Genomic DNA, 115,343 nt, shown 5'->3' with positions numbered 1-115,343 from the left:
TCGAGCATCATGCCGCGCCAGCCGAAGCGGGGGGCGTCCTCGACGACGCCCGCCGGGACCGGGTGCTCGGCGCCGGGCCGCACGCGGGCCCGCCGGAAGGCGTCGGGGCCGATCAGCTGGCGCAGGGTCTGGGCGCCCCAGAAGACGCCGGCGCCGGAGCCGCCGCGGATCTCGACGCGGTCGGCGTCGACGGTGAGCCGGTACGCCTCCGGCTCCAGGGAGCCGTCCACGTACAGGGAGAGGGAGTTGTCCGCCCCCTCGGTCCCGCCGGCGAGCGGCAGGCCGAGCGCGGCGCCGAGGGTGGTGCGCAGCCACCGCTCGGTGGTCGCGGTGCCGGGGCCCCCGTACAGGGTGGTGGCGGCGTCGATGACGAAGGAGGAGCTCTGCGTGGCCTCGGCGCGTGCGGGCGCCGGGATGAGTTGCCCAAAGGTCATGAAGCCACAGGCTGTCACGCGATTGCGCAACGCAAAAGGGGCGTTGCGGCTGGCGCAACGCCCCTCGGGCGAAAGGTCTCACAAGGGACCTAAGGGATCCCGCGAGGGACCGGAAGGGTCCTGCGACGGACCGGAAGGGCTACTTGCCGCCGCCCTTGCCGTCCTTGCCGCCCTTGTCGTTGTCGCCGCCGGCGCCCATCGACTCGTAGATCTCCTTGCACATGGGACAGACGGGATACTTCTTCGGGTCGCGGCCGGGGACCCACACCTTGCCGCAGAGCGCGACGACGGGCGTGCCGTCGAGCGCGCTCGCCATGATCTTGTCCTTCTGGACGTAGTGCGCATAGCGCTCGTGGTCGCCGTCACCGTGCGACACCTGCGGCGTCGGCTCTACGAGGGTCCCCGTACCTGCCCCGCGCTCGGGCTCGGGCTCAAGAGTGCTCATAAGGGCCAAGGGTACTCACGCCCGGCACGAAGCGTCAGCGCCCGTACGGGCGGGGGCGCGGCCACCCGTACCGCCGGGGCCGCGCCCCAGCAGGTGCAGGGCGAGCCCGGCCCCCGCCACCGCGGCCGCCGCCCAGGGCAGGTCGCGCGGGGCGAGGCCCGCGGCCAGGGCGAGGCCCGCCGCCCCGGAGCCGACCGCGCTGCCCAGGTACAGGGCGGAGTTGTTGAGCGCGAGGGCCACCGTGCCGCGCTCGGCGCGCAGCGCCAGGAGGCGGTGCTGCTGCGGGACCTGGAACGCCCAGCCCGCCGCGCCCCAGACGACGAGCGCGGGGAAGGCGGCCGCGCCGAGCAGCGGCAGGACGCCGATCGCGACGACGAGGGTCGCGACGATGCCCGTCACGAGCGCGACCACCCGGCCCGTACGGTCCACCAGCGGCCCGGCGAGCAGACTGCCCGCCGCGTCGAGCTCACCGAGGCCGGGGCACGGCTGCGCGACGAGCTGACGCCGCTGCTCTCCCGGCTCGACGCCGTGCTGGACGCCGCGGGCGGCGAACCCCCGGTGCACCGGCTCGGGTTCACCTCGCTGCTGCCCGCGGCCCGCGCCGGCCTCGTGCACTCCTTCAAGGCCGCGACCGGCGCGGGCGTGGCGCCCGAACCGGTGGCCCGCCGGCACACCCACCCGGCGGTACGCCGCGTACGCCTGCGGAAGGCCCGCCGGTGACCGTGTCCCTCGCGGTGCCGGCCGGGACGCCCACCCCTTGGCCGAGCGGTACCTGCGCGAGGCCGGTCGACTCGGCGATGAGCAGCTCGGCGATCAGCGGCTCGGCGACCCGCTCGCGGCCGCTCAGTTCAGCGACGCGTCGTCCGGATAGGTGGCGACCATCGCCAGCTCGCTGCGCTGACGCCGCAGCACCGCCCGCCACAGCCGCTCCGGATCCGGCGACGAGACGTCGCCGGGCTCGGACTCCACCACGTACCAGGCGCCGTCCTCCAGCTCGTTCTCCAGCTGGCCGGGTCCCCACCCCGAGTACCCGGCGAAGATCCGCAGGGAGCCGAGCGCGGCGGCGAGCAGCTCCGGCGGGGTCTCCAGGTCGACGAGGCCGATCGCGCCGTGCACCCGGCGGAAGCCCACCGGGTCCGCTCTGCCCACGCGCGCCCGCGCGCCCGGGGGCGCCCCCTCGTCGCCGGGGATCACCGCGACGCCGAGCGCCGAGTCCAGCGAGACGGGCCCGCCCTGGAAGACGACGCCGGGCGCGCCGGCCAGCTCCCCCCAGCCCTCCAGGATGTCGGCGACGTCCACCGGGGTCGGGCGGTTGAGGACCACGCCGAGGGAGCCCTCCTCGTCGTGGTCGAGAAGCAGCACCACCGCGCGGTCGAAGTTCGGGTCCGCCAGGGCCGGTGTGGCCACGAGCAGCCGCCCTGTGAGCGAGGACACCTCGGTCATGGACGACATGATCCCGCATCTTTGCCGTGTGCGGGGAGCCAATGCGCATACCGGAGTGAACGCAGCTCAGGGGCCGAAGGGGCTGGTGGAGCGCGCGCCGCGGGTGGTGACCCGGTGTGTCCGGTTCCGCACGGTTGGTGTTGTGGCGGACTCCTGACGTGCTTTGCGCGTCCGCGGCCTTACGGAAGGGGGGTACTCGGCCATTACGCTTGGCCCTTTGGTCCCCCGTCCATCCAATCGGAACGCGAGATTCATGACCGGCACCGGCACCGAAGACGTACTGCTTGTCCATGGCGGAACCCCGCTGGAGGGCGAGATCCGTGTCCGCGGCGCGAAGAACCTCGTGCCCAAGGCCATGGTCGCCGCGCTGCTCGGCAGCGCCCCGAGCCGGCTGCGCAACGTCCCCGACATCCGGGACGTCCGGGTCGTGCGCGGCCTGCTGCAGCTGCACGGCGTGACGGTCCGCCCCGGCGAGGAGCCGGGCGAGCTCATCATGGACCCGTCGCACGTGGAGAGCGCGAATGTCGCCGACATCGACGCCCACGCGGGCTCGTCGCGCATTCCGATCCTCTTCTGCGGCCCCCTGCTGCACCGCCTCGGCCACGCCTTCATCCCCGGCCTCGGCGGCTGCGACATCGGCGGCCGGCCGATCGACTTCCACTTCGAGGTGCTCCGCCAGTTCGGCGCGACCATCGAGAAGCGCGCCGACGGCCAGTACCTGGAGGCCCCGCAGCGGCTGCGCGGCACCAAGATCCGCCTGCCGTACCCGTCCGTGGGCGCCACCGAGCAGGTGCTGCTCACCGCGGTGCTCGCGGAGGGCGTGACCGAGCTCTCCAACGCCGCGGTCGAGCCGGAGATCGAGGACCTGATCTGCGTCCTGCAGAAAATGGGCGCGATCATCGCCATGGACACCGACCGGACCATCCGGATCACCGGTGTCGACAGCCTCGGCGGCTACACCCACCACGCCCTCTCGGACCGCCTTGAGGCCGCCTCCTGGGCTTCCGCGGCCCTGGCGACCGAAGGCAACATCTACGTCCGCGGCGCCCAGCAGCGCTCGATGATGACGTTCCTGAACACCTACCGGAAGGTGGGCGGTGCCTTCGAGATCGACGACGAGGGCATCCGCTTCTGGCACCCGGGCGGCTCGCTCAACGCGATCGCGCTGGAGACGGACGTGCACCCCGGCTTCCAGACCGACTGGCAGCAGCCGCTCGTGGTGGCCCTGACGCAGGCCGCGGGCCTGTCCATCGTCCACGAGACGGTCTACGAGTCCCGGCTCGGCTTCACCTCCGCGCTCAACCAGATGGGCGCGCACATCCAGCTCTACCGCGAGTGCCTGGGCGGCTCCGACTGCCGCTTCGGCCAGCGCAACTTCCTGCACTCGGCGGTCGTCAGCGGCCCCACGAAGCTGCAGGGCGCCGATCTGGTCATCCCCGACCTGCGCGGCGGCTTCTCGTACCTCATCGCGGCCCTGGCGGCCCAGGGCACGTCCCGCGTCCACGGCATCGACCTGATCAACCGCGGCTACGAGAACTTCATGGACAAGCTCGTGGAACTCGGCGCGAAGGTCGAACTCCCGGGCAAGGCGGCGCTGAGCTGATCGGTTTCAGCCCGGCCGGCGATTGAGGCCATCTGTTCCACGGCATACGAAAGGGGCGGTCACCCACCGGGTGACCGCCCCTTTCAGCTGCTCAGGGTTACTTCCCCTTCGCCGCTTCCTTCAGCTTGGAACCAGCCGAAACCTTGACGCTGTAACCGGCCGGGATGTTGATCGGCTCGCCGGTCTGCGGGTTGCGGGCGGTGCGAGCGGCACGGTGGGTGCGCTCGAAGGTCAGGAAGCCGGGGATGGTGACCTTCTCGTCGCCCTTGGCAACGATCTCGCCGACGGTCTCGGCGAACGCGGCCAGCACGGCGTCGGCGTCCTTGCGGGTCACCTCTGCGCGGTCGGCCAGCGCGGCCACCAGCTCACTGCGGTTCATGTTTGTACTCCCGTGTTCTTTTGCCGTTGAGGCGTGCCACGCGGCGGGGCCGCATGATGGGCACAGCGAAGACGATGCTGCCAGGGTCCTCGGACAGTCCCCGGACCCGGGTCTGACGTCAGACCCTCGCGCCCGATTACGCATCCTGCCCCCACCTGCGGCGGGAAAGCCAATCCGGTGCCCTTGGGGGTCACACGAAAAGCGTCCGCCGCCCCTGAAAATGCCGGGGGCCGGGGGGCTTGCTGCCAAGCCACCCTAGAGGGGCCTCTCGGGCCCGTGTCCGGCGACGCGCCGTGTCGCTAGGCCGTGGCACCCGTCACAGCGGCCCCGGCGGCCTTCGCGGCGCTGCGCACGGCGTCGGCCACGGCGCCCGCGACCTTGTCGTTGAAGACGCTGGGGATGATGTAGTTCCGGTTCAGCTCGTCCTCGGCGACGACGTCCGCGAGGGCGCCCGCGGCGGCCAGCATCATCTCCGTGTTGACCGTACGGGACTGGGCGTCCAGGAGGCCGCGGAAGACGCCGGGGAAGACCAGGACGTTGTTGATCTGGTTCGGGAAGTCCGAGCGTCCGGTGGCCACAACTGCCGCGGTCTGACGGGCGATTGCCGGGTCGACCTCGGGGTCGGGGTTCGCAAGCGCGAACACGATGGCACCCTCGGCCATGGCCGCGACGTCCTCGGCACCCAGCACGTTCGGAGCCGACACGCCGATGAAGACGTCGGCGCCGACGACGGCCTCCTTGAGGGTGCCGGTCAGGCCCTCGGGGTTGGTGTTGTCGGCGATCCAGCGCAGCGGCGAGTCGGCCTCGTGGGAGACCAGGTCCTCGCGGTCGGCGTGCACCACGCCGTGGATGTCGGCCACCACGGCGTTCTTGACGCCGGCGGCGAGCAGCAGCTTCAGGATGGCCGTGCCGGCCGCGCCGGCGCCGGACATGACCACGCGCACGTCGCCGATGTTCTTGGTCACCACGCGCAGGGCGTTGGTGAGCGCGGCGAGGACCACGATGGCCGTGCCGTGCTGGTCGTCGTGGAAGACGGGGATGTCGAGGGCCTCGCGGAGGCGGGCCTCGATCTCGAAGCAGCGGGGCGCGGAGATGTCCTCCAGGTTGATGCCCGCGAAGCCGGGGGCGATCGCCTTGACGATCTCGACGATGGCGTCGGTGTCCTGGGTGTCCAGGCAGAGCGGCCAGGCGTCGATGCCGGCGAACCGCTTGAAGAGGGCCGCCTTGCCCTCCATGACCGGCAGCGCGGCCTTCGGGCCGATGTTGCCGAGGCCGAGGACGGCCGAGCCGTCCGTTACGACCGCAACGGAGTTGCGCTTGATGGTCAGGCGGCGGGCGTCCTCGGGGTTCTCCGCGATGGCCATGCAGACCCGGGCCACGCCCGGGGTGTAGATCATGGAGAGGTCGTCACGGTTCCTGATGGGGTGCTTGGACTGCATCTCGATCTTGCCGCCGAGGTGCATCAGGAACGTACGGTCGGAGACCTTGCCGAGGGTGACGCCCTCGATGGTGCGCAGCTGCTCGACGATCTCGTCGGCGTGCGTGGTGGAGGACGCCGCGATCGTCACGTCGATCCGCAGCATCTCGTGGCCGGAGGCCGTGACGTCGAGGCCGGTGACCGAGCCCCCGGAAGACTCGACGGCCGTGGTGAGCTGGGAGACCGCGGTTCCGCTCGCGGGCACCTCCAGTCGGACCGTCATCGAGTAGGAGACGCTGGGCGCCGTTGCCATGGCCGACTTCCTCTGCTTTCACCTTGTAGCTCTTGCCGTCCGATGGTCGCACCTACCGATGAGTACGTGGTAGCCGCCCCGGATTGAGAACGTTTTGTTCATCGGCTGCAGCGCTTAGTTTTCGGAAACTGGTTTCCACCATACGAGAAGTTGCCGCAAACAGAAAGAGGCCCACGTCACTTGGTGACGTGGGCCTCTCCCGACGTAATGACACCGACCCGCCATGCTCGCCTCGCGGCAAGTGGTCGCTCGTAGCGACGATGGTTGGGCCCGGGGGCTTGGATCGGGCCGGTGCCACATCCAAGGTAACAAACGATCCCCGTAAGGCAATTCCCGTCCCGCGAAGCCGTACGAACCGAGTACGCACAACCGTACGAACCGATGGCCCGGGCAGCCGCCGCGCTCAGTCCCGCAGCAGGTCCGCGACCCCGTCCTCGTCCGGGTCGTCGCGCTCCCCCGCGAGGACCGTGAGCTGCTGCGTCGCGCGTGTCAGCGCCACGTACAGGACGCGCAGGCCGGCCGGGGACTCGTCGGCGATCTCCGCGGGCGAGACGACGAGCGTCGCGTCGTACTCCAGGCCCTTGGCCTCCAGGCTGCCGAGCGCCACCACGCGCTCGCCGAGGTCCGCGAGCCAGCGCGCGGCCTGTTCGCGCCGGTTCATGGCCACCACGACGCCGACCGTGCCGTCCACGCGCTCCAGGAGGCGCGCCGCCTCCTCCCGCACGGACGCGGCGAGGTCCCCGTCCCGTACGACACAGAAGCGGGGCCGGACGCCGGTGGAGCGGACCGCCGAGGGGGATTCGGCGCCCGGCATCGCCAGGGCGAGCACCTTGGCGGCGAGCTCGGCGATCTCGGCGGGGTTGCGGTAGTTGACGGTGAGCGTGAAGCGGCGGCGCGGGCGGGTGCCCAGGGCCTCGTCGCGGGCCTCGCCCGCCTCGTCCGGGTCGGACCAGGACGACTGGGCCGGGTCGCCGACGACCGTCCAGGTGGCGTGCCGGCCGCGGCGGCCCACCATGCGCCACTGCATGGGGGTGAGGTCCTGTGCCTCGTCGACGATGACGTGGGCGTACTCGGTGCGCTCCGCGGCGAGGCGCTCGGCCCGCTCGCGCTGGGTCTCCTCGCGCTGCGGCATCAGCTCCTCCAGGCCGGTGAGCTGGTCGAGGGGGTCCAGCTCGCACTTCTTCCTGGGGCGGTGCGGGGTGCCGAGGATCGCCTGCAGCTCGTCCAGGAGCGCCACGTCGTGCACGGACAGGGCGTCCCGCCGCAGGGAGCGGGCGACCTTGCGGACCTCGCCGGGGTTGAGGACGCGGCGGGCCCAGCGGCCGAGGCGCCGCTCGTCGCCCATCGCGGCGAGTACGCCGCGCGGGGTGAGCTCCGGCCACCAGGCGTCCAGGAAGCGCAGGAAGTCGTCCTCGGAGGAGACGTCGTCGTCGAAGGAGGAGCGGAGTTCGGCGGCGAGCTCGGGGTCCGTGTGACGGCCCGCCGCGCCCGACTGGGACCACAGGGCGTCCAGGAGGAGCTTGCGGGCGCGCGGGCGCAGCAGGTTGACGGGGGCGGTGCCGCCCAGCGCGTTGCGGCGGATGCGGTTCAGCTGCCCGGCGTCGAGTTCCAGGCGCCGCCCGAAGGCGACGACCCGCAGGCGGGTGGTGACGGTCTCGGCGCGCTCGTCGGCCGGCTCGTCCGCGTCCGCCTCCTCGTCCTCGCCGAAGGCCAGCTGCCCCTGCGCCGCCGGCTGCTCGGGCCGTCCGGGCCGCCCGGGTCCGGCCGGCGTCTCCAGCGCGCCGCGCGCCGCCTTCCGCAGCACCTTCAGCATCCGGGACGAGCCCTTGACGCGGGCCACCGCCGGGGAGTCGTAGACCGTGGCCTCGACCCCGTCGACCAGCGAGCCGACCGCGCGGATCGCGACCTGGCCCTCCTCGCCGAGGGACGGAAGCACGCCCTCCGTGTAGGCGACCAGGAGCGGGGTGGGCGAGACGATGAGGATGCCGCCCGCGTACCGGCGGCGGTCCTGGTAGAGCAGGTACGCGGCGCGGTGCAGCGCCACCGCCGTCTTGCCGGTGCCGGGGCCACCCTCCACGTACGTCACCGAGGCTGCGGGCGCGCGGATCACCATGTCCTGCTCGGCCTGGATGGACGCCACGATGTCCCGCATCGAGTGGCTGCGGGCCTGGCCGAGCGCGGCCATCAGGGCGCCGTCGCCGATCACCGGGAGCTCCTCGCCGTCCAGGCGCGCGGTGAGCTCCGGGCGCATCAGGTCGTCCTCGACGCCGAGGACCTGACGGCCCTTGGAGCGGATGACGCGGCGGCGCACGACACGGCCCGGGTCGACCGGCGTGGAGCGGTAGAACGGCGCGGCGGCGGGCGCGCGCCAGTCGATGACCAGCGGGGAGTAGTCCGCGTCGAGGACGCCGATGCGGCCGATGTGCAGCGTCTCGGCGATGTCGGCGTACTTGCCGCTCTCGTCCTCGCGGACCGCGCCCTCGGCCGGTTCGACCGCCGTGTACGCGCCGTCGGGACCCTTCTTGCCGTCCTTGCCCGGGAGCAGGTCGATGCGGCCGAAGAGGAAGTCCTCGAACTCGTTGTTGAGCCGGTTCAGATGGACACCGGCCCGGAAGACCTGCGCGTCGCGCTCGGCGAGCGCGCCCGGCGTACCGACCTGGGAGCGCTGGGCGGCGTCGTTCATCAGGAACTCGGCCTCGTGGATCTTCTCCTCGAGGCGCCGGTAGACCTGGTCGAGATGGTCCTGCTCGACGCTGATCTCGCGGTCGCGTGTGCCTGACGGCATTACTGCGTTGACGTCGGCCACCGAGGCCCCTTTCACACCGTGCTGCTGCCCGTAGTGAGCAGCCGTCCACCTTAGGCGAAAGGGGCCCGTCCTGTGCACTCGTCGGCCTACACGTCGACCTCGACCAGGCGCTTCCCCTCGAAGGTGGTCACCTCGAAGTGGTCGATGTCGTTGCGGTCCATGGCCGCGCCCCCGTGCACGTACAGCGGGCCGCGCGCCCACTTGTTCGGGCTGTCCTTGATGCCGTACCCCCACTCGGGCACCGACCAGCTGGTGACCGTCTCCTTCTCGCCGTCCTTGCCGACCGCGACCAGCGAGCACTTGAGCGGGCCCTTGACGTTCTTCAGCTCCAGGACGGCGTGCGTGCCCCAGGCCTTCTTCTCGGTGCCGACGGTGGCGCTGACCTTGGTCGCCGGGTCGGTGGCGCGCGCCTTCTCGTCCATGTGGTGGAAGAAGGCGTCCTCGGCGGGGCTGGTGGGGTGCGGGTCGGCCAGCGCGTCCTTGCCGCCGCCGCCGTCGCCGGCCAGCGCGAGGACGGTGAGCGGGCCGCCGACGATCAGGACGGCCGCCGCGGCGACCAGGTACAGGCCGCGCCTGCGGGTGCGGTCCCGCTTGGCGGCGACCTCACCGGCGAGGCGTTCGGCGAGGCGGGGGCTCGGCCGGATGCCGAGCGGCTCGGCGGGCGCCGGTACGCCGGGCGGGCCCGCCGCGAGCGCCGCCAGCATCGGTTCCATGCCGGAGAACTCCTCCAGCCGGTGCCGGCAGACGCCGCACCCGGCGAGGTGCTCCTCGAACCGGACGGCGTCCGCCTGGTCCAGGATGCCGAGGGCGTAGGCGCCGACGGTCTCGTGGAGCTCGTCGTCCCGGCGCGCGTCGTGGTAGCCGTCATGGTGGCCGTGATGACCGTCGTGGTGGCCGTCTTGGTGGCCGTGATGCCCGTCGTAGGGGCCGTGGTGGCCGTCGTCGTGGCCGTAGGGCCCGCTCATGTCGTCACCCCCCGCTCCTCCAGCGCCAGCTTCATCGAGCGAAGGGCGTAGAACACCCGTGAACGCACCGTCCCACTGGGTATCCCCAGCGTCTGTGCCGCCTCATTGACCGTACGCCCTTTGAAGTAGGTCTCGACAAGTACCTCCCGATGTGCGGGAGTCAGGTCCTCGAGCGCGTCCGAGAGAGTCATCAGCCACAACGCCCTGTCGATCTCGTCCTCCGCGGGGATGACCTCCAGCGGCGACGGATCGACCTCTTGCGGCCGGGCCTGCCGGCTGCGGTGGCCGTCGATGACGATGCGCCGGGCGACCGTCACCAGCCAGGGGCGTACCGAACCGGTCGCTCGGTTGAGCTGACCGGCGTTCTTCCAGGCACGGATGAGCGTCTCCTGCACGACGTCCTCGGCGCGCTGCCGGTCGCCCGCGACCAGCCGGAGCACATAGGCGAGCAGGGGTCCCGCGTGTTCGCGGTAGAGCGCACGCATCAGCTCCTCGTCCGGGCCCGGGGGTCGGCCGAGACGATGTCGGTGCGGCTGCGGGCGCTCATCGGCCACGGCGGAATCCTTGCGCACGCGTACCTCCGGTGTCCGCGCTTTCGCGGGGTCGGGCGGGTTTCACGTGGGAGGTACGGACGCGGGGGCGCGGGTGTTCAACGCGGGGTGCGGGTTCTTCACGTCGCGGGCGGGCGAGGGGGTGTCACGGGCGGGCGAGGGCGCCATGGGTGGGCGAGGGCGTCACGGGCGGGCGAGGGGGAGCGTCAAGGGCGGGCGAGGGCGGCTCGGCGCCGGTGCCGGGCCACCCGTTCCCGGTTGCCGCACACCTCGCTGGAGCACCAGCGGCGGCGGCGCCCGCGGGAGGTGTCGAGGTAGACGATGGGGCAGTTGTCGCCCTCGCACTGGCGCAGCAGGGCGCGGGCGACCGGGTCGGTGAGCAGCTCGACGGCGTCCCGGGCGACGGCGGCGACGAGTCCCGCGCAGCCGGGGTCGCCGCGCAGGACGCGGACCAGGGTGCCGTCGGGGGCGCGGACGGCACACGGGGCCGGGGGCGCCGCGGCGGCCAGGACGTTGACGCGGTCGAGCGCGGCGGCGGCGACGGCGGGCCGCGCCTCGATCTCGCCGCGCACCAACTGGGCGGTGTGCCCGCGCAGTTCACGGAAGGCGGCGAGCCACTGCGGGCCCATGCCGGGCAGCGGGGCGCCCGCGGGGACGAGGCCGGCGCCCGCGAGCCAGGCACGCAGTCTCGCCACGGACGTGAGCCGTTCCACGGGGTGGTTCGTCGCCACGAGGTCCAGGCAGCTCCGCCCGGAGTCGAATCGCAGCTCGTACGGGGCCGGGGCCGTGCCCAACGCCATGCGCCTGTCACCGCCTTGGGGGTCACCGGTGGGTGAATGCCGTCGCGTACCCCTACAGTGCCCGTCCCCGGGCGGGTCCGGAACCCGCCGTACCAGGTTGCGCCGAGATCGCCGGGATCCGAAGAGGGGCGGGCCCCCACCCCGATCCCCCACTTCGATCCCTGCTTCGATCCCTACTTCGATCCTTCCGCCGGGTCGATCGCGAGCCGGTAGCCGCGCTTGACGACCGTCTGGATCAGCTTCGGCGCCCCCAGCGCCGTGCGCAGCCGCGCCATCGCGGACTCCACCGCGTGCTCGTCGGTCCCCGCGCCCGGCAGCGCGCGCAGCAGCTCCGCGCGGGCGACCACCCACCCCGGGCGGCGGGCGAGCGCCGTCAGCAGGGCCATGCCCGCGGGCGGCACGGCCCGCAGCTCCGCGTCGACGAGGACCGCCTGCCCGCGGATCTCCACGCGCCGCCCGGCGACCCGCAACACCCGTGCGCGGCCCGGGAGTTCACGGCAGAGCAGCTGTACGAGCGGGCCGAGCCGGAAGCGTTCGGGCTGCACCGTGTCCACCCCGAGCGACTGCAGCGGCAGCGCGGTGACGGACCCCACGCACGCGGCCAGCACGTCGTGGCGCAGGGCGGCGAGGAGCTCGGCCGTCATGCCCCGCTCCTCGGCGCGGGCGAGCAGCGACGCCGCGGCCGGAGCGCTGGTGAAGGTCAGCGCGTCGACGCCCCGCCCGACGGCCGCGTCGAGCAGCCGGTCCACCGGCGTGATGTCCTCCGGCGGCAGCCACCGGTAGACCGGTACGAGGACGACCTCCGCGCCCCCGGCCCGCAGCGCCTCGACGAAGCCGGGCAGCGGCTCCCCGTGCAGCTGCAGGGCGACGCGCCGGCCGGCGACGCCCTCGCCGAGCAGCCGGTCGAGCACCTCCGCCATCGACTCGGACGAGGGCGACCAGTCCTCGGTGAGCCCCGCCGCCCGCACGGCGCCCTTCACCTTCGGCCCGCGGGCGAGCAGTTCGACCCCGCGCAGACAGCGGATCAGCGCCTCCCCGTACCCCCAGCCGTCCGCGGCCTCGACCCAGCCGCGGAACCCGATGGCGGTGGTCGCGACCACGATGTCCGGGGCGCGTTCGATCAACTCCTTCGTGGCGGCGAGGAGTTCACTGTCGTCGGCGAGCTGCACGATGCGCAGCGCGGGCGCGTGCAGCACGGTGGCGCCGCGCCGCTTGAGCAGCGTGCCGAGCTCGTCGGCGCGGCGGGCGGCGGTCACGCCGACGGTGAATCCGGCGAGGGGAGGGGCGGCGTCGGATCCGGCGAGGGCAGGTGCGTCGTCGGCCGGGGTGTTCGCTGAGGTGTCGTGCATCGATGTCCCGTCTCGTCCCGCTCGTCCCGCTCGTGGATCTCGTAGCTCTCGTGGCTCTCGTGGCTCTCGTGGCTCTCGTGGCTCTCGCGCCGAGCCTGTCAACGGCGCGTGACGGCCCCGGTTCGCTCCGATGTCCACCGTGTTACGTCACGTCTCGACTGTGTCATGTCACACCTCGACGTAGCTGAGCTGCGGCTTCTTCTCCGCGCCGGTGGCTCCGACCGTACGGGCGGCCGCTCCCCGAAGGTATACGGCCCAGGTGACGAGTGAGCACACCCCGTAGAAGACGAGGAAGGCGACGTACGCACCCGTCCCGGAGCCCACCGCCTGGAAGGACTGCCGCAGCGCGAGGTTGATGCCGAGCCCGCCGAGCCCGCCGACCGCTCCGATCAGCCCCATCGCCGCCCCGGAGAGCCGCCGCCCCTGCGCCGCTGCCGCCTCCCCCACGAGCCCCCGGGACTCGGCCTTCGCCTGGAAGATGCCGGGGATCATCTTGTACGTCGAGCCGTTGCCGAGCCCGGTGAGCACGAACAGGACGACGAACGCGCCGACGAACAGCGCGAGCGACCCGCGCACGGAGGCGACGACGACCACGCCGGTGGCGGCGGCCATCCCGAGGAAGTTCCCGAGCGTGATGCGCGCCCCGCCGAACCGGTCGGCGAGCCACCCGCCGACGGGCCGGACCAGCGAGCCGAGCAGCGGCCCGAGGAAGGTGAGCTGCGCGGCCTCCAGTGGCGTGCGCCCGAACTGCGTCTGCAGGACGAGGCCGAAGGCGAACCCGTACCCGATGAACGACCCGAACGTCCCCACGTACAGGAACGACATGATCCAGGTGTGCGGGTCCCGGACGGCGGCCCGCACCGCGCCCGTGTCGTTGCGGACCGACGCGATGCTGTCCATGAAGAGGAAGGCGCAGACGGCGGAGACGAGGACGAACGGGATGTAGATCCCGAGCACGACGCGCGGCCCGCCGCCCGCCCCGATGACGGCGAGCCCGACGAGCTGCACGACGGGCACGCCGATGTTGCCGCCCCCGGCGTTGAGCCCGAGCGCCCACCCCTTCTTCCGCAGCGGGAAGAAGGAGTTGATGTTGGTCATGCTGGAGGCGAAGTTCCCGCCGCCGACGCCGGTGAGCAGGGCGCACAGCATGAACGTCCGGTACGAGGTCCCCGGCTCCATGACGACGAAGGCGGCGACGGTCGGCAGGAGCAGCAGGGAGGCGGCGATGACGGTCCAGTTGCGCCCGCCGAAGCGCGCGACGGCGAAGGTGTACGGGACGCGGACGACGGCCCCGACGAGCGTGGCCATCGACACGAGGAAGAACTTCCCGGCCGCGTCGATCCCGTACTCGGGCCCCATGAACAGGACCATCACCGACCACAGGCTCCACACGGAGAACCCGACGTGTTCGGAGAGCACGGAGAACGCCAGATTCCGCCGCGCGACCCGCTCCCCGCCCTCCTCCTTCCAGAACGTCTCGTCCTCCGGATCCCACCGCTCGATCCACATCCCGCGCCTCCACCCTCTCGACGACCCTCGGCCAAGCCCGAAGGAACCCGAAGATAGGGAGACCGCATTTCAACACCGTGCCCCCGGGTGACCACGGGGGAACGTTGCTCTCACGGGGGTGGGGGTGGGGTGGTGAGGGGCGTTGCCCTGAGGGGGCGGGCGGTGACGTCGACGCCTGCTGAGCAGGACGGGGAGCGGGGGGACTACGCCGCGACGGCCCGTACCCCGGCGCTGGAGAGGGCCTCGCCGATCTGCCGCGCCTCCGCCGAACGGAGTTCGATCGACTCACCCGAGTGGAGAAGGAGATCCGTCGTCGGGTCCAGCCAGCTCACCGTGTGGGCGATGTACGCCACGCCCACCAGGTCCGTGAGGGGAATGTCGAGCGAGCTCCCGTCCTCACCACGGAGGTGGAGGGCCCCCGCTCCGATCGCCAGTACGCCGGCCCGCGGCGGAGCACAGTCCCAGGCGGCGGGCCCCACGGGCGCGTCCTCACCCGTGGGCTCGCTTGCGGGCTCACCCAACCCGTACCGGACGGGGTGCACGACCGCCCCGGGGGGACACGAAGCGCTCAAGGGGGCGGCAATACGGGCGAGGTGGGCCCGCTCCCTGCGCCGCTTGAGCGCGACCATCGGGAGGCCGATCAACAACACGATCAGGGCGATCAGTCCCACCGACACAAGACCGAGCACGTTCTCGGGCCGGGCCACCACGAAGACCGCCACGACGATGGCGACGGGCGCGCACAGTGCGCTGCAGACCAGAACGGGGTGGGCCCCGCCCTGCCGGATCTCCACCCCGCCGGACATCCGGTTCCGGTGCTGATGCCGTCGGCGTGCGCGCCCTCGCAGCACGTTCTCCCTCGCCGCCCAGCTGTATCGGTCGGCATACTTTCGCACCGTCGACCAGGCGAAGGCGGCCCCCACCGCCGTTCCCGGCAACATCACCAGCCCGTCCGCGTCGGACACGTCAGCCAACAACACGGCGGCCAGGATGAACGCCACCACCAGAAGGGCCACCGCGTTGAAGAACCGGGAGTGGGGGAAGCCCTGCGATCCGTAGCCCGGCGGAATCTCGGAACCGTGCCCTCTGTCCACGGCGGCCCACTCCCTCAACAGGTGCCGACGTCGCCCGCCCCGGGCCCGCAACGAACGCAGGACCAGCAGCGCCGGCGACGCGACGAGCACCAGCAGCACGCAGCCTGCGACCGACACGGCGACGTCATCCCCGCCGTTCGACGCCGCATCGGTCAACAGGACCGGCACGAGAAAGGCGACGAGGGTCACCAGCACCGCACACAGAACGAAGGCCAGTCCACGGCTGCGTGAAAGATCCTCACGCATCAGCACCCTGAGCGCTTCCGACTGCGCCCGCTGGAGGCTCGCCCGGTCCGGCCAGGCGTGGGCCGGACCGGGAGCCGTAGGAAGCGGTACGGCTCGAAGCATCCGTGATGACGTGCTGGGTGGCGAAGAGGACCCGCACGCCCTCATGGCGTGCACTTCTTGGACGCGGTGGTCGACGTGACGGAGTCCGTCTGCCAGATGCCCTCGGCGTTCTCCGTCACGCGGGTGTTGAAGAAGGTGTAGTCATTCGCGGACGGCTTGATGGACCTGTCCACGGCCCCGGTCTTCAGGTCCTTGGGGTACGTCTTCTTCCCGTCCTGGCAATACGTCACCGCCGCCACGCCATCCTTGAGGAAGGTGACCTGCCGGTTGTAGTACCGCGTGGTCCCGATGAACGACTTCTTGTTCTCCTGGAACCCCTGGACATACTCGGCCGACGACAACAGCCCGTCACCCGCCGCGTAGAACTTCAGCGCCGGATGATCCTTGGCCTTGACGGTCACGGCCTCGATGAGCGAGTCGACCCACCGCTCGTTGTCCGCGAGCACCGCGTCCTTCTTCGGGTCACCGGTCTTGCCGCCCTCGAAAACGTTGTGCACGTCCTTGGGCAGCCTGATCTCCGGCCGCTTCACCCCGTCACCCGGCGCCTTCGGCGACGGCGACGCACCCTTCTCCGTACCCGAATCCGCTCCGGCGATCTTGTCGCTGTCCTTGGACCCGGCGTCGTCGTCACTCCCCCCGCAGGACGAGAGCGAGACGACCGCCGCGGCGGTCACGGCGGCCGCGGCGAGCAGGGTGGGGCGGCGATTCACGGTCAGCTCCTGGAGTGTGCGTGGAGGGGGAAGGGTTCTCTGGAGTGAACCAAGCTATCCGCGCGGGTGAGAAGCGCTCAGCCCAGGTGGGTGTCGCCCAGGGAGATCAGGAGGTGGCGGAGGGCCGTGTCGAGGGATTCTCGGGTCTCGGGGGGCAGGGCCGCCAGCATGGACTCCTCGTTCGCCACGTGGTCCACCACCGCGCGGTCGACCAGGTCCTTGCCCTCGTCGGTCAGGCGGACGCGGATGGCGCGGCGGTCGGTGGGGTCGGGGCGGCGTTCGATGTAGCCCTTGCGCTCCAGTTTGTCGAGGCGGTTGGTGATGGCGCCGGACGTCACCATGGCGGTCTTGAGCAGGCCGCCCGCGGTCAGTTCGTGCGGGGCGCCGACGCGGCGCAGCGTGGCGAGGACGTCGAACTCCGCGAACTCCAGGCCGTATTCGACGAAGACCCGCTTCATGCCCTTGCTCAGCAGGTGGTCGGCGCGCTTGATGCGGCCCACCAGGGCCATCGCGTCCAGGTGCGCGAGGTTCAGGTCGGGGCGCTCGCGGCGCCACTGGCCGCGGAGTTCGTCGATGGCGTCCGCGGCGGGCGGCCGACCCTCGGCGTGGCCTCCGGTCGGCTCGTCTGCGGCCTCCAAGGCGGCCATGGCGTCCCTCCTCCTGCGTCGGAACCGAATCTCTCAACGTTCAGATACTTGACGTTCGGAGATCCTGGGCTCATATTTATCTCAACGTTGAGAATAACAGCGTTCAGGGGAACGACGAGGGGATCGCAACGTCATGTCCGTCCACAGCATCAGCACCCGCACCGGTACGAGCGAGAGCGGCACCCCGCACCTCGCCGAGCAGACCCGAACCACCTCGGCGCCCCGCCCGCCGCAGGCCCCCCGCACCTCCGCCAAGGCCGCCGCCGCCATCGCCGCGATCGCCGCCATCGGTCCGGCCACCTGGGGCACCACCTACGTCACGACCACCGAACTCCTGCCCCCGGACCGCCCGTTGCTCGCCGCCGCCCTGCGCGCGCTGCCCGCCGGCCTCATCCTGCTCGCGCTCACCCGGCGCCTGCCCCGCGGCGACTGGTGGTGGAAGGCCGCGGTGCTCGGCATCCTCAACTTCGGCGCCTTCTTCCCCCTCCTCTTCTTCGGCGCCTACCGGCTGCCCGGCGGCGTCGCCTCCACGATCAGCGCGGTGATGCCGCTGCTGGTGGCCGGCTTCGGGATCGGCGTCCTGAAGGTGCGGCCCACCCGTCGCACCCTCGGCGCGGGACTCGTCGGGGTCGTCGGCGTCGCCCTCCTCGTCCTGCGCGGCAGCGCCTCCGTCGACCTCGCGGGCATCGCGGCCATGCTGACGGCCACGACCCTCATGGCACTGGCCGTCGTACTGAGCAAGCGGTGGGGCCGGCCCGAGGGCGCCTCCCTGCTCGCCTTCACGGGATGGCAACTGACCGCGGGCGGGCTGATCCTGGCCCCGATCGCGCTCACCGCCGAAGGCCTCCCGGACCACTTCACCGGCGCCAACATCGCCGGGTACGCCTACCTCGGCATCATCGGCACGGCCCTCGCGTACGCCCTGTGGTTCCGCGGCATCGAGCGCCTGCCCGCCTCCTCCGTGTCCTTCCTCGGCCTGACCAACCCGGTCGTCGCCACGCTGGCCGGACTCCTCCTCCTGGGCCAGACGCTCACCGTCTGGCAGGTCGGCGGCCTGGTCCTCGTCCTGGCGAGCGTGGTCCTGGGGCAGGGGCGGCGCGGGGCGGGGCGGCGGGCGTAGCGCCTGGCGCGCAGCTGTCGTGCCCAGCTCGTAGCGCCTACGGCACGCGTAGCACCTCTCCCCCCGTACACGCACCCCCAAGGAGCAGCACCATGCGCATCACCGTCTTCGGAGCCGCCGGAAACGCGGGCAGCCGCGTCGTCGCCGAGGCCCTCACCCGGGGCCACGAGGTCACCGCCGTCGTCCGCGACGCCACCCGCTTCGCCGCCCTGCACCCGGGGGCCACGCACCGCGCCGGGGACGCCGGAAACCCGGACCACGTAGCCGAGTTGAGCGCCGGGCAGGACCTCGTCGTCAACGCGACGAGACCCGCCCCCGGCCGGGAGCGCGACCACCCGGCCGTCACCAGATCCTTCCTGGCCGGCCTCGCCGCCCACGCCGCCGCCACGCGCCTCATCGTCATCGGCGGCGCGGGCAGCCTCACGGTCCCCGGCCGCACCGACGGCCGCCTCGCCATCGACGACCCCCGGTACGTCCCGGTGGCCTGGCGGCACATCGCCGAGGCGTCCAACGCCCAGTACGAGGCGCTGCGTTCGGCGGACACGGCCGTCGACTGGACCTACCTCAGCCCCTCCGCCCACTTCGAACCGGGCGCCCGCACCGGCGCGTTCCGCCTCGGCAAGGACGAGCTGCTGGTGGACGGCGAGGGCAACTCGGCCATCTCCATGGAGGACTTCGCCATCGCCCTCCTGGACGAGGCCGAGGCCCCGCGACACCACCGGGCCCGCTTCACGGTCGGCTACTGAGCCGCCAAAAGGCCCTCCGCACCTAACGGTTGACGGACTGGACCTCCTGCACGACCACGTCCTGCGTCCCGCCGAACTCGCCCGGAGGCAGGTCGCCACCCTCCCCCGACGTGCTCGTCCAGCTCACCTTCCAGGTGATCGTGGCCTGGAGCTCGTACGAACCCTCGTGGGAGGAGCGCAGGTACCGGACGCCGCACGGCGGATCCGTGTCCGCGGGGGTGCCCTTGGCGCGCGGCGTGCCGATCCGGCCGTCCACGATCGGGCACTCGCCGGACGCGGGGTACGTCTCGGCGTCCCCCGTCCCCGGTTCGATCTTCAGCGAGACCGGCTCGGCGGTCGTCGTCGCGGAGAGGCCCGTACCGGGCAGGGTCGCGGTCACCGAGGTCTTCTTGAACCGGGCCTTGTCCAGCCAGACCCAGGTCGGCAGATTGACCTTCGTCTCACCCTCCGGCGCCATCTCGATCTCGGTGTCGGGGACGGGAAGCCGGCCGTACGCGTACTCGGCGAGGATCTTGGGCGAGACGGCGAGCGGCTCCTTCGGGGGTTCGCCGTCCTCCACCCAGAAGGGCGCCCGGTCACAGGCCTTGGCCTCGGGTTCGTCCTTGCGGTCCTCGTCGACGGCCGCCGCCCAGAACTTCCCCTCGCCCTGCTTGTCGAGGTTGTAGTTCTTGTACGGGTGGCCTTCCTTGAAGTACGAGTCGAATACTCCGCCCACGACGTCGCCGACCCCGAGGAACTTGAACTGCCGGACCGCCTTGACCGTTGCCTCGATCTGCTTGGGCGTGTACGCGGGCTCGTACCAGCAGGCCGGGCGCTTCCAGTTGCTGTTGGCCGGCGTGAGCGTGCCGGTCTTGGCGGAATTCGGGTTGCCGTCGACCGTGGTCTGGATCCTGGTCCGGATGCCCAGTTCCTTACCCTGGCGGGTGCCTTGCGACTGCTGCCCGGTTCCGACGTCACCGCCGCCGCCGGTGTCACCACCGCCGGCGTGGGCCACGCCGGGGACCAGTGCCACAGCTGCCGCCAGAGCGGGGGCGGCCCATCGGATCGAGGCCCCGCACGCCCTCACGGCGTGCACTTCTTGGACGCGGTGGTCGACGTGACGGAGTCCGTCTGCCAGATGCCCTCGGCGTTCTTCGTCACGCGGGTGTTGACGAACGCGTAGTCACTCGCCGAGCCCTTGATGGACCTGTCCACCGCGCCGGTCTTCAGGTCCTTCGGGTAGGTCTTCGTGCCGTCCTTGCAGTACGTCACCGCCGCCACGCCGTCCTTGAGCATGGTGACCTGACGGTCGTAGTAGCGAATGGTCCCGACGAAGCTCTTCTTCTTCTCCTGGAACCCCTGGACATACTCGGCCGACGACAACAGCCCGTCACCCGCCGCGTAGAACTTCAGCGCCGGATGATCCTTGGCCTTGACGGTCACGGCCTCGATGAGCGAGTTGACCCACCGCTCGTTGTCCGCGAGCACCGCGTCCTTCTTCGGGTCACCGGTCTTGCCACCCTCGAAGACGTTGTGCACGTCCTTCGGCAGCTTGATCTCCGGCCGCTCGACCCCGTCGTCCGACGGCTTCGCGGAAGGTGACGCACCCGTCTCCGTACCCGAGTCCGATCCGGCGATCTTGTCGCTGTCCTTGGACCCGGCGTCGTCGTCACTCCCTCCGCAGGCCGAGAGCGAGACGACTGCCGCGGCGGTCACGGCGGCCGCGGCGAGCAGGGTGGGGCGGCGATTCACGGTCAGCTCCTGGAGTGTGCGTGGGGGGGAAGGGTTCTCTGGAGTGAACCAAGCTATCCATCATCAGAATCCGCTGCCACCGCCGGGGTCACCGTCCACGGCGGAGGCAGCGGGTCGAATACGCGAACACGAAGGGGCCGGCCCGCACCCCGAAAGGCACCGCCCGGCCCCATCACGTGCCGCTCGTCCGCTACTTCTGCTTCGCGGCGAACTTCCAGATCGTCGGCTTCCCGTCTTCCTTCGCCGCCCAGTGGACCTCGAGGTCCTTCGCGCCCGTCGGGACCAGGTACGTCTGGCAGAGGGTGTGGGTCTCGCCCGTCTTCCAGCCCTCCAGCTCCAGGTCGTCCTCGCAGCCGGGCGCGTCCTCGGCGGCGCCGATGAGCAGGCCGCCGCGGGTACCGTCCGCGTAGATCTCCGTCGTGTCCGCCACGTCCGGGACGTCCTTGATCGGGGCGCCGGCCTTGTGCGTGATCTTCATGTGGGCGGTCGCCGCGACCAGGCCCTTCGCCTGCTTCGGATCCGAGACCAGCTTCTTGGTCTCGGCCTCCGTGCCCAGGTCGACCTTCTCCGCGGCGACGTCGTAGGTGACCGCGACGTCGCCCTCCTTCACCTTGCCCGTGGTCTTCTCGCCGGCCTTCAGGGAGGTCGGCTCCGCGGGCTTGTTCTGGGACGTGGACGCGTCCGTCTTCTTGTCGTCCGACTTCTTGTCGTCACCGCCGCCGCAGGCGGTCAGGGCGAGGGCGAGTACGGCGACGGGTGCGGTCGCGCGCAGCGCGGACTTCCTGCTAAGCAAAGAGATCTCCTGGCAGAGGGTGGACCCGCCGCCCGGCACACGGAAGAACCGCGGGCGGCAGGGAGAGCCGTCAGCTTAGGAGTTGGTCACTGGGCGCGTCGAGATCGTTACGGTCCATCGCCGGGCGGGCGTTGGCGATTGCAACGCATTGCGCGAGGCCATCCGCAACCCCGCCGCGTGCAGCGGACTTCGGCGGACGAAATGTTCGCTGGCGCGAAGCGCAATTCCTGTGCTGGCGCCGTGCGGCGCGCCGTCACCGGCCCCAACGCCCGTCTTTTGCACGGCATTTCAGACCATTGCGGCCAGTTGCCGCTACATAACAGTCGCACAACGCATGCAGCCGGCCGGTCGGTCGGCCACCGACTCCCCCCGCGCCGGCCACCCCTTACGCCGCCGCCCGCCGGCCCCCGGACCCCCGCCGTCCCCCGGACCTCCGCCGCGCCCCGTTCGGCCACAGCCTCGGCCGCCGCTTCGCCGCCAGGTCCTCGACCCAGCCCACCGTCACCACCATCAGCCCTATCAACGGCCAGACCAGGACGGTCATCCACAGCATGTACGTCGTGTCGAGCGCCGAGCTCCAGCTCTCGTCCTCCATGAACGGCAGGTCGTACGCCAGGTCGATGATCGGCACCGTCGCCATGATGAGGAGGTTGTGCCAGAGGTAGATCGTGACCGCGCGGTTGTTGGAGAGCGTGACCAGCTTGTCCCACTTCGCCAGCCGGCCCGGCAGCTCCTGCCACGACGGCGCGTACTGGAGCAGGATCACCACGAAGCCGAACGACCACGCCGCCTGCGCCAGCGGGATGTCGTTCAGGTCCCAGCCGTCGGGGCCCAGATGACCCGACGCCCACCACAGGCCGAAGGCCATGACGAGGGCCGACGCCGATACCGCGAGGTAGCGCGGCACCCTCGCCAGTACGCCCTCCTGGTGCGCGAAGCCCAGCACCCAGCAGCTGCCGTACATCGCGAAGTCCGAGACCGCGTTGCCCGTCTCGCCGGGGATGGCGACGACCCCCGTGCCGACCACCGCCGTCAGCCCCAGCGGAGCGAACAGCGTGGCCCACGGGAGCCTGCGGAACGCCCACAGCAGCAGCGGCGAGGCGATGACGAACCACAGGTAGGCGCGGATGTACCAGAGCGGGCCCGCGGCCTGCGCCGGCCAGGTGTCCTCCAGGAGCCCGGCCTTGTCCCCCAGGTTCCACGGGAACGGCGGCGCGCCCACCGGGAACACGTAGTTGGCCATGCTCACCAGGCCCCACGTGCCGCCGTGGTCCGGGTCCTCGCCGATGTCCCAGCCGCCCGCGAAGAGCAGACAGAGCACGACCGCGCTGAACGCCCACATCGGGGGCAGGAGCCGGCGGATGCGGCCCCGGATCACGCCCCACGCCGGACGCTTCAGCGAGCGCGCCATCAGCGAACCCGCCAGCGCGAACATCACGCCCATGGAGGGGAAGACGATCGTCAGCCAGGCCCAGCCGAAGAGGTGGTAGACGACGACACGGACCAGCGCGAGCGAGCGCAACAGGTCCAGATAGCGGTCGCGGCCGGGCTTCTTGGGTGCGGCCGCCACCGGTACGGAGACGGGTGCGGCCACCGGCGGTACGGAGACCGGAGCCGGTGGCACCGGGGCCGGGACATACTCGGGTACGTAACCGTGACTCATGCTCATGCGACGGGCCTCCGCTCGTGCTGGCCCGTCCGCTGCCGCGGGATGGAACCGGGCGCCTCCAGCGCTCCCGTACGCCGGAGCTTCTGCCAGCGCAGCCGGCCTCCGGTGAGAGCGGTTATCCAGGACTGCAGCAGGACGACGTACATCAACTGCCGGTAGAGGACCTGCTGGAGGGGCAGCGAGATCAGGTGGGTCATGCGTTCGCGGTCCAGGCGGAAGGCGTACGCCGCGCAGACCGCCTGGATCGCGAGGACGCCCAGCCAGGCGACGACCGTCTTCTGGGTGGGGCCGAAGACCAGGCCGTACAGCAGGAACACGTCGATCAGCGGCGCCAGGAGCGGTGCCAGGACCATGAAGAGCGAGACCAGCGGCAGGCCGATCCGGCCGAAGCGGCCGGACGGGCCCGACTCGACGACCGCGCGGCGGTGCTTCCAGATCGCCTGCATCGTCCCGTACGACCAGCGGTAGCGCTGCGACCAGAGCTGCTGGACCGACTCCGGGGCCTCGGTCCAGGCGCGCGCCTTCTCCGCGTACACGACGCGCCAGCCGTCGCGGTGCAGCGCCATGGTGATGTCGGTGTCCTCGGCGAGCGTGTCGTCGCTCATGCCGCCGACCCGCTCCAGGGCGGACCGCCGGAAGGCGCCGACCGCGCCGGGGATGGTCGGCATGCAGCGCAGCATGTCGTACATCCGGCGGTCGAGGTTGAAGCCCATCACGTACTCGATGTGCTGCCAGGCGCCGATGAGCGAGTCGCGGTTGCCGACCTTCGCGTTGCCCGCGACGGCGCCCACGCGCGGGTCGCCGAAGGGCTGCACGAGCTCGCGGACGGTGGACTCCTCGAAGACCGTGTCGCCGTCCATCATCACGATGAGGTCGAAGCGGGCGTTGGCGATGCCGCGGTTGAGGGCGGCGGGCTTGCCCGCGTTCTGCTGGCGCACGACGCGTACGTTCGGCAGCCGCAGACCCTCCACGAGCCGCGCCGTGCCGTCCGACGAGCCGTCGTCGACGACGATGATCTCGATGGGGTGGTCGCTCGCCATCAGGGAGCGGACCGTCGCCTCGATGCACTTGGCCTCGTTGTACGCGGGGACGAGGACCGAGACCGGCTCGGTGACTGGCGGCCCCCAGCGGAAGCCGCGCCGCCGCACCCGGCGCGCGTGCACCGCGGAGAGCAGCAGCATCAGCCCGAAGCGGGTGAAGACGAGGACGCCGATGACGGCGAGCGCCACGACGAGCCCGTCGGTGAGGTGCTCGGAGGCGCCGACCAGGAAGACCCAGGCCTTGCCCTTCCACAGCTCGACGCCGCGCACCGGGGTGTGCGCGCTGGGCGCGTCCAGGGATTCGGTGAGGTTGCCGAACCGGTAGCCCTGCTTCTGCAAGTCGGGCAGGAAGCGGTCGAGCGCGGCGACGGTCTGGGAGCGGTCGCCGCCGGAGTCGTGCATGAGGACGACGGCGCCCTCGCCGCCCTGGGGCGTGGCCCTGCGGATGATCTCGTCGACGCCGGGGCGCTTCCAGTCCTCGCTGTCGGTGTTGTTGACGACGGTGAGGTAGCCGCGGCCGCCGATGTAGCGGGTGACCGGGTAGGACTTGTCGTCCATGGCGTCCGCGAAGGACGAGTACGGCGGGCGGAACAGTGAGGTCCGTATCCCTGCGGCGCCGGCCAGGGCGAGCTGGTTCTGCGAGAGCTCCCGGTCGATGCGGCTGTGGGTCTGGTAGGAGAGGTCGGGGTGATTGAAGGTGTGCAGGCCGACCTCGTGCCCCTCGTCCACCATGCGCCGGACGAGCTCGGGGTAGCGCGAGGCCATGGTGCCGGTGACGAAGAAGACGGCGTGGGCGCGGTGTTCCTTCAGGACGTCGAGGACCTTGGGCGTCCACTTCGGGTCGGGGCCGTCGTCGAAGGTGAGCACGAGCCGGTGGTCGGGCACGCTCAGCGTCGTCTCGCGGCCGCCCCGGGTGTCGATGACCGGGCCGCCCTCCAGGATCTTGCGGGGTACGTGGTCGGTGGGCGCCGGGGGTCTGACGCGGTGGTCGGCGGCGATCTCACTGTGCACGTATCCACGCAGCATCAGCATCGCGAGCAGGGCGACGAGCAGCAGCGAGGGCAGCAGGTGGCGCAGGGGGAGGCGGCGGCGCAGCAGACCGGCGCGGGGCGGCTTGGGGCGCCGCCGGGAGCCGCGCTTGCCGGGCGTCCGAGGGCTCGGTGTGGGGGAGCCCGGTGTGGGGGAGCCGGATGCCTGGGAGCCCGGTGTCCGAGGGCTCGGTATGAGGGGGCTCGGTATGAGGGGGCCGGGGGTGTGTCTGTTCGGGGGGAAGGGGGTGTGTCCGTTCGGGGGGAAGCCGCCCGGGGCGGGGTGGTGCGGCCCGTGGCCCGCGCCGCTCTCGGGGTGCCGATCGCCGTTCTGGGCGTGACTGTCCCAGGGGCCGTCGGAACGGCCCCCGGTGGTGCGGGAGTTCATCGCTGTGCGTCCTCCGAGGACGGCTTCATGTCCGTGCCGGACCGATCTGCGGGAGGGGTGTAGACGACGGGGACCTCGCCGGCGCTGCCGCCGCTCCCGCCGCCGTCGGCGCCGGGGTCCGCGGGGTGCGTGGCCGGACCGGTGGGCGGTCCGGCCGGCCCCGCGGGGTCGGGGGCGGGGGCGGGGCCGGGGCCCGCCGTGCCGCCGGTCGGGGCCGGGTCGGTGCCGCCCTGGTGCGCGTCGGGGGCCGGGTCGCCGGTCCTGCCGCCGCTGGAGGGTCCGGCGTCGGGGCGGGTGCCGGACGGGGCGTCGTCATCGCGCCGGGCGGGGCCGGGCTCGCCGTCCTCGCCGGGTGCGCGCGTCGCGCCGGGTCCATCCGTCGCGTCGGACGACGGCGAGGCAGTGGACGAGGAGGAGGGGGCGGACGGGCCGACGGCGTCCGTCGGGCGGTGCGGCGTGTCCACCTTGCTCGCCGGCTTGTCGTCCTTGGGATCGGGCATCGGCACCCAGGGCGCGCTGGAGTTGCCCGAAAACAGCGTGGCGACGATGACCGCCGCGTAGCCCGCGCAGGCGACGCCGACGATCATGCCTATTCGCCGGTACCGCCTGCCGCGCCGGCCCGTCTCGTCGACGAAGACCGGCCCGTCGGCCGCGCCCTCCCTGCCGGGTTCGGCGGGCAGCTCCGCCAGTTGCCGTCCCAGGCCGTCGATCTGAACGGTGACCTCGTTCGGATCGTGAGTATGTCCCGGTAGGGCATCTTCTCGCCAAGTTTCCATGCGTACGCACAACCCCCACATAACCGACTTGGGTGCGCGTACGACCATGAATGACCGCCGTCCGGACCGAGCCCCCACCCGATCCGAGCGCCCCCCTCTATCACACTGCACTCGAGGCATGAATGTAGCGCACCGGAGTGGCGGGCGTGGTTCTCAGTCAGTTCTGACTCACCATGATGAGTGCATCTACGGCGGGAACCCATGTGTTCGAGGGCCGTCGGAGCCACTTCTCCGCAACGGCCAGCTCCGCGGCGGCCGTTCGCAGAGCGGTCATACCGGGGTGAACAAGGCCTTTCCGCCACACCAGCGATACCGGTGAGAGCGGTACGGGATCGATCAGCGGGCGCAGCTCGGCTCCGGGCATGGCCGGAAAATCCACGACCGCGAGGACCGGATTTCGATTTTTCGCCATGACACGTTCGAACTCCTCGGGGCCGACGGCGAGCGGTGCGGGTGGCGCGATCTCGATGCCCCGGCCCGCGAAGAGCAGGCGCGCCAGGTCCGTCCACTCCCGCGTGCCCGGGTTGCCCGCCCCCGCGTACACGGCCTCGCCGGCGAGCGCGTCCAGCGGCACCGCGTCGAGCTCGGCCAGCGGATGGCCGCTCGGCAGCAGCACGGCCATCGGCTCGTACCGCACGGGCTGCTGGGCGAGCCCGGCCCGCAGCGCGGGGTCGAGGCCGGCGAACCGCCCGAAGGCGGCGTCGAGCCGCCCGGCGGCCAGCTCGGCCGCCGCGCCGGTGAGCCCGCTCTCGTACCGGGCCATCAGCTCGCACTCCGGGGCCAGTTCGCGGGCGCGCCGCAGGATGCGCGCGGAGACCAGGCCGGGGCTGTTCAGATCGACGAGCAGCGGGCGCCGCGCGCCGGTGGCGGCGGCGAGCAGTTCCTCTTGGGCGAGCAGCACCCGCCGCGCGTACGGAAGCAGCCGCTCGCCGTCCGGGGTCAGGGTGACCTGCCGCGTCGTCCGCGCGAAGAGTTCGGCGCCCAACTCCCGCTCCAGGCGCCGGACATCACGGCTCAGGGCCTGTTGCGCCACGTACAGCCGGGCCGCCGCCCGGGTGAAGTGCAGCTCCTCGGCGACGGCGACGAAGGCACGCAGCAGCCGGGGATCGACGTCGCGGGGCGCGCCGCCGGGTGCGCCGCCCGGTGTGACGTTCTCTGCGGTCATCGCGGGAACCTACCGCGCGGGGTGTCCGGCGAGCAGCCGCCGGCGGTGGCCGCGGCGGCGGACGAAGGTGACGAGCGCGACGGCGGCGCCGATGCCGACGCCGAGGACCGGCAGGAGGACGGCCGGCACCAGGCCGGCCAGGAACCCGACGTGGCCGTCGGGGTCCCCGATGGCGTACCGGGACGGGCCCTTCGACGAGCAGGTGACCTCGTAGTCGCCCGTGCGCGACACCTCGATGGTGCGCAGCGGGTTCCAGGCCTCGTCGCGGGTGAGGTACACGTCGATTCCCGGGGAGGTGAGCCTGGGGCCGCCCGGCCCGGTGATGTCGCACTCCTGGTCCGGGGACGGGCCCCGTTCGCTGATCCAGATCGCCTTGTCGCTCTCCGGTCCGAGCCGCACGGTGACGGTGTCGCCGTCACGGAACGGGTGACCGGTGTCCACCGCGTCCGTCATGTGCGTGAGCCGGTAGACGCCGATGACCACCCCCAGCACGATCAGCACGGCGGCGGTCAGGGCGGCCGTCACGTACCAATGGCGGCCGGGCCGGAGTTCGTTCGCCGGTATGTGCGGCGGCCGGGTGGTCTGCATCGCCACACCCTAGACGGCGCGCGCACGGCCGCTATGGGACTCACATCGCAGGTGCGTGAATCGGCGGCCAGAAGGTGTTGGACCCCGTCACCCGCCCCCGGTGAGGCTGAGGTCATGCCCAGCGACTCGTCCGGTGGCCCGCGCCGCCCCCGTAACCCCTACGCCCGTCTCTTCGCGATACCCGGCGCCACCGCCTTCACCGTCGGCAACCTCGTCGCCCGCCTGCCCATGGGCATGTTCAGCGTGAGCGCCGTCATCATGATCTCCGGGGCCCGCGGGTCGTACGCGCTGGCCGGCGCCGTCACCGCCACCGGCCTCGCCGCGACCGCCGTCGTCGCTCCCTGGACGGCGCGGCTCGTCGACCGTCACGGCCAGGCCCGCGTCGCCGTCCCCGCCACTCTCGTCGCCGCGCTCGGCTCGCTCTCGCTGCTGCTCTGCGTGCGGTACGGGGCGCCCGACTGGACGCTCTTCGCCTCGTACGCGGCGACGGCCACGACGCCCAACACCGGAGGCATGTCCCGGGCCCGCTGGGCCCACCTCCTGGGCGACGACGCACGGGCCGTGCACACCGCCAACTCCTTCGAACAGGCCGCCGACGAGCTCTGTTTCATGCTCGGCCCGGTCCTCGCCGCCTTCCTGTGCGGCGCGCTCTTCCCCCAGGCGGGCACGTTGACCGGCGTGGTGCTGCTGGTCTCCGGCGTACTGCTCTTCGCCGCGCAGCGCGCGACGGAACCCCCGCCCCGCCTCCGTACGCCCACCACCTCCCACGCACCGCCCGCACCCGCACTCGCGCCCCCGTCGCCGCTCCGCGCCCGCGGAATGGCGCCTCTCCTTGCCGCGTTCCTCGCCACCGGCGCCGTTTTCGGATCCCTTGAGGTCGTCACGATCGCCCACGCCGACGGCCAGGGGCACAAGGCGGCCGCCGGGCTGATCCTCGCCCTCCAGGCCGCGGGATCCTGCGCCGCGGGACTCGTCTACGGCGCCGTGAAACCGCGCGGCCCGCTGGACCGCCGCCACCTCCTGTGCACCGCGGCGATGGCGGCCCTGATGACCCTGCCGCTGCTCGCCGTGGCGGCCTCCGGCTCCCTGCTCGTCCTGGCCGGGGCGCTGCTGGTCGCCGGGATGGCGACCGCGCCGACGATGGTCACCGGGATGACGCTCGTCCAACGGCGCACCCCCGAGGGGCGGTTGAACGAGGGCATGACCCTCGCCGTGACCGGCATCCTCGGGGGCATCGCGTGCGGGGGCGCGGGCGGCGGCTGGGCGGTGGAACGCCTGGGCACCACCGCGGGTTACGGGGTGCCCGTCGCCGCCGCCTGCTGCGCCCTGCTGCTCAGCAGCGCACAGGCTTGCGCCACGAGCACTCCAGGTCGCCGCCGTCCCGCCCGGCCGCGCGCGTCGACCGCGGCGTGACCGCGACGGTCTTGTCCTTCGTCGACGAGGCGAGGGTGACGACGATGGCGTCCTCCAGCGCCTTGACGGACGACGGCAGGTAGTTGTTCAGGATGACGCTGAAGACCAGCTCGCGCCCGTCCTTGTCCTTGACGTAACCGGACAGGGCGGACGCACCGGTCAACGAGCCCGTCTTCGCATGGACGTTGAGCGCCGCCGGGGTCCCGCACATCCGCGTGCGCAGCGTGCCGCCGTCGAACTTGTCCGGGGCGCAGGCCACCGGCAGGGAGGCGTACCAGTCGTCGAACCAGGGCTCGTCCTTCACCGACCGCAGCAGCGCGATGTACTGCTCGGCCGCCACGTTGTCCTTGCGCGAGAGCCCGGACCCGTCGACCTGACGGATCTTCCCCGGATCCACGCCGACGGTCTTCAGATACCCGCCGATGGCGGTGAGCCCGTCCCCCCAACTCCCGGCCCGGCCCGTCGCCTCGTACCCCATGGCCTTGGTGAGGCTCTCCGCGTGCATGTTGTTGGAGAGCTTCATGAAGGGGACCAGGAGGTCCTTGAGCGGCATGGAGTCGTGCGAGGCGAGCTTCTTGGCGCCCTTCGGTGTGCGGAGCCCGGTCCGGGTGGGACCGCCGACCCGCACGCCGTGCGCGGCGAGGGCGTCCCGGAAGACGGCGGCGGCGTACCCGGTGGGCTCCCAGACGGTCACCCACTCCTTGGTGGTCTCCCCGCCGACGGGGACGGTGCCGCTGACGGTGATGCTGTTCTCGCCGTGCCGCCGCTCCACGGCGATGGTGTCGTCGCCGCCCTGCGCGACGGTGCGGGCCCGCAGGTCGATGTCCACGTAGTCGGTCCTGGGCGTGACGCTCACACGCGGCTTGTCCCCGGCACGCGCACCGGGCCGTACCTCGACGATGACGGTGCCCGTGTCGTAGTCGGTGTCGGGCGCGACGCTCAGCGCGCTGATCTGCGCGGCGTAGTACGAGGATTCGTCGTCGCCGCCCCAGGTGTCGCCGACGCGCCGGTCGTCGAACCGGGTGTCGTCGGCGACGAGCCGCCCCGAGACCCGCCGGATCCCCGAGTCGGCGACCTTCGCGGCGAGTTGGTCGTAGTCCTTGGCGAGGGTCGTAGGGTCACCGGTCCCGCGCAGATAAAGATCACCCTTGAACTCCCGGCCACGCCTTACCCCCTCCGCCAGGACGTCGGTGGTGAACCGATGGCCGGGACCGAGCAGCCCCATGGCGGCGGCCGAGGTGAGCAGCTTGGTGTTGGAGGCGGGCATCAGGCGCCCGCTGGAGCGGTGCTGGTACAGGACGTCGCCGGAGGCGGAGTCGGCGACCACGACACTGGCCACGCCGCCCTCCATGCGAGGGTCGCCGAGAATGGTGTCGATGGTCTCGGGAAGCCCGGACCGATCGGAGTCGGCGCCGGCCGTCCCGGCGGCGGAGAGGCCGCCCGCGGCGAGGGCGAGCACGGCGGGCCAGATCCAGTGGCGGGCGTTGACGCGGCGTCTCACGGGTCTCTTCATGACCCTGGAGCATCCCCGACGGGGTCTCGGGGCGACAGCCCCCACGCGGATTCTGGCGTGGTCGCCTGTCGCAGATCCCGGCCCGCCGCTACGCGTCGGATCCCCGGGTGGGGGTTTCCCCCGACTCCCCCTGCGGGCTTCAAACAGTCCCGCCGCTCCGCGGCGGATATATCCCACCCACCCACCCGTTCACCCCGCGACGCAGGGCGGGGGTAGGGGTGGGTGGGCGCACCCCGCCCCATGCGGCTCAGGTCGAGGTGCCGGGGGCGGGCGCTACCCACCGGGAGGCCGCACCCGCCCACCATCGGGAGGGGACGTGGGGGTATGTGCGCACGGAGCACCGAGCCAGCAATAGCAATGTTGTTCGTGAGGCGTGGCGAACAGTGGATGGCGAGTTCGCACATACCCCCGCGGCCCCGCACCCACAAACGGACAGCAGGCGCAGACCCCAGCCCAAGGCGCCCCCGCACCCGCAAACGGGCAACAGGCGCAGACGCCCACCCTCGGCGTCCCGTACCCCCCAACGGGCAGGCGCAGACGCCCACCCTCGGCGTCCCGCCCCCGACCTACACGCCCCCCGGCAACCGCCGCCTCTGTGGCGGCAGCGCCGCCAGCAGCGTCAGCGCCGACGCCGGCCCCGACGGCCCTCCCCCCGACCGCCGGCACACCATCGCATCCGGGTCCCCCGGCGACTGCTGCAAGCTGTACCCCCCAGGACACGTCGGCCCCGACGCCCCCGCCTCACCCCGCGGCCCCGCAGGACCGACAGGCCCCACCGCCCCCTCCGCCCCCGGCGGCCCCGCAGGACCCGCCGACCCTTCAGGCCCCGGCACCCCCTGAGCCCCCTGCGCTCCCTGAACCCCCGGCACCCCCTGCGCCCCCGGAACCCCAGGCTCCCCAGACGCCCCTACCGGCCCCGGCTCACCCTCATCACCACGCGCCCCCCGCAGCCCCCCATCCCCCCGCACACCCTTCTCCCCCGGCTTCCCATCCGCCCCGTTCAACCCATTCGAACCGTCGGACCCCGCCGCCCCCGCCACCCCCGGCGACCCCGCCGGCACCCGAACCCGCTCCAGCAAGTCGTCGATCGCCTCGGAGGGATCCGGCGCAGCCGGAGTGTCCCCGTGGGCCCGCACCTGCGCCCGCAGGGTCCGTACGTCGCGCGCCAGCGTCGACACCGCGTCGCCCCGCCGGTCCGCCTCCACCGCGAACCGGTCCGCCCGCCGGTCCCCCGCGTCGATGCGCGCCCACAACAGCGCCGCGACACCGGAGAGCGCGAGCAGGACGCAGACCAGGAAGACACGGCGCCAGCGGCGGGCCAGAAGTCGCTCGAGCTGGGTCACGGCGTGCCTCCGAGCCGTTGGTTGGCGATGAGCAGCCGCGCGATCTCGCTCTGGTCGTGCGCGTGCAGAGCGTTCAACTCCGCCAGCTTCACGTCACGTTCGGCGACCTGCCGCTCCAGCCGGTCCCGCTCCGTCTGGAGCTTCTCCGTGAGACTGGAGTAACCGGTGAGCGCGTTCTCGCCGCGCTTGCCGAGATACGCGACCACCGCCGCGCCGAGCACTCCGAGACTGGCCACCAGTGAACCGAAGAGAGTGACGGTGGCATCCAAGCGACTGCCTCCTGCACATGCGTACTCAGCCCGGCCCCTGTGCCGCCCGACTGTGGGACATAACCTGCACTCTGCTGCAGTAACGAATCACTCGCCCAGAAGATGTGCCCCACTTTCCGAGGCACACCGCATTCGCGCGCACGGCACAGAACGCACGGCATGGAACGCACGGCATGGAAAAAGCCCCCCGGCCGATGGCCGAGGGGCTCTGTCCTCACATGGGAATTGTGGAGATGGCGGGAATCGAACCCGCGTCCAACGGTGCAGAACCAGGGCTTCTCCGAGCGCAGTTCGCTGCGATTTTCTCGGCCCCGGAGATCTCGCGAACAAGTCTCCGACGGGCCCAGTCACTGTTTGATTTCCCGTCGCACCCCGTGACCGGGTGCGGCGGTTTAGTTCCCTAGATTATGCCAGGATCCGGGTCGGGAACATCCCCGGGCTGACACCCATTTAGGGTCCTTCAGTCACTGCTTATTAGGCAGCGAGGGCGAAGGACTGGGAATCGCTCTTGGAATTGGCGATTATTTGTTGCGACATATGGTTTACGAGATCATTGCCGCTTCCTCGGCTCGCTTCCCCTGCTTCGACATCCGCTGTCGAAACCGATCATCCCCATGTTGATTTTTCAATGTGGATCTCTCGATCCTGGGCCCAGAGGCCCGGGCGCCCCGTCTTCAGCGGGGCAAGACCCATCGTACGTGACCAACGCACGACGGTGCCAGCCTATTCCTCCGGTGCCGCCCGCGGACGACGCCCTCAGGCGATGCCCTGCCGGCGCCGCACCTCGGACACCGCGCGGTTCGTCTCCCTCGTGTCCTGCTTCTCCCGCAGCGTCTGCCGCTTGTCGTACTCCTTCTTGCCCTTGGCCAGGGCGATCTCGACCTTGACCCGGCTGTCCTTGAAGTACAGCGAGAGCGGCACGATGGTGTGCCCCGACTCCTGCGACTTCGACTCCAGCTTGTCGATCTCCGCGCGGTGCAGCAGAAGCTTCCGCTTCCGCGTGGCCGAGTGGTTGGTCCAGGTGCCCTGCACGTACTCCGGGACGTGGATGTTGTGCAGCCACGCCTCACCGCGGTCGATGTGCACGAACCCGTCCACCAGGGAGGCCCGGCCCAGCCGCAGCGACTTGACCTCGGTGCCCATCAGCACCAGGCCGCACTCGTAGGTGTCCAGGATGTGGTAGTCGTGCCGCGCCTTCTTGTTCTGCGCGACGATCTTCCGGGCGGGTGCCTTCTCGGCGGCCTTCGCGGCCTTGCGCTTTACCTTTTCCTTCGCCATAGTGCGGCCATTTTCGCACTACGAGGGGGGTCCGAGGCCAGTCAATACTGTCTCGGCCCGCTTCGCGGCCCCCTCCTCGGCCTCCAGGTCCGGCGTGATGCCCCTGCCGTCGACCGCACGCCCCGAAGGCGTGCGGTAGTGGCCGACGGTCAGCTCGGCGACGGATCCGTCCGGCAGCCGGCTCGGCATCTGCACCGCGCCCTTGCCGAAGGTCCTGGACCCCACCACGACCGCGCGGCCGCGGTCCTGCAGGGCGCCGGTGAGGAGTTCGGCCGCGCTCATCGTGCCGCCGTCGACCAGGGTGACCAGGGGCCGCGCGGTGTCGCCGCCGCGCCGGGCGTGCAACGCCTTCTCCTGTCCCCGTACGTCGTACGTGGCGACCAGACCGCCGTCGACCAGGGCGGACGCGGCGGTGACCGCCTCCGAGACCAGGCCTCCGGAGTTGCCGCGCAGGTCGAGGAGTATGCCCGCGCCGTCGGGTGCCCGGCGCACCGCCTTGCGCACGGCCTCGCCGGAGCCCTTGGTGAACGCCGCGACCCTGATCAGGACGGCGCCGCTGGGCAGCTGGGTGACGGTGACGGGGTCCGTGGAGACGTGCGCCCGGTGCAGGGTCTCGCGCCACGCGCGCGTGCCGCGCTGCACGCCGAGGACGACCGGGGTGCCCGCGCGGTCGCCGCGCAGCAGGCCGAGGACCTCGGTGACGGGGCGCCCTGTGACGTGCTCGCCGTCGACGGAGCGCAGCCGGTCGCCCTCACGGAGCCCGGCCCGGTCCGCGGGCCCGCCGCGCCGCACCCGGGAGACCTCGATGCGACCGTCGGCCGCACGCCGGGCCCAGAGGCCGACGCCCGTGTAACCGCCGCCGAGCGCCTTCTCGAACTCCTGGAACTCCCCGGGCGAGTACACCGATCCCCAGCGGTCCCCGCTGCGGCTGACGGCCTCCTCGGCGGCCTTCTTGCCGGACTTGCCGTCGGCCATGGCCTCGGCGGCCGCGTCGGCGGCGTCGTCCGCGGTGTCGGTGTCGCCGCCGGCGCCGTCGGCGGGCGGGGCGAGGGCGTCGGAACGGACCGACGGAGATGGCGCGTTCCGGCCCTCGTCCGCCGCGTCGCTCCACGATCCGGTGGCCGCGCCGGTCACCAGGACGCTCGCGAAGACCAACGTCAGGGTCGCCCCGCGGCGGATGCGGCGGGGCGCGGAGATCCGATCGGCGAACCGGTCGAGGCCTGACATGCCGGTGAGTCTAGGACAACGAAGGGCGCCGTACGGCGGGTTGAACCGTACGGCGCCCGGACACACAGAGGGCTCTTGTCACACCTTCAGGTACTTGCGCAACGCGAAGAACGCGGCAAGCGCGGGCATCAGCAGGCCGATCGCGAGCACCAGCGGCAGCTTCGCGAGGACCGCGTCCCAGCCGATGAAGTTGATCAGGTTGATCTTCTCGGAGAGTTCGAGACCGTGGTCGATCATGAAGTACCGGCCGACGAGCAGCATTCCGCAGGCGAGTCCGCCGCCGATGAGACCGGCGACGGCGGCCTCCATGATGAACGGCATCTGGATGTAGAAGCTGGACGCGCCGACCAGGCGCATGATGCCGGTCTCGCGCCGGCGGCTGAAGGCCGAGACGCGCACGGTGTTGACGATCAGCATCAGCGCGACGACGAGCATGAGCGCCATCACCGCCACGGCCGCCCAGTTCATGCCGTTCAGGAGCCCGAAGAGGTTGTCGAGATAGCCCTTCTGGTCCTGCACCTCCTGGACGCCGTCACGGCCGGAGAAGGCGGTCGCGACCACCTGGTACTTCTCCGGGTCCTTGAGCTTGATGCGGTACGACTCCTGCATCTGGTCCGGCGTCAGCGAGCTGGACAGCGGGGAGTCGCCGAACTGCTCCTTGTAGTGCTTGTACGCCTCGTCCGCCGACTCGTGGACGACCTTCTCCACGACGGGCATCTTCTTCAGATCGCCGAGGATCTGGTCCTTCTGCTCGTTCGTGACGGCGCCCTTGGCGCACTTGGGGTCCTGTTCGGCGTCGGCCTTGTTGCACAGGAAGATCGAGACGTTGACCTTGTCGTACCAGTAGCCCTTCATCGTGCTCACCTGGTCACGCATGAGCAGCGAGCCGCCGAACAGGGCGAGCGAGAGCGCTACGGAGACGATGACCGCGAAGGTCATCGTGAGATTCCGGCGGAGACCGACGCCGATCTCCGACAGGACGAACTGGGCGCGCATGGCGGCCTTTCAGTGGATCAGGTGGATCAGGTGGATCAGACGGTACGAGCGGGGGCGGGCCCGTCGGCGGGACGGGACCGTCAGTGCTGGTAGCCGTAGACGCCGCGCGACTGGTCGCGGACGAGACGGCCCTTCTCCAGCTCGATGACCCGCTTGCGCATCTGGTCCACGATCTGCTGGTCGTGGGTGGCCATCACGACGGTGGTGCCGGTCCGGTTGATCCGGTCGAGCAGCTTCATGATGCCGACGGACGTCTGCGGGTCGAGGTTGCCGGTCGGCTCGTCGGCGATGAGGAGCTTGGGGCGGTTGACGAACGCGCGGGCGATCGCGACGCGTTGCTGCTCACCGCCGGAGAGCTCGCCCGGCATCCGGTCCTCCTTGCCGCCGAGGCCCACGAGATCGAGGACCTGGGGCACGGACTTGCGGATCTCGCCGCGGGACTTGCCGATGACCTCCTGCGCGAAGGCCACGTTCTCGCCGACGGTCTTGTTGGGCAGGAGACGGAAGTCCTGGAAGACGGTGCCCAGCTGGCGCCGCATGTGCGGCACCTTCCAGTTGGACAGCCGCGCGAGGTCCTTGCCGAGGACGTGCACCTGGCCGTGGCTGGTGCGCTCCTCGCGCAGGACGAGCCGCAGGAAGGTGGACTTTCCGGAGCCGGATGACCCCACCAGGAAGACGAACTCGCCCTTCTCGATCTCGAGGGAGACGTCCCTGAGCGCGGGGCGGGTCTGCTTCGGATAGGCCTTGGAGACGTTGTCGAATCGGATCACGGATGCACCACGGGTTGCCGGGGGTAGGTGAGCGTGACCCTACGCGAAGGCGGTGTGCGAGCGCAGTCGGCGTCCTAAGTTGCGCGAATTGTCTCGGAAGTGCCCGGGAAACGCGAGAGTGGCGACCGGGTGCACGGAACGGTCGGAAACCGTCGGAAGGCGGCGGGCCGCGCCGAAATCCACGGAAGCTGGCACAGTGGTAGGGGGAACGATTGGGTCCCCCTCAGCGTTGGGCAGGCTGAGACTGTGCGGGAGGAGAAGCGCATGACCCTGGATCGGTTGGTATGCGCGAACTGCGCAGCGCCCGTCAACGAAGGCCGCTGCCCCGTGTGCCGGGCCAATCGCGAGCGCTTGCAGCAGGAGGGGCCCTTCGCGGGCCTCAATCCCGCGGCCCTGATAGCGCTGCTCGTGGTGCTGATCGCGGCGGTGGCGCTGCTGGCGCACCAGAGCGCGTAACGGCGCGGAGCCCGCGGAAGGACGCGGCCGCCCGGCCACGGAGCGTCACGGCACGCACCGACGGAGTCACAGAGAAGGGCCCGGAGCTCGATGGAGCTCCGGGCCCTTCTTTCACACGTACGTGGCGTACGTCACCGCCTGGTTCAGGCAGCGGCGCCGCGGTTGCCGACGACGCGCGGCAGGAAGCGGAAGCCGATGCCGCCGGCGATCATCGTCGCGGCGCCCAGCAGCAGGAACGTGGTCTCGGTGGCGCCGGTCTCGGCGAGCTCGCCGCCCTTGCCCTTGGCGGCCGCCTGGTCGGCGTGGTTGCCGCCCTGCTCCACGGGCCGGGAGCCGGTGTCGGACAGGCTGTCCTTGCCCTTGCCCTGCTCGACGGGGTTGGCGCCGCCGTCGGGGTCGTTGTCGTTGCCGCCGTGGCCGCCACCGTTGCCGTTGTTGCCGCCGTCACCGTTGCCCGGGTCGGTCGGGTCCGTGGGGTCGGTCGGGTCGCTGGTGGGCTGCGTCGGGTCCGGGTCCTCGGTGGGCTCGGTCGGTTCCCCGGTCGGCTCCTCCGGGTCGGTGGGCTCTCCGGTCGGCTCCTCCGGGTCGGTGGGCTCCCCGGTGGGCTCGTCCGGGATCGACGTAGGTTCGTCTCCCGGCTGCTGCACGCCCACGTCCACGCCCACACCGCTCTCGTCGGCGTGGGCGCCGACGCCCACACCACCGAGGTCGACACCGACGTCGAGGGCCGAGGCGGCACCCGCGGCGGTCAGCGAGGCACCGGCGGCGATCACCGCACCGGCAGCTATTCGCGCGACACGGATCCGCGTCTTCTTGGTCATCTGGCTGCTACCCCCAGTAGCTCATGTGTCAGAGAGGCAGCGTCCGGGGCTGCGTTCCGCCGGGGGCGGTTCGCTCAGCCCCCACAGATCCCACGCGCCCCAGGAATACGCATGCCGCGCGCTAGCTTTTCCGCATTTCGCAGCAGCGTCAAGGTCGTTGCGGGCGCGATGCCCGATATGGGGGCAGTTGACCGTCCTACGGACATGTGACTGTGACGTAAAAGGCAACTGCCGCCTCTTGGGCGGCAGTTGCCTTGTCGATAAAGCCGTTCTCGGGCGGCTTTTACTTCTCCTGCTGCTTGCGCCAGCGAATTCCGGCTTCGAGGAAACCGTCGATCTCGCCGTTGAACACCGACTCCGGGTTGCCGACCTCGAACTCCGTCCGCAGGTCCTTCACCATCTGGTACGGGTGCAGGACGTACGAACGCATCTGGTTGCCCCAGGAGTTGCCGCCGTCGCCCTTGAGCGCGTTCATCTTCGCCTGCTCCTCCTGGCGGCGGCGCTCGAGGAGCTTGGCCTGGAGGACGTTCATCGCGGTCGCCTTGTTCTGGATCTGCGAGCGCTCGTTCTGACAGGAGACGACGATGCCGGTCGGCAGGTGGGTCAGGCGCACCGCGGAGTCGGTGGTGTTGACGCCCTGGCCGCCGGGGCCCGACGAGCGGTACACGTCGACGCGCAGCTCGCTCTCGTCGATCTCGATGTGGTCGGTCTGCTCGACCACGGGGAGGATCTCGACGCCGGCGAAGGAGGTCTGGCGGCGGCCCTGGTTGTCGAAGGGCGAGATGCGCACGAGGCGGTGGGTGCCCTGCTCGACGGAGAGCGTGCCGTAGGCGTACGGGACGTTGACGGCGAAGGTGGTCGACTTGATGCCGGCCTCTTCCGCGTACGACGTCTCGTAGAGCTCGGTCTTGTAGCCGTGGCGCTCCGCCCAGCGCAGGTACATGCGCTGGAGCTTCTCGGCGAAGTCGGAGGCGTCGACGCCGCCGGCCTCGGCGCGGATGGTGACGACGGCCTCACGGGCGTCGTACTCCCCGGAGAGGAGGGTCCTGACCTCCATCTCGTCCAGCGCCTTCTTGACGGACTCGAGCTCGGACTCGGCCTCGGCGCGGGTGTCCGGGTCGTCCTCCTCCTCGGCCATCTCGAACAGCACGCCGAGGTCGTCGATGCGCCCACGGAGCGCCTCGGCCTTCCTGACCTCCGCCTGGAGGTGGCTCAGCTTGCTGGTGATCTTCTGCGCCGCGTCGGGGTCGTCCCAGAGGGACGGTGCGGCTGCCTGCTCCTCGAGCACGGCGATATCGGCCCTCATCTTGTCGAGGTCCAGGACGGCCTCGATCGACTCCATGGTCGAGGAGAGGGACTTGAGCTCTTCGGATACATCGACGACTGCCACGACTCCAGCGTAACGGTTCCGGCAACGGTGGGACGGCGCCCCCTCCGGGGCCAGGGGTTCTCCCCCCTGCGGGCCGTCACAGCGTGCTCGCGCAGTTCCCCGCGCCCCTTAAGCCTTCGTCTGCGGGTCGTCTCGGGTTGCTCGCGCAGTTCCCCGCGCCCCTGACTCACCCTCCGGCTGCCCGGCGAGGTCCGGCTCCCCTTCTCGTCGCAGGCCCCCGCAGACCCCCCAGGGGCGCGGGGAACTGCGCGAGCAACCACCATCCACCCGCACACGACACGAGTGAGCGACCACCCCAGGGGCGCGGGGAACTGCGCGACAAGCCCCCACCCACCCGCACACGAACGGTTAAGGGGCGCGGGGAACTGCGCGACAAGCCCCCACCCACCCGCACACGAACGGTTAAGGGGCGCGGGGAACTGCGCGAGCAACCCCCACCCACCCGCGGACGCGCACCCGCGGTCAGGGGGTTTGGGGGGCCGAGTTGCCCGGGGCCGAGGGGGCCGGGTCGTCGTCGCTCGTGGCGATCCACGTGCCTACCCCGGCCGCGGCCACCAGGACCACCCCCGCCACGCCGAGCGTGATCCGGCGCCGCCGCGCCGAGGCCCGGTGCTTGGCGGAGCCGGGGCGGGCCGTGCCCGAGGCGCGGGGCGCGCGGGCCGTGCCGCGGGCGCCGCCGGCCAGCTCGTCGGGGCCCGGCACCCGCATCGAGGTGTGGGTGTCGCGGTTGGAGTCGGCGGACGCGGAGCCCGGGACGAGGGGGACCGCGCCGCGCCGCGGGGCGCTCTCGCGGGGCTCGGGGGCGGAGTCCTCGTACGCCTCCTCGGCCTGCGCGGACTCCGTCTCCGGCTCGTCGACGTCCAGCGGCGGCATCCCGGCGACCAGCGGCAGCAGCTCCCGCAGCCGGGCGGCCAGCTCGGAGGCGCGCAGCCGGGACGCGGGGGCCTTGGCCAGGCACTGGACGAGGAGCTGCCAGAGCTCCTCGGGGATGCCCGGGAGGGGGACCACCGTCTCGGTGACGTGGCGCCGCAGGACCGCCCCGGGGTGCCCGCCGCCGAACGGCGTGAAGCCCGCGAGGAGTTCGTACAGGACCGTGGCGAGCGCGTAGATGTCGACGGCGGCGCGCGGCGGCAGGCCCTCGATGATCTCGGGGGCGAGGTAGTCGGGGGTGCCGATGATCTTCGTCGCGCGGGTGCGGCGCGGGGAGTCGATCAGCTTGGCGACGCCGAAGTCGGTGAGGAGGGCCGGGTGCGCGCCGCCGGGGCCGAGGGCGCCCTGCATGTCGAGGAGGACGTTCTCGGGCTTCACGTCGCGGTGCACGATGCCCGCGGCGTGCGCGGCGGCGAGGCCGTCGGCGACGTCCGCCACGATGGCGACGGCGGCCTCGGGGGCCATGCGCCGCTCGCGGTCGAGGCGGGTGCGCAGGTCCGTGCCGCGCACGAGGTCCATGACCAGGGCGAGGTCGTTGCCGTCGACCACCAGGTCGTGCACGCCGACCACGCGCGGGTGGTCGAGGCTGAGCAGAGCCGTGCGCTCCTGGACGAAGCGGCCGACGAGTTCCTGGTCGGACGCCAGGTCCTCGCGCAGCAGCTTGATGGCGACCGGGCCCTCGGGTCCGTCGCCGAGCCACACCGTGCCGGCGCTGCCACGGCCCAGGATCTGGTGGGCGGTGTACCGGCTGCCGATCTTGCGCGTCAAGACTGCTCCTACGGATGCGTGTTGGCGACAAAACTACGCGGCCTTGCCGCCAACCTTCACTCCGGGAGCGGAAATCACCCTGCAGATGTCGACAAATCCCCGAAGTCGTCCGGGGATTGCCGTGCGGGCGGGGCGTCCGTGCGCGGCTACTTGCCGCCGATCTTGCCCATCCAGCCGCTGACCGTGTGGTACCAGTCCGTCAGCTGCTCCCAGTACCCCTTCGTCGTGCCGATCCAGTCCTGGAGCGGGCTGAACTCCCAGACCAGCCAGCTCGCGACGAAGAGGATGAGGATCGTGAACAGGCAGCCCTTGAGGCAGCCGAGACCCGGGATCTTCATCGGGTTGGCGCTGCGCCTGCGGGGCTCGCGCGGCTCCCGCGCGGGGCGCGGTTCGGCCTGCCGGGGCGTGGCCGGCTGCGGCGGCGGCGCGTACTGCTGGGGCTGATGCTGCGGCTGGGGCTGGTGCTGCTGCGGCGCCGGGGCGTACTGCTGCTGGCGCTGCCCGCGCGGCTGCTGCGGCGCGTACTGCTGGGGGCGCTGCTGCGGCGGCTGCTGGGGGCGGGCCACCTGGCGCTGGGGGCGGCGGCGCAGCGGGTCGTCGTTCGGGTCCAGGTGCGCCTGGTACTGGGTCTGTTCGTTGCGGTCGCGGGCCGCGGCCATCTGGCTCTGCCAGGGGTGCGGGTCGTTCGGGCCACCGGGGCCGTTCGGCGGGACCGGCGGCATGACCGCGGTCGGGTCGGCGGCGCCGGGGCCGGTCGGCAGCACGGACGTCGGGTCGGCGTCCGGGGAGCCCGCTCCGTGGCCGCCGGTGTTCCGCATGACGCTGGTCGGCGCGCTCGGGTCGTACGAACCCGCGTTGCTCGGCAGCACCTGCGTGGGGTCGGCGGCGCCGGGGGCGTCGGGCACCTGGGCCGGCGCGGGGTCCGGCATGAGCAGGGCGCCCACGCCCTCCGCGGCGGCGATCTGGGCCGGGGTCGAGTGCACGCCGACGCCCTCGGCGACGGCGCGCAGGCCGCGGGCGAGGTTCTCGGCGCTGGGCCTGCGGTCGGGGTTCTTGTCGAGGCAGCGCTCGATGACCGTCCACAGCGGGTCGGGGACGGTCGAGGGGCGGCGCGGCTCGGCGCTGAGGTGCTGGTGCAGAACTTCGAGCGCGGAGCCGCCGGAGAACGGCGGGCGGCCGGTGACCAGCTCGTACAGCAGGATGCCCGCGCCGTAGATGTCGACGGCGCTGGTCTGCGGACGGCCCTCGGCGGACTCCGGCGCCACGTAGGCGGGCGTGCCGACGAACTCGTGGGTGCGGGTCAGGCCCGGGGAGTCCGCGAGGCGCGCGATGCCGAAGTCGGTGAGCATCGGGTGCATGCCCTGGTCGTCCTGTTTGACCAGGACGTTCGCGGGCTTCAGGTCGCGGTGCACGACGCCGTCGGCGTGGCTCGCGGCCAGCGCGTCGGCGATCTGGGCGGTCAGCAGGGCCGCGGCGACCGGCGTGAAGGGGCCGTTCTCGCGCAGGTAGCGGTGCAGGTCGGGGCCGTCGACGAGGTCCATGACCAGGGCGAGGAGATCGCCCTCGACGACCAGGTCGCGGGTGCGGACGATGTTCTCGTGGGTCAGCCTGAGCAGCACGGACCGCTCTCTGAGGAAGCGCATCACGACGTCCGCGTCGTTGGCGAGCTCTTCCTTGAGGACCTTGATCGCGACGGTCTCGCCGGGCTGGCCGGGAACGGCCGCCTCGGCGCCCGCGGTCTCCCGCTGGCGGGCTCGCCAGACGGTGCCCGTGGCGCCGCGCCCGAGCGGCTCCTCGAGCAGGTACTTGCTGCCTACCGGCCGCACGTCATGCGCTCCCTGCTGGTCTGGCTGGTCCCGTCCGGACGCTGGTTCTGTCCGGGGGTCTGTCCGAAGGTGTTCCGACCCACTGTAATGCCGCCGAACAGGGCTCCGGCGGGTCGGATTGCGCCCGGTCTTTTCTTTCCGGGGCATTCCGGATCGCTGTTCGGTGGAAAGACGCCCGACCGCGGCCCTTGGTTGCCGAGCGGCCCGGAATTGACCCGCGGCGGATATCCGGCACTCCAATCCCCAATGGTCCAACCAGGCACTTTTCCGAGCAGAGCCGACCAATCAAGATCACTTACGGGTGGCCGCCGGGCGTGTTGTCGGTGGCAGGTGCGAGGATGCCTCCAGTACTGGCCGACGTGCCCGTGTGCGGTGGGGGGAATCACAGCGCGTGTCCCCGTGCCGGGCGCCCAGCGCAGAAGGGACCGCTGACGGCGATGCAGATCCGGCTGACCGTCCTCGGGCCGCGCAGCGGCCAGACCGAGCAGCAAGGCCGCCCCGCGGCGTCGACCGGGGCCGCCGGCGCCTGCGACGTCCTGATCACCGCCCCCGCGGGCACCGCGCTCGCCGCGGTGGCCTCCGGTCTCGCCACCGCCGTGGCGGGCAGCGACGCCCCCCTCGTGCTGTACGCGGGCCCGGAGCGCCTCGACGCCCAGCGCTGCACGCTCGGCGAGCCCCCGCTGATCGACGGGGCGGTGCTCTCGCTGGGCGCCCCCGCCGAGCCGGGGCCCGAACTGACCGGTGCGGCCGCCCAGTTGCACGTGGTGGCGGGTCCCGACGCGGGCGGCGTCCATCTGCTGCACGGCGGCCGCGTCCAGGTCGGCCGCTCCGCCGACGCGGACGTCCCGCTGGACGACCCGGACGTCTCCCGGCTGCACTGCGCGGTCGAGCTCGCCCCGGACGGCCGCGTCACGGTCACGGACCTCGGGTCGACGAACGGCACGTCGGTGGACGGCCGGGAGATCACCGACCGCCCCTCACGGTTCTCCCCCGGCGCCCTGCTGCGCATCGGCGAGTCCGCGCTCCGGCTCACCGACGGCGGCGGCAGCCCGTCCTCCGGCGCGGGCGGCGCGCTCCCCACCGCCCCGGACGGCGAGGGGCACGTGCGCGTGCGGCGCCCCGCAGGGACGACACCGCCCGCCCCCGGCACGGCCGGCCGCCCCCCGGAGAGCGGCCTCACCCACCACGCGTACGGCTCGGCGGGCTGGGGCGCGGCAGGCGGCACCGGCAGCACCGCCGGCGACGCGGCGTACGGCAGCGCGGGGGCGCGCGGGACGTACGACGGGCACGAGGGATACGAAGGGCACCAGGGGCACCAGGGATACGAGGCGTACGGAAATCAGCCACCGCCCGCCGCCCACGGGACGCACGGCGGCCCGGCCGGTGAGGGACCCGTCGTCCCGCAACAGGGCGGTGCCCCCGACGCCGAGCGGACCCGCCTCGGCACGCCCGCGCGGGGCACGTCGGTACCGCCGCGGCTGCGCAGGCGCGGCGGCCTGACGGCGTGGGCCCGGCGCCTGACCGGGGGCCGCGACGGCGGCCAGGGCGACGGCTCGTACGAGGTGTACGACGCGTACGACCAGGACGGATACGAGGGCCCGGACGGGTCCGGCGGCCCGCACGCGGCGTACGGGGACGGCGGCACCGGCGCCGACGGCGGACCGGTTCTGGCGGGCCCCTCCCCGGAGGAGCTCGCCGTGGCCGCCGCCGCGCGTACGCCCGAGTCGTGGCCGGATCCCGCCGCCCTGCTGCTCACCGCGCTCGGCCCCGGCCCCCGCCTCTGGGAGCGCGGCCCCGACCACCCGGAGGCGCTCGCGGTCCGCCTCGGCACGGTCGACCGGACCCTGCCCGCCCCTGAAGGGCCTCGCGGGCTGCTGCCCGCCGTGCCGGTCACGGTCGGCCTGCGGGAGGCCGGTTCGCTGGGCCTCGCCGGGCCCCGGGAGCGGCTGGCCGGACTGGCCAGGGCGGTCGTCGCGCAGCTCGCCGCGCTGCACTCCCCCGACACCCTGGAGATCGTGCTGATCAGCACGGACCGGGCGCGGCCCGTCGCCGAGCGCACCGCCGAGTGGGCCTGGCTCGGCTGGCTCCCCCATCTGCGGCCCACCCACGGCCAGGACTGCCGGCTCCTCCTCGCCCACGACCGCGACCAGGCCGCCGCCCGCACCGACGAGCTGCTCCGCCGCCTCGACGACCACATCGCCGACGGCGGCGCGCACGGCGCGGGCACCGGTGCCCGCACGGTCGTCGTGGTCGACGGCGACCCCGGTTCCGCCGGGCTGCGCGAGGCGGCCGTCCGGCTCGCCGCCGACGGCGCGCGGGCCGGGATCCACGTGGTGTGCCTCGCCGAGACGGCGTCCGCCTCCCCCGCCTCCCCGGTCCTCGACACGTACGAGGCGGCCTGCGCGGTCACCCCGCCCTTCCGCGCGTGCGGCGCCGCCGCGCTGCTCAGCGGCGACGTGGCGACCGCGGTGCGGCTGCTGCGGACGGCCGGAGGGCGCCCCGCGGGGCACGGCACCCTGGCGGCCGTGGACGCCGTCTCCGAAGCCTGGGCCGAGCGGTTCGCGCGGGCGCTCGCCCCGCTCCGTACGGACGGCACGACCGGCGAGGGGCACGCGCGCGTGTCCGCCCCGCTGCCCCAGGCCGCCCGGCTCCTGGACGAACTGGGGCTCGCCAGGGCCACCCCCGCCTCGCTGATGGCCCGCTGGGCGGCGGCGGCCGACGACCCCGACGCACTCGGCGGCCGGGCCCTCGCGGTGCTCGGCGCCGGACCGCGCGGTCCGGTCGTCGCCGATCTCGCCGCCGACGGGCCGCATCTGCTCGCCGAGGGACCCGCGGGCAGCGGGCGCACCGAGCTGCTGCGGTCGGTCGCCGCGTCCCTGGCCGCCGCGGAGCGGCCCGACCGGCTCGGCATCGTGCTCGTCGACGGCCGGGACGGCGCCGGCGCGGGTGCGGCGCGGCAGGGCGGCGGGCTCGGTGTCTGTACGGACCTGCCGCACGTGACCACGCATCTGGTGGCCAACGACCCCGTCCGGATGCGGGAGTTCGCGCAGTCCCTGGCCGCGGAGCTGAAGCGCCGCTCCGAACTGCTCGGCCTGCTCGGGTTCGCCGAGTGGCACACCCAGCGGGAGGTGTCCGGGCGGATGGTGGCCCAGCGCTCCCCTTCGTCGTCGTCGACGTCCGCCGCGGTGGCCGGTGCGGCGTCCGGGTCGGGTGCGGCCGGGGCGGACGTGCCGGGACCGAAGCCGTCCGGGGGGCCGGGAGAGGCGGGCCCGGGATCGGTGGGGCCCGGAGGCATGGGGCCCGGAGGCATGGGGTCCGGAGCCGTGGGGTCCGGCGGCATGGGGTCCGGAGCCGTGGTGCCCGCCCAGGTGTCCGACGGTGACCTCGACGCGCCGTCCAGTTCGACGATGCGGCTGCGGCCCGTCACCGCGCGCCGCAGCGTGCAGCCGGGGCCGCCGCTGCCCCGGCTCGTCGTGCTCGTCGATGACTTCGACGCGCTGCTCTCGCCCGCGCTCGGCTCGCCGGGCCGGCCGGCCGCCGGGTCGGTGGTCCGCGCCCTGGAGGCCGTCGCGCGGGACGGCGAGCGGCTCGGGGTGCACCTCGTGGCGGCGACGGCGAGCGGCGAGCGGGTCCTGGAGACCGAGCTGGGCCAGCGGGCCTCCCTGCGCGTGGCGCTCGACGCGGTGACCGCGGGCCCCGAGGAGCCGGCGCCGGGCCGCGGTGAACTCCGTACGCCCGACGGGCGGGCCACCGCCTTCCAGGCGGGCCGGGTGACGGGACGTATCCCCCGCACGGCCACGCTGCGGCCCACGGTGGTGCCGCTCGAGTGGGAGCGGATGGGCGACCCGCCGGCCCGGCGCCCGGTGCGGGAGCTGGGGAACGGACCGACCGATCTGGCGCTGCTGGCCAGCGCGTTGGAGCGGGCCGCCCGGTCGGTCTCCGCGGATCAGGTGCCGTCCCTGCTGTAGCGGATGGCACCGTCCCCGCCGTAGCGGATCGGGCGCCGCCGCTCCTCGCGGGCGGCGCCTCCCGGCCATGACGCCACGTCACAACGCCATCACGATCGACGAGTTGACAGCGCAGGCCATCTTGCCGCCCCTCCCCGCACGGGCGTAGACCAGACCGCACGGGACTCGCCAGGGAAGAGAACGGGGCAGTGATGCGCAGCACTCTTCGTACACGCAGGGCACCGCTACATCGGCGTACCACCGCCAGAATCGCCTCGGCCGTCGTCGCGGGCGCGCTCGCGTTCACCGTCACCGCCTGCGGCGGGGACGACGACAAGGACGACGGCGCCGACGGCAACAAGGGCGGGGGCAAGGAAAGCGGCTCCTCCGTCCAACTGCCCGAGCTGGACGGGGAGAACATCTCGGTGGCCGCCGTCTGGGGCGGCGCGGAGCGCAAGGTCTTCCTGAAGGTTCTCGACGAGTTCGAGAAGCGGACGGGCGCCAAGGTCTCCTTCGTGCCCGCACAGGACCCCATCATCAGCTTCCTGGAGTCGAAGGTGGCGGGCGGGCAGCCGCCGGACGTCGCGATGCTGCCGCAGGTCGGCGCGATCGAGCAGGCCGTGGCGAACAAGTGGGCCAAGCCGGTCGGCCCCGAGGCGCAGAAGCAGCTCGACAAGAACTACGCCAAGGGCTGGCGGGACCTCGGGTCCGTCGACGGCAAGCAGTACGGCGTGTACTTCAAGGCCGCCAACAAGTCGCTGGTCTGGTACAACACCCGGGTCTTCGAGAACGCGGGCGTGAGCGCGCCCAAGACCTGGGACGACTTCATGAAGACCGCGCAGACCGTCTACGACTCCGGGGTGCCGCCGGTGTCGGTGGCGGGCGCCGAGGCGTGGACGCTCACCGACTGGTTCGAGAACATCTACCTCTCGCAGGCGGGTCCCGAGAAGTACGACCAGCTGGCCGCCCACAAGATCAAGTGGACGGATCCGTCGGTCGAGAAGGCGCTGACCACCCTCGGTGAGCTGTTCGGGAAGAAGGGCTTCGTGGCGGGCGGCGCGAGCGGCGCGCTGCAGACCGAGTTCCCCGCCTCGGTGAAGCAGACGTTCCGGGGCGGCGACCAGCCCAAGGCCGGCATGGTCTTCGAGGGCGACATGGTCTCCCTGGCGATCTCGGAGACCAAGGCCGAGGTGGGCACGGACGCCAAGGTGTTCCCCTTCCCCGCGGTCGGCGAGGAGTCCCCGGCCGTGGTCGGCGGTGACGCAGCGGTGGCGCTGAAGGACACCAAGGGCGCGCAGGCGCTCCTGACGTTCCTCGGTTCGCCGGACTCCGCGAAGATCTGGGCCGAGGCGGGCGGTTTCATCTCGCCCAACAAGAGCCTGGACCTGTCCGCGTACCCGAACGATGTGCAGCGGGGCATCGCCAAGGCGCTGATCGAGGCCGGTGACGACATCCGCTTCGACATGTCGGACCAGGCCCCGCAGTCCTTCGGCGGCACGCCGGGCAAGGGCGAGTGGAAGGCGCTGCAGGACTTCCTGAAGGACCCGAAGAACGTGGCGGGCACGCAGAAGGTGCTGGAGACGGCCGCCGCCAAGGCGTACAAGGACTGACGCGGTGGCGTCCGCGAACGCCGGGGGCACCGCCAAGGTGGCGCCCCCGGTCACGACCTCGCGCAAGAGTGTGACGGGCACCCGCAAGAGCGTGGCGGTGCTGTTCCTGCTGCCCGCCCTGGTGCTGCTCGGCGCGCTCGTCCTCTACCCCATCGGGTACTCGCTGTTCCGCAGCTTCTTCGACGACTCCGGCGACTTCACCGGCTTCGGCAACTACGAGACGATGTTCACCGATGACGGCATCCGCACCGCCATCAAGAACAACGCGATCTGGCTGGTCGTGGCGCCCACCGTGGCGACGGCGCTCGGCCTGATCTTCGCCGTCCTGACCGAACGGGTGCGCTGGGGCACGGCGTTCAAGCTCGTCATCTTCATGCCGATGGCGATCTCGATGCTGGCCGCGGGCATCATCTTCCGGCTCGTGTACGAGTCCGACCCCGACCGGGGCGTGGCCAACGCGGTGGCGGTGAGCGTGCACGACACGTTCGCGGAGGCGTCGGCGTTCCCGCAGGCGCATCCGGCCATGAACTCGCCGCTGAAGTCGGCGGGCGGCGGGGCGTTCGTCACCAAGGAGCCGGTGCGGGCGGGCACGCCGGTGGCGCTGCCGCTGACCGGTGTGCCGCCGGGCGAGATGCCGGGCGACGCGAAGTCCGCGGCGCCCGCCGCGGCCGACCCCGCCAAGGTGACCGGCACGGCCTGGCAGGACTTCACGCGCGGCAAGGGCCGGGGCAAGCCGAACGCCCCCGACGCCGCCGAGTTCGGCTACGCGGGCATCACGATCGAGGCGGTGAAGAACGGCGACGTGGTGGCGTCGACGAAGGCGTCGGCCGACGGCACGTTCACGCTGCCGAAGGAGGCCGACGGGGCACTGCTGCGCTTCCCCGAGTCCAACTTCCGGGAGGCCTACAACGGCGTGGAGTGGCTCGGCCCGAACCTGATCACGCCCGCGATCATCGGCTCCTACCTGTGGATGTGGGCGGGGTTCGCGATGGTCCTGATCGCGGCGGGGCTCGCCAGCGTGCCGCGTGAACTCCTGGAGGCGGCGCGCGTGGACGGCGCCAACGAGTGGCAGGTGTTCCGCCGGGTGACGGTGCCGCTGCTCGCCCCGGTCCTCGCGGTGGTCCTGGTCACGCTCATGATCAACGTACTGAAGATCTTCGACCTGGTGTACGTGATCCCGCCGGGCTCCTCGAAGGACGAGGCGAACGTGCTGGCGGTGCAGTTGTACAACTCGGCGTTCGGCGACCAGGACGCGGGCGTCGCGAGCGCGATCGCCGTGCTGCTCTTCCTGCTCGTGATCCCCGTGATGCTGTTCAACATTCGGCGGATGAGGCGGGAGGCTCGGCGATGACTGTGCCTACCGAGATCGTCAAGGCCAAGCAGTCCCTGGGCGGGCGGATCGCCGGGGCCCTGGGCGGCACCGCGCTGCGCGTCTTCCTGGTGCTGGTCGGCCTGTTCTGGCTGGTGCCGACCATCGGCCTGCTGATCGGCTCGCTGCGCACGCCCGCCGACATGAGCGAGAGCGGCTGGTGGAAGGTCTTCGGCGCGCCCTCGCAGATGACGTTCGACAACTACTCCACCCTGCTCAAGGACGAGACGATCACCGACTCGATCCTGTCCAGCGTCATGATCACCGTCCCGGCGACGCTGCTGGTGGTGGTGATCGGCGCGCTGGCCGGATACGCCTTCGCGTGGATGGACTTCCCGGGCCGCGACTGGTGGTTCATCGGCGTGGTGGGGCTGCTCGTGGTCCCCGTACAGGTGGCGCTGTTGCCGGTGTCGAAGCTCTTCGGCGAGATCGGGATCTTCGAGACCACCATCGGCGTGGTCGTCTTCCACGTGGCCTTCGGGCTGCCGTTCGCGATCTTCCTGCTGCGCAACTTCTTCGCGGAGATCCCGCGCGAACTCCTGGAGGCGGCGCGGCTGGACGGCGCGGGCGAACTCCGGCTCTTCCTGCGGGTCGTGATGCCGCTGGGGGCGCCCGCCATCGCCTCGCTCGGCATCTTCCAGTTCCTCTGGGTCTGGAACGACATGCTGATCGCGCTGATCTTCGCGGACTCGGAGAACCCGCCGATCACGGTGGCGCTCCAGCAGCAGGTGCGGTTCTTCGGCGACAACGTGCAGATCCTGGCGCCCGGCGCGTTCATCTCGATGGTGATCCCGCTGGCCGTCTTCTTCGCGTTCCAGCGGCAGTTCGTCTCCGGCGTGATGGCGGGAGCGGTGAAGTAGCGACGTCGCGGATGAAGTGGCCGTCCACGGCGGCTGATCGAAGGGGCGGCTCCCCGGCGGGCCGCCCCTTCCCCCGTCTGCCGCACCGCCCGTAACCGACGCGCGCCGTCCGGCGTTCTCGGGCCGTCCGCCCGCGCCGACCCATGGATGTGCCGTGCCCCGGTTCAGTGTCATCGTTCCCGTGTACCAGGCGCAGGCCTGGCTGCACGCGTGTCTGGAGTCCGTGCTGGCGCAGTCCTTCACCGACCTCGAACTGATCGTGGTCGACGACTGCTCGCCGGACGGGTGCGGCGCGATCGTCGAGGAGTTCGCCGGGCGGGACCCGCGCGTGACGTCCGTCCGCCTCCCCCGTCACTCCGGCCCCGGCCCGGCCCGCACCGCGGGCATGGAGCGCGCCACCGGCGACTACCTGGTCTTCCTCGACGGCGACGACACCCTGGCCGCCGGCGCCCTGTACGCGCTCTCCGACCGCGCCAAGGAGACCGGCGAGCCGGACGTCCTGCTCTACGACCACATGCGCGCGCACTGGTCGGGCGGGACCGAACGCGATCCGCACGCGCGCCACCTCACCGAGGAGGGCACCGCCCCCTTCCGCCTCGCCGACCGGCCGGGGCTGCTGGAGCTGCGGCCCGCCGTCTGGAACAAGGCCTGCCGCCGCGACTTCGTGACGCGCGCCGGCCTCACCCTCCCCTCCGGGTTGTACGAGGGCGTCGCCTGGACGTACCCGGTCCTGATGGCGGCGGGCTCCCTCGCCACCCTCGACCGGGTCTGCGTGCACCACCGGCTGCGCCGGCACGGCGCCGCCCTGGACGCCACCACCCGCCGCCACTTCGACGTCTTCGAGCAGTACGACCGGGTCTTCGCCTTCCTCGACGCGCACCCGGAGCTGTCCGCCGCCTGGCGGCCGGCCCTGTTCCGGCAGCTGGTCGGCCACGTCGCGGAGGTCTTCGCCCTGCCGGGACGGCTGCCGCGCGACGCGCGCGCCGCGTTCCTGCGCACGGCCCGCGCCCGCTGCCGCCGCCACCGCGCCCCGGGCGTCCGTCCGCCGGCCGGCGCCCGGGTGCGGCACGCCCTGGTGCGGCTCGGCGCCCACCGCACGTACCGCTGCCTCCTGGCGGCGACGCGGCTGCGCGGGCGCGCCGGACGGGTCGCGCGCCGGGTGCGACGCGGGGTGAAGGGCGCCCTGCTCCGGCTGCACTACCGCGTGCAGTCGTGGCTGCCGGTGCGCGAGAAGGACGCGGTGTTCGCCGCGTACGGGGGACGGGGGCACGGCTGCCACCCGGGGGCGCTGGAGACCGCGATGCGCGAGCTCGTGCCGGGGATCAGGACCGCGTGGATCGCCCACCCCCGCCACCACCACACGATTCCGACCGGGACGCGCAGGCTGCGGCCCGGCACCGCCGCGTACTGGAGCGCCCTCGCCCGCTCCAAGTACCTGGTGAACAACGCCGACTTCGACCGCGGACTGGTCAAGCGTCCCGGCCAGGTCTTCGTGCAGACCCAGCACGGCACCCCCCTCAAGCACATGGGCCTGGACCTGCGGGAGCGCCCGGCGGCGGCGCGCGACACGGATTTCGACGCCTTGCTGAGGGACGCCGACCAGTGGGACTACGTGGTGTCGGCCAACCGCCACTCGACGCTGGTGTGGGAACGGGTGTTCCCCGCCGGGTACACGACCCTGGAGTACGGCTCTCCCCGCAGCGACCGCTTCCAGCGCGCGACGCCGGCCGAGGTCACCCGGTTGCGGGCGAGCCTCGGCATCCCGCACGGCGCCGTCGCCGTGCTGTACGCGCCGACCCACCGCGACCATCTGCGCGGCCAGCGGCACGCCCTCGACCTGGAGCGGATGCTGCACGCGCTGGGCCCGCGCTTCGTGCTCCTGACCCGCGCGCACCACCGCTACGACGCGCCGCTGACCACCGGCGAGCCGACGGGCCGGCTCATCGACGTGTCGGACCACCCGAGCGTCGAGTCGCTCTGCCTCGCCTCCGACGCGCTGGTCACCGACTACTCGTCCCTGATGTTCGACTACGCGGGCCTCGACCGGCCGATCGTGCTGCACGTCGACGACTGGGAGGCCTACGAGGCGGCCCGCGGCACCTACTTCGACGTGCGGGAGTTCCCGCCGGGCGCGGTCGCGCGCAGCCAGGACGAGCTGACCGACATCTTCGTCACCGGGCACTGGGCGGGCTCCCGCTCGGCGCAGCTGCGGCGGGCGTTCCGCGAGCGGTTCTGCGCGTACGACGACGGGGGCGCGGCGGAGCGCGTCGTACGCCATGTGGTGCTCGGTGAGACGGGTGGGCTGCCGGCCGTGGTGCCGCCGGCCGAGCGGTATCCGGCGCCCGCGGTCGGGCCCCGGCCCGACCGGGTGCCGTACCAGGGCCTCCAGCGTTCCCCGCAGCGGTGAGCCGCGCCGAGCGGCGGGCCTGAGCCGTGCTGCGAGCAGGCCTCGAGGGCGGGTCCGCGAAGGGGGCCGGGGGCGGGCCCGGGGGCGGGTCCGCGAAGGGGTCCGGGGGCGGGTCCGGCGAGAATGGCGTAGCAGCGCGAGAGCTCCCGGGCGCGAGCGGTCAAAGTGGACAGATGCACCAGATGTGGTTCACTCCGCCCCGCCGCCCCGGACCACCGCCGCCCCCCTTCGTCCGGCGGCTGCGCGCCACCGCGCGAAGCTCACGTTTCCGGCTGGAGAGAGCCGTGGCGGGGCGGGTGCGCGGCGAGGTCTCAGGGCGGGTGCGCGGCGAGGCCTCAGGGCGGGTGCGCGGCGCCGGGGCCGGGCGGGACCGGCCGCCGCTCCCGTCCCCGCTCCTGACCCCCGTGCACCTCTCCCTGCGCGACAGCCGCACGCTCAACGTCGCCCTCGCCGCCGACGCCGTCCTCGACGGGCCCGGCCGCGCCCGGCTGCTGCTCACCCGCGGCCGCCGCAGGATCACCGTCCCCCTCGTCCACGAGCCGCACACCGGCGGCACGCCGCTGCTCACCGCCACGGCCACCCTGCGCGACCTGCGGGACGGCGTGTGGCGGCTCACGGTCGAGGCGCGGGACGCCGGAGGGCGGGTGCGGCGCGCCGGGCTCACCACCGCCGAGACCGGTGCGCCGCCCGCGACGCCGACCGCGCCGCACGCGCCCGACCCGCTGACCGGCACCCTGGTGCGGGTGGTGCGGAGCCGCACCGGGCGGGCCGTGCTGCAGGCGACGCGGTCGTTGCCGCGCGCGGAGCTGGTGCGGTTCGTGCCGGCCGCCGACGGCATCACGGTGCACGGGCGGCTCGTCGCGGGCGTCGCGGGCTCCAGGGGCGCCGCGGGCTCCGGGGCGGGGCGGGCGCACGCCGTGCGGCGGCGCGACGGTGTCGTCGTACCGGCCGAAGTGGCCTGGCGGGGCGCGGAGTTCACGCTGCGGGTGCCGCTCGGGGCGATGGCCGGGGCGGGGGCCGGGCAGTGGGTGTGGGACTTCCGGGTGGGGCCGCATCCGCTGGGCCGGTGGCTGTCCGACGTGCGCGATCCGTCCGCCGCCTACCCCACCCCCTTCCGCGTCTTCGCGCTGCCCGGCGGCGAACTGGTGCGCGCCCACGCCCACTTCACCGCGTCCGGCGCCTTCGCGGTCACGTGCTGGGACATCACCGCCGTCACGGAGGAGAGCTCATGAAGATCACGTATCTGCTCGGCTGGGGCGACGAGATGGGCGGCACCGAGCTCGCCACGTACACCCAGGCCAGGCACCTCGCCGAGCGCCCCGGCGTCGAGGTCGAGGTCGTCTCGGTCTTCCGGACCCGCGCCGAGCCGTTCTTCGCCGAGGCCCGCGACCTGCCCGTACGGCATCTGGTGGACCGCACCGTCACGCCCGAACGGCCGGTGCGCGCGAGCGAGTTGGACGACGCCGCGTGCCGCACCCTCGCCGCGCTGCCCAGCGAGCTGATCAAGCCGGCCTGGGAGGACGCCTTCGACCGGCTCTCCGACATCGAGATGACCGCCGCGCTCGGCACCCTCGACACCGACGTGCTCGTCACCACCACCCCGGCGCTGCTCGCCGCCGCCGTGGCGCTGGTGCCCGCCCGGGTCGTCACCGTCCACCAGGAGCACCGGCCCACCCAGCGGCGCGGCCCCTCCGGCGAACCGCTGCTGCTGCACGCGCCGCGCCTGGACGCCCTCGTCACGCTGACCGGGCGCACCCGCGACTGGATCGCCGAGTCGCTGGGCGCCACCGCCCCCGAGCTCGCCGTCATCCCCAACGCCGTGCCCGACGGCTTCCGGCCGCGCGCGGACGGCGAGGGCAAGGTCATCGTGATGGCGGCGCGGCTGACCGGCGAGAAGCGCGTGGACCACGCCGTACGGGCGTTCGCCGAGGTCGCCGACGCGCACCCGGAGTGGACGCTGCGGATCTTCGGCAGCGGCCACCGCGAACGCCATCTGCGCCGCCTGGTCGACGGGTTCGGCCTGCACGACCGGGTCGAGCTCCTCGGCCCCTGCCAGGACATGGCCGCCGAGTGGGCCAAGGCCGGGCTGAGCCTGATGACCGCAGGGCACAACGAGGCGTTCCCGCTGGTGCTGCTCGAAGCGCTGGCCGCCGGGGTGCCCGTCGTCGCGTACGACGTGCTGACCGGGCCCGCCGAGATCGTCCGGCACCGCGTCGACGGGCTGCTCGTGCCGCCCGGCGAGGTCGGGGAACTCGCCGTCGCCATGGACGAGTTGATGAGCGACGACGCGCTGCGCCGCGGTTTCGCGCGGGCCGCCCGCGAGGGGGTGTACGCCCGCTTCTCCTCGGCGGACGTCACCGCACGCTGGGAGGAGCTGTACACCCGGCTCGTGGCGGGCCGCGACCGGCCGGAGCGGCTCCGGGACCGGGCCGACCGGGTGGCGCTCGGCGTCGCGTCCGGCGGCAGCGGCTTCAGGCCCACCGCCCCGCACACCTTCGACGCGGCGGCCGGGGCGGACGAGCACGCCCGCGAGGACGAGATCCTCGCCGCCGACACCACCGGCCGGCTCATCCGCTCGGTGGGCCGGCTCGCCGAGCGGCGCGACGACGTCCTCGCGCCGCGCATGGCCGACTGGAACCTGGAGATCACCGCGGCCGCGCTGGCGGCCCAGGACGTCCCGTACGTCCTCGTGCGCACCCAGGGCGGCACCGCCCACACCCTGGCGGTGGCCGAGGACGACCGCGGCCGTGCGCTGAAGGCGCTGGCCGGGGCGCTGCGCGGGCAGCCCGTCTACGCCGAGCTGGTCAACCCGCGCGACGCGCCGCCGGGCACGGTGCTCGCCGAACGGCTCGACACCATCGGGGAGCTCGCGGGCGTCAAGGTCTTCAAGCCGGTCACCACGACCACGCTGTCCCTGCGGCACGGCGCGGGGCTCGCCTGCACGGTGGCGTTCTGGACGCGGACGGCCGAGGGCACCCTGCACGCCCCGTTCGGCTCGACGCTCGCCGGTGTGGAGCTGCCCTCGCTCACCCCGACGGCGACCCTGCGCGTGGCCGACCGCGACTACCCGACCCTCGACGTGTTCACCCGACTCCTGGTCAAGGACGTCGACTTCCCCATCGACGCGGTCTACACCTGGGTCGACGACTCCGACCCCGAGTGGCGCGCCCGGCGCGACGCGGCGCGCGGCGGCGGTGACACCTCCGCCGACGACGGCGCGGTGCGCTTCCGCAACCGCGACGAACTCCGCTTCAGCCTGCGGTCGCTGGCGATGTACGCGCCGTGGATCCGGCATGTGTACCTCGTCACGGCCGGCCAGGTCCCGTCCTGGCTCGACCGGGACCACCCGGGCGTGACGGTCGTCGACCACCGCGATCTGTTCGCCGACCCGGACGCGTGTCTGCCGACGTTCAACTCGCACTCCATCGAGTCCCAACTGCACCGCATCGAGGGCCTGTCGGAGCACTTCCTCTACTTCAACGACGACATGTTCCTGGGCCGCCCCACCACTCCGGACACCTTCTTTCTCGGCAACGGGCTCGCCCGCTTCTTCTGGTCGTCGGCGTCCGTGCCCGCGCTGCCGGTCGGCGACGGGGACGAGGGGTATCTCGCGGCGGCGAAGAACAACCGCGAGCTGCTGCGCGGCGCGTTCGGCAGGACGACGACGCACAGCTTCTTCCACGTCCCGTACGCGCTGCGGCGCAGCATCCTGGCGGAGATCACCGAGCGCTTCCCCGACGAGCTGGCGGCCACGGCCCGCAGCCGGTTCCGCTCGCGCGCCGACATCGCGCTCGTCTCGTCGCTGCACCAGCACTACGCGTACCTCACCGGCCGGGCCGTGCCCGGCTCCATCGCGTACGACTTCGTGGACATCGGCGACCGCGCCGACCACGCGCGGCTCGGGCGGCTGCTGCAGAACCGCGACCGGACGGCGTTCTGCATCGGGGAGTCCCCGGACGGCGGGGTCACGGACGAGGAGATGGCGCTGGCCATCCGGTCGTTCCTGACGGCGTACTTCCCGGTGCGCTCGCCCTACGAGCTGCGCGAGCCGGCCGCCGCGGGCTGACCGGCGCCGAGGAAGAGCCGCCGGACCACGCGTTCGGCGGCCTTCCCGTCGTCGAAGGGGCAGAAGCGGTCCCGGAACGCCGACCGCAGCGCCGCCGTCTCCTCGGTGTCCCAGCCGCCGAGCCGGAACAGTCCGGCCAGCTCGTCCTCGGTGGTGGCCACCGCCCCCGGGGTCTCGCCGGGGCGGCCGGAGAGCAGGTCGAAGTAGGTGCCGCGGGCCAGCCGGTAGGCCTGCCAGTCGGGGGCGTACGTGACGATCGGGCGGTCCAGGCAGGCGTAGTCGAACATCAGCGACGAGTAGTCCGTGACGAGCGCGTCGGCGGCCAGGCAGAGCTCCTCCACGCGCGGGTGCCCGGTGACGTCGACGAGCTGCGGGTGGCTCTCCAGGCCCGCGTCGGCGCCGTAGAAGTAGTGGGCGCGCACCAGCACGACGAAGCCGGGGCCGAGCCGTTCGGCGAAGCGCCGCAGGTCCAGGCGGGGCAGGAAGCCCTTCTGGTAGTCGCGGTGGGTGGGCGCGTACAGGAGCACGGTCCGGCCGTCGTCGACGCCCAACTGGGTGCGGATGCGCGCCACTTCGTCCTCGCCCGCCGAGAAGTACACGTCGTTGCGCGGATAGCCGGCCTCCAGGGCGCGGTAGGACCCGGACGGGTAGACGCGCTCCCAGACCTCCGTGGAGTGCGGGTTGGAGGAGAGGCTGAAGTCCCACTGATCGGTGTGGTCGAGGACCTTCTGGAAGCTGATGCCGTGCGTGCCGGCCGGGTAGCGGCGCTGGTCCAGGCCCATCGTCTTCAGCGGCGTGCCGTGGTGGGTCTGGAGGTAGACCTGGCCGGGGCGCTTGGTGAAGCCGCCGGGGAAGCTGGAGTTGTTGACCAGGTAGGTGGCGGTGGCCATGGTCTGCCAGTAGCGCCGGGAGCCCTCGATGACGTACTCGACGCCGGGCGGCACCCGGTGCCGGTTGCGGCTGGAGACCACCCACACGCCCCGGATGTGCGGGGCGAGTTCGCGGGCCTTGGCGTGGATGGCGGCCGGGTTGCAGGAGACGCCGCGGTTCCAGTAGGCGCCGTAGACCGCCAGGTGCGGGTCGAGGGCGCGGCGCAGGTCGCCCCGGTAGGCGGCGCGCATGGCGCGGGCCCGCAGCTTCTTCTTCTGCCGCTTCAGCTGCCGGGTGACGCGCAGGCGCCGCGTCTCGGCCTTCCGCAGCCGCTCGTACGCGGTGTACGAGCCGGCCGCGAGCGTCTTCTCCTCGGCGGTGCGGGGCGCGGTGTCCGGCGGGGCGTACGCGCGGTACAGGCCGGCGGCCGCGCGGAAGAAGTCGGGCCGGTCGCGCTCCTGGATGCGGCCGGGGTCGGTGAGGACGGCCAGGAGGTGGGCGGCGGCGGGCGGCAGCAGCCGGGCGCGCTCCTCGGGTGCGGCGGCGGCGAGCAGTTGCTCGTACCGCTCGACGACGGCGAAGTGCGCGCGGCCCGGCGTCGTGGCGAAGCTGCCGGCGCGGCGCTCGCGCCAGCGCACGCACGGCCGGTCGAGGACGGCGAGCCGCTCGCCCGCGCGCAGCGTCGCGGTCTGCACCGGCACCACGTCCTCGTACGCCCCGTCGGTGAAGGCGAGCCGCTGCTCGTGCCAGAAGCCGCGCCGGAAGAAGCGGTTCCAGGCGGCCGGGGTGACGGCCAGCGGATCGCCGGTGAGGTCGTCGCCGCCGGGGCGTACGTGCTCCCACCAGTCGACGCGGTCGTGCGCGCAGAGCAGCACGTCCGGTTCGCCCGCTGCCGTGAGCGCGGCGTCGGCGGCGGCCAGTGCGCCCGGCAGGAGCAGGTCGTCGCCGTCGAGGAAGAGGAGGTGGTCGCCGGTGGCGCGGTCGGCGCCGATGTTGCGGGCGGGGCCGGGGCCCGCGCGGTCGGGGACGCGCACGACCCGGGCGCGCGGGTCCCGTTCCGCGTACTCCGCGGCGATCGCGGCGCAGCCGTCCGGCGACGCGTCGTCGACCACGACGAGTTCCAGGTCGCCGAAGGACTGGGTGAGCACCGAGTCCAGGCACGCGCGCAGATATCCCTGGACGCGACGGGCGGGGACGACTACCGAGAAGCGCGTCATGGGGATCGACCGTAGTCAGCCGGACACCGCCTGTCGAAGACCGTTCGTCACTCGTTGGGGTGGAGGAGGACGACGAGGACGGCCGTGCGGGGCCTCGGACGGGCAGAGGGGATAAATATGCCCTTATCCCCACGAAAGGCCGGTCGCCGTGCAGCCCCGTCTCAGCGTCGTCGTACCCATCTACAACGTCGAGGAGTTCCTGGAGGAGTGCCTGGAGTCGATCGCAGGGCAGACCCTCGACGGTCTGGAGTGCATCCTCGTCGACGACGGCTCGACGGACGGCAGCCCGAGCATCGCCCGCGAGTTCGCCGCCCGGGACCCCCGCTTCGTCTACGTGCGGCAGCGCAACGCCGGGCTGAGCGCCGCCCGCAACACCGGGGTGCGCAAGGCCTCCCCCACCGCCGAGTTCCTGACCTTCGTCGACAGCGACGACGTCGTGCCGTACGACGCCTACGCGCGGATGATCGCCAGCCTGGACGAGACCGGCTCCGACTTCGCGAGCGGCAACGTCTGGCGGCTCACCGAACGCGGCCGCTCCCAGGCCTGGCAGTACAAGTGGCTGACCGAGCCGCGCACCCGCACCCACATCTCCCGCGACCTGGACCTGCTCTCCGACCGGGTCGCCTGGAACAAGGTGTTCCGCCGCTCCTTCTGGGACCGGCACCGCTTCACCTTCCCCGAGGGCAAGCTCTACGAGGACACGCCCGTGATGATCCCGGCGCACTTCCTCGCCGGGTCCGTGGACGTGCTCGACGACCACGTCTACTACTGGCGGGTCCGCGAGGGTTCGATCACCCGGCGGCGCACCGACGTCAAGGGCGTGCGCGACCGGATCGCGGCCTGCGCGCACGTCAGCGCCTTCCTCGCCGCGCACGCGCCGCAGATGAAGAAGACGTACGACGCCTCCTGTCTGCGCGACGACTTCGTGTACTTCCTGGAGGGGCTGCCGATGGGCGGCCCGGAGTACCGCGCGGCGTTCATGGCGGACACCGCCGCCTTCCTGCGCCGCGCCGACCCGGCCGTCCTCGGCCGGCTCCCCGTCGACCTGCGCATCAAGTGGCAGCTGGTCCGCGAGTCGCGCACCGCCGAACTCGTCGAGCTGCTCTCCTTCGAGCGGGCCAACGGCACCGCCTTCCACGTCCGCGGCACGGTGCGGCGCAGCGCCGCCTACCCCGGGGTCGGCCCGCTCCCGGAGAAGCTGGCGCGCGTCGGCCGGGGCGAACTGCCCGTCGTGGCACGGGTGGACGAGGCCCGGTGGGGCGACGACGGCAAGCTGCGGATCAGCGGCTACGCCTACGTGCGCAACCTGGCGGCGACCCGGCCCGGCCACTCGATCAAGGCGGGGCTGCTCAAGGCGGTGCACAGCAGACGCCGGATCCGCCGGGTGCCGACCAGGACGGTCGCGGCGCCGCTGGCCACCGAGCGGTCGCGGCAGCAGCTGCACTGCTACGACCTGGCCGGCTTCGAGATGACCGTCGACCCCGAGCAGCTGAAGACCGGCGGCCGCTGGCGGCCCGGCAACTGGCTGTTCGGCGTGGTCGTCGCGGGCCACGGCACGGTGCGGCGCTCGGCGGTGCGGGCCTCGGAGGGGGCGTCCGCGCAGTCGGTGGTGCGGGAGCTGGGCGACGGGCTGCGGCTCGTCCTCGGCTTCAGCAAGGGCCGGCTCGTGCTGCGCATCCAGGAGTACGCGGCGCGGGTGGACGCCCACCGGCTCGACGGGGACGACGTGGTGCTCTCCGGCACCCTGCCGGGGCGCGCCCGCCCCACCGCCCTGCGCCTCACCCACGCGCCCACGGCCACGGACCTCGACCACCCGGTGCGGATCGAGGGCGGCCGCTTCGAGGTGCGGGTGCCCCTCGACGGCCTGGAGAGCGTGCCGCCCACCCCGCACCGCGCGCCCAAGGAGGTCGAGCCGCCGCACGGCGACCGCTGGCAGGCCAACCTGGTCCTGCCCGACGGCACCCTGAAGTCCCTCGCCGCCACCCTCGACCTGCCGCCGGGCCGGTACGCCTCCCGCGCGGGCCGGGAGCTGTGCGCCACCGCCAACGACCGGGGCGGCCTGGTCGTCGAGCTGACCCGGCAGCCGATCGCCGACCGCGTCGCGTGGGACGCCGACGGCACGCTGACCGTGGCGGGCACGCTGGCGGCGGCCAGTTGGGGCGCGGCCGAGCTGGTCCTTCGGCACAGCGGCCGCGACGAGGAGCTCACGGTGCCGGTCACCCGGGACGGCGACCGGTTCCGCGCGGTCGTCGCGCCGGGCGGTGGGGTGCTGCGGGAGGGGCGCTGGTACGTCTTCCTGCGAGAGGCCGACGGGGGCGTGCGCGCCGAGGAGTCGGGCGTGGGGGCGGGGGCGGGGCGTCTCGACGACGGGATGCCCGTACGGCTGCTCGCCGCCGCCTCCGTCACGCTGCCGCTCCACCGGTCCGTGCAGGGACGGGAGTTCACCGTCGACCGGCGCTTCGGCGACCGGCTGCTGCTCACCGCCGGGTCGGTGCTCTCGCGGTCCGAGCGCGGCGCGTACCGGCGCCACCGGCTGCGTACCGTGCACTACCCGAGCCGCCGCGCGCTGCCCCTGACCGACGCCGTCCTGTACTTCGACGGGGACTCGCCGCGCGCCGTCCACGAGGAGCTGGTGCGGCGCGGCGCCGCCGTCGAACACCTGTGGGTCACCCACGACCAGCAGACCCACGTGCCGCCCGGCGCCCGGGGCGTCGAGGAGCACAGCGCCGACTGGTACGAGGCGCTGGCCCGCTGCCGCCGCATCGTCACCGCCGGCCACCTGCCGGACTTCTTCGAGCGCCGCGCGGGCCAGACCGTCGTCCAGACCTGGAACGGCGCCCCGCTCAAGCGCATCGGCACCGACCTGACCGACACCCTCTACGCCGACCACGGCCACCTCGACGCGCTGCCCCGGCTCTCCCGCCAGTGGGACGTGCTCGTCTCGCCGAACCGCTTCTCCACCCCCCACCTGGGGCGCGCCCTCGCCTACGACGGGGAGGTCCTGGAGGCAGGCTCGCCCCGCAACGACGTGCTGTTCGCCGAGGACCGCCGCAAGGTCGCCGACCGGGTCCGCCGCGAGCTCGACATCGCGCCGGACAAACGGATCGTGCTGTACGCGCCGACGTACCGGGACCATCTCGCGTACTCCCCGGGCAGGTTCCGCTACGAACCCGCGCTCGACTTCCGCGCCGCCGAGGCCGCGCTCGGCGACGACCACGTGCTGCTCGTGCGCAAGCACCCGCTGACGGCGGGCCGGCTCCCCGGGGCCCGCGCCCCCTTCGTCCGGGACGTCTCCGCCCACCCGCGCGCCGCCGAACTCCTGCTCCTCGCCGACGTCCTGGTGACGGACTACTCCTCGCTGATGTTCGACTTCGCGCACACCGGGCGTCCGATGCTCTTCCACGCGTACGACCTGGAGCACTACCGCGACACCGTGCGCGGCTTCTACCTCGACTTCGAGACGCACGCCCCCGGCCCGCTGCTCGCCTCCACCGGCGAGGTCGTCGAGGCGCTGAGCGACCTGGACGCGATCGCGGCCCGGCACGCGGAGGCGTACGCGGCGTTCCGCGAGTCCTACTGCGATCTGGACGACGGCGGGGCCGCGGCCCGGGTCGCGGAGAGGCTGATGCGGTGAGCGGCGCGCTGCTGACCCGCCGGGTGTGCCACGGCTCGACGGCGCTGGGCGGCCGCTCGCGGCGGAGGCCCTCCCCCTACCTCGTCCTCGGCACGCTGTTCTGGCTGGTGATGTCGCTGGCGTTCTGGCGGGTCCCGGTCTGCTGCGACTTCGGCCAGCACGCGGCCGTCGTCGAACGGCTGCGGGACGATCTCCTGCACCCCGCGCACCCGATGGCCGACCTGCCGGGCCGGGGCAGCGCGTACTACTCGCCCTACGCCGTGGCGCAGGGCCTGTTCGCGAAGCTCACCGGGTTGCCCGGCTGGCAGGTCGTGAAGCTCTCGGGGCCGCTGAACCTGATCGTCCTGCTCACCGGCATCGGCCGGTTCGTGCGCGTCCTGACGCCCCGTCGGTGGGCGCCGGTGCTCGCGCTGGGCGCGATGGTGCTGCTGTGGGGGACCCGGACGGCCTGGTGGAGCGGGTATCTGGGCCTGATGTCGATGACGGGCAACCTCGGCTACCCGTCGACGTTCGCGATCGGCCTGGCGTTCTGGGCGTGGGCGTGGGCGGGGGCGTTGGTACGGGGGGCGGGGCCCGAGGCCGGGACTGAGGCCGGGCGGGGTGCGGGGCGCGGGGCGGGGCGCGGGGTGTGGGCGTATGTGGGGCTCGGCGCGCTGTGCGGGCTGATCCTGCTCATCCACCCGATCTCGTCGGTGGCGGCGGTGATCGGTGTCGTCGCGTTCGCGGCGTCCGGGCTGCCGGTGTCCTGGCGCCGGATGTGGCCCTGGGCGGCCACGGCCGTCACGGCGGCGGTGGTCGCGGCGATCTGGCCGTACTACAGCGTGTTCTCCCTGGTCGGGGACGCCTCCGTGGACTGGATCCACCGCCAGCTCTACACCGAGATGCCCCAGCGGTTCTGGCTGGCCCTGCTGGGGCTGCCCGCGCTGTGGCTGCGCTTTTGCCGGGACCGCAGGGATCCGCTGGTCCTGATGTTCGCCCTGGAGTGCGCCGTCGTCGCGTACGGCTGGGTCAGCGGGCACTACACCTACGGGCGGATCCTCGGGCTGACCCTGGTGCCCCTGCAGTTCTCCCTCGCCATCGAGCTCGCGGCACCGCACCCCTGGGGGTGGCGGCGCGGGGCGCTCGCCGGGGCCGCCGCGCTCGGCGCCTGCGTCGGGTTCTTCCAGATCCAGGCGGGCGCCGTCGTGCCGCGCGCCCTGGACCCGGTCGGCTTCGACCAGCCGCCGCGCTGGCCCGGATACGGGTGGGCGGCCGGTCATCTGCACCGGGGCGACGTCGTCCTGACCAACTCCTACCAGCCCACCCGCTCGGTGCCCGGCTACGGCGCCAACCTCGTCGCGCCCGCCTGGCCGGACGCCTCCCTAGACGAGAGCGTGCGCAACCGCCGCCTGAAGGCCGTGCGCACCTACCTCTCCCCCGACTCCACCCGCGCCGAACGCGCCGCGATCGTGCGCCGCTACGACGTGCGGTGGCTGCTGCTCGCCCCCGACCAGAAGGTCCCGCCGGAGGCCGTCGTCGTGGACTGGAGCCGGCGAACCGGGGAAGTACTGGCCAGGGTGCCGAGCCGGAAGTGACGCGGGCCGGAACGACACGGGCCGGCAATGACTCCGGGCGGGCGGCGTGCCCCGCCCACGAAAGCCCCCTTAATCGGATAATTACCAGAAGCCCCTAAAATTTCCCCTGTGGAACGCACCCTGCCTCAACCGCCCGCTCCGAACCAGGCGTCCCGAGCCGCCCAGGTCTCCGTCGTCGTGATCGGCTACAACGACGCGGCCCATGTCGCCGACGCCGTGCGCTCCGCGCTCGCCCAGGGCCCCGTGGTCCGCGAGGTCGTCGCCGTCGACGACTGCTCGACGGACGGCACCCCGGGCGTCCTCGCCGCGCTCACCCGCGCCGACCCGCGGCTGCGGGTGATCCGCCGCACGACCAACAGCGGCGGCTGCGGCACCCCCCGCAACGCGGGGATCGACGCCGCCGAAGCCCCGTACCTGATGTTCCTCGACAGCGACGACGTGCTGCCGCCCGGCGCCGCCGACGCGCTGCTCGCCGCCGCGCACCGGCACGGCGCCGAGGTCGCCTCCGGGCTGTGCGTGCGTCGCGAGCTGCCGGGCGGGCGCGAGGTGTCCTGGCAGCCCGAGCTCTACCGCAAGGCGCAGCTCGTCGCCCGCCCCGAGCTGCGCCCCCGCCTGGTTCACGACACGCTCTGCGTCAACAAGCTCTACCGCACGGATTTCCTGCGCGAGCACGGCATCCGCTTCCCCGAAGGCCGGTTCATCTACGAGGACTTCGTCTTCACCGCGCGGATGCTGGCCGCCGCGCCGCGCATCGCGCTCGTCCCCGACACCGTCTACGTCTGGCACGTGCGGCGCGCCGCCGACCGGCTGTCGATCTCCCTGGACCGCTCCGGGGTCGCCAACTGGCAGGCCCGCATAGAGGCCCACCGCCAGTCCGTGGAGATCCTGCGGGACGCGCGCGGCACCGGCGGCAAGCGGCTCGCGCGGGCGGCCCGCACCAAGTTCCTCGACCACAGCCTGCGCATGTACACCCGCGAACTCACCGCGCGCGGCGCGGCCTACCAGCGCGAGTGGTGGGCGCTGACGCGCGCGTACCTGGCGACGTTCGACGCCGCCGACCTGGACGCGGCGCCCGCACCCGGCCGCATCATCGCGCGCGTCGTCCTCGCCTCCGAGGAGCCGCGCGACCTGACCCGCCTGAAGCAGGTGGCGGCGCGTCCGGCCCGCCTCGCGCCGCCCTATCCGCGGGCGGCCGACGCCACGCCCGTGTGGGCCGGCGACCTCCCCCAGGTCACCCTGGAGCACCTGCTCGTACGGCCGGTGCGGTTGCTGCCCATCGCGGTCGACGGCGAGCTGCGCCCGGCCGCGGGCGGCTCGCGGCTCACGCTGCGGCTGCGCGAGCTGTACGGGCGGGTGGCGGACGCGGGCCCGGCCACGGTCGACGTCGAGCTGGTGCACCGGCAGGGCGATCTGCCGGGGCTGCGCAGGACGGCGGCGTTCCGCGCGGAGCGCCCCGGCGAGACCTGGGTCGCCACGGTCCTGCTCGACCTCGGCTCGCTGGACGACGGGGTCTGGGACCTGCGGCTGCGGCTCCACTTCGACGACGGGACGGCCCGCGACACGACCGCGAACGCCGTCGCCGGGCCCGGGCTGCTGCGCCGCACGGTGGTGCCGAGCCGGCGGCGCGGGGTGCTGCTCGTCCAGCCGTACGCCACCCAGGCGGGGAACCTCTCGGTGCGGCTCGCCCCCGGCATGCGGGGCGTGGCCGGTGTCGCCAAGCGCCGCCTGACCAGGCTGCTGCGGTCCGCCGGGGGCAGGGCAGGCCGCTGACACGGCCCCGACAGGGCCTCTGCGACACTGCACCTCCACGCATCACACTCGCGACAAGACGGGACAAGACGACCATGACCTGGCTGATCACCGGCGGCGCCGGATACATCGGGGCGCACGTCGTCCGCGCCATGACGGAGGCGGGCGAGCGGGCCGTGGTCTACGACGACCTGTCCACCGGCGTCGCCGAGCGCGTCCCCGACGGGGTGCCGCTCGTGGTCGGCTCGGTCCTCGACGAGGAGCGCCTCACCCGTACCTTCGCCGAGCACGCGGTCACCGGCATCGTGCACCTGGCCGGCAAGAAGCAGGTCGGCGAGTCGGTGGAGCGCCCACTGCACTACTACCGGGAGAACGTGGAGGGCCTGCGCGCCCTCCTGGACGCGGCGGTCGCCTCGGGCGTCGCCCACATCGTCTTCTCCTCCTCCGCCTCGGTGTACGGCATGCCCGACGTCGACCTCGTCACCGAGGAGACGCCGTGCCTGCCGATGAGTCCATACGGCGAGACGAAGCTGGCCGGCGAGTGGCTGGTCGCGGCGGCGGGCCGCGCGCACGGTCTGGCGACGGCCTCGCTGCGCTACTTCAACGTGGCGGGGGCGGCGGCCCCCGAGCTCGCCGACACGGGTGTCTTCAACCTCGTCCCGATGGTCTTCGAGAAGCTCACGGACGGCGAGGCGCCGCGCATCTTCGGCGCCGACTACCCCACCCCAGACGGTACGTGCGTACGGGACTACATCCACGTCGTCGACCTGGCGGAGGCCCACGTGGCGACGGCCCGCGCCCTGGCGTCCGCCGCGCCCGGCACGGCGCTCACGCTCAACATCGGCCGCGGCGAGGGTGTGTCGGTCCGCGAGATGACGGACCTGATCAACGAGGTCACGGGATACGACACCCCCGCCGAGGTGACGGCCCGCCGCCCCGGCGACCCGGCCCGCGTGGTCGCCTCGGCGGACCGCATCGCGACGGAGCTCGGCTGGGCCGCGAAGCGGGATGTGCGGGAGATGGTGGGTTCGGCGTGGGAGGGGTGGCTGCGGTTGCATCCCGGGGCGGGACGGAGCTAGGCCACCGTCAATCCCGCCCGGGACCGACTCGCTGCCGGGCCATGGTGGGCGGGGGCCACGGTCGGGACTCGGCCCGAAGGTCACCCTCCGGTGGGCCGGTGCCTTTGCGCCCCTCCACCGCGACTTGACCTCCGACCCGGACGGTCAGGGGTGAGGCCGGCGGGCGCAGCTGGGTTGGGTCATCCCCTTTCACGGCCGGGTGCGGCCCCGCCCATCGTGGGCGGGGTCATGGTCGGGGCTCGGCCCGGAGGTCACCCTTCGCTGGACCGGCGCCTTCGATTCTTACCGGGGCCGCCCGGGGCTTTGCGAAGTGTGGCGCCTCCGGGCCGGCAGTAAAGGGCGCTCCGCTGCGCTACGCGTCGGCTTCGCCGATTCCGCTCCGCTCCACCCTTGACTCCCGCCCCTCCACCGCGGCGAAATGTCCGACCCGACCGGCCAGGGGCGAGGCGGCGGGCGACGCTGGGTCGGGTCATCACGTTTCGCTGCCGGGTGCGGACCGGCCCATCGCGGGCGGGCGCCACGGTGCGCGCTCGGCCAGCCGCCCGGCATCGCCGCTCGGGCCATCCGCTCTCGCGGCCGGGTGCGGACCGGTCCATCGTGCGTCGACGCCCTGGTGCGAGCTCGGCCAGCCACCCGGCATCGCTGCTCGGGCCATCCGCTCGCGCTGCCGGGTGCGGCCCGGCCCATCGTGCGCCGACGCCACGGTGCGAGCTCGGCCAACCGCACGGCCACGCCGCTCGGGCCATCAGCTCGCGCTGCCGGGTGCGGACCGGCCCATCGTGGGCGCGGCCAGGGCTGCGGCTCGGCCGTCCACGCAGCATCCCCGCTCGGGCCATCACCTTTCGCTGCCGGGTGCGGCCCGGCTCATCGTGGGCGGGGGTTACGGTGCGCGCTCGGCCAGCCGCGTGACCACGCCGCTCGGGTCATCACCTTTCACCGCCGGGTGCGCACCGGCCCTTCGTACGCCGACGCCCCGGTGTGAGCTCGGCCAGCCACGCGGCATCCCCGCTCGGGCCATCACCTCTCGACGCCGAGTGCCGACCGGCCCATCGTGTGCGCGGGCCAGGGTTGTTGCTGGGCCGTCCACGCGGCGTCGCTGCCTGGGTCATCGGCTCTCGCAGCCGAGTGCCGACCGGCCCATCGTGGGCCGACGCCCCGGGGCAGGCTCGGCCAGCCACGTGGCCTCACTGCTCGGGTCATCGGCTGTCGCCGCCGAGCGCGGACCGGTCCGTAGCGGGCGGGTGGCAGGATCGCGGCTCGGTTCGCCACGCGGCCTCGCCGCTCGGTCATCAGCTCTCGCTGCCGGGTACGGTGCGGGCGATCGTGCCTGGCTGTCTCGGTCGAGGTGGGGGCGGGGACATGGGACGAGTCCTCGGGGTCGGGCACCTACTTTGGCGAAGTTGCGAATTGAGGTGCCGTGCGCCCCCTCGCCAGACCGGATGCGCCCCCGGGGACGTAAGCCCGACCCCCATCCCGTCCCTCCCCCTCGGTTACCTACTTTGGGAAAGTTGCGAATCGGATCCTCGCGCGCCTCCCTGCCACACCCCGCACGCCGTCCGGCGGGTGGCCGGTGGGTGGGTTCTGCCTCTCCGCCGTGCCCGGTGGCCCCACTGAACTCATTCGTCCCACATACCGCGTGCGCCACCAGGTCCCGCCGGTCCCACCAGCCTCACCTCTCACTGGACACCCATCCGCCCCGTCCCCCTTGGCGGATTGGTTGGTTCCGGGGGCGCTTGGGTGTGGCAAGGGGGGCGCGCGGCATATTCATTCGCAACTTTCCCAAAGTAGGTGCCAGACCCCGAGGGTGGGCGGCCTCTCCGGCTCCCGGGCAGCGCATTGACGGTGCCACCCGCCGACGATGAGCCGGTCCGCACCCGGCGACGACAGGTGATGACCCGAGCGGCGTGGTCGCGCGGCTGGCCGAGCGCGCACCGTGGCATGCACTCACGATGAGCCGGTCCGCACCCGGCCACGCGAGGTGATGACCCGACCAGACGGGCCGTGGGCCGAGCACGCACCGGGGCCTCCGCCCACGATGAGCCGGACCGCACCCGGCAGCGAAAGGTGATGACCCGAGCAGAGGCGCCCGTCGGCCTCACCCCTGGCCGTCCGGGTCGAAGGTCAAGTCGCGGTGTAGGGACGGGAGTCAAGGGTGGAGCGGAGCGGAATCGGCGAAGCCGACGCCCGTAGGGCGCCCTTTACTGCCGACCCGGAGCCGCCACACTCCGCAAAACCCCGGGCGGCCCCGGCAACCGGCAAAGGCGCCGGGCCACCGCAGGGTGACCTCCGGGCCGAGCCCCGACCGTGGGCCCCGCCCACCGGGGCAGACACCCCCCCCGCCCCCCTCACAACGCCCGCAACCCCGCCGCCGTAACCCCCGCAAGCCTCCCCACATACCCCTCCGGCAACTCCGCCCGCACCACCACCGACCGCCAGTACAGAGGGCCCGAGACCAGGTCCAGTGCCAGGTCCTCGTCCACGGACGCCCGCATCTCGCCCCGCTCCACCGCCGCCCGCACGATGCCGCTCGCCGCCCCCTGCTGACCCTCGCGCAGCGCCTTCTGCAGCGCCTCCGCGATGTCGGGATTGCGGGCCGCCTCGGCCTGGAGGTCGGGGATGATCTGGGAGGCGACCGGGTGGCGCAGGGCGCGTGACGTCACCTCGTACAGCAGCCGCAGGTCACCCTCCAGGGACCCCGTGTCCGGCGCCGGCAGGCCCTGCACCGCTATGGCCGACACCAGGTCGAGCACGAGGTGGAGTTTGGAGCGCCAGCGGCGGTAGACCGCCGTCTTGCCGACACCCGCGCGGCGCGCGATGCCCTCGATCGACATGCGCGCGTAGCCCACGGCGGCGAGCTCTTCGAAGACGGCGGCCCGGATGGCCTCGGTCTTGTCCTCGCGGAGCACGGCCGCCCCGGCGGGAGCCCTGCGGCGCGGCTGTTCACCCTGTGGCCTGCTCGTCGTCATACGGCCATCATAAAGCGTTACGACGATACGGTTGCGTTCCGACGTCACAACACCCTACGCTCGGCGTTGCGACGATACGGGCCCGTCCCGACGTACTGTGACGTCAGACGTCGCGCGCCCACCGTGCGCGTCCCCGCGTCCCCTCCCCGCCTCCCCGAGCGAAAGCAGCGGATGTGAGTCAGGTCCTCGACACGCCGCCGTCCCCGGCGACCCCCACCGTCCCCGCCCAGGGCGGCGGCCCCGCCCCCGCGCCCTCCGCCGCCGAACTGGCCGCCCAATACGGCCTGACCGTCAGCGGCGCCCGCCCCTCCCTGCCCGGCTACGTCCGGCAGCTGTGGCAGCGCCGCCACTTCATCACCGCGTTCGCGACGGCCAAGCTGACGGCCCAGTACAGCCAGGCCAAGCTGGGCCAGGTCTGGCAGGTGATGACGCCGCTCCTGAACGCGGCGGTCTACTACTTCATCTTCGGCGTGCTGATGAACACCAAGCACGACGTCCAGGACTACGTCCCGTTCCTGGTCACCGGCGTCTTCATCTTCACCTTCACCCAGCAGTCCGTGATGGCCGGGACCCGCGCGATCTCCGGCAGCCTCGGCCTGGTCCGCGCCCTGCACTTCCCGCGGGCCGCGCTGCCGATCTCGTACTGCCTGCAACAGCTGCAGCAGCTGCTCTTCTCCATGTGCGCGCTGCTGGTGATCCTGCTCGCCTTCGGCGTCCCGCCCACGCTGTCCTGGCTCCTGGTGCTCCCGGTCCTCGCGCTGCAGTTCACGTTCAACACCGGCCTCGCGCTCGTCATGGCGCGGCTCGGCAGCAAGACGCCGGACATCGCCCAGCTGATGCCGTTCGTGCTGCGCACCTGGATGTACGTGTCCGGGGTGATGTGGTCCATCGACGCCGTCCTCAAGGACCAGAACCTGCCGCACGCGGTCACGCTCGTCCTGGAGGCCAACCCGGCCGCCGTCTACATCGACCTCATGCGGTTCGCGCTGATCGACACCTTCCAGCGCGGCCAGCTGCCCCACCACGTGTGGGCCTGGGCGCTGGGCTGGGCGCTGCTCGCCGGGATCGGCGGGTTCATCTACTTCTGGAAGGCAGAGGAGACGTACGGCCGTGGCTGAGACGGAAGCAAAGAATCCAAATAAGACGATCACGCAGGACGCCGCCCCCACCGTCATCGTCGACCAGGTCGACATCGTCTACCGCGTCCACGGCACCGGCGCGGGCCGCGGCAGCGCCACCGCCGCCCTCAACCGCATCATCGGCGGCCGCGGGAAGGCCGAGGCGCGGGCGGGAGTGCGTACCGTGCACGCGGTCAAGAACGTGTCGTTCACCGCGTACAAGGGCGAGGCCATCGGGCTCATCGGCACGAACGGCTCGGGCAAGTCGACGCTCCTGAAGGCGGTCGCCGGGCTGCTCCCCGTGGAGCGCGGGCGGATCTTCACCGACGGCCAGCCCTCCCTGCTCGGCGTGAACGCCGCCCTGATGAACGACCTCACCGGCGAGCGCAACGTCCTCCTCGGCGGCCTGGCGATGGGCATGTCCCGCGAGCAGATCCAGGAGCGCTACCAGGAGATCGTCGACTTCTCCGGCATCAACGAGAAGGGCGACTTCATCACGCTGCCCATGCGGACGTACTCCTCCGGGATGTCGGCCCGGCTGCGCTTCTCCATCGGCTCCGCCAAGGACCACGACGTGCTCCTCATCGACGAGGCCCTGGCCACCGGCGACCGCTCCTTCCAGAAGCGCTCCGAGGCCCGCATCCGCGAGCTGCGCAAGCGCGCCGGCACGGTCTTCCTGGTCAGCCACAACAACAAGTCGATCCGCGACACCTGCGACCGCGTGCTGTGGCTGGAGCGCGGCGAGCTGCGGATGGACGGCCCCACGGACGACGTCCTGAAGGAGTACGAGCGGTTCACGGGCGGCGGCAAGAGCTGACGCCCGCCCCGGGCCCGCCCCGGCCCCACCTTGTGCCCCGAGCCGTCGGGCCTATCCCTTTTGTCGCATCAATACGCGGATCCTTACACTATGGGAGCGTTTAGCAACAGAAGGAGTACGCGTGCAGCCACGGCTGAGTGTTGTCGTCCCCGTCTACAACGTCGAGCTCTACCTCGACGAGTGCCTGGAGTCCCTGGCCGCCCAGACGTTCACGGACTTTGAAGTGCTCATGGTCGACGACGGGTCGACGGACGGCAGCGCTGTCATCGCGAAGGCCTTCGCGGCGGCCGATCCGCGGTTCCGGCTCATATCCCAGGAGAACAAGGGGCTGGGCGCGGCACGCAACACGGGCGTACGGGAGATGTCGCCGGACAGCGAGTACCTCGCGTTCGTGGACAGCGACGACACGCTGCCCGCCACGGCGTACGCGCTGATGATCGAGACGCTCGACGCGACCGGTTCGGACTTCGCGGCGGGCAACGTGACCCGCTTCCGCTCCGCCGGGCACGTCCAGTCGCCGGTGCACCGCGTGCCCTTCGCGGCGACCCGGCTGCGGACGCACGTCTCCAGGTTCCGGCCGCTGCTCACCGACCGCACCGCCTGGAACAAGGTCTACCGGCGCTCCTTCTGGGAGCGGCACGGTCTCGCGTACCCCGAGGCCATGCTCTACGAGGACGCGCCCGTCAGCGTCCCCGCGCACTACCTCGCCGACGCCGTCGACGTACTGAGCGAGCCGATCTACAACTGGCGCGAACGCGAGATCGGCGAGCGCTCCATCACGCAGAACCGCACCAACCCGCAGGGCCTCATCGACCGCGTGAAGTCGATCCGGATGGTCCGCGAGTTCCTGCTCGCCCGGGTCGGCGGCGATCCGATGTACGCGGAGCACCTGCGGGTCTACGACCACAACGCGCTCGCCGAGGAGATCCCGCTCTTCTGGAAGGTGCTGCCCGGCTCGGACGCCGCCTACCAGGAGGCCTTCCTGGAGCACGTGGGCCGGCTCGTCCGCGAGATCGGCCAGGACGCGGTGCGGGCGCTGCACGTGCCGCACAAGCTGAAGCTGTACCTGACCGTGCACCGTCGCCTGGACGAGCTGATCGGGCAGCTGGAGTTCGAGAAGGAGCACGCCGGCTCGATCCCCGTCTCCGGGACCCTGCACCCGAAGGCCGACTACCCCTTCCTCGACCCCACCGACCCGGTTCCGGACGCGGTGCTCCGCCTCGACCAGGAGTTGCGCCTGCGCAGCCGGCTCGACGAGGCCGCCTGGCACGACGGGAAGCTGTGGCTGTCCGGCTGGGCGTTCCCGCGCCAGCTGGGCGCCGAGTCGCGGAGCAAGGCGCTGAAGACGCTGATCCTGAAGGAGAAGGGCAGCCGTCGCCGGGTCGTCGTGCCCGCCCGCAGCCACCTCGACGCCGAGGCGACGGTGGCCTCCGGCGCGGAGTTCCGGCACGCGGACTGGGCGGGCTTTCGCGCCCTGCTGAATCCCGCGCGGCTGCGGCACCGCGGCACGTGGGTCGACGGCCTGTGGTACGTGCGGATCGCCGTGGCCGGCACCGGTGCCATGCCGCGGCGCGGGCCGCTGTACGGCGCGGGCACGGGCTCCGGCCAGACGCCGCCCGCGCACTGGGTGACCGAGGACGTCCGGGTGGCGCCGCAGATCCAGGACGGCGAGCTGGCCGTCCGCGTGGAGACGGCGCACGCCCGCGCCCTGGAGGTGCGCGCGGAGGGCCCCCGGCTCCTCGTACGCGGCATCCTGCGCACCGCCCCCGAGGGCGAGCCCCGGCTGCGCATGCGGCACCGCGAGTCCGGCACGATCCTGACGGTCCCGCTGGACCTGGGCGCCCCGCGGGAGGGCCGCGTCCCGTTCACGGCCCACGTGGACACGACGGCGCTGACGGCGGTCCGCGAGGACCACGAACGCCTGCGCCCGACGCAGGCGGAGCGCTCGATCGCGCGGTGGGACATGTCGGTGGAGGTGGTCGAGCCCGGTCCCGGCCTGGTGGCGGCCGGCGGGACGCCTACCGTCCCTGCTGTGCCCACGGTGCCGGGCACGGAGACCGAGGCGTCCACCAAGTCGACCCGTCTCGCCCTCATCCTGGACGACCGCGAGGGCTTCTCCGGCGCCCAGTTCGCGCAGGAGGACACCGCCCGTACCGTCTACGCCCGGCGCAGCCCCGGCGGTTATCTCCAGCTCTGCGACCAGCCCGTCCAGCCCCTGGTCGACCGCGTCCGCACGGACCCCGACGGCACCGTCACCCTCACCGGCAGCTACCCGGCCAAGGGCACCCACGAGCTCGCCCTCGTGCTCCGCCAGACCTGGTCCGGCCACGAGTACACGTTCCCGGCGACGGCGTCGGACGGCCGGTTCGAGGCGCGCTTCGTACCCGTCCCCACCCACGCCCACGCGGGCGCGACCCCCCTGCGCGCGGGGTTCTGGTGGCCCTCCGTCCAGAAGCCGGACGGCTCCCGCACCGCCGTCCAGCTCGCCCCGCCCGCCCACGCCGACCTCCCCCTGGAGGTGACCGCGCACGGCAAGCGCGTCGAGCTGCAGGCCCGCCAGTACGACCAGCTCGCCCTGATGGCCCACTCCGAGCTGCGCCCCGAGGAGCGCAGCCGCCACCGCCAGACCCGGCTGCGCACCGAGGCCTACCCGGCCGCCCGCCACGAGCCGCTGCGCGAGGCCGTCCTGTACGACGTGTTCGGCGGCCGCATGTACGGCGACTCGCCGCGCGCCATCCACGAGGAGATGGTCCGCCGCGGCCTGCCCGTCGAGCACCTGTGGGTCGTCAAGGACGGCCAGTGCGACGTGCCGGCCACCGCGCGGGCGGTCCGCGTGCACAGCCCCGAGTACTACGAGGCGATGGCCCGCTCCCGCTACCTCGTCGGCAACACGCACTTCCCGCGCTGGCTGGAGCGGCGCGAGGGCCAGCAGATCGTCCAGACCTGGCACGGCACCCCGCTCAAGCGCATCGGCTTCGACTTCGACAACGACCACTTCGCGAGCACCCAGTACCTCCAGGACCTGGACCGCGAGCGCCACCAGTGGACGATGCTGCTCTCCCCGAACAAGTTCAGTACGCCGATCATGCGCAGCGCCTTCCGGTTCGGCGGCGACGTCGACGGCGAGCTCCTCGAGGCGGGCTACCCCCGCAACGACGTGCTGCTCGCTCCGGACCGCGCCAAGCGCGCCGAGGAGGTGCGCAAGACGCTCGGGCTGCCCGAGGGCAAGAAGGTCGTCCTGTACGCGCCCACCTGGCGCGAGGACAAGCAGCGTCACCGCGGCGGCTTCCTCCTCGACCTGCGCGTCGACCTGGAGAAGGCACGGCACGAACTGGGCGAGGACCACGTCCTGCTGGTGCGGCCGCACGCGCACATCGTGGAGCCGGTGCCGGGCGCGGGTGATGGCTTCGTGTGGGACGTGGCGAGCTACCCGGACATCATGGACCTGCTCCTGATCTCCGACGTCCTGGTCACCGACTACTCCTCGGTGATGTTCGACTTCGCCGTGACCGGCCGTCCGATGCTGTTCTTCACGTACGACCTGGAGCACTACCGCGACCGGCTGCGCGGCTTCTACTTCGACTTCGAGAAGCGCGCGCCGGGCCCGCTGGTCCCGACCTCCGACGACCTGATCCGGGCGCTGCGGGACCTCGACACGGTGAGCGAGCCGTACGCGCGGGCGTACGAGGAGTTCCGTGCCGAGTTCTGCGACCTGGACGACGGCGAGGCCGCGCGCCGCGTCGTCGACCGGATGCTCGCCCACCGAGGGACGGCCACCGCATGAGCACACGAGAGGGGGGCGCCACCGTGCCCGAGCAGAGTGAGAGCGCCGCACCCGGCCCCCGGGGCGCCGGCGCGGGATGCGAGCCGGACGCGGGCGCGGGATGCGAGCTGAGCGTCGTCGTCCACGGCCGGAACGTCCAGGGCCACCTGGGCGCCTGTCTGGACGCTCTGGCCGCGCAGGCCTCGCCCGGCGTCGAGGTGATCGTCGCCGCGGTGGGCCCGGCCGCGCAGGCCGCCGCCGCGGGACGGCCCGGTGTCACCGTGGTCCCGCTGCCCGAGGGCACCGGTGACGGGGCGGCGCGCGCCGCTGGCGCCGAGCGGGCTGCCGGACGGTGGCTGCACTTCGTGCAGAGCAAGGACACCGTGCCGACCGGCGCGCCGCGCGCCGTCGCCGACCGCGTGGCCGAGCTCCCGGACGGCGTGGACGTCCTGGTCGTCGACCACGTCCGCTCGACGTGGCGGCACCAGGGGATGCCGGGCCCCGACGGCAAGCACCTGGCCAAGCAGGGCCGTCGCGACCTGCCGCTCGCGGACTGCCCGAACCTCCTGAAGGTCACCCCGCTGCTCGGCAACCGGGTGCTGCGGGCGGAGTTCTGGCGCGCGCACGCCGGTCGACTGGGCGTCGACGACGAGACGTTCGCCGCGTACGCCGCGCTGCTGCTCGCGGGACGGCTCGCCGCGCTCGACCAGGTCGCCCTGAACGTACGGGAGTTGCGTCCCGAGAGCCTGCCGAAGGGCGCCCCCGAGGAGCGGTACGGCGTCATCGACCGCTACGAGTCGCTGCTGGGGCTCGCCGCCGACCGCGGCCTGCCCACGCCGCCGCGGGCCGCGCTCTACGACGTTATGGTCGGCCACTGCCTGCGCGTCGTCGCCCGCGAGAAGCTGCCCGACGCGGTGCGCAGGGAGTTCTTCCGCCGCGCGTCGAAGGCCGCCGTCGCCTGGCGCCCGGAGGGCCATCAGCGCCCCGGCGGCCTCGAAGGCGTGCGGCGCCGGCTCCTCGAAGAGGACGCGTACACCAAGTACCGCACCTTCCAGACGGCCAACCAGCAGCGGCGCAAGCTGCGTTCGGCGGTGGTCTCGCGCAAGCACAAGGTGGGGCTGAAGGTGCGCGACATGCGCTACCGCCGGGCCCTCGACCGTCCCGTCGACCCCGATCTGGCGGTCTTCACGGCGTACTGGGACCGGGGTGTGGCCTGCAACCCCGCGGCGATCGCCGCGAAGCTCGCCGAACTCGCCCCGCACATCCACCAGGTGTGGGTCGTCTCGGCCGCCAACGTGCCGCTGCTGCCGCCCGGGACCGACCACGTCGTGCCCGGCACGCCCCGCTACTGGGAGGTGATGGCGCGCGCCAAGTACCTGGTCAACAACGTCAACTTCCCCAACGCGGTGGTGAAGCGGCCCGACGCCGTCCACCTCCAGACCCACCACGGCACGCCGCTCAAGCGCATGGGCCTCGACCAGCTGGACTACCCGGCGGCGTCCAAGGGCCTCAACTTCCACAGCCTGCTGGCCCGCATCGACAAGTGGGACTACAGCGTCTCCGCGAACGGCCACTCCACGCAGATGTGGGAGCGCGCCTACCCCTCGCACTACACCTCGCTGGACTACGGCTACCCGCGCAACGACGTCTTCTACGGGGCCGGCGCCGCCGACGTCCGCGCGATCCGTGAGCGGCTCGGCATCGCGCCGGGCAAGCGGGCGATCCTCTACGCGCCCACCCACCGCGACTACGAGGCGGCCTGGACCCCGCGCCTCGACCTGGCGACCCTCGCCGACCGGCTCGGCGAGGACACCGTGCTGCTCGTGCGCGGCCACTACTTCTACGGCGGCACGGCGTCGCCGCTGGCCGGGCTGCGGCGCAGCGGCCGGGTCATCGACGTGTCCTCGTACGACCCGGTGGAGGAGCTGTCGCTCGCGGCGGACGCGCTGATCACGGACTACTCGTCGATCATGTTCGACTACGCCAACCTGGACCGGCCGATCGTGGTCTACGCCGACGACTGGGAGACGTACGCGAAGACGCGCGGCGTCTACTTCGACCTGATGGAGCAGGCGCCGGGCCAGGTGGCGCGCACCCAGGAGGAGCTGACGGAGCTGTTCACGTCCGGGGCGTGGCGCGACGAGACGGCGGCCAAGGCGCGGCAGGCGTTCCGCCGGCGCTTCTGCGAGTACGACGACGGGCGCGCCGCCGAACGCGTGGTGCGCCGTGTCTTCCTCGGCGAGAGCGAGGACTCCCTGCCGCCCGTGATCCCGGTCGACGAGCGGACCCCGGCACCGACGCCCGAGGAGGCGGCGAAGCGATGACCACTCTCCCTGATGTCACCGTCCCTGAAGTCACGGTCCCTGACGTCACCGTGACAGTGATCGTCTACAACGACGCGGAGCGGCTGCCGCGCGCGGTCGCCTCGCTGCGCCGCCAGACGCACGCCAACATCGAGATCATCATCAGTGACGACCACTCGACGGACAACACCCCTGAGGTGGCGCGGCAGTTGGCGGCGGAGGACGAGCGGGTCAGCTATCTGCGGCTGCCGGAAAACAGCGGCGGCTGCAGCGCGCCGCGCAACCGCGCGATCGAGGTGGCCCGCGCCCCGTACCTGATGTTCCTGGACAGCGACGACGAACTGCCCGAGCGGGCGGTCGAGTTGCTGCTCGCGGCGCACCGGGAGCGGGAGGTGGACTTCGTGATGGGCGCGGTGGAGCGGGTCCGTGTCGACACGGGCCGCACCTCGACCTGGATGCCGCACCTGGTCGCCGAGCGCCGCACGGTGGAGGGCATCGAGGCGGAACCGGCGCTGTTCTTCGAGCACCTGTCGACGAGCAAGATGTACCGCCGCGCGTTCCTCGACCGGGGCGACCTGCGCTTCCCGGAGGGCATCCACTACGAGGACCAGCTCTTCTCGGCCCAGGCGTACTGTCTGGCGCGGGCCTTCACGATCATCCCGGACCCCGTCTACCGCTGGTACATAGCCCCGTACGAGGCGGCCGAGTCGGCGTCGATCTCCAATCAGCGCCACAAGCTGACGAACGTCCGCGACCGCATCCACGTGCAGCGGCTGATCGACGACTTCCTGACGTCGAGCGGGCACGAGGGCGTGCGGGAGGCGAAGGACTACAAGTTCCTCAAGCACGACTTCCGGATGTACGCGGGTGACCTGCCGTTCCGCGACGAGGAGTGGATGGCCGGCTTCGCGGAGACGGTGAACCCGTACCTGGCCGGGCTCGCCCCGGGCGCGTACGCGCGTCTGCCCCGCGCCGAGCGGGTCGTCCTCCAGCTGGTCCGCGACGGCCGCCTCGCCGAGGCGCAGCTGGCGGCGCGGGGCCTGGGGCACGGGGTCGCGCCGCGCGAGACGTCGATGGACGCGGAGGGGCGCGTGTACTGGGGTCCGGAGGTGCCCGCCTCGGCGTCGGCCTGCGCGGAACTCGACCTCACCGACCAGGGGTTGGACTCGCGCCCGTTCCCGAGCGCGCAGTTCCGGCACGAGATCACGCGCGTGGAGCGGGGTCCCGGTGCCTCGGTCGACCTGACGGTACGGACGTACGACCCGGGCCTGCGCCTGCCGGTGGGCCCGCAGGTGGCCACGGTGCTCATCGCTCCGGGGCGGCACCGCATGAAGACGCCGTTCCGTCTGGACCCGGTGCGTCCCGGCGTCTTCGAGGGCTCGGTCCGCCTGGACCTGACGGCGGCGCAGCTCCCCCTGAACGGCTTCGCGGGCACGCGCCACCCGGTGCTGCAGCTGACGTCGGGCCAACTCCGCAACACGGCTCTGCTGCTGGCCCCGCTGACCTTCCCCACGCTGCGGGCCCGGGTGGACTACCGGGGCGGCGCGCTCCCGCACGAGGTCACGGTGGAACCGGAGGGCCGCGCCTCGGGCCGCCTCCAACTCCGCTGGACCCCGGTGGGCGTGACGTCCCGCGTGATACGGCCGTTGGCCCGCAGGGCAGGAGCGAAGGCGGGCTCCCGAGTCCGCAGGGCGGCCCGCCTGGCGGCGAGCCTGGCCCGCTGACGTCGCCGTGAGCGGGGGCGGCGCCCCTATGCGGCCGCCTCAGCTCGGGCGACGGCCACACACCACGTGACCGCCCCGGCACGGACGACTGCCACACACCACCCGGCCGCCCCGGCACGGACGACTGCCACACACCACCCGGCCGCTACCCGCCGGCGCACCGCCCTTCCCCGCCCGCCACCCCCGCCACCCGGTTCGACCGTCACCCCCTCAGGCACCGCCCACCTCCACCCATCAGAGCGGAGCTTGTCGCCCAGCCCTCCCGCACGGTCCCGCAGCGACCAGCAAGGTTGCCTAACGTACAAAGTGCAAGGTCTCACCATCACCGGCCAACCGGGAGGACACCGTGAGCGACAGCGCCAGCACGTGGGTCAGCACCTCTATGCCGTACCTGAAGCCCCGCGAGAACGGCCGGCCCGACGCGTGGAGCGCGGAGGCCGCGGCGCGCGGAGGCAAGGGAACGCAACGCATCGCACACGCGGGCGAGGTCGCGGCGCCGCCGGACGTGGCCGACCTGCTCGGGATCGCGGCCGGGGATCCGGTCGTGGTGCGTCGGCGCATCATCGAACTGGACGGTGAGCCCTGCGAACTGACGGACACCTACTACCCCTGCGACATCGCGCGCGGCACGCCTCTCGCCGAGACGGGCAAGATCCGCGGCGGAGCCGTGACCCTCCTCGCCCGGCTCGGCCACATCGGCGTGCGGGCCCGCGAAGACGTGACCGCCCGCATGCCCGACGCCGACGAACGCGAGATCCTGCACCTGACATCCGATGAACCGGTCCTCCGGCTGAGCCGCGTGACGCTGGACCGCGAAGACAGGCCGGTCCAGGCCGACATGATGGTCATGCCCGCACGCCGCCAACAGCTGCGCTACGAGATCAGGATCGGATGACAGTGCTCCACGGCGATGCCGACGTCACCGACCAGCGCTCCCTGCACGAGCGGCTCGACGCGGACCTCCGCGACGAGATCATGAGCGGCGACCTGGCGGCGGGCGCCAAGCTGCCCTGCGCCCGCACCTCGGTGCCTGCCGTCACATCTCCTCCCTGATCGCTCTCATGTCCCGGCCGCACGCCTGGACGCGCACCATGTGATCGAGCTCCGCGACGCACGGGCCGCACCCGTACACGTCGCCCGCCGCTCCCGGGGTGTGCACGGAACCCACCCACAGCACGCGCACGCCTTCGCGCCGGCAGTACAGCCAACAGGTCCCGACCACCCACGCGTTGCCGTCATCGGTCTGTGCGACGAGCGGCCACGCGTCGCGCCACGGACGCGCGGCGGCCGGATGGAACGTCACCCCTTGCCCTCGTACGCCCCCGACAGCGCGGCGGGCTCCCTCAGCGGCCGCAGTACCGCGTAATCCCCGAAGTTGCGGCGGTAGCGCCGGTGCCGCGTTTCCTGCGTGTGCCTGCGCTGCCACTCCTCGACCGGCTCCGGCGCACCGTACGAGCCGGACTCGGCGCCGCACTCGGTCTCGTCGCCGGACACGCACCGGGCCTCGTACTCCGGCTCCGCCGACTCGTCCTGCTCGATGACGAACGGGACGTAGCGGAACACGCGCCGCGTCACCGTGCCACCCCCTGCCTCCCGCGCACGCCGTCCTTGACGTGCAGGAAGCCACCGGCCCTCTCGATCTCCCGCGCCACCTCGTCGTACTCCTGCGGCACCGGCGAGATCATCGAACGCCACGCGGTGAGAACCGCCCCCGCCTCGCCCCGCTCGATCCCCTCGACGGCCCGCCCGAGCCCGGCACGGCCCTGCGGCGGCAGCAGCCCCGTGCGCTCCTCGACCACCTCCGTGATCTCCCACCCGAACGCCTCGGCATACGCCACGCACTCCTCGCGGGGCGCCGTCATATCCGTACCGGCGGCCCCGGACAGGTAGATCACACAACGGAACCGCTCTATCCTCGCGGCCTCGGCCCGCACGTCGGCCTCGCCCGGCGCGACACCCGCCGCCGCGTCGGCGAGTGCCTGACGCCGCCGCACGTCCCCCTCGGTCCGGCGAGCCGCGTGCGGCTCCTGCCCTTGATCACGTTCGCTGCTGACCATGTGTCCATGGTGTCGGAGCGCTCACGCAGAGTGAAGAGACGGGGAGTCGGATCGGGCGGAGCCACCCCGCCCCGACTCCTACGTCCCGTAGGGCCTACGCGATCAACGGCATGCCGATCAACTCGCTGATGGTCCGCACGCGGGCCGTGGACACCTTCGCGAGGCGCTTGCCGATGACGCCGGGCAGCGCCTGGTGCTTGACCCATTCCGGGGCGTCGAGCGCGACCTCGACGAGGGTCTCCCCCGCCTGGTCGTGCAGGCCGACGGCACACTGGGCGAGGGCGACGTCGAGTTTGTAGCGGTTGCGGGCGAGTTTTGGCATGGAGCCCGGCAGTTGGGTGCGCGAGGCCAAGGTCAACGCCCTGCCGTGGTTCCCGAGCGCCACGGCGATCCCGACGGCTTCCGTGTGCGCCAAGGTCGGGCCGAAGTGCGTGCCGTGCAGCACCACATCGTGTCCGATTCGCGCCGCGGCCGCGTGCGCCTGCGAGAGGTAGTCGTCCGCCGCCGCGGAGTCCCCTAGGCGCGACGCCGCCACGGCCGCGGAGATCATCAGCCGTCCGTATCCGAGCAGTTGCGGGTTGGATGCCTTGCTGAACGACGGCTCGATCCGAAGCGCCGCCCGCTCCGCGACGGCAACCGCGCGGGGGACCTTGGCGCTGCGCAGGTAGATCCACGACAACGTCGATTCGAGGAGCGCGGCCAGCACAGTGTCACCGGAGTCCTCCACCAGGCGTCGCGCGGAGGTGAGCGCGCTCAAGGCGAGGTCACGCTGTCCGAACAGGACCGCCACCGAGGACGCGAACTGGTAGGTACCGGCGAGGAGGGAACCCAGCCGCTCCCGCTCGTGTCCCGTGGCGTGCCCGTACCGGGCGCTCCCTTCGAGCAGGACCTTGGCGACGAGCTCGCTCAGCTCGCCGAAGGCGCCCTGCCAGTAGGCGGCACACATGCGTTCATGGACGATCGACAGCTCCGCGAGGGTGCTCGGCTCCCCGATACCGTCCCAGCCCCCGAGGGCACTGTCATGCACCGCGTCGGACAGCCGCCGCAGCGCCGCACGGGTGCCCTGATTCGTCGCCCGCCGGGGGGCCTGTTGCCCCAGAATCACGGACACGTCCGTGTTCAACGCGTGCGCGAGCCGGAGGAGCGAGCCCACGGACAGCTCACCCCGGTTCTGCTCAGCCTTCTGCACCAGCGCCAGGGACAACCCCGACGCCTCCGCGAGGCCCTGCTGCGTCAGGTCGGAACCCCGCAGATGCTTGATGCGCTTACCAGTTGTCAGGTCGGCCCAGTCGCTCACGGTCACCCCAGTGGGTCTTGCTCGGGCTACTGAACTCCCATGGTAGGCGTCAACTCCCGTACGGCCAGGGCGAACCGCCCCTCCTCACCCCCGCACCTCATAAAGCACCTGCCCCCTCGGCCCGGTGGCCGCCCGTCGCAGCGCCGGGTCGTCCGGCCTGAGGCCGCCGTCACTCGGGTACGCCACGACCCACCGCACCCCGTACCTCCGCAGGATGTCCAGGCGTTCCGTGCGCGGAGTCGACGGCGCGAAGTAGGCGCGTACCGCCGCCACCCGCTCCTCCTGGTCGGGGAGGAAGAAGTCCGGGTAGCCGGGGGCCACCGTGTAGGGGCCGTACGCGGGGATCTGGCGGGACGGGAACGTCTTGGCGAGGACCACGTCGCCGTACCGCACCTGCGGGGTGAGCCAGCGGTAACCCGGCCACGGGGGGCGGTACTTGGCAGCGACCGGCGCCGGAAGCGCGTCGCGCGACACCACGTACCCCAGCGTGCCCGCCTGCGTCCACGCGCCGAGGAGCAGGGCCGCTCCCAGCAGCCAGGCGAACCCGCGCCGCACGCCCGCGCGCCCCGTCCCGAAGACCTCCAGGGCCACCGCCAGCTGCGCCGGGATCAGCGCCGCCGGCAGCACCCTGCCCCACGAGTAGTGGCCGGTCAGCCCGCCCGCCGCGAACATCACCGCGCCGAGCAGGAAGAAGAGAACCAGAGGGTCCCTGCGGTCCCGGCGCCAACGCAGGGCAAGCGCTGGGACGCCCAGCAGCAGGGCGAAACCGAAGTGCGACAGCAGGTGCCGGTAGAGGGAGCGGTGGATCTCCTCCAGGTCGCCCACGCCGAACAGGTCGAAGAAGGAGTAGTACGGCCACGCCAGCAGGACCGCCAGCCCCAGAGCCAGGGCACCTGCCAGCCTCAGCAGCAAGCCACGCGTGGGCCACGGCCGCGCCCCCAGCACCATGGCGAGGCCCCCGAACGACGCGACCACACCGGTGAATTGGTGGCTCAGGAGGATGACCGACCACAGCACGCCGAGCCCGAGGAAGCCGGGCCACCCCGCACCCCGCCGCCCCGCACCCCGCAGGGCCTTCCGCAGCAGCGCCCAGAAGTGGAAGGAGAGGCCGAGCGCGAACGTGCTCGGGTACGAGACCGTCAGGGCAAGGGAGTTGAGGCCGAGAAAGCCGCTCCAGGTGAAGAGGCCGGGGCCCCAGAGGAGCAGCAGGCAGAGCAAGCCGAGCAGGGCCGGCGCGATCGCCCCGCGCCGGTCGGTGAGGGTGCCGACGAAGTGCCGTACCCCCGTCACCAGCAGCGCCAGACCCACGACCGCCGCTCCCCGCAGCACCGCGAAGGCGGACAGGCCGGTGACCTTGGCGAGGCAGCCGAGCAGCAGCGTCCAGGGTGAGTAGTACGGGCTCGGGGTGTCCGCGTCGACCAGGGGGTTGCCCGGGTCGACGAGATCGTGACGCAGGCGTTCGATCGTCGCCGCGTGGATGCCCAGGTCGCCCGCCCAGGGCAGGCGGACGATCACCAGGAGGAGCAGGACGAGGAGGAGGAGAGCCGGGACGGACAACAGGGCGGCGGCCCGCGCGGACGGCCGTATGACCGCGTTAGGGGCGACGCGCATCGTGCTGGAAGACCCACGTCCGGCAGACCAGGAAACGGAACGCCGAGGCCAGGACGATCGAGAGCGCCTTGGCGATGTTCGAGCCGAGCGGCCCGTCCATGCCCGCGCCGCGGTACGCCGCGTAGAACAGGACGCTCTCCATCACCACGCCGATCCCGCTGAAGACGAAGAAGAGCGCGATCTGCCGCTTCGTGCGCGAGGCGCGGTCCCGGTACGTGAAGAAGCGGAAGCCGAGGTAGTTGGTGCACATGGCCACACAGCTGGCCAGCACCGTCGCCGTCATCGGGCCGGAGCCCAGGCCGTGCAGGAGGAGGTTGAAGACGACGAGGTTCACGGCGACGCCGCTGCCGCCGACCAGGCCGAACTTCACCAGCTCGACGCAGAGCGCGCGCAGCCGCGCGAGGGGGAAGCGGGGCGCGGGGGGCGCCACGGGGGTGGCGGGCGGCGCGGTGGCCTGCGGTGTGGTGGCGGGCGCGGGCCGCGTCTCCTGCAAGGTGGGGGCCGTCTCCTGCAGCGTGGGGGGCGTCATCGGCGCGCCCCCGCGCCCCGGTGGCCGGCTCTCGCGCCGAGCCGCAGCTTCCACGGCATGACGATCGACTCCAGCTGCACCATCAGATTCATCTTCGACTCGCCGACCGTGCGGTCCTCGAAGTGGATCGGCACCTCCATGACGCCGAAGCCGCGGCGCACCGCCCGGTACTTCATCTCGACCTGGAAGCTGTAGCCCGCGCTGTCCACCGACGCCAGGTCGATGGCGCGCAGCGTGTCGGCGCGCCACAGGTTGAAGCCGCCGGTGATGTCGCGGACGCGGGTGCCGAGGATGGTGCCCGCGTACGCGTTGGCCCAGCGGGAGAGCAGTTTGCGGTGGGCGCCCCAGGCGTCGGAGAGGGTGCCGCCCTGCACGTACCGGCTGCCGATGACGACGCCCGCGTCGGTGGCGAGGGCGACGCCGAGCAGCTCGGCGGCCTTGGCCACGGGATGGCTGCCGTCGGCGTCCATCTGCAGGACGTAGTGCGCGCCCTCGGCGACTGCCTGCGCCATGCCGGCCGCGTAGGCCCGGCCGAGGCCGTCCTTCTCGGTGCGGTGCAGGACGCTCATGCGGGCGCTGCCGTACCGCTCGGCGAAGCGTTCGGCGATCTGTCCCGTGCCGTCCGGGCTGGAGTCGTCGACGACGAGGAGGCGCAGGCCGGGCAGCGGGAGCGCCATCAGGGCCTCCGCCATGCCGGGCAGGCTGCCCGCTTCGTTGTACGTGGGCATGACGACGGTCAGCGGGGTCGCGGCCCAGTCCTCGGGCAGCCGCTCGGCGAGACCCTCCGCGGTCTCGGGGAGATTCTCCGCGGTCTCGGGAAGGTTCTCCGACGCGCCAGGGGTCTCCGACGCGTCCTTGGGGAGGTTCACGGTCACAGCTCAAGCCCTTCGATGGTCGGCGATGGCGACGTGAGAGAAGAGACGTCCGGCGAGACATCCGGCGACACGGCCAGTGAGACGTCCGGTGACACATCCGGTGACACGTCCGGCGAGAAGCGGAGCGCCCCGTCGGGCAGGACCGCCGCGCACCACACCCGCGCCCCGGTCCGCAGTTCGTTGTCGGCGCCCACCCGCGCGCCGTCCCCGACGACCGCGCCGTCGAGGACGGTACGGCGCCCCACGCGGGCCCCCGCCCCGATCAGGCTCCGGCGGATCCGCGCGCCGGCCGCGACCTCCGCGCCGCCGAGCACGACCGAGCCGTGCACGACCGCGCCGGCCCCGATGCGCGAGCCCGCGCCCACCACGGTGCCGGCGGCGAGCCGGGCGTCCGGGGCGACCTCGGCGCCGGGCAGGACCAGCGACTCGCCGTGCTCCCCGGGCAGCGCGGGCGAGGTGATGACGCCGCGTACGAGGTCGGCGGAGGCCTGGACGAGCGCCTCGGGGCGGCCGAGGTCCAGCCAGTACGTGTCCTCCACCTGCCCGTGCAGATACGCGCCGGAGGCGAGCAGCGCGGGGAAGGTCTCACGCTCCACGGAGACGGCACGGCCGCGCGGGATGGTGTCGATGACGGAGCGCCGGAAGACGTACGCGCCCGCGTTGATCTGGTCGGTGACGATCTCCTCGGCGGTCTGCGGCTTCTCGGTGAAGGCGAGGACGCGCCCGTGCTCGTCGGTCGGTACGAGTCCGAAGGCGCGGGGATCGTCGACGCGCGTCAGATGCAGCGTGACGTCGGCGTCCCGCCGCACGTGGCCGTCGACGAGGCCGCGGATGTCGACGCCGCTGAGGATGTCGCCGTTGAGGACGAGGACGGGCTCGTCACCGGCGCCGGTGAGGCGGGCGGCGGCGTGCCGGATGGCGCCGCCGGTGCCGAGCGGCTCGTCCTCGACGACGTACTCCAGGCGCAGGCCGTATGCGGATCCGTCGCCGAAGTGCGGTTCGAAGACCTCGGCGAGGTAGCAGGTGGCCATCACGACGTGGTCGACGCCGGCGGCCTTCAGGCGCGCGAGCTGGTGCGCGAGGAAGGGGACCCCGGCCGCGGGGACCATCGGCTTCGGCGTGTGGACCGTGACCGGCCGCAGCCGGGTGCCCTGCCCGCCGACCAGCAGAATGGCTTCCGTCATCGCCCTGTCGCGACCTTCCTGCGTTCTTCCTGCGCTGCGGATCTCGTACCGTCGTCAGACAATCTCACCCACCTTAGCCCGAATGTCTGAATTGATGGGGTATGGCGAATCTCATCACCCGTTCCGCGCCACCCGGGCAACCGATCCGCCCGCCGAAGACTCAGGGACGCACAAGGGGGCGCCCCGAGCCGACCGGCTCGGGGCGCCCCCTTGTCGCCTAGCAGAGATCAGGAGTGCGTGCGCAGCAGCGTCCGCATCGTCCGCATCGCCACCGACAGATTCGCCAGGTCGAACGCGTCCGAGCTCTGGATCTCCTCCAGCGTCGTCCGCGCCCGGCTCAGGATCGGCGCGTTCTTCTCCTCCCACGCCTTGAACCGCTCCTCCGGCGTGGCGGCGCCGTTGCCCGCCGCGAGGACGTCCGCCGTCAGCGCGGCGTGCGCCGCGTACAGGTCCTCGCGGATGGACGCGCGGGCCATGGACTGCCAGCGGTCGGCCCGCGGCAGCTCGATGATGCGATCCATGAGCTGGGTGATGGCCAGGCGGTCGGCGAGGTCGTAGTAGACCTCGGCGACGGCCATCGGCTCCTTGCCGGTGCGCTCGGCGACCGCGACGATGTCGAGCGCCGGGAAGGCGGAGGAGAACCCGGCGACGCGCTGGGCGAGCTCGTCGGGGACGCCCGCGCCGGTCAGCTCGTCGCGGATGCCCTGGTACCACTCCTGGTCGGAGCCGCGGAGCAGCCGCGGCAGCTCGGCCCAGACCTCGGCGACGCCCTCGCTGAAGAAGCCGATCGTCTCGGCGAGCTGGAGCGGCTGCGGCCGGTTGTTGAGCAGCCAGCGCGCACCGCGCTCCACCAGGCGGCGCGAGTGCAGCCGGATCCGGGTCTGGACGTCCGCGGCGACGACATTGTCGAGCGCCTCGACCGCGTCCCAGACCTCGCTGAGGCCGAAGATCTCACGGGCGGCCAGCTGGGCCCGCACGATCTCCTCCAGCGAGGCGCCCGTCTCCTCCCGGAGCCGGTGCAGGAAGGTCGAACCGCCGCTGTTCACCGTGTCGTTGACGAGGACGGTGGTGACGATCTCGCGGCGCAGCGCGTGCGCGTCGATCTGCTCGGGGAACCGCTCGCGCAGCGCCTTCGGGAAGTACGCGTGCAGCAGCCGCTGCAGGTACGGGTCGTCGGGCAGCGTCGTGTGGATCAGCTCGTCCGCCGCCGTGATCTTCGTGTACGCGAGGAGCACGGCGAGCTCCGGCTGCGACAGGCCGCGCGAGGAGTTGAGCAGCTCGCGGATCTGCCGGTCGTTCGGCAGGAACTCCAGGCCCCGGTCGAGGTGGCCCTGCTTGCCGAGCCTGCGCATGAAGCGCTGGTGGGCGTGGAGCAGGGACGGCGACTGGGCGACGGCGTTGGCCAGCGCGGTGTTCTGCGCGTAGTTGTTGCGCAGCACCAGGTGGCCGACCTCGTCGGTCATCTCGGCGAGCAGCTTGTTGCGCTGCTTGACGGTCATGTCGCCGTCGGTGACGACCGCGTTGAGCAGGATCTTGATGTTCACCTCGTGGTCGGAGGTGTCCACGCCCGCGCTGTTGTCGATGGCGTCGGTGTTGATCCGGCCGCCCGCGCGCGCGAACTCGATGCGGCCCAGCTGGGTCAGACCGAGGTTGCCGCCCTCGCCGACGACCTTCACGCGCAGGTCCTGGCCGTCCACGCGGATCGCGTCGTTGGCCTTGTCGCCGACGTCCGCGTTGGACTCGGCCGACGACTTCACGTACGTACCGATGCCGCCGTTCCACAGCAGGTCGACCGGCGCCTGCAGGATCGCCTTCATCAGGTCGGCCGGGGTCATCTTGGCGATCTTGCCCTCAATGCCGAGCGCCTCGCGGATCTGCGCGTTCAGCTGGATCGCCTTGGCGCTGCGCGGGAAGATGCCGCCGCCCGCGGAGAGCAGCTCCTTGTCGTAGTCGGCCCAGGAGGAGCGCGGCAGGTCGAAGAGGCGGCGCCGCTCGGCGTACGAGGTGGCGGCGTCCGGCCTCGGGTCGATGAAGATGTGCCGGTGGTCGAAGGCGGCGACCAGGCGGATGTGCTCGGAGAGCAGCATGCCGTTGCCGAACACGTCACCGCTCATGTCGCCGACGCCGACGACCGTGAAGTCCTCGGACTGGGTGTCGGTGCCGAGCTCACGGAAGTGCCGCTTGACGGACTCCCAGGCGCCGCGGGCGGTGATGCCCATGCCCTTGTGGTCGTAGCCGGCCGAGCCGCCGGAGGCGAAGGCGTCGCCGAGCCAGAAGTCGTAGGACTCGGCGACCTGGTTGGCGATGTCGGAGAACGTCGCGGTGCCCTTGTCGGCCGCGACCACCAGGTAGGTGTCGTCCTCGTCGTGGCGCACGACGTCCGCGGGCGGCACGACCTCGCCGGCCACCAGGTTGTCGGTGATGTCGAGCAGCGCCGAGATGAACGTCTTGTAGCAGGCGACGCCTTCCGCCAGCCACGCGTCGCGGTCCTCGGAGGGGTCCGGGAGCTGCTTGGCGACGAAGCCGCCCTTGGCGCCGACCGGCACGATGACGGTGTTCTTCACCATCTGCGCCTTGACCAGGCCGAGGATCTCCGTGCGGAAGTCCTCGCGCCGGTCGGACCAGCGCAGACCGCCGCGCGCGACCTTGCCGAAGCGCAGGTGGACGCCCTCGACGCGGGGCGAGTACACCCAGATCTCGTACGCGGGGCGGGGCGCCGGCAGGTCGGGGATGGCCTGCGGGTCGAACTTCATGGAGACGTAGTTGTGCGGCTTCCCGCTCTCCGTCTTCTGGAAGAAGTTCGTCCGCAGCGTCGCCTTGATGACGGTGAGGAAGGAGCGCAGGATGCGGTCCTCGTCCAGCGAGGCGACCTGGTCGAGCGCGCCGTCCAGCTCCTCCAGGAGCCCGTCGGTCAGCTCGGTGCCGGCGCGCTGGCGGTCCGGCGACATCCGCGCCTCGAAGAGCGAGACGAGCAGCCGGGTGGTGTGGACGTTGTTGAGGAGGGTGTCCTCCATGTAGTCCTGGCTGAACGTCGAGCCGGCCTGGCGCATGTACTTGGCGTAGGCGCGGAGCACCATCGCCTGGCGCCAGTTGAGCCCGGCGCGCAGCACCAGCGAGTTGAACCCGTCGACCTCGGCCGCGCCGGTCCAGGCGGCGGCGAAGGCCTCCTGGAAGCGCTCGCGGCCGTCGTCGCCGAGGTAGTCGCCGTTGCCGTTGGGGGACTTGGGCATGCGGAGACCGAAGTCGTAGATCCACGCGTGCGTACGGTCCGCGCAGCGCAGCTCGTACGGACGCTCGTCGGTGACCTCGACGCCGAGGCGCTGCAGCACGGGCAGGACGGCGGAGAGAGAGACCTGTTCGCCGGTGCGGTAGATCTTGAAGCGGCGCTCGCCGGGCCCGGCGCCGACCGGCTCGTACAGGGAGAGCGCGAAGTCCTGCTCGCTCTGGCCGAGCTGCTCCAGGTGCTGGAGGTCGGCGACGGCGGCGCGCGGCGTGTGGTCGGCCTTGTAGCCCTCGGGGAAGGCGTGGCCGTACCGGCGGATCATCTCGGCGGCGCGCTCCTCGCCGCACTCGGCGGTGAGCGCCTCGGCGAAACCGTCGGCCCAGGAGCGGGCGGCGTCGACGAGGCGTGCCTCGATGCGCTCGACGTCGGCGTCGGAGAGGTCGGGGACCTCGCCGCCCTTGGGCACCCGGACGACGAAGTGGATGCGGGAGAGGATCGACTCGGTGTTCCAGGCGGTGAAGTCGACGCTGGCGCCGTTCAGCTCCTCCTTGAGGATGTCGATGATCCGCAGCCGGACGCCGGTGGTGTAGCGGTCGCGCGGCAGGTAGACGAGCGCGGAGTAGTAGCGCCCGTACTCGTCCTTGCGCAGGTAGAGCCGGAGCCGGCGCCGCTCCTGCAGGTACAGGACGCTGGTGACGATGGACCGCAGCTCGTCCGCCGGGGTCTGGAAGAGCTCGTCGCGCGGGTAGGTCTCCAGGATCTGGAGCAGGTCGCGCCCGTCGTGGCTGTTGGCGGAGAACCCGGCGCCCTTGAGCACCTCGGCGACCTTGCGGCGGATGACGGGCACGCGCCGCACGGACTCGGTGTACGCGGCGGACGAGAAGAGCCCGAGGAAGCGCCGCTCGCCGATGACGTTGCCCTCGGCGTCGAACTTCTTCACGCCGACGTAGTCCAGGTACGAGGGCCGGTGGACGGTGGCCCGGCTGTTGGCCTTGGTCAGGACGAGGAGCCGGTGCTCACGGGCCTTCGCGCGGGCGTCGGCGGGCAGCCGGTTGAAGGACGGGCTGACCGGGTGGTGGTCGTCGCCGTCGTGCTGAGGGTCGGCGCGCAGGACGCCGAGGCCGGTGCCGGGGACGGCGGAGAGCGAGTCGTCGTCCGTGAGGTCGTACTCACGGAAGCCCAGGAAGGTGAAGTGGTTGTCGGCGAGCCAGCGGAGCAGCTCGCGGGCCTCCTCGACCTCCTGGTCGGGCAGGTCGCCGGCGGTGGGCTCGGCGGGCAGCTCGTCGGCGATGCGCAGCGCGGCGTCGCGCATCTTCTCCCAGTCCTCGACGGTCTCGCGGACGTCGGAGAGGATCCGCAGCAGATCGGCGGTGATCTGCTTCAGGTCCGCGCGGTCCGTCTCGCGGTCCATCTCGACGTGGATCCACGACTCGACGAGCGCGTCGTGCGGCAGTTCGGCGCCGGCCTCGCGGCCCAGCACCTCCAGGAGCTTTCCGGTCAGATCACGGCGCACCACGACCTGCGGGTGGATGACGACATGGATCCCGCGCCCCTGCCGGGACAGCTCGTTCGTCACGGAGTCGACGAGGAAGGGCATGTCGTCGGTGACCACCTCGACGACGGAGTGGCTGCAGGTCCAGCCGTTCTCCTCGACCGTCGGGGTGTGGACCCGCACGTTGGCCGTCCCCTGGGGGCGGTTCTCGGCGAGGCGGTAGTGGGAGAAGGCGGCTCCGAAGACGTCGACCGGGTCGCGGTCGGCCAGGTCCTCGGGGGCGGTGTGCAGGTAGTAGCGCTGGAGGAACGCGAGAGCCATGTCCTGGTCCGGCGTGGCCTCGCTCGTCGTCCCGGTCGGGAGGTGTCCCCCGGCCGGGCTGTTCTCAGCTACCCGGGCAGCCCGTGCGAGCAGCTCGGCCTTGGCTTCGTCCAGCTTGGTCTGCATTGTCCTCTGACTCCTGTCGCGCGCCGTTGCGTGACGTAGAAGGAAGTGATGTGCCGTAACGCCGCGGCACGGGGTCTCCGGCCGTCTTCGACGTTATGCCGCGGTGATGGGAGAGCGGACAGCTTTCCGCCATTTTCAGCGGTTCCACTGGCCGATGGCTCGCCCGGCCCGGTCGGCCGCACCGCGAAGAAGCGTCAGCGAGGGCCCGGGCACGGTGGTCCGTGTTCCCCGGGCGCAGGGCGGAGGCGTCCATGCCTCCGCGGGATATCGCGCTGATCACGGGTCAAGGCTATCGCTCCGCACCGGGCAGCCGTCATGAGCCGTATGTGTACAAAAGCAGGGGGCGAACTTTGACAGTCTGCACAGTGCGCCCGCCACGCGGCCCACACCCCTCAGCCGACGAGCCGCTCCGCCACATCCACGGCCTCGGCCAGACTGTCCACGACGGGCACCCCGGCGAGCTCCAGGCTCGCCCGGCTGTGCGATCCGCCGGTGTAGAGCACGGCGCGCGCACCGACGTGCGCGGCGGCGACGGCGTCGTCGAGGGCATCCCCGATCACCACGACCCGGTCGACGTCCACCCCCTCCAGCTCGGCGAGGTGGCGCACCATCCGCTCGGCCTTGCCGTCGTGGGACGCGTCGGTCCGCCCGTCGACGCGTACGAAGTACTCGTGGATGCCGTGCCTGCGCACGATCGGCACCAGGTGCTCGTGCGGGGCGAGCGACAGCAACGACTGCGTACGCCCGTCGGCCCGCCGCCCGGCCAGCAGCTCGGAGGCCCCTTCGGCGAGCGAGCAGGCGTCCACCCGCGTCCAGTAGTGCTTGTGGAAGACGGCGTCCATGACCTGCCACTCGGCGTCGGTCGGCAGCCGCCCCATCAACCGCTCGTAGAACCGGGGCACGGGCACGCAGTACAGATCGCGGTACCGCTCCAACGTGATCGGTTCGAGCCCGAGCTCCGCGAAGGACGCGTTCGTGGCGTCGATCACCGCATGAATGTCATGCAGCAGCGTCCCGTTCCAGTCCCACACGACATGCGCCCCACGCAACCTCTTCATACAAAAACGCTACCTCTCCCCCGGCCCGGGTCGACCGAACGCCATGGAATCCACCGGCTGTCACGCGCGTACGAGACGGGAGGGGACGTGGGGGTATGTGCGCACGGAGCACCGAGCCAGCAATAGCAATGTTGTCCGTGAGGCGTGGCGAACAGTGGATGGCGAGTACGCACATACCCCCCGCGGCCCCGCACCCACAAACGAACCCGAGGCGCAGACGACCGCCCAAGGCCCGAGACCGAGGCGCCCCACCGAAACCCGCTAGCCGATCAACCCAGGAATCTCCTGCGTGGCGAACCACAGCAACTCATGATCCTCGGCCCCGTCCACCACGAACCGCGCATCATCGTCCCCCTGATCCGCCGCCCCCAACGCCGCCGCGGCCGCCGCCACATCCGCCTCGGCGTCCGCCGCATCGACATGCACCGCCGCGGCCTTCCCGAGCGGCAACCCACCCACGAGCCGCACCTCCCCGAGCGCCCCCTGATCGAGCCCACGATCGGGGTCGGCCACCGCATCCCCGTCCGGCACGTCGGCCGCGAGGACGACCCGTCGCCGCGCCACCCCGGCGTCGGGGTCCACCGCGATCAGCCGCAGCGACGCCATCGCGGCCCGGTTCAGCGCCGCGTACTCCAGCTCCTCGATGTCGTCGGAGACGTACCACTCCCGCAGGGCGGGCGTCACGGCGTAGGCGACCAGCGGCCCGGGCCCCAGCTCCCCCGCCTCGTACGCCTCGGCGAGCCGGGGCAGGGTCAGAGGAACGTAGACGCGCATGGCTGACCGCTTTCGTCCGTGTCCGCACGGGCGGACCTCGTGGTCGTGGAAGACCTTCAGGATACGTGCGGGAGTCCCCCATCGAGGTGCCCCCACCACCCCGGACACCGTCAACGCACCTCCACCCCCGTCACCCGGTACGCCCCCGCGCCCACCGCCTCAACGAGGCCCCGCGCCCCCTTGATAGGTGAACCCGGATCCCCCCGCCCACGCCCCCCGCCACCGCTTGCACCCTCCCCCGCCGCCCCCGTACAAGATCCCCAACGAAAGTTACTCCCCGGTACGAGACGGAGGCACCCATGCGCAAGGTGATGACGAGGCCCCGCCCACGCCCGACCGCGACCCGCACCCCCGCGGGCCGCCCCCCGAACCGCCGAGACTCCCGCCGCCCCACGCCCCCGTCCTCCACGCCCCCGTCCCCGTCCCCCACGAGGCCCACCCCCACGGCCACTCCCACCCGGGGCCAAGCAGCCCCCGGAACCCGCCAAACCCCCCGCACGATCCCCGCCCAGCCACCCCCGCACCCCACGGAGGTCTTCGCGGAACGCCTCGTCCTGGTCCTCAGCGGCCAGCGCCCCCTGCACTGGGTGGCCCGGCACATCGCCAACACCGCCTTCGACGACCTGGCCCGGCTCGCCGAGCTCCGCCCCCTCTGCGCGGGCGGCCACCGCCCCACGATCCACCGCATCGGCCACTACCAGCCGCACCCCGAGGCGTACGAGGTCTTCGCACGGGTGGCGACGGGCCCCCGCCTGCGCGCGCTGGCCTTCCGCCTGGCCCTGGGCCCGGACCGCAGATGGCGCTGCACGGCGGTGGAGACGGACCCGAGTGCTTCGTAGAGGCACGCCAAAGGGGCCGGGCAAAAGCCCGGCCCCTTCGAACAACACCTCAAGCCACCGTCACATCACACGGCAACGGCACCACAAGACACCGCCACGTCACAGCGACAGCGCCCCGCAAGACACCGTCACGTCACAGCGACAGCGCCCCGCTACTTCTTCCGGCGCCGCCCGCCCTTCTGAGCCTTGCGCCGCTCCGCGCGGGTCATCCCGTCCGACTCGGACCGGACCCCTTCGCCGTCCGTCGCGAAGTCGCCCTCGTCGACCCCGCCCTCGGCGTTCGGCGCCTGGAAGTGCAGGCGGTCGGGCCGCTGCGGGGCCTCCAGGCCCTTCGCGTGGATCTCCGGCCGGGAGTGCGCGCCCGCCGGCACCGCGTCCTGCGCGCCGTCCTTGGTGAGGGAGGGCGCCGTGTCCTCCAGCGGGACCTCCTCGACCTGCTGCTCGACCTGGACCTCCAGGTTGAACAGGTAGCCGACGGACTCCTCCTTGATGCCGTCCATCATGGCGTTGAACATGTCGAAGCCCTCGCGCTGGTACTCGACCAGCGGGTCCTTCTGCGCCATGGCACGGAGGCCGATGCCCTCCTGGAGGTAGTCCATCTCGTAGAGGTGCTCGCGCCACTTGCGGTCGAGGACCGACAGGACGACCCGGCGCTCCAGCTCCCGCATGATGTCGGAGCCGAGCTGCGCCTCACGCGCCTCGTACTGCTCGTGGATGTCGTCCTTGATGGACTCGGAGATGAACTCGGCGGTCAGACCCGCGCGGTCGCCCGCGTCCTCCTCCAGCTCCTCGACGGTGACCTTGACGGGGTAGAGCTGCTTGAAGGCGCCCCACAGCCGGTCCAGGTCCCACTCCTCGGCGAAGCCCTCGGCGGTCTCCGCGGCGATGTACGCGTCGATGGTGTCGTCCATGAAGTGCGTGATCTGCTCCTGCAGATCCTCGCCCTCCAGGACGCGGCGACGCTCCCCGTAGATGACCTCGCGCTGGCGGTTGAGGACCTCGTCGTACTTGAGGACGTTCTTGCGGGTCTCGAAGTTCTGCTGCTCGACCTGCGACTGCGCGGAGGCGATCGCGCGGGTGACCATCTTGTTCTCGATCGGGACGTCGTCCGGCACGTTGGCCATGGACATTACGCGCTCGACCATCTGCGCCTTGAACAGGCGCATGAGGTCGTCGCCGAGCGAGAGGTAGAACCGGGACTCGCCGGGGTCGCCCTGACGTCCGGAACGACCGCGCAGCTGGTTGTCGATGCGGCGCGACTCGTGCCGCTCGGTGCCGAGGACGTAGAGCCCGCCGAGCTCCTTGACCTCTTCGAACTCCGCCTTGACGGAGCGCTCGGCCTTCTCCATGGCGGCGGGCAGCGCCGCGGCCCACTCCTCGGCGTGCTCGACCGGGTCCAGGCCGCGCTGGCGCAGCTCCGCCTCGGCGAGGTCGTCGGGGTTGCCGCCGAGCTTGATGTCGGTGCCTCGTCCGGCCATGTTGGTGGCGACGGTGACGGCGCCCTTGCGGCCGGCCTGGGCGACGATCGTCGCCTCACGGTCGTGCTGCTTGGCGTTGAGCACCTCGTGCTGCACGCCGCGCTTGGACAGCTGCTGCGAGAGGTACTCCGACTTCTCCACGGAGGTGGTGCCGACCAGGATCGGCTGCCCCTTCTCGTGCTTCTCGGCGATGTCGTCGACCACGGCGGCGAACTTCGCGACCTCGGTGCGGTAGATCAGGTCGGACTGGTCGGCGCGGACCATCGGCCGGTTCGTCGGGATCGGCACGACGCCCAGCTTGTAGATCTGGTGGAACTCGGCGGCCTCGGTCATCGCCGTACCGGTCATGCCGGAGAGGCCGCTGTCGTAGCCCTCGCGCTTGTAGAGGCGGAAGAAGTTCTGGAGGGTGATGGTCGCCAGGGTCTGGTTCTCGTCCTTGATGTCCACCCCTTCCTTCGCCTCGATCGCCTGGTGCATGCCCTCGTTGTAGCGGCGGCCGGCGAGGATACGGCCGGTGTGCTCGTCGACGATCATGACTTCGCCGTCGATGACGACGTAGTCCTTGTCCTTCTTGAAGAGTTCCTTGGCCTTGATGGCGTTGTTGAGGTAGCCGACGAGGGGGGTGTTCACCGACTCGTAGAGGTTGTCGATGCCCAGCCAGTCCTCGACCTTGCTCACGCCGGACTCATGGATGGCGACGGTGCGCTTCTTCTCGTCGACCTCGTAGTCCCCGGTCTCCTCGATGCCCTTGAGCTGGTTGCCGGGCTCACCCTTGGTGAGGCGGGTGACCAGCTTGGCGAAGTCGCCGTACCACTTGGTGGCCTGGTCGGCGGGGCCGGAGATGATCAGCGGCGTACGGGCCTCGTCGACGAGGATCGAGTCGACCTCGTCGACGATCGCGAAGTTGTGGCCGCGCTGGACCAGCTCCTCCTGCGACCACGCCATGTTGTCGCGGAGGTAGTCGAAGCCGAACTCGTTGTTCGTGCCGTACGTGATGTCGCAGTTGTACTGCTCGCGGCGCTGGGCCGGCGTCATGTTGGCCAGGATGCAGCCGACGCTCAGACCCAGGAACTTGTGGACGCGGCCCATCATCTCGGAGTCGCGCTCGGCCAGGTAGTCGTTGACCGTGATGAGGTGGACGCCCTTGCCGGACAGGGCGTTCAGATACGCGGGCAGCGTGCCGACGAGGGTCTTGCCCTCACCGGTCTTCATCTCGGCGACATAGCCCATGTGCAGCGCGGCGCCGCCCATCATCTGGACGTCGTAGTGGCGCTGGCCCAGGACGCGCTTGGCGGCCTCGCGGACGGTCGCGAAGGCTTCGGGCAGGAGGTCGTCGAGCGTCTCGCCGTCGGCGTAACGCTCCTTGTACTCCTCGGTCAGCGCGCGCAGCTCGGCGTCGGAGAGGCTGACGAAGTCCTCTTCGATGGAGTTGACCTGGTCCGCGATGCGGTGCAGCTTGCGCAGGATCTTGCCTTCGCCTGCACGCATGATCTTTGAGAGGACGGACACGGGGGTTGGTCTCCTTGCCGGTCGGGCCTGGCATGGTCGGTTTTACTCGTCGGGCAACGGCCATCGTATGCGAGGACCAGGCTGCCCCGGGAGGTGTGCCATGAGGTCAACGGACGAGGAGCGCCGAAGGTGCCGGGTAGCACCCCCGAGTGCCTCGTGCGAGGTGATCGCGAAAGCTCGTAAAAAGGTGGCTCCGGGCACCTCCGCCCCAGCAGAATCGTGCGATGGAGCCCGTCACCCTCACCACCGAACGTCTGTGCCTGCGCGTCTTCACCCCCGCGGACACGGACGAGACCTACGCCGCCTGTCAGGATCCCGACATCCAGCGCTGGACGACCATCCCGTCGCCGTACGCGCGCGTGGACGCCGAGACCTACATCGAACGCGTGGTGCCGGACGACTGGCGCAACGACCGTGAGTACGCCTTCGCGGTGCGCCCCCGCGAGGGCGGGCCCCTGCTCGCCGCCGCCAGCCTGCACCACCCGCGTTCGGGCGCCTGGGAGGTCGGTTACTGGCTGGCCAAGGAGCACCGGGGCCGCGGCTATATGACGGAGGCCGTGCTGGGGCTCGCGCGGTGGGCGTTCACGGAGCTGCTCTGCACCCGTCTGGAGTGGCGGGCGGAGGTCGGCAACACCGCTTCGCGGGCCGTCGTGGAGCGGGCCGGCTTCACCGTCGAGGGCATGAACCGCGCGGGTCTGCTCAACAAGGGCGTGCTCCGTGACTGCTGGATCGGCGCGCTGCTCCCCTCGGACCTGGACCTGCCGTCGCCGTACCCGTACCTGCCCGCCCGGCACTGAGCCCGCCCAAGTCCCGGGCCAGGCCCAGGCGCACATCCCGCTTCGGGACCAAGTCGCAGGTCCAGGCCCCCTTGTCAGTGCCGCCGCCTATCGTTCACCCCATGACGAGTCTGCCGAGTCCCGCCACCGAACTCTCCGCCGACGAGGCCCGCCGCATCGCCCTGCGCGCCCAGGGTTTCCTCGGCGCCCCGGACCGCAGGTCCAGCGTGCGGGGCGTCCTGCGGCAGCTCGGCGCGGTCCAGCTCGACACGATCTCGGTCCTGGCCCGCTCGCACGAACTGATTCCGTACGCACGGCTGGGCGCCGTGGGCCGCGACACCGTGGAGGCGGCGTACTGGACGCAGACCCACGCCTTCGAGTACTGGTCGCACGCCGCGTGCGTCCTGCCCATCGAGGAGTGGCCGCACTTCGCCTTCCGCCGCCGCGCCTACCGCACCCGCCCGCACTGGCACCACGACCTGACCCCGGGCACGTACGAGCAGGTCATCAAGCAGCTCCGCGCCGAAGGCCCGCTCACCGCCACGGAGTTGGGCGGCGCGAAGAACAAGGGCGAGTGGTGGGACTGGTCCGAGTCGAAGATCGCGGTCGAGCGCGCGCTGATGTACGGCGAGGTGGTGTGCACGGAGCGCCGCTCCTGGAAGCGCGTGTACGACCTGGCGGAGCGCGCCGTCCCGGACGGGCTGCTCCACGACGACCTGGACGACGCGGAGTGCCTGCGCCGCCTGGTCCGCCAGGCCGGCGAGGCGCTGGGCGTCGGCACGCGCACGGACATCGCCGACTACCACCGCATCAAGGGCGAGCAGTTCGACGCGGTGGTCGCCGACTCGGGGCTGGTTCCGGTGACGGTGCAGGGCTGGGAGAAGCCCGCCTGGGCGGACCCGAAGGCGCTGGAGACGACGCCCCGCGGCCGGCACCGCACGACGCTCCTGTCGCCCTTCGACTCGCTGATCTGGGAACGGCCGCGCACCGAGCGGATCTTCGGCTTCACGCACCGCCTAGAGGCGTACGTGCCCAAGCCGAAGCGGATCCACGGCTACTTCGCGATGCCGCTGCTCGCGGGCGGCAGACTGGTCGGCCGCGTCGACCCCGCGCGCGAGGGCCGCACGCTGGTGGCCCGGCAGGTGTCGCTGGACGGCCCGAAGGCGGTGGCCCCGATGGCACAGGCGCTGCTGGAGGCGGCGTCCTGGGTGGGCTGCGATGCCGTACGGGTGGAGCGGGTGGACCGCCCGGAGCTGACGGCGGCACTGACCGCCGCGGTGGCCTAGGGCTCAGGGGCGCCCAGGGCCTCGGGAGCTGGGGCCGCTCGCCGAACGAGAGACGGCGCTAGCGGATCTCGAGGATCTTCTCCCGCATCGCGTAGACGACGGCCTCCATCCTGGAGTGCAGCTGCAGCTTCTCCAGGATGTTGCGCACGTGGTTCTTCACGGTGTTCTCGGAGATGAACAACTCCTTGGCGATGTCACGGTTGTTCATCCCCGTGGCGACGAGCTTGAGCACTTCCAGCTCGCGGTCGGTCAGCCGCGGCGCCGGCACGAGTCTGCGCTCGTCGGTGCGCTGGATCATCGACTTGAACTCGGTGAGCAGCTTCGACGCCATCGACGGGCTGATCTGCGACTGACCGTCCGCCACCGCGCGGATCGCGGTGGCCACCTCGTCCGTGGAGATCTCCTTGAGGAGGTACCCGGTGGCGCCCGCCTTGATCGCGTCGTAGAGGTCGGCTTCCTCGTCGCTGATCGTCAGCATGATGATCTTGGCGCTGGGCGCCACCTCCTTGATGGAGGTGCACGCCTCGATGCCGCCGCGCTTGGGCATGCGGACGTCCATCAGCACGATGTCGGGCAGCAGGTCCGCGGCCTTGTCGACCGCCTCCGCGCCGTCGCCGGCCTCTCCGACGACCTGGATGTCCTCCTCGGCGGCGAGGACGATCTCCAGGCCGCGGCGGAAGAGGGCGTGGTCGTCCACCACAAGAACCCTGATGGGCTCCTTGCGTGGGGCGCCCGCGTCCGTGCCGATGCCGATGCCGTCGCCGGCACCCTCGTGACGCATCGGACCGAAGCTGTCCGCCATCGTTCCTCCCCCATGAAGGCCGCGGCCTGTTGTGCCTCTGCTGCGCCAACGCCAGGCGACAGCACACCGGTTGACCGGCCCGCCCATGATTTCATGCCCGGCGCCGGTGCGGTGCGCACCGTGGGCGCACGGTGGTGCCCCTGGGGGCGCACAGGCGCTCCAGGGGCACGACCTCGGCTCTTACGGGGCAGTCATACGGGGCGGTGGTCAGCCCGCGAGGGCTCCGCCGCCACCGGCCGACTCGGCCTTGGCGACCATGGGGTCGGTGTTGAGCCGGATGACGCCGTAGTCGTAGGCGTGGCGCCGGTAGACGACGCTCGGTTCCTTGGTCTCGGAGTCGACGAACAAGTAGAAGTCGTGTCCGACCAGTTCCATCTCGTAGAGCGCCTGGTCGAGCGACATGGGGGCCGCGACGTGGGTCTTCTCCCGGACCACGAGGGGTCCTTCGCCCTGGATCTCCAGGGAGCCGATCTTCTTGACCGGCACGCCGTCGGGCTCTTCGTCGTGCGCGATGGAGCCGTCTCCGTTGAAGGACGCGGCGTCCGGGACCCGCTCGGCGACCTCGGCGGCGGAGAGCCTGCCGTTGCCCCGGCGGTTGTGGCGCTTCTCGTGCTCCTTGCGCAGCCGCGCGTCGAGCTTGGCCGTGGCCAGGTCGAGTGCCGCGTACGGATCGGCCGCCGAGGCCTCCGCGCGAATCACGGGCCCACGCGAGCGGAGGGTGATCTCCACGCGGTCGGAACGGTCGGCCTGGCGCGGGTTGGTTTCCTTGGACACCTCGACGTCGAGGCTGATCACCTTGCCGTCGAGCTTCTGGATCTTGTCCAGCTTCAGCTTCTCGGCCACGTGCTTGCGGAACCGCTCGGGCACCTCGGTCTTGCGGCCCTTGACGACGATGTCCACGCAGAACTCCGTTCCCGGATCACTCCGCTTCGGTGGCGGAGCGTCTCCCTTTTGCACCTGGCCCCGGTGACTCCCGGGGCCTCGGACTCGGTGACTTCCACCTCCTCCTCCCCCGTGGGCAAGATCTCCACCCCACCGGCCCGGGTGATTGCGAAAAACCCGCAGGCCGGCATTCCGATATGCGAGGGACGGCGTCCGCCATTCCTCACAACCGAACATATCTCGCCCGGAGGGAAGTCGTCACCCTCTACTGCCGCGTACCTCCATTCAGGTGCTTTAGACCTCTCATCACCTGGAACGACGCAAGTTCTCAATCAGTTCCGGTTTATTTCGAAGGATTCCGGTGGCGCAGCGACAACGGCCGCGCCGAAGGTCTTCTCGCAGCTCTTCTCGCAGCCCAATACCGGCCCATGTACGGCCCCCGTTCCCCGGTCCCGTCCGGTCTCCGCTTGCGTTTTCTCTTCCGTGCGTACAGCACGTAATGCCCGGGTGGCCTCCGCCAGGGACGCCCCCGTGGTCATGAGGTCGTCCACGACCACGATCCGCCCGTCGCCGAGCAGCCGGCCGCCGCCCGCGGTCACCTCCAGGGCGCCCGCCAGATTGGCCTGCCGCTGCCGGGAGTCGAGCCCCGACTGGTCGGCGACCGCGCGCCGCTGACGCAGCACGGCGAGCACCCGCGCCGGGACACCCGCCCGCCGCAGCTCGGCCGCCGCGGCGAACGCGATCCGTCGCGCCGGGTCGTGCCCGCGCGCCCGCACCGCGGCCCGCGCCGAGGGCACGGGAACGAGCGACAACGGCATCACCTGCCCCTGTGGACCATCCTGGGTGCCGCGTACCCGCGATCTCGGCGCCCTATCACCCCCTGCCCCGGTTTCGGCCCGCAGACCGGCGCACACGGCCTCGGCCAAGGCCGCCCCGAGAGGACGTGCGAGCCCCAGGACGCCGCGCTCCTTGTGCGCGAGCAGGACGGCCCGTACCGCGTCCTCGTACGGTGCCGCGCCGTACACGACCGGCAGCCCGGACGGCTCCGGTACCGGCCGCACCCGGCGCGCGGCGCCACCGCACAGGGCGCGGCGGCACGCGTCGCAGAGCGCCGTGCGGGGCTCGCCGCAGCCGCCGCACTCGGCCGGAAGCACCAGGTCGGTGAGCTCCTGCCACCAGCGGTCCTGCCACCAGCCCCGCATGCGACCACCCCCGCGTGGCCACCACTCTGCCAAGACGGGGGCGGCGCGACCACCCCTGTGGATAACTCCGCCGCGCAGGGGAAGGCGGCCCGCTCAGCCCGGGTAGACCGGGGCCATCCCTTCCTTCACCACGGTCTGCCACTGCGACCCCGTCGGCAGCCGGACGATCCCGTCGTCCGAGTGCGCCACGAGCGGCTGCCGCTCGTCGTCGGACGCCGCGATCTTCTCGACGCCGGTCAGGCCGGGCAGCGTGGTGAGCGGCAGCACCGAGCCGTCGCACTGGACGTACCGGATCTGCTGCACCCCGCCGGTCTCCCTGCCGACCACCACGAGCCGGCTGCCGCCCGCCCACGACATGGCGGTGACCTCCGCCATCTGCGGCGCCGCGGGGGTCGGGTCGAGGACCGATATCGAGGGCCGCTCCCCCTTGCCCGCGGTCCGCTCGGCCCGGCCGATCCACAGGGACTTCTTGCCGTCCTTCTCCACGAGCAGCGCGACGCGCACGCCGTCGCCCGACACCCGCACCTCGCGGACCCGGCCGTCCAGGGCGGGCACCGCGACCTCGACCGGCTTGCCCGTGCCCTGTTCGAGCCAGAGCAGCCGGGACCGCTTCGGATCGCGGTCGGCCACCCACAGGTTGCCCCGGCCGTCCCAACTCGGCGTGGAGAGGCGGTCCTCCTCCGACTTCGCCTTGCTGCGCAGCCGGGCCTTGCCGAGCGGGTCGTCCGAGAGCAGCGACCCCGTGTACAGAGATCTGCCGTCGAGGGACACCCCGGCCGCCCGCTGCTCGTCGCGCGCGACCGCCGCCGAACGCAGCGGCTGGTCACCGGCTCCGAGAGCGCCCGTCACCGGCTCCGGGTCCACCGAGCTCCCGGCGTTGGCCGACATCCGCACCAGCCGGTGCTTCTCGTCGATGAAGTACTGGAAGTCGGGGCGGTCGGCGCTGCGGTGCGGCGCGACGGTCTCGGCCCGGTCCTGGCTCAGGACACAGAGCATCGAACCGTTCGACCGCTGCAACGTCACCTGTTCGACCCCCGAAGGCGTCAGGTCCTGCAGGGTGAACAGGAGTTGGGCCGCCATCTCCTTGCACTTGGTCTGCCCGGCGTCGTCCGCGCGGCTGTTCAGCTGTACGGTCAGCCGGTTCTGGTCGTCCAGGGTCAGCGACTTGTCGGGATCCTTGAGCGCCGTACCGCTCGGGAAGCTGGAATTCGCCACGAGGCGCAGCCAGTTGGTCGGCCCCTCCAGGAGCGTCTTCACCGTCTGCGTCAACGGGTCGATGCGCTGCCTGATGTAGACGGGGTCGGCGACCAGCCCCGACCGACCGCTCACGCCCGCACCGGCGGGCCCGGCGAAGTAGTACTTGTTGACGGGCCGGTAGATCCGCTGGAAGTCCGACTCGCCGAGCACCACGCCGGTCGGCGGCTTGTCGATGCGCCACTCGTTCCCGCCGGGGCCGCCCGTCTGGCTGAGGTGCACGGACTGGCTGTACGCCGCGTCCTCGGGGCGGTACGCGTGCTGCGCGTCGACCCGCGCGACCTGGCGGCCGGTCAGCGAGTAACGCCGGCTGCGCTCGGCGTCGTTGCCCGCGTTGCCCGCGTCGGTGTTGGGGCCGTCCGCGAGCACCGTCGTGGACTCCTCGGGATGCCACGCCCGCGACGCCTTCTTGGACAGATACTTGCGCGCCATCGCGAACTTCGGGTCGTCGCTGGTCAGCGCCTCCAGGAAGCCCTGCACGATCTCCATCGCCTTGGCGCCCTCGCGCGGCGGCATGGCGTACACGCGGACCTGCGACTGCGAGTCCGGGCGCTGCGAGGCGTCGACGGACTTGAGGTTCCCGCTGTCGGGCATCGAGGCGCACCCGGCCAGGAGCGCCCCGCAGCTGCCGAGCAGCACGGCGGTGCGCAGCGGACGTCCGCGGCGCGCGCGGCCGCCGGCTCGGGCACGGTGGCCGTGTCCGGCACGGTCAGCGACCACGAGTGTTCTCCTCTTCCCTGGCCGTACCCGGCTCTTCCCCGCGGGCGCCCGCCTCTTCCCTGCCCGTGCCCGCCCCGGACTCCGGCGCCACGTCGTCGAGATCCACGCCGTCGAGGTCCATGTCGCCGAGATCCAGATCGGCGTCATCCAGGTCCACGTCGTCGAGGTCCGGGTCATCCAGGTCCACGTCGTCCAGGTCCGGGTCGCGGAGGTCCGCGTGGTCCAGATCCGCGCCGTCCAGATCGTCGTCCAAGCCGTCACCCGAACCGTCCGCACCATCCAAAGCGTCCGAACCGTCACCGTCCGACGGCCGGCGGGCCACGACCCGCGAGCCGTTGCCGGGCAGCGCCGTCGGGTCCACGGGCCCGGCCTGCAGCAGCCTCGGCGGTATGGGCCCCTTGGCCGGCACCGGCGGCGACACCCGCTCGGCGGCCGCCGCGGCCGCCTGCGCCGGCACCGTGGCCAGCTTGTTGCCGCCGCCCAGAGGCAGCCCCGCGTCGTTGAGCCCGCGATGGCGTCGGGAGTCGTCCGGTTCCAGCGGTATCGGCGAGCCCCGCAGCGGCTCGTCCGCCGTCCTCGGCAACGTCAGCCGGAACTGTGATCCGCCGCCCGGCTCGCCCCAGGCCTGCAGCCAGCCGCCGTGCAGGCGGGCGTCCTCCAGGGCGATGGAGAGGCCGAGCCCCGTACCACCGGTGGTACGCGCGCGTGCCGGGTCCGCCCGCCAGAAACGGCTGAAGACCCGGGTCGCCTCGCCCGGCTTGAGCCCCACGCCGTAGTCCCGTACGGCGACGGCGACCGCACCGCCCGCGACGGCGAGCCGCACCACGACGTCCTTGCCCTCACCGTGCTCCACGGCGTTGACGACGAGGTTGCGCAGCACCCGCTCCACCCGGCGCGCGTCGGCCTCGGCGACCACCGGCTGCTGGTCCCCGACGACCCGTATGTGCGTGCCCTTGCGCTCGGCGAGCGGCTCCGCACCGCCGACGACCCGGCGTACGACCTCACGGAGGTCTATCGGCTCCGCCTCCAGCGCCGCCGCACCCGCGTCGAACCGACTGATCTCCAGCAGATCCGCGAGCAGCGACTCGAACCGGTCCAGCTGGTCGGCGAGCAGCTCCGCCGACCGCGCGGTCACCGGATCGAAGTCCACCCGCGCCTCGTGGATGACGTCGGCAGCCATCCGTACCGTCGTCAGCGGCGTCCGCAGCTCGTGCGACACGTCGGACACGAAACGTCGCTGCATCCGCGACAGCTCCTCCAGCTGCTGGATCTTCAGCTGCAGGTTCTGCGCCATCTTGTTGAAGGCCTCACCGAGCCGGGCGATGTCGTCCTCACCGGTGACCTTCATCCGTTCCTGCAGACGCCCCGCGGACAGCCGCTCGGCGATGCCCGCGGCCATCCGGACCGGCGTGACGACCTGGCGCACCACCAGCCACGCGATGGCGCCCAGAAGCACCACGACGAAGAGGCCCGCGGTCGCGAGCGTCGTCCTGACCAGGTTCAGCGACTCCTCCTCCTGCGTCAGCGGGAAGAGGTAGTACAGCTGGTACGGATCGCCGTTGAGGTCGTTGAGCCGCTTGCCGATCACCAGGCCTGGCTGTGCCTCACGGCCGTCGTCGAAGACGATGCGGGTGTTGGCCTGATAGACGCCGGTGCCGTCGTCGACCTGGCGGCGAAGTTCTTCGGGCACGCTCAGGATCGGCTCGACGCCGCCGGAGGCCCGCGAACCGCGCACACTGCCGGAGTCGCCCGCGGAAGTGGGGCTCAGCGTCACCACGGCGAAGGCGTTCTGCCCGCCGCTGGAGAGCTGCTCGACGAGGTCGGACATCCACACGGCGGCGTTGCGGCCGTCGGCCGTGCTGCCGTCCTGGCCCTGCCCCTGTCCCGCGCTCTGCCGCGCGGCGTTGACGCTGTCCTGCGCGGCCCGGAAACCGCCGTCGGCCTGGCTCTGCGAGGCCTTGACCTTGGCCTTGAGCAGGCCGTTGTTCACCGAGCTCAGCACGGCGAAGCCGAGCATGAGGACCACGCCCAGCGACATCAGCAGGGTCGTGGCGACGACCTTGAGCTGGATGTTGCGCCGCCACAGCCGCACCGCGGGCAGCAGCGGGCGGCGCACCCAGCGCACGAAGAGCCGCAGCACGGGGCTGCCCTGCACCCCGCCCTGCAGCAGCAGCCCGCCGTCGGCGAGCCGCCCGAACCGGGAGCGGTGCCGCGCCGGTCCAGTCCGCCCCGAACGAGCCCCCGAAGCTCCGGGCGCCGAGGAGGAACTGTCCCGGGACACGTCAGCTCGGTCCGGCCTTGTAACCGACGCCACGGACGGTCACCACGATCTCCGGCCGCTCGGGGTCGCGCTCGACCTTGGAGCGGAGCCGCTGTACGTGCACGTTCACCAGACGGGTGTCCGCCGCGTGCCGATAGCCCCAGACCTGCTCGAGCAGCACCTCACGCGTGAACACCTGCCACGGCTTGCGGGCCAGCGCGACCAGCAGGTCGAACTCCAGCGGCGTCAGCGCGATCGACTGCCCTTCCCGCTTCACGGAGTGCCCCGCCACGTCGATGACCAGGTCACCTATGGCCAGCTGCTCCGGCGCGGGCTCCTCCGACCTCCGCAGCCGCGCCCGGATCCGGGCCACGAGCTCCTTCGGCTTGAACGGCTTCACGATGTAGTCGTCGGCGCCCGACTCCAGGCCGACCACCACGTCCACGGTGTCGCTCTTGGCCGTGAGCATCACGATCGGCACCCCGGACTCCGCCCTGATCAGGCGGCACACCTCGATGCCATCACGGCCCGGCAACATCAAATCCAGCAGTACAAGATCCGGCTTTGCCTCCCTGAAAGCGGCCAGCGCCTTGTCGCCATCAGCTACGAACGACGGCTCAAAACCTTCACCACGCAGCACAATCCCGAGCATCTCGGCCAGTGCGGTGTCGTCGTCGACGACAAGGACTCGTCCCTTCATGCCTGACATCATCCCATTAGCTCATCGTTACCTGGCGTGACCTGGCACACAGCTCGGCAAGGCCCTCTGCTGTCACAGGTGACAGAACGCCCTCTTCCGTGACGATCGCCGTCACCAGCTCGGGTGGCGTCACGTCGAACGCGGGGTTGTACGCCTGGGTCCCCAGGGGTGCCACCGGAATCCCGCCTCCCGCCTCCATCCCGTTCACGGGCCCCTGCACCACCGTGACCTCCGTCACCTCATGGCCGCCCCGCTGCTCGACCTCGATCGCCGCTCCGTCCGGCGTCTTCGGGTCCACGGTCGTCACGGGCGCCACCACGATGAACGGCACATGGTGGTAGCGCGCCAGCACAGCGAGCGGATAGCTCCCCACCTTGTTCGCCACCGAACCGTCGGCCGCGATGCGGTCGGCACCGATCAGCACCGCGTCCACCTCACCGGCCGCGAACAGCGAACCCGCCGCGTTGTCCGTGAGCAAGGTGTACGCCATTCCGTTCCGCGCCGCCTCATATGCGGTGAGCCGGGCCCCCTGCAGCAGCGGCCGCGTCTCGTCCACCCACAGCCTGCGCAGGCTCCCCTCCCGGTGCGCGCGGAGCGCCACCGCGAACGCCGTGCCCTCCCCTCCGGAGACCAGGGCCCCCGTGTTGCAGTGCGTCAGGATCCGGTGACCGCCACCGGGCAGCAGCTCGTCGAGCAGCGCCAGGCCGTGGGCGGCCATCCGGCCACTGGCCTCGGCGTCCTCGGCGTGCAGCGCCCGCGCCGCGTCGAGGGTGGCCGCTGCCGCCCGCCGGCTGTCGGCGCCGCCGGCGACCGCGGCGCGGTGGGCGGCCTGGGCGCGACGTGCCCCGTAGGCAAGATTGACCGCGGTGGGCCGCGCCCCCGCCAGCGAGTCCGCCGCCTCGTCCACGTCGAAGCCGCGGGCGGCGGCGAGGGCGACGCCGTACGCCCCCGCGATGCCCAGCAGCGGTGCCCCTCGCACCGCGAGCGTGCGGATCGCCTCCACCAGGGCCGGTGCGTCGGTGCACACCAGCTCGATCTCCTCGCCCGGCAGCCTGGTCTGGTCGAGCAGGACCACCACGGGCCCCTCGGGTGGGTCGTCCCATCGGATCGCGGGAACCGTCGGTATCTCGGTCGGCCGGTTGTCCTCACTCGATTGCGCGTACTGATCAGCCATCCGCCCAGTCTGCCCCGTACCCGGCGGACAATTGAAGGTGTACAGCCGCTACGGCACCCGGTCACCTCCCGGGCACACCGTGGCACGATGGCTGGCAACCTGCCGCCGCACCCGCGGACGGGCACCTTGAAGGAGCGACGATGAACGACACTCCGGGCTGGGCCTCGCCCGGATCTGCCCCCTCCGACGGACAGGACTCCGGCAAGCCGGACGCCGACGGACCCGCGGACGCCGGCCAGCACGCCGGCCAGCACGCCGGCCAGGAGGGCGGCCAGGACGGCGGCCCGTCCAAGTGGTCCAAGGAGCAGCCGCCGCCCGCCCAGTGGTCCCCGCCCAGCGCCGCGGGCCCGGGCCAGGCCCCGCCGCCACCGCCCGCTCCGCCCGGCCAGGGCGGCGGCTGGGGCTGGGGCGGCCCGCCTCCGGGCGCTCCCGGCGGCCCCGGTGGTCCGGGCGCTCCTGGAGGCCCTGGAGGCCCTGGAGGCCCGGGGGGCTATCGAGGCTGGGGAGCCTGGCAGGGCCCCCCGCCCGCGGCCAAGCCCGGCGTCATCCCGCTCCGCCCGCTCGGCGTCGGCGAGATCCTCGACGGCGCCGTGTCGACCATGCGCGCCCACTGGCGCACGGTCCTCGGCATCTCCCTCACCGTGGCCGTGGTCACCAAGATCATCGTCGTCCTGCTCCAGGGGCTCGTCCTCAACGAAGCCATCGACACGGACACGCTCAACGACCGGAGCGCCACCCCCGGCGAGCTCACCCGCGCCATGGGCGACAACCTGCTGAGCTCCGGAGTGGTCCTCGCGATCACCCTGCTCGGCACCATCGTCGCCACGGCCCTCCTGACGATGGTCACCAGCCGCGCCGTCCTCGGTAAGTCGGTGACCGCCGCGGAGGCCTGGCGGGACGCCCGACCCCAGCTCGCCAAGCTGTTCGGCCTGACCCTGCTCATTCCGCTCATCGGCGCCGCCGTCGTCACCGTCGGCATCCTGCCCGGACTGCTGATCGCGCTGGCGGGCCCGTCCGACGCCGGTGCCGCCCTCGCCGTACTCGGCGGTCTCGCCGCGGGCGTCGCGGCCCTCTGGATCGTGGTCCGCCTCTCGCTCTCCTCTCCCGCGCTCATGCTGGAGAAGCAGGGCATCAAGAAGTCCCTGACCCGCTCCGCCAAGCTGGTCCGCGGCTCCTGGTGGCGGGTCTTCGGCATCCAGCTGCTCGCCGCGATCATCGCCAACGTCATCGCGTCGATCATCGTCATCCCGTTCACCTTCATCGCCGGGGCGGCCAGCGGCGAAGGCGTCACCGGCTTCCTCGACAACACCGGCGAGCTGGGCTGGACCTTCCTGATCATCAGCGGCGTCGGCTCGATCATCGGCTCCATGCTGACGTTCCCGATCACGGCCGGCGTCACCGTGCTCCTCTACGTCGACCAGCGGATCCGCCGCGAGGGCCTCGACCTCGAACTGGCCCGCGCCGCCGGCGTCCCCGGCCACGCCCCCACCCCGCCCGGCACCCCGGGGAGCTGATGCGGTGACCGCGGCGGGGGCAGCACTCAGACGGCTCGGGGCGGCTCCGCTCCTGCCGCGCACCGGCGACGAGCCGCCGGTGACCGTTCCGCGCGACCCCGCGCGGGAGGCCGCCGAACGCGAACTGTCCAAGCCGATGTACCACGAGAACGACCCGAGCCTCTTCCAGCGCGCCCTGAACCGCTTCTGGGGCTGGGTCGACGACCTGTTCTCCGCCGCCTCGGGGGCCACCCCGGGCGGCGCGCTCGGACTCCTGGTCATCGTGCTGGCGATCGTGCTCGTCATCGCCGCCTTCTGGTGGCGCCTGGGCACCCCGCACCGCACCGCGGGATCCGCCCCCGCCCTCTTCGACGACCGCCCCCGCAGCGCCGCCGAACACCGCGCGGCCGCCGAGGCACACGCCGCCCGGGCCCACTGGAACCAGGCCGTGCAGGAACGCATGCGCGCCCTCGTCCGCGCCCTGGAGGAACGCGCGCTCCTCGACCCCCGCCCCGGCCGCACCGCCGACGAGGCCGCCGCGGAGGCGGGCCGCCCGCTCCCCGCCCACGCCGGCCGACTCCGCGCCGCCGCCCACGACTTCGACGACGTGACATACGGCGGCCGCACCGCGGACCAGGCGGCGTACCTGCGCCTGGCCGCCCTCGACCACGACCTGGCACGCACCAGACCGGTACTGGCCGGCCCCGACCACCCCCTGCCGAGCGGCAGTCCCCGCGGGGCCGCCGAATGACCGGCCCCACCCCGCCCACGGAGCCGGCCCAGCAGCCCGCCGCACCCGCCACCACCCCGGGGCAGCCCCCTGCGCAGACAGCGCGCGCCTCGACGTCGCCCCCAGCGCAGCCGGCGCAGGCCTCGACCTCGCTCTCCCCCACCCCACGCCGGATCTGGACCCGCACCCGAGGCATCGTCCTCGCCCTGGTCGTCCTTCTCGCGGCCGCCGTCGCCGTCGCCGCCGTCCGCTCCGACGGCCGGCACGGCCGCCTCGACCCACGCTCCACCGACACCCACGGCAGCCGGGCCCTCGCCGAACTCCTCGCCGACCGAGGCGTGTCCACCCGCGTCGTCACCAGCACCGAAGAGGCCAGGGCCGCCGCCGGCCCCGACACGACCCTCCTCGTGACCAACCCCGACCTGCTCACCGGACGCCAACGCTCCGGCCTCCACGCGGCCACCGAGGACTCCGGCGGCCGCACCGTCCTCGTCACCCCGGGCAGGCCCTCGCTCAAGGACCTCGCCCCGGGGGTCACTGCGGCCCCCACGACCAGCGCCGAGTCGACGCTCTCCCCCCGCTGCTCCCTCCCCGCGGCACGCCGCGCCGGCGACGCGGACATGGGCGGCATCCGCTACGACACCCACGCCCCGGACGCCGAGGCCTGCTACCTCAGCGACGGACTTCCCGGCCTTCTCCAACTCCCCGCCCCCCACGGAAAGGGCGACACCGTCGTCCTCGGCGCCCCCGACATCCTCTTCAACGACCGCCTCGACGAGCAGGGCAACGCCTCGCTCGCCCTCCAACTCCTCGGCTCCCGCCCCCACGTCGTCTGGTACCTCCCCTCGCTCTCCGACGACCAGGCCGCCACCGACTCCGAGCGCCGCGGCTTCTTCGACCTCATCCCCTCCGGCTGGCGCTGGGGCACCCTGCAACTCGCCGTCGCCGCCGTACTCGCCGCCCTGTGGCGCGCACGCCGCCTCGGCCCCCTCGTCGCCGAACGCCTCCCCGTCGCCATCCGCGCCTCCGAAGCCGTCGAAGGCCGCGCCCGCCTCTACCGCAAGGTCGACGCCCGCGACCGCGCGGCCGCGGCCCTACGCACGGCGTCCCGCACCCGCCTCGCCCCCCTCGTCGGCGTCTCCCCCACCCGGGCGCACACGCCCGAGACCCTGCTCCCCGCCCTCACCACCCGCCTCCGAACCCCCGGCCAAGACCTGCACCCCCTGCTCTTCGGACCGCCTCCGGGCAACGACGCAGCGCTCGTCGCCCTCGCGGACCAACTCGACGCCCTCGAAAGTGAGGTACGCCACTCATGATGGACCCGACCACTGACAACGGGCCCAGCGGCGATCACCGCGACGCACGCGCTTCCCTCGAAGCGCTGCGCGCGGAGATCTCCAAGGCCGTGGTCGGCCAGGACTCCGCCGTCACCGGTCTCGTCGTCGCCCTCCTCTGCCGCGGCCACGTCCTACTCGAAGGAGTCCCCGGAGTCGCCAAGACGTTGCTCGTCCGCGCACTCTCCGCGAGCCTCGAACTCGACACCAAGCGCGTCCAGTTCACTCCCGACCTGATGCCGAGCGACGTCACGGGCACCCTGGTCTACGACGCCCGGACCACCGAGTTCTCCTTCCAGCCAGGACCGGTCTTCACCAACCTCCTGCTGGCCGACGAGATCAACCGGACCCCGCCCAAGACCCAGTCCTCCCTCCTCGAAGCCATGGAGGAACGCCAGGTCACCGTCGACGGCGTGCCCCGCCCGCTCCCCGAGCCCTTCCTCGTCGCCGCCACGCAGAACCCCGTCGAGTACGAGGGGACGTACCCCCTCCCCGAAGCCCAACTCGACCGCTTCCTGCTCAAACTGACGGTCCCTCTCCCCTCCCGCCAGGACGAGATCGACGTCCTCACCCGGCACGCGGCAGGCTTCAACCCCCGCGACCTGCACGCCGCCGGCGTCCGCCCCGTCGCCGGCCCCGCGGACCTGGAAGCCGCCCGCGCCGCCGTCGCCAAGACCTCTGTCTCCCCCGAGATCACCGCGTACGTGGTGGACGTGTGCCGCGCCACCCGCGAATCCCCCTCCCTCACCCTCGGCGTCTCCCCCCGGGGCGCCACGGCGCTGCTCTCCACGGCCCGCGCCTGGGCCTGGCTCACCGGCCGCGACTACGTCATCCCCGACGACGTCAAAGCCCTCGCCCTGCCCACCCTGCGCCACCGGATCCAGCTCCGCCCGGAGGCGGAAATGGAAGGCGTCACCGCCGACTCCGTCATCAACGCGATCCTCGCCCACGTCCCGGTCCCCCGCTGATGGCCCTCACCGGACGCACCGCCCTCCTCGCGGCCCTGGGCACCCTCCCGGTGGGCCTGTGGGACCCCGGCTGGACCGGCATCGCCGCCGTCAACGCCCCGCTGGCCCTGGCCTGCGCCTGCGACTTCGCCCTGGCCGCACCCGTACGCCGCCTCGGCCTGACCCGCTCCGGCGACACTTCCGTACGACTGGGAGAAGCCGCCACCGTAGAGCTGACCGTCACGAACCCCTCCAACCGCCCCCTGCGCGCGGAGCTCCGCGACGCCTGGCCGCCGAGCAGCTGGCAGCCCGGCACGGAAGTCGACGCGTCCCGCCACCGCCTGACCGTCCCGCCCGGCGAACGCCGCCGCCTCGCGACGCGCCTGCGCCCCACCCGCCGCGGCGACCACCAGGCCGACCGCGTGACCATCCGCTCGTACGGCCCGCTTGGCCTCTTCACCCGCCAGGGCAGCCACAAGGTCCCCTGGACCCTCCGCGTCCTGCCGCCCTTCGCGAGCCGGAAGCACCTGCCCTCCAAACTGGCCCGCCTCCGCGAACTCGACGGCCGCACCAGCGTCCTCACCCGAGGCCAGGGCACCGAATTCGACAGCCTCCGCGACTACGTCCCCGGCGACGACACCCGCTCCATCGACTGGCGGGCCACGGCCCGCCGGTCCAGCGTCGCGGTCCGCACCTGGCGCCCGGAACGCGACCGCCACATCCTTCTGGTCCTCGACACCGGCCGCACCTCGGCCGGCCGCGTGGGCGACGCCCCGCGCCTCGACGCCGCCATGGACGCCGCGCTTCTCCTGGCCGCGCTCGCCTCCCGTGCGGGCGACCGGGTGGACCTGCTCGCCTACGACCGTCGCGTACGAGCCCTGGTCCAGGGACGCTCCGCGGGGGATGTCCTCCCGTCCCTGGTCAACGCCCTGGCCACCGTCGAGCCCGAACTCGTCGAGACGGACGCCCAGGGCCTGACCGCGACGGCTCTTCGCACGGCGTCCCGCACTTCCCTCATCGTCCTGCTCACGAGCCTCGACACGGCGCCCATCGAAGAGGGCCTTCTCCCGCTACTCCCTCGTCTCACTGAACGCCACAAGCTTGTGGTGGCGTCGGTGGCCGACCCGCACATCGCCAAGATGGCGACCTCTCGCGGCACGGCAGAAGCGGTCTACGACGCGGCAGCAGCCGCCCAGGCCCAATCCGAGCGCCACCGTACGGCGGAATACCTCGGACGCCGCGGAGTCACCGTCGTGGACGCCACCCCTGAGGATCTCGCCCCGGCTCTGGCGGACGCCTACCTTTCCCTCAAAGCAGCCGGCCGCCTCTGAGGATGCGGAATGCGCCGGGCGGGGCGGGGCGGTGGCCGACGCGAAAAGCCCCCAGAACGCAGAAAACCCCCGCACCATAAGGTGCGGGGGTTTCCCATTCAAAAATAGTTCGGCGGCGTCCTACTCTCCCACAGGGTCCCCCCTGCAGT

At 72.4% G+C, this 115,343-nt stretch carries 85 protein-coding genes, 1 other RNA gene and 1 pseudogene (1 of these 87 running past the window's edge); 32 read left to right on the top strand and 55 right to left on the bottom strand.

Translation table 11 applies throughout. The annotated features are described in order from the left end of the window. The 3 genes from ACZ6CV_RS22610 to ACZ6CV_RS22600 form a co-directional block, all read right to left on the bottom strand. A protein-coding gene (locus ACZ6CV_RS22610; RefSeq protein ID WP_469252543.1) for a beta-N-acetylhexosaminidase crosses the window boundary here: on the bottom strand, positions 1-434 show its 5' end (the start). 1,192 nt of this gene lie to the left of the window's left edge; only the first 434 of its 1,626 coding nucleotides appear in the window; its start codon is at positions 432-434; its stop codon lies beyond the left edge, outside the window. A 139-nt stretch (positions 435-573) separates the two neighbouring features. Then, positions 574-879 (bottom strand): DUF3039 domain-containing protein, encoded by a 306-nt coding sequence (locus tag ACZ6CV_RS22605; protein ID WP_355816832.1) that lies wholly within the window; start codon positions 877-879, stop codon positions 574-576. A 15-nt stretch (positions 880-894) separates the two neighbouring features. Continuing rightward, positions 895-1,443 carry a hypothetical protein gene (locus ACZ6CV_RS22600; RefSeq protein ID WP_469252542.1) on the bottom strand — a complete coding sequence of 183 codons (549 nt, stop codon included), beginning with the start codon at positions 1,441-1,443 and terminating at the stop codon, positions 895-897. Between ACZ6CV_RS22600 and ACZ6CV_RS22595 the strand changes: the two genes are divergently transcribed. After that, positions 1,438-1,599 carry a hypothetical protein gene (locus ACZ6CV_RS22595; RefSeq protein ID WP_469252541.1) on the top strand — a complete coding sequence of 54 codons (162 nt, stop codon included), beginning with the start codon at positions 1,438-1,440 and terminating at the stop codon, positions 1,597-1,599. The genes ACZ6CV_RS22600 and ACZ6CV_RS22595 overlap by 6 nt on opposite strands. A 123-nt stretch (positions 1,600-1,722) precedes the next feature. On the opposite strand, the gene ACZ6CV_RS22590 is transcribed toward ACZ6CV_RS22595, so the two are convergent. Continuing rightward, on the bottom strand, positions 1,723-2,322 hold the full coding sequence (locus ACZ6CV_RS22590; protein WP_469252742.1) for a YqgE/AlgH family protein: 600 nt from the start codon (positions 2,320-2,322) through the stop codon (positions 1,723-1,725). Between the two features lie 253 nt (positions 2,323-2,575). Between ACZ6CV_RS22590 and murA the strand changes: the two genes are divergently transcribed. Next, positions 2,576-3,925 (top strand): UDP-N-acetylglucosamine 1-carboxyvinyltransferase, encoded by a 1,350-nt coding sequence (murA, locus tag ACZ6CV_RS22585; protein WP_355816824.1) that lies wholly within the window; start codon positions 2,576-2,578, stop codon positions 3,923-3,925. 97 nt (positions 3,926-4,022) lie between these two features. Here the strand turns inward: murA and ACZ6CV_RS22580 are convergent, their stop codons facing one another. From ACZ6CV_RS22580 to ACZ6CV_RS22530, 11 genes are all read right to left on the bottom strand, one after another. Next, positions 4,023-4,304 (bottom strand): HU family DNA-binding protein, encoded by a 282-nt coding sequence (locus ACZ6CV_RS22580; RefSeq protein ID WP_016645140.1) that lies wholly within the window; start codon positions 4,302-4,304, stop codon positions 4,023-4,025. 299 nt (positions 4,305-4,603) lie between these two features. Then, complete coding sequence (locus ACZ6CV_RS22575) at positions 4,604-6,034, bottom strand: NAD-dependent malic enzyme (protein ID WP_469252540.1); 1,431 nt, start codon at positions 6,032-6,034, stop codon at positions 4,604-4,606. 403 nt (positions 6,035-6,437) lie between these two features. Continuing rightward, the gene (locus ACZ6CV_RS22570) at positions 6,438-8,819 is read right to left on the bottom strand and encodes a HelD family protein (protein ID WP_469252741.1); all 2,382 of its coding nucleotides are present in this window, start codon (positions 8,817-8,819) and stop codon (positions 6,438-6,440) included. Between the two features lie 107 nt (positions 8,820-8,926). Then, entirely contained in the window at positions 8,927-9,805 is an 879-nt protein-coding gene (locus ACZ6CV_RS22565) for an anti-sigma factor family protein (protein ID WP_469252539.1), read from the bottom strand. Continuing rightward, positions 9,802-10,377, bottom strand: coding sequence for a sigma-70 family RNA polymerase sigma factor (locus ACZ6CV_RS22560; protein WP_355816815.1), 576 nt, complete (start codon positions 10,375-10,377; stop codon positions 9,802-9,804). The genes ACZ6CV_RS22565 and ACZ6CV_RS22560 overlap by 4 nt, the downstream gene beginning before the upstream one ends. A gap of 185 nt (positions 10,378-10,562) precedes the next feature. Then, positions 10,563-11,156, bottom strand: a complete 594-nt coding sequence (locus tag ACZ6CV_RS22555) for a CGNR zinc finger domain-containing protein (RefSeq protein ID WP_469252538.1) — start codon at positions 11,154-11,156, stop codon at positions 10,563-10,565. Between the two features lie 173 nt (positions 11,157-11,329). Beyond that, positions 11,330-12,505 (bottom strand): uroporphyrinogen-III synthase, encoded by a 1,176-nt coding sequence (locus tag ACZ6CV_RS22550; protein ID WP_469252537.1) that lies wholly within the window; start codon positions 12,503-12,505, stop codon positions 11,330-11,332. A gap of 168 nt (positions 12,506-12,673) precedes the next feature. Continuing rightward, a complete protein-coding gene (locus tag ACZ6CV_RS22545; protein WP_469252536.1) occupies positions 12,674-14,014 on the bottom strand; it encodes a nitrate/nitrite transporter in 1,341 nt (446 codons plus the stop codon). A 203-nt stretch (positions 14,015-14,217) separates the two neighbouring features. Then, complete coding sequence (locus ACZ6CV_RS22540) at positions 14,218-15,360, bottom strand: hypothetical protein (RefSeq protein WP_469252535.1); 1,143 nt, start codon at positions 15,358-15,360, stop codon at positions 14,218-14,220. A 137-nt stretch (positions 15,361-15,497) separates the two neighbouring features. After that, the gene (locus ACZ6CV_RS22535) at positions 15,498-16,166 is read right to left on the bottom strand and encodes a hypothetical protein (protein WP_469252534.1); all 669 of its coding nucleotides are present in this window, start codon (positions 16,164-16,166) and stop codon (positions 15,498-15,500) included. 77 nt (positions 16,167-16,243) lie between these two features. After that, positions 16,244-16,813, bottom strand: a complete 570-nt coding sequence (locus ACZ6CV_RS22530) for a MarR family winged helix-turn-helix transcriptional regulator (protein ID WP_469252533.1) — start codon at positions 16,811-16,813, stop codon at positions 16,244-16,246. Between the two features lie 133 nt (positions 16,814-16,946). Here ACZ6CV_RS22530 and ACZ6CV_RS22525 point away from each other — a divergent pair, with 133 nt between their 5' ends. Both ACZ6CV_RS22525 and ACZ6CV_RS22520 read left to right on the top strand, forming a co-directional pair. Beyond that, entirely contained in the window at positions 16,947-17,933 is a 987-nt protein-coding gene (locus ACZ6CV_RS22525; protein ID WP_469252532.1) for an EamA family transporter, read from the top strand. A 92-nt stretch (positions 17,934-18,025) separates the two neighbouring features. After that, the gene (locus tag ACZ6CV_RS22520; RefSeq protein WP_469252531.1) at positions 18,026-18,679 is read left to right on the top strand and encodes an NAD(P)-dependent oxidoreductase; all 654 of its coding nucleotides are present in this window, start codon (positions 18,026-18,028) and stop codon (positions 18,677-18,679) included. Positions 18,680-18,701: 22 nt separating this feature from the next. Here ACZ6CV_RS22520 and ACZ6CV_RS22515 read toward each other — a convergent pair whose 3' ends face one another. The 8 genes from ACZ6CV_RS22515 to ACZ6CV_RS22480 all read right to left on the bottom strand — a co-directional run bounded on the left by ACZ6CV_RS22515 (position 18,702) and on the right by ACZ6CV_RS22480 (position 27,857). Next, on the bottom strand, positions 18,702-19,691 hold the full coding sequence (locus ACZ6CV_RS22515) for a hypothetical protein (RefSeq protein WP_469252530.1): 990 nt from the start codon (positions 19,689-19,691) through the stop codon (positions 18,702-18,704). Between the two features lie 50 nt (positions 19,692-19,741). Next, a complete protein-coding gene (locus ACZ6CV_RS22510) occupies positions 19,742-20,410 on the bottom strand; it encodes a hypothetical protein (protein ID WP_469252529.1) in 669 nt (222 codons plus the stop codon). Positions 20,411-20,600: 190 nt separating this feature from the next. Further along, on the bottom strand, positions 20,601-21,203 hold the full coding sequence (locus ACZ6CV_RS22505) for a hypothetical protein (protein WP_469252528.1): 603 nt from the start codon (positions 21,201-21,203) through the stop codon (positions 20,601-20,603). A gap of 385 nt (positions 21,204-21,588) precedes the next feature. Further along, entirely contained in the window at positions 21,589-22,866 is a 1,278-nt protein-coding gene (locus ACZ6CV_RS22500) for an acyltransferase family protein (RefSeq protein WP_469252740.1), read from the bottom strand. Positions 22,867-22,868: 2 nt separating this feature from the next. Continuing rightward, entirely contained in the window at positions 22,869-24,944 is a 2,076-nt protein-coding gene (locus tag ACZ6CV_RS22495; RefSeq protein ID WP_469252739.1) for a glycosyltransferase, read from the bottom strand. Positions 24,945-25,324: 380 nt separating this feature from the next. After that, the gene (locus tag ACZ6CV_RS22490) at positions 25,325-26,104 is read right to left on the bottom strand and encodes a hypothetical protein (protein ID WP_469252527.1); all 780 of its coding nucleotides are present in this window, start codon (positions 26,102-26,104) and stop codon (positions 25,325-25,327) included. A 157-nt stretch (positions 26,105-26,261) separates the two neighbouring features. Next, positions 26,262-27,269 carry a LysR family transcriptional regulator gene (locus ACZ6CV_RS22485; RefSeq protein WP_469252526.1) on the bottom strand — a complete coding sequence of 336 codons (1,008 nt, stop codon included), beginning with the start codon at positions 27,267-27,269 and terminating at the stop codon, positions 26,262-26,264. 9 nt (positions 27,270-27,278) lie between these two features. After that, positions 27,279-27,857 (bottom strand): hypothetical protein, encoded by a 579-nt coding sequence (locus ACZ6CV_RS22480; RefSeq protein WP_469252525.1) that lies wholly within the window; start codon positions 27,855-27,857, stop codon positions 27,279-27,281. A gap of 114 nt (positions 27,858-27,971) precedes the next feature. Here ACZ6CV_RS22480 and ACZ6CV_RS22475 point away from each other — a divergent pair, with 114 nt between their 5' ends. Next, positions 27,972-29,270, top strand: a complete 1,299-nt coding sequence (locus tag ACZ6CV_RS22475) for an MFS transporter (RefSeq protein WP_469252524.1) — start codon at positions 27,972-27,974, stop codon at positions 29,268-29,270. On the opposite strand, the gene dacB is transcribed toward ACZ6CV_RS22475, so the two are convergent. The 7 genes from dacB to ftsE form a co-directional block, all read right to left on the bottom strand. Next, positions 29,191-30,783, bottom strand: coding sequence for a D-alanyl-D-alanine carboxypeptidase/D-alanyl-D-alanine endopeptidase (gene dacB / locus ACZ6CV_RS22470; protein WP_469252523.1), 1,593 nt, complete (start codon positions 30,781-30,783; stop codon positions 29,191-29,193). The two genes, ACZ6CV_RS22475 and dacB, sit on opposite strands and share 80 nt — an antisense overlap. A 1,339-nt stretch (positions 30,784-32,122) precedes the next feature. Continuing rightward, positions 32,123-32,395, bottom strand: a complete 273-nt coding sequence (locus ACZ6CV_RS22465) for a hypothetical protein (RefSeq protein WP_355816756.1) — start codon at positions 32,393-32,395, stop codon at positions 32,123-32,125. Positions 32,396-32,620: 225 nt separating this feature from the next. After that, positions 32,621-33,009, bottom strand: a transfer-messenger RNA (tmRNA) gene (ssrA, locus tag ACZ6CV_RS22460). Between the two features lie 142 nt (positions 33,010-33,151). Then, a complete protein-coding gene (gene smpB / locus ACZ6CV_RS22455; RefSeq protein ID WP_362368450.1) occupies positions 33,152-33,673 on the bottom strand; it encodes an SsrA-binding protein SmpB in 522 nt (173 codons plus the stop codon). A gap of 18 nt (positions 33,674-33,691) precedes the next feature. Further along, positions 33,692-34,900 carry a S41 family peptidase gene (locus tag ACZ6CV_RS22450; protein WP_469252522.1) on the bottom strand — a complete coding sequence of 403 codons (1,209 nt, stop codon included), beginning with the start codon at positions 34,898-34,900 and terminating at the stop codon, positions 33,692-33,694. Between the two features lie 78 nt (positions 34,901-34,978). Beyond that, complete coding sequence (ftsX, locus tag ACZ6CV_RS22445; protein WP_358705669.1) at positions 34,979-35,896, bottom strand: permease-like cell division protein FtsX; 918 nt, start codon at positions 35,894-35,896, stop codon at positions 34,979-34,981. A gap of 80 nt (positions 35,897-35,976) precedes the next feature. Next, the gene (gene ftsE / locus ACZ6CV_RS22440; RefSeq protein ID WP_055569411.1) at positions 35,977-36,666 is read right to left on the bottom strand and encodes a cell division ATP-binding protein FtsE; all 690 of its coding nucleotides are present in this window, start codon (positions 36,664-36,666) and stop codon (positions 35,977-35,979) included. A 264-nt stretch (positions 36,667-36,930) separates the two neighbouring features. Here ftsE and ACZ6CV_RS22435 point away from each other — a divergent pair, with 264 nt between their 5' ends. Continuing rightward, positions 36,931-37,122 carry a hypothetical protein gene (locus ACZ6CV_RS22435; protein WP_362368444.1) on the top strand — a complete coding sequence of 64 codons (192 nt, stop codon included), beginning with the start codon at positions 36,931-36,933 and terminating at the stop codon, positions 37,120-37,122. A 143-nt stretch (positions 37,123-37,265) separates the two neighbouring features. On the opposite strand, the gene ACZ6CV_RS22430 is transcribed toward ACZ6CV_RS22435, so the two are convergent. The 4 genes from ACZ6CV_RS22430 to ACZ6CV_RS22415 form a co-directional block, all read right to left on the bottom strand. Beyond that, positions 37,266-37,943 (bottom strand): LPXTG cell wall anchor domain-containing protein, encoded by a 678-nt coding sequence (locus ACZ6CV_RS22430; protein WP_469252521.1) that lies wholly within the window; start codon positions 37,941-37,943, stop codon positions 37,266-37,268. Positions 37,944-38,226: 283 nt separating this feature from the next. Further along, a complete protein-coding gene (prfB, locus tag ACZ6CV_RS22425) occupies positions 38,227-39,333 on the bottom strand; it encodes a peptide chain release factor 2 (RefSeq protein ID WP_355816739.1) in 1,107 nt (368 codons plus the stop codon). A gap of 462 nt (positions 39,334-39,795) precedes the next feature. Beyond that, the gene (locus ACZ6CV_RS22420; RefSeq protein WP_469252520.1) at positions 39,796-41,031 is read right to left on the bottom strand and encodes a serine/threonine-protein kinase; all 1,236 of its coding nucleotides are present in this window, start codon (positions 41,029-41,031) and stop codon (positions 39,796-39,798) included. Between the two features lie 146 nt (positions 41,032-41,177). Continuing rightward, a complete protein-coding gene (locus ACZ6CV_RS22415; RefSeq protein ID WP_469252519.1) occupies positions 41,178-42,857 on the bottom strand; it encodes a serine/threonine-protein kinase in 1,680 nt (559 codons plus the stop codon). A 437-nt stretch (positions 42,858-43,294) separates the two neighbouring features. Here ACZ6CV_RS22415 and ACZ6CV_RS22410 point away from each other — a divergent pair, with 437 nt between their 5' ends. The 7 genes from ACZ6CV_RS22410 (at position 43,295) to ACZ6CV_RS22380 (ending at position 57,116) form a co-directional block, all read left to right on the top strand. After that, positions 43,295-46,825 (top strand): FHA domain-containing protein, encoded by a 3,531-nt coding sequence (locus ACZ6CV_RS22410; protein WP_469252518.1) that lies wholly within the window; start codon positions 43,295-43,297, stop codon positions 46,823-46,825. A 191-nt stretch (positions 46,826-47,016) separates the two neighbouring features. After that, the gene (locus tag ACZ6CV_RS22405) at positions 47,017-48,414 is read left to right on the top strand and encodes an ABC transporter substrate-binding protein (protein WP_469252517.1); all 1,398 of its coding nucleotides are present in this window, start codon (positions 47,017-47,019) and stop codon (positions 48,412-48,414) included. Between the two features lie 70 nt (positions 48,415-48,484). Then, positions 48,485-49,765 (top strand): carbohydrate ABC transporter permease, encoded by a 1,281-nt coding sequence (locus tag ACZ6CV_RS22400; protein WP_469252738.1) that lies wholly within the window; start codon positions 48,485-48,487, stop codon positions 49,763-49,765. Then, positions 49,762-50,643 (top strand): carbohydrate ABC transporter permease, encoded by an 882-nt coding sequence (locus tag ACZ6CV_RS22395; RefSeq protein WP_469252516.1) that lies wholly within the window; start codon positions 49,762-49,764, stop codon positions 50,641-50,643. The genes ACZ6CV_RS22400 and ACZ6CV_RS22395 overlap by 4 nt, the downstream gene beginning before the upstream one ends. A gap of 154 nt (positions 50,644-50,797) precedes the next feature. Continuing rightward, positions 50,798-53,050: a bifunctional glycosyltransferase/CDP-glycerol:glycerophosphate glycerophosphotransferase gene (locus ACZ6CV_RS22390; RefSeq protein ID WP_469252515.1), complete on the top strand. Its 2,253-nt coding sequence runs from the start codon at positions 50,798-50,800 to the stop codon at positions 53,048-53,050. Positions 53,051-53,223: 173 nt separating this feature from the next. Beyond that, entirely contained in the window at positions 53,224-54,282 is a 1,059-nt protein-coding gene (locus ACZ6CV_RS22385; RefSeq protein WP_469252514.1) for a hypothetical protein, read from the top strand. Further along, on the top strand, positions 54,279-57,116 hold the full coding sequence (locus ACZ6CV_RS22380; protein ID WP_469252513.1) for a stealth conserved region 3 domain-containing protein: 2,838 nt from the start codon (positions 54,279-54,281) through the stop codon (positions 57,114-57,116). The genes ACZ6CV_RS22385 and ACZ6CV_RS22380 overlap by 4 nt, the downstream gene beginning before the upstream one ends. Here ACZ6CV_RS22380 and ACZ6CV_RS22375 read toward each other — a convergent pair. Then, positions 57,083-59,203: a bifunctional glycosyltransferase/CDP-glycerol:glycerophosphate glycerophosphotransferase gene (locus ACZ6CV_RS22375; RefSeq protein WP_469252512.1), complete on the bottom strand. Its 2,121-nt coding sequence runs from the start codon at positions 59,201-59,203 to the stop codon at positions 57,083-57,085. The genes ACZ6CV_RS22380 and ACZ6CV_RS22375 overlap by 34 nt on opposite strands. A 148-nt stretch (positions 59,204-59,351) precedes the next feature. Here ACZ6CV_RS22375 and ACZ6CV_RS22370 point away from each other — a divergent pair, with 148 nt between their 5' ends. The 4 genes from ACZ6CV_RS22370 (at position 59,352) to galE (ending at position 67,239) form a co-directional block, all read left to right on the top strand. Beyond that, positions 59,352-62,837, top strand: coding sequence for a bifunctional glycosyltransferase/CDP-glycerol:glycerophosphate glycerophosphotransferase (locus ACZ6CV_RS22370; protein WP_469252511.1), 3,486 nt, complete (start codon positions 59,352-59,354; stop codon positions 62,835-62,837). After that, positions 62,834-64,411: a hypothetical protein gene (locus tag ACZ6CV_RS22365; RefSeq protein WP_469252510.1), complete on the top strand. Its 1,578-nt coding sequence runs from the start codon at positions 62,834-62,836 to the stop codon at positions 64,409-64,411. The genes ACZ6CV_RS22370 and ACZ6CV_RS22365 overlap by 4 nt, the downstream gene beginning before the upstream one ends. Positions 64,412-64,519: 108 nt before the next feature. After that, positions 64,520-66,181: a glycosyltransferase family 2 protein gene (locus ACZ6CV_RS22360; RefSeq protein WP_469252509.1), complete on the top strand. Its 1,662-nt coding sequence runs from the start codon at positions 64,520-64,522 to the stop codon at positions 66,179-66,181. Positions 66,182-66,255: 74 nt separating this feature from the next. Continuing rightward, positions 66,256-67,239, top strand: coding sequence for a UDP-glucose 4-epimerase GalE (galE, locus tag ACZ6CV_RS22355; protein WP_469252508.1), 984 nt, complete (start codon positions 66,256-66,258; stop codon positions 67,237-67,239). 2,345 nt (positions 67,240-69,584) lie between these two features. Here the strand turns inward: galE and ACZ6CV_RS22350 are convergent. After that, on the bottom strand, positions 69,585-70,205 hold the full coding sequence (locus ACZ6CV_RS22350; protein WP_469252507.1) for a TetR/AcrR family transcriptional regulator: 621 nt from the start codon (positions 70,203-70,205) through the stop codon (positions 69,585-69,587). Between the two features lie 173 nt (positions 70,206-70,378). Between ACZ6CV_RS22350 and ACZ6CV_RS22345 the strand changes: the two genes are divergently transcribed. From ACZ6CV_RS22345 to ACZ6CV_RS22315, 7 genes are all read left to right on the top strand, one after another. After that, positions 70,379-71,323 (top strand): ABC transporter permease, encoded by a 945-nt coding sequence (locus ACZ6CV_RS22345; protein WP_469252506.1) that lies wholly within the window; start codon positions 70,379-70,381, stop codon positions 71,321-71,323. Next, complete coding sequence (locus tag ACZ6CV_RS22340; protein WP_469252505.1) at positions 71,316-72,140, top strand: ABC transporter ATP-binding protein; 825 nt, start codon at positions 71,316-71,318, stop codon at positions 72,138-72,140. Before ACZ6CV_RS22345 ends, ACZ6CV_RS22340 begins: the two co-directional genes overlap by 8 nt. Before the next feature lie 121 nt (positions 72,141-72,261). Beyond that, positions 72,262-75,924: a bifunctional glycosyltransferase/CDP-glycerol:glycerophosphate glycerophosphotransferase gene (locus tag ACZ6CV_RS22335; RefSeq protein WP_469252504.1), complete on the top strand. Its 3,663-nt coding sequence runs from the start codon at positions 72,262-72,264 to the stop codon at positions 75,922-75,924. Continuing rightward, on the top strand, positions 75,921-78,227 hold the full coding sequence (locus ACZ6CV_RS22330) for a CDP-glycerol glycerophosphotransferase family protein (RefSeq protein ID WP_469252503.1): 2,307 nt from the start codon (positions 75,921-75,923) through the stop codon (positions 78,225-78,227). Before ACZ6CV_RS22335 ends, ACZ6CV_RS22330 begins: the two co-directional genes overlap by 4 nt. Continuing rightward, positions 78,224-79,930, top strand: a complete 1,707-nt coding sequence (locus tag ACZ6CV_RS22325; protein ID WP_469252502.1) for a glycosyltransferase family 2 protein — start codon at positions 78,224-78,226, stop codon at positions 79,928-79,930. The genes ACZ6CV_RS22330 and ACZ6CV_RS22325 overlap by 4 nt, the downstream gene beginning before the upstream one ends. Before the next feature lie 382 nt (positions 79,931-80,312). Continuing rightward, positions 80,313-80,825, top strand: coding sequence for a GntR family transcriptional regulator (locus ACZ6CV_RS22320; RefSeq protein WP_469252737.1), 513 nt, complete (start codon positions 80,313-80,315; stop codon positions 80,823-80,825). Next, on the top strand, positions 80,822-80,983 hold the full coding sequence (locus tag ACZ6CV_RS22315; protein ID WP_469252501.1) for a hypothetical protein: 162 nt from the start codon (positions 80,822-80,824) through the stop codon (positions 80,981-80,983). The genes ACZ6CV_RS22320 and ACZ6CV_RS22315 overlap by 4 nt, the downstream gene beginning before the upstream one ends. Here the strand turns inward: ACZ6CV_RS22315 and ACZ6CV_RS22310 are convergent. From ACZ6CV_RS22310 to ACZ6CV_RS22260, 11 genes and pseudogenes are all read right to left on the bottom strand, one after another. Next, complete coding sequence (locus tag ACZ6CV_RS22310) at positions 80,967-81,233, bottom strand: hypothetical protein (RefSeq protein WP_469252500.1); 267 nt, start codon at positions 81,231-81,233, stop codon at positions 80,967-80,969. The genes ACZ6CV_RS22315 and ACZ6CV_RS22310 overlap by 17 nt on opposite strands. Then, positions 81,230-81,505: a DUF7848 domain-containing protein gene (locus ACZ6CV_RS22305; protein ID WP_469252499.1), complete on the bottom strand. Its 276-nt coding sequence runs from the start codon at positions 81,503-81,505 to the stop codon at positions 81,230-81,232. The genes ACZ6CV_RS22310 and ACZ6CV_RS22305 overlap by 4 nt, the downstream gene beginning before the upstream one ends. Continuing rightward, positions 81,502-81,987: a recombinase family protein gene (locus ACZ6CV_RS22300; protein WP_469252498.1), complete on the bottom strand. Its 486-nt coding sequence runs from the start codon at positions 81,985-81,987 to the stop codon at positions 81,502-81,504. Before ACZ6CV_RS22300 ends, ACZ6CV_RS22305 begins: the two co-directional genes overlap by 4 nt. A 94-nt stretch (positions 81,988-82,081) precedes the next feature. Continuing rightward, on the bottom strand, positions 82,082-83,284 hold the full coding sequence (locus ACZ6CV_RS22295) for a helix-turn-helix domain-containing protein (protein ID WP_469252497.1): 1,203 nt from the start codon (positions 83,282-83,284) through the stop codon (positions 82,082-82,084). An 84-nt stretch (positions 83,285-83,368) separates the two neighbouring features. Further along, on the bottom strand, positions 83,369-84,895 hold the full coding sequence (locus tag ACZ6CV_RS22290; RefSeq protein WP_469252496.1) for a hypothetical protein: 1,527 nt from the start codon (positions 84,893-84,895) through the stop codon (positions 83,369-83,371). Beyond that, a complete protein-coding gene (locus tag ACZ6CV_RS22285) occupies positions 84,879-85,424 on the bottom strand; it encodes a GtrA family protein (RefSeq protein ID WP_469252495.1) in 546 nt (181 codons plus the stop codon). Before ACZ6CV_RS22285 ends, ACZ6CV_RS22290 begins: the two co-directional genes overlap by 17 nt. Further along, positions 85,421-86,152 carry a polyprenol monophosphomannose synthase gene (locus tag ACZ6CV_RS22280; RefSeq protein ID WP_362369397.1) on the bottom strand — a complete coding sequence of 244 codons (732 nt, stop codon included), beginning with the start codon at positions 86,150-86,152 and terminating at the stop codon, positions 85,421-85,423. The genes ACZ6CV_RS22285 and ACZ6CV_RS22280 overlap by 4 nt, the downstream gene beginning before the upstream one ends. Positions 86,153-86,406: 254 nt before the next feature. Continuing rightward, positions 86,407-87,483 (bottom strand): annotated as a pseudogene (manB, locus tag ACZ6CV_RS22275) (mannose-1-phosphate guanylyltransferase); the annotation flags it as partial. A 227-nt stretch (positions 87,484-87,710) separates the two neighbouring features. Then, a complete protein-coding gene (locus ACZ6CV_RS22270; protein WP_469252494.1) occupies positions 87,711-92,645 on the bottom strand; it encodes an NAD-glutamate dehydrogenase in 4,935 nt (1,644 codons plus the stop codon). 392 nt (positions 92,646-93,037) lie between these two features. Further along, complete coding sequence (locus ACZ6CV_RS22265; RefSeq protein ID WP_469252493.1) at positions 93,038-93,703, bottom strand: HAD family hydrolase; 666 nt, start codon at positions 93,701-93,703, stop codon at positions 93,038-93,040. Positions 93,704-93,964: 261 nt separating this feature from the next. Further along, positions 93,965-94,477 (bottom strand): DUF6912 family protein, encoded by a 513-nt coding sequence (locus ACZ6CV_RS22260; RefSeq protein WP_469252492.1) that lies wholly within the window; start codon positions 94,475-94,477, stop codon positions 93,965-93,967. Between the two features lie 299 nt (positions 94,478-94,776). Here ACZ6CV_RS22260 and ACZ6CV_RS22255 point away from each other — a divergent pair, with 299 nt between their 5' ends. Further along, positions 94,777-95,316 carry an Rv3235 family protein gene (locus tag ACZ6CV_RS22255; RefSeq protein WP_469252491.1) on the top strand — a complete coding sequence of 180 codons (540 nt, stop codon included), beginning with the start codon at positions 94,777-94,779 and terminating at the stop codon, positions 95,314-95,316. 152 nt (positions 95,317-95,468) lie between these two features. On the opposite strand, the gene secA is transcribed toward ACZ6CV_RS22255, so the two are convergent. Then, a complete protein-coding gene (secA, locus tag ACZ6CV_RS22250; protein WP_469252490.1) occupies positions 95,469-98,303 on the bottom strand; it encodes a preprotein translocase subunit SecA in 2,835 nt (944 codons plus the stop codon). A gap of 224 nt (positions 98,304-98,527) precedes the next feature. Here secA and ACZ6CV_RS22245 point away from each other — a divergent pair, with 224 nt between their 5' ends. Together ACZ6CV_RS22245 and ACZ6CV_RS22240 are read left to right on the top strand one after the other, a co-directional pair. Continuing rightward, a complete protein-coding gene (locus tag ACZ6CV_RS22245; protein WP_469252489.1) occupies positions 98,528-99,100 on the top strand; it encodes a GNAT family N-acetyltransferase in 573 nt (190 codons plus the stop codon). Between the two features lie 101 nt (positions 99,101-99,201). Next, on the top strand, positions 99,202-100,365 hold the full coding sequence (locus tag ACZ6CV_RS22240; protein ID WP_469252488.1) for a winged helix-turn-helix domain-containing protein: 1,164 nt from the start codon (positions 99,202-99,204) through the stop codon (positions 100,363-100,365). Positions 100,366-100,423: 58 nt separating this feature from the next. Here ACZ6CV_RS22240 and ACZ6CV_RS22235 read toward each other — a convergent pair whose 3' ends face one another. The 7 genes from ACZ6CV_RS22235 to mtnA form a co-directional block, all read right to left on the bottom strand. Further along, on the bottom strand, positions 100,424-101,167 hold the full coding sequence (locus ACZ6CV_RS22235; RefSeq protein ID WP_055568536.1) for a response regulator: 744 nt from the start codon (positions 101,165-101,167) through the stop codon (positions 100,424-100,426). Between the two features lie 207 nt (positions 101,168-101,374). Then, a complete protein-coding gene (gene hpf / locus ACZ6CV_RS22230; protein WP_388667332.1) occupies positions 101,375-102,067 on the bottom strand; it encodes a ribosome hibernation-promoting factor, HPF/YfiA family in 693 nt (230 codons plus the stop codon). A gap of 314 nt (positions 102,068-102,381) precedes the next feature. After that, positions 102,382-103,251: a ComF family protein gene (locus ACZ6CV_RS22225; protein ID WP_469252487.1), complete on the bottom strand. Its 870-nt coding sequence runs from the start codon at positions 103,249-103,251 to the stop codon at positions 102,382-102,384. 93 nt (positions 103,252-103,344) lie between these two features. Next, positions 103,345-105,225, bottom strand: coding sequence for an LpqB family beta-propeller domain-containing protein (locus ACZ6CV_RS22220; protein ID WP_469252486.1), 1,881 nt, complete (start codon positions 105,223-105,225; stop codon positions 103,345-103,347). Further along, positions 105,215-107,506 carry an MtrAB system histidine kinase MtrB gene (mtrB, locus tag ACZ6CV_RS22215; protein WP_469252485.1) on the bottom strand — a complete coding sequence of 764 codons (2,292 nt, stop codon included), beginning with the start codon at positions 107,504-107,506 and terminating at the stop codon, positions 105,215-105,217. Before mtrB ends, ACZ6CV_RS22220 begins: the two co-directional genes overlap by 11 nt. Position 107,507: 1 nt before the next feature. Next, a complete protein-coding gene (mtrA, locus tag ACZ6CV_RS22210; protein WP_198502768.1) occupies positions 107,508-108,197 on the bottom strand; it encodes a two-component system response regulator MtrA in 690 nt (229 codons plus the stop codon). Positions 108,198-108,201: 4 nt separating this feature from the next. After that, on the bottom strand, positions 108,202-109,359 hold the full coding sequence (mtnA, locus tag ACZ6CV_RS22205; protein WP_469252484.1) for an S-methyl-5-thioribose-1-phosphate isomerase: 1,158 nt from the start codon (positions 109,357-109,359) through the stop codon (positions 108,202-108,204). A 140-nt stretch (positions 109,360-109,499) separates the two neighbouring features. On the opposite strand from mtnA, the gene ACZ6CV_RS22200 reads away from it, so the two are divergent. Genes ACZ6CV_RS22200 through ACZ6CV_RS22180 form a run of 5 tightly spaced genes read left to right on the top strand, consistent with a single transcriptional unit; the run spans position 109,500 to position 115,194 of the window. Then, positions 109,500-110,873, top strand: a complete 1,374-nt coding sequence (locus ACZ6CV_RS22200) for a DUF7847 domain-containing protein (protein WP_469252483.1) — start codon at positions 109,500-109,502, stop codon at positions 110,871-110,873. Positions 110,874-110,877: 4 nt separating this feature from the next. Beyond that, positions 110,878-111,603, top strand: coding sequence for a DUF4129 domain-containing protein (locus tag ACZ6CV_RS22195; RefSeq protein ID WP_469252482.1), 726 nt, complete (start codon positions 110,878-110,880; stop codon positions 111,601-111,603). Beyond that, a complete protein-coding gene (locus ACZ6CV_RS22190) occupies positions 111,600-112,898 on the top strand; it encodes a DUF4350 domain-containing protein (RefSeq protein ID WP_469252481.1) in 1,299 nt (432 codons plus the stop codon). The genes ACZ6CV_RS22195 and ACZ6CV_RS22190 overlap by 4 nt, the downstream gene beginning before the upstream one ends. Then, on the top strand, positions 112,898-113,884 hold the full coding sequence (locus ACZ6CV_RS22185) for an AAA family ATPase (RefSeq protein ID WP_469252480.1): 987 nt from the start codon (positions 112,898-112,900) through the stop codon (positions 113,882-113,884). Before ACZ6CV_RS22190 ends, ACZ6CV_RS22185 begins: the two co-directional genes overlap by 1 nt. After that, positions 113,884-115,194: a DUF58 domain-containing protein gene (locus tag ACZ6CV_RS22180; protein ID WP_469252479.1), complete on the top strand. Its 1,311-nt coding sequence runs from the start codon at positions 113,884-113,886 to the stop codon at positions 115,192-115,194. Before ACZ6CV_RS22185 ends, ACZ6CV_RS22180 begins: the two co-directional genes overlap by 1 nt. Positions 115,195-115,343: the final 149 nt, after the last annotated feature.

Source organism: Streptomyces sp. NPDC041713, assembly GCF_055591085.1.
Note: the sequence above shows the minus strand (reverse complement) of the source record. Positions and strands in the feature narration are given on the sequence as shown.

Bases quoted from the DNA above. Each gene is read 5' to 3' on its own strand.
- ACZ6CV_RS22605 (WP_355816832.1), bottom strand. From the start codon at position 879: ATGAGCACTCTTGAGCCCGAGCCCGAGCGCGGGGCAGGTACGGGGACC.
- ACZ6CV_RS22590 (WP_469252742.1), bottom strand. From the start codon at position 2,322: ATGACCGAGGTGTCCTCGCTCACAGGGCGGCTGCTCGTGGCCACACCG.
- murA (WP_355816824.1), top strand. From the start codon at position 2,576: ATGACCGGCACCGGCACCGAAGACGTACTGCTTGTCCATGGCGGAACC.
- ACZ6CV_RS22580 (WP_016645140.1), bottom strand. From the start codon at position 4,304: ATGAACCGCAGTGAGCTGGTGGCCGCGCTGGCCGACCGCGCAGAGGTG.
- ACZ6CV_RS22575 (WP_469252540.1), bottom strand. From the start codon at position 6,034: ATGGCAACGGCGCCCAGCGTCTCCTACTCGATGACGGTCCGACTGGAG.
- ACZ6CV_RS22570 (WP_469252741.1), bottom strand. From the start codon at position 8,819: ATGCCGTCAGGCACACGCGACCGCGAGATCAGCGTCGAGCAGGACCAT.
- ACZ6CV_RS22565 (WP_469252539.1), bottom strand. From the start codon at position 9,805: ATGAGCGGGCCCTACGGCCACGACGACGGCCACCACGGCCCCTACGAC.
- ACZ6CV_RS22555 (WP_469252538.1), bottom strand. From the start codon at position 11,156: ATGGCGTTGGGCACGGCCCCGGCCCCGTACGAGCTGCGATTCGACTCC.
- ACZ6CV_RS22550 (WP_469252537.1), bottom strand. From the start codon at position 12,505: ATGCACGACACCTCAGCGAACACCCCGGCCGACGACGCACCTGCCCTC.
- ACZ6CV_RS22545 (WP_469252536.1), bottom strand. From the start codon at position 14,014: ATGTGGATCGAGCGGTGGGATCCGGAGGACGAGACGTTCTGGAAGGAG.
- ACZ6CV_RS22530 (WP_469252533.1), bottom strand. From the start codon at position 16,813: ATGGCCGCCTTGGAGGCCGCAGACGAGCCGACCGGAGGCCACGCCGAG.
- ACZ6CV_RS22525 (WP_469252532.1), top strand. From the start codon at position 16,947: ATGTCCGTCCACAGCATCAGCACCCGCACCGGTACGAGCGAGAGCGGC.
- ACZ6CV_RS22520 (WP_469252531.1), top strand. From the start codon at position 18,026: ATGCGCATCACCGTCTTCGGAGCCGCCGGAAACGCGGGCAGCCGCGTC.
- ACZ6CV_RS22500 (WP_469252740.1), bottom strand. From the start codon at position 22,866: ATGAGTCACGGTTACGTACCCGAGTATGTCCCGGCCCCGGTGCCACCG.
- ACZ6CV_RS22495 (WP_469252739.1), bottom strand. From the start codon at position 24,944: ATGCTGATGCTGCGTGGATACGTGCACAGTGAGATCGCCGCCGACCAC.
- ACZ6CV_RS22490 (WP_469252527.1), bottom strand. From the start codon at position 26,104: ATGGAAACTTGGCGAGAAGATGCCCTACCGGGACATACTCACGATCCG.
- ACZ6CV_RS22485 (WP_469252526.1), bottom strand. From the start codon at position 27,269: ATGACCGCAGAGAACGTCACACCGGGCGGCGCACCCGGCGGCGCGCCC.
- ACZ6CV_RS22480 (WP_469252525.1), bottom strand. From the start codon at position 27,857: ATGCAGACCACCCGGCCGCCGCACATACCGGCGAACGAACTCCGGCCC.
- ACZ6CV_RS22475 (WP_469252524.1), top strand. From the start codon at position 27,972: ATGCCCAGCGACTCGTCCGGTGGCCCGCGCCGCCCCCGTAACCCCTAC.
- dacB (WP_469252523.1), bottom strand. From the start codon at position 30,783: ATGAAGAGACCCGTGAGACGCCGCGTCAACGCCCGCCACTGGATCTGG.
- smpB (WP_362368450.1), bottom strand. From the start codon at position 33,673: ATGGCGAAGGAAAAGGTAAAGCGCAAGGCCGCGAAGGCCGCCGAGAAG.
- ACZ6CV_RS22450 (WP_469252522.1), bottom strand. From the start codon at position 34,900: ATGTCAGGCCTCGACCGGTTCGCCGATCGGATCTCCGCGCCCCGCCGC.
- ftsX (WP_358705669.1), bottom strand. From the start codon at position 35,896: ATGCGCGCCCAGTTCGTCCTGTCGGAGATCGGCGTCGGTCTCCGCCGG.
- ACZ6CV_RS22435 (WP_362368444.1), top strand. From the start codon at position 36,931: ATGACCCTGGATCGGTTGGTATGCGCGAACTGCGCAGCGCCCGTCAAC.
- ACZ6CV_RS22430 (WP_469252521.1), bottom strand. From the start codon at position 37,943: ATGACCAAGAAGACGCGGATCCGTGTCGCGCGAATAGCTGCCGGTGCG.
- ACZ6CV_RS22410 (WP_469252518.1), top strand. From the start codon at position 43,295: ATGCAGATCCGGCTGACCGTCCTCGGGCCGCGCAGCGGCCAGACCGAG.
- ACZ6CV_RS22405 (WP_469252517.1), top strand. From the start codon at position 47,017: ATGCGCAGCACTCTTCGTACACGCAGGGCACCGCTACATCGGCGTACC.
- ACZ6CV_RS22395 (WP_469252516.1), top strand. From the start codon at position 49,762: ATGACTGTGCCTACCGAGATCGTCAAGGCCAAGCAGTCCCTGGGCGGG.
- ACZ6CV_RS22385 (WP_469252514.1), top strand. From the start codon at position 53,224: ATGCACCAGATGTGGTTCACTCCGCCCCGCCGCCCCGGACCACCGCCG.
- ACZ6CV_RS22380 (WP_469252513.1), top strand. From the start codon at position 54,279: ATGAAGATCACGTATCTGCTCGGCTGGGGCGACGAGATGGGCGGCACC.
- ACZ6CV_RS22375 (WP_469252512.1), bottom strand. From the start codon at position 59,203: ATGACGCGCTTCTCGGTAGTCGTCCCCGCCCGTCGCGTCCAGGGATAT.
- galE (WP_469252508.1), top strand. From the start codon at position 66,256: ATGACCTGGCTGATCACCGGCGGCGCCGGATACATCGGGGCGCACGTC.
- ACZ6CV_RS22350 (WP_469252507.1), bottom strand. From the start codon at position 70,205: ATGACGACGAGCAGGCCACAGGGTGAACAGCCGCGCCGCAGGGCTCCC.
- ACZ6CV_RS22330 (WP_469252503.1), top strand. From the start codon at position 75,921: ATGAGCACACGAGAGGGGGGCGCCACCGTGCCCGAGCAGAGTGAGAGC.
- ACZ6CV_RS22325 (WP_469252502.1), top strand. From the start codon at position 78,224: ATGACCACTCTCCCTGATGTCACCGTCCCTGAAGTCACGGTCCCTGAC.
- ACZ6CV_RS22320 (WP_469252737.1), top strand. From the start codon at position 80,313: ATGCCGTACCTGAAGCCCCGCGAGAACGGCCGGCCCGACGCGTGGAGC.
- ACZ6CV_RS22315 (WP_469252501.1), top strand. From the start codon at position 80,822: ATGACAGTGCTCCACGGCGATGCCGACGTCACCGACCAGCGCTCCCTG.
- ACZ6CV_RS22300 (WP_469252498.1), bottom strand. From the start codon at position 81,987: ATGGTCAGCAGCGAACGTGATCAAGGGCAGGAGCCGCACGCGGCTCGC.
- ACZ6CV_RS22290 (WP_469252496.1), bottom strand. From the start codon at position 84,895: ATGCGCGTCGCCCCTAACGCGGTCATACGGCCGTCCGCGCGGGCCGCC.
- ACZ6CV_RS22285 (WP_469252495.1), bottom strand. From the start codon at position 85,424: ATGACGCCCCCCACGCTGCAGGAGACGGCCCCCACCTTGCAGGAGACG.
- ACZ6CV_RS22280 (WP_362369397.1), bottom strand. From the start codon at position 86,152: ATGCCCACGTACAACGAAGCGGGCAGCCTGCCCGGCATGGCGGAGGCC.
- ACZ6CV_RS22270 (WP_469252494.1), bottom strand. From the start codon at position 92,645: ATGCAGACCAAGCTGGACGAAGCCAAGGCCGAGCTGCTCGCACGGGCT.
- ACZ6CV_RS22265 (WP_469252493.1), bottom strand. From the start codon at position 93,703: ATGAAGAGGTTGCGTGGGGCGCATGTCGTGTGGGACTGGAACGGGACG.
- ACZ6CV_RS22260 (WP_469252492.1), bottom strand. From the start codon at position 94,477: ATGCGCGTCTACGTTCCTCTGACCCTGCCCCGGCTCGCCGAGGCGTAC.
- ACZ6CV_RS22255 (WP_469252491.1), top strand. From the start codon at position 94,777: ATGCGCAAGGTGATGACGAGGCCCCGCCCACGCCCGACCGCGACCCGC.
- ACZ6CV_RS22245 (WP_469252489.1), top strand. From the start codon at position 98,528: ATGGAGCCCGTCACCCTCACCACCGAACGTCTGTGCCTGCGCGTCTTC.
- ACZ6CV_RS22240 (WP_469252488.1), top strand. From the start codon at position 99,202: ATGACGAGTCTGCCGAGTCCCGCCACCGAACTCTCCGCCGACGAGGCC.
- ACZ6CV_RS22235 (WP_055568536.1), bottom strand. From the start codon at position 101,167: ATGGCGGACAGCTTCGGTCCGATGCGTCACGAGGGTGCCGGCGACGGC.
- ACZ6CV_RS22225 (WP_469252487.1), bottom strand. From the start codon at position 103,251: ATGCGGGGCTGGTGGCAGGACCGCTGGTGGCAGGAGCTCACCGACCTG.
- mtrA (WP_198502768.1), bottom strand. From the start codon at position 108,197: ATGATGTCAGGCATGAAGGGACGAGTCCTTGTCGTCGACGACGACACC.
- mtnA (WP_469252484.1), bottom strand. From the start codon at position 109,359: ATGGCTGATCAGTACGCGCAATCGAGTGAGGACAACCGGCCGACCGAG.
- ACZ6CV_RS22200 (WP_469252483.1), top strand. From the start codon at position 109,500: ATGAACGACACTCCGGGCTGGGCCTCGCCCGGATCTGCCCCCTCCGAC.
- ACZ6CV_RS22190 (WP_469252481.1), top strand. From the start codon at position 111,600: ATGACCGGCCCCACCCCGCCCACGGAGCCGGCCCAGCAGCCCGCCGCA.
- ACZ6CV_RS22185 (WP_469252480.1), top strand. From the start codon at position 112,898: ATGGACCCGACCACTGACAACGGGCCCAGCGGCGATCACCGCGACGCA.
- ACZ6CV_RS22180 (WP_469252479.1), top strand. From the start codon at position 113,884: ATGGCCCTCACCGGACGCACCGCCCTCCTCGCGGCCCTGGGCACCCTC.